The organism is Microbacterium sp. cf046 (assembly GCF_900114345.1).
Classification (GTDB): Bacteria; Actinomycetota; Actinomycetes; order Actinomycetales; family Microbacteriaceae; genus Microbacterium.
The window spans coordinates 113579-228921 of sequence record NZ_FOZJ01000002.1; the positions used below are offsets into that span (position 1 = coordinate 113579).

Annotated in this window: 109 protein-coding genes (2 of these 109 running past the window's edge); 71 read left to right on the top strand and 38 right to left on the bottom strand. The window is 69.3% G+C overall.

Translation table 11 applies throughout. The annotated features are described in order from the left end of the window. From thrC to BM349_RS06725, 6 genes are all read left to right on the top strand, one after another. Positions 1 to 1051: the 3' portion of a threonine synthase gene (gene thrC / locus BM349_RS06700; RefSeq protein WP_091705375.1), read on the top strand. Its footprint begins 38 nt before the window's first position; only the last 1051 of its 1089 coding nucleotides appear in the window; the start codon falls outside the window, past its left edge; the stop codon is at positions 1049 to 1051. Next, positions 1048 to 1995, top strand: a complete 948-nt coding sequence (gene thrB / locus BM349_RS06705; RefSeq protein ID WP_091705378.1) for a homoserine kinase — start codon at positions 1048 to 1050, stop codon at positions 1993 to 1995. The genes thrC and thrB overlap by 4 nt, the downstream gene beginning before the upstream one ends. 168 nt (positions 1996 to 2163) lie before the next feature. Further along, the gene (gene rho, locus BM349_RS06710; RefSeq protein WP_091705381.1) at positions 2164 to 4176 is read left to right on the top strand and encodes a transcription termination factor Rho; all 2013 of its coding nucleotides are present in this window, start codon (positions 2164 to 2166) and stop codon (positions 4174 to 4176) included. 20 nt (positions 4177 to 4196) lie between these two features. Next, positions 4197 to 5276 carry a peptide chain release factor 1 gene (prfA, locus tag BM349_RS06715; protein WP_091705383.1) on the top strand — a complete coding sequence of 360 codons (1080 nt, stop codon included), beginning with the start codon at positions 4197 to 4199 and terminating at the stop codon, positions 5274 to 5276. A 178-nt stretch (positions 5277 to 5454) separates the two neighbouring features. Then, entirely contained in the window at positions 5455 to 6408 is a 954-nt protein-coding gene (locus tag BM349_RS06720; RefSeq protein ID WP_254773773.1) for a hypothetical protein, read from the top strand. 128 nt (positions 6409 to 6536) lie between these two features. Further along, positions 6537 to 6938: a phage holin family protein gene (locus tag BM349_RS06725; protein WP_091705387.1), complete on the top strand. Its 402-nt coding sequence runs from the start codon at positions 6537 to 6539 to the stop codon at positions 6936 to 6938. Between the two features lie 9 nt (positions 6939 to 6947). Here BM349_RS06725 and epsC read toward each other — a convergent pair whose 3' ends face one another. The 3 genes from epsC to cysK (BM349_RS06740) are packed head-to-tail and all read right to left on the bottom strand — an operon-like array spanning position 6948 to position 9441. Then, positions 6948 to 7529, bottom strand: coding sequence for a serine O-acetyltransferase EpsC (gene epsC / locus BM349_RS06730; protein ID WP_175525225.1), 582 nt, complete (start codon positions 7527 to 7529; stop codon positions 6948 to 6950). Beyond that, complete coding sequence (cysK, locus tag BM349_RS06735; RefSeq protein ID WP_091705390.1) at positions 7526 to 8476, bottom strand: cysteine synthase A; 951 nt, start codon at positions 8474 to 8476, stop codon at positions 7526 to 7528. The genes epsC and cysK (BM349_RS06735) overlap by 4 nt, the downstream gene beginning before the upstream one ends. Before the next feature lie 26 nt (positions 8477 to 8502). Then, entirely contained in the window at positions 8503 to 9441 is a 939-nt protein-coding gene (cysK, locus tag BM349_RS06740; protein ID WP_091705392.1) for a cysteine synthase A, read from the bottom strand. Between the two features lie 127 nt (positions 9442 to 9568). On the opposite strand from cysK (BM349_RS06740), the gene prmC reads away from it, so the two are divergent. The 13 genes from prmC to BM349_RS06805 all read left to right on the top strand — a co-directional run bounded on the left by prmC (position 9569) and on the right by BM349_RS06805 (position 20664). Then, positions 9569 to 10450 carry a peptide chain release factor N(5)-glutamine methyltransferase gene (prmC, locus tag BM349_RS06745; RefSeq protein ID WP_091705395.1) on the top strand — a complete coding sequence of 294 codons (882 nt, stop codon included), beginning with the start codon at positions 9569 to 9571 and terminating at the stop codon, positions 10448 to 10450. Positions 10451 to 10503: 53 nt separating this feature from the next. Continuing rightward, a complete protein-coding gene (locus BM349_RS06750) occupies positions 10504 to 11277 on the top strand; it encodes an L-threonylcarbamoyladenylate synthase (RefSeq protein ID WP_091705398.1) in 774 nt (257 codons plus the stop codon). After that, the gene (locus BM349_RS06755) at positions 11274 to 12449 is read left to right on the top strand and encodes an MraY family glycosyltransferase (protein WP_091705400.1); all 1176 of its coding nucleotides are present in this window, start codon (positions 11274 to 11276) and stop codon (positions 12447 to 12449) included. The genes BM349_RS06750 and BM349_RS06755 overlap by 4 nt, the downstream gene beginning before the upstream one ends. Beyond that, positions 12446 to 12922: a Cg1360 family ATP-synthase-associated protein gene (locus tag BM349_RS06760; RefSeq protein WP_254773774.1), complete on the top strand. Its 477-nt coding sequence runs from the start codon at positions 12446 to 12448 to the stop codon at positions 12920 to 12922. The genes BM349_RS06755 and BM349_RS06760 overlap by 4 nt, the downstream gene beginning before the upstream one ends. A gap of 147 nt (positions 12923 to 13069) precedes the next feature. Next, the gene (gene atpB / locus BM349_RS06765) at positions 13070 to 13888 is read left to right on the top strand and encodes a F0F1 ATP synthase subunit A (RefSeq protein ID WP_091705402.1); all 819 of its coding nucleotides are present in this window, start codon (positions 13070 to 13072) and stop codon (positions 13886 to 13888) included. Between the two features lie 48 nt (positions 13889 to 13936). Continuing rightward, the gene (gene atpE, locus BM349_RS06770) at positions 13937 to 14158 is read left to right on the top strand and encodes a F0F1 ATP synthase subunit C (RefSeq protein WP_175525226.1); all 222 of its coding nucleotides are present in this window, start codon (positions 13937 to 13939) and stop codon (positions 14156 to 14158) included. A 28-nt stretch (positions 14159 to 14186) separates the two neighbouring features. Beyond that, positions 14187 to 14732: a F0F1 ATP synthase subunit B gene (locus BM349_RS06775; RefSeq protein WP_091705407.1), complete on the top strand. Its 546-nt coding sequence runs from the start codon at positions 14187 to 14189 to the stop codon at positions 14730 to 14732. Beyond that, a complete protein-coding gene (locus BM349_RS06780) occupies positions 14732 to 15523 on the top strand; it encodes a F0F1 ATP synthase subunit delta (protein WP_091705410.1) in 792 nt (263 codons plus the stop codon). The genes BM349_RS06775 and BM349_RS06780 overlap by 1 nt, the downstream gene beginning before the upstream one ends. Before the next feature lie 63 nt (positions 15524 to 15586). After that, entirely contained in the window at positions 15587 to 17227 is a 1641-nt protein-coding gene (atpA, locus tag BM349_RS06785; RefSeq protein ID WP_091705413.1) for a F0F1 ATP synthase subunit alpha, read from the top strand. Positions 17228 to 17246: 19 nt separating this feature from the next. Next, positions 17247 to 18143: a F0F1 ATP synthase subunit gamma gene (locus BM349_RS06790; protein WP_091705415.1), complete on the top strand. Its 897-nt coding sequence runs from the start codon at positions 17247 to 17249 to the stop codon at positions 18141 to 18143. 27 nt (positions 18144 to 18170) lie between these two features. Next, positions 18171 to 19619: a F0F1 ATP synthase subunit beta gene (atpD, locus tag BM349_RS06795; RefSeq protein ID WP_091705417.1), complete on the top strand. Its 1449-nt coding sequence runs from the start codon at positions 18171 to 18173 to the stop codon at positions 19617 to 19619. Positions 19620 to 19652: 33 nt separating this feature from the next. Then, positions 19653 to 19913, top strand: a complete 261-nt coding sequence (locus BM349_RS06800; RefSeq protein WP_091705420.1) for a F0F1 ATP synthase subunit epsilon — start codon at positions 19653 to 19655, stop codon at positions 19911 to 19913. Position 19914: 1 nt separating this feature from the next. Continuing rightward, the gene (locus BM349_RS06805; protein WP_091705423.1) at positions 19915 to 20664 is read left to right on the top strand and encodes a YaaA family protein; all 750 of its coding nucleotides are present in this window, start codon (positions 19915 to 19917) and stop codon (positions 20662 to 20664) included. Between the two features lie 7 nt (positions 20665 to 20671). Here BM349_RS06805 and BM349_RS06810 read toward each other — a convergent pair whose 3' ends face one another. Beyond that, positions 20672 to 21178 (bottom strand): DUF4282 domain-containing protein, encoded by a 507-nt coding sequence (locus BM349_RS06810; RefSeq protein ID WP_091705426.1) that lies wholly within the window; start codon positions 21176 to 21178, stop codon positions 20672 to 20674. A gap of 176 nt (positions 21179 to 21354) precedes the next feature. Here BM349_RS06810 and BM349_RS06815 point away from each other — a divergent pair, with 176 nt between their 5' ends. From BM349_RS06815 to BM349_RS06835, 5 genes are all read left to right on the top strand, one after another. Next, a complete protein-coding gene (locus BM349_RS06815) occupies positions 21355 to 22104 on the top strand; it encodes a DUF5684 domain-containing protein (RefSeq protein WP_091705428.1) in 750 nt (249 codons plus the stop codon). 102 nt (positions 22105 to 22206) lie between these two features. Continuing rightward, positions 22207 to 23199: an aldo/keto reductase gene (locus tag BM349_RS06820; protein ID WP_091705430.1), complete on the top strand. Its 993-nt coding sequence runs from the start codon at positions 22207 to 22209 to the stop codon at positions 23197 to 23199. Positions 23200 to 23365: 166 nt separating this feature from the next. After that, a complete protein-coding gene (locus BM349_RS06825; protein WP_091705432.1) occupies positions 23366 to 24187 on the top strand; it encodes a PP2C family protein-serine/threonine phosphatase in 822 nt (273 codons plus the stop codon). A 72-nt stretch (positions 24188 to 24259) separates the two neighbouring features. Next, a complete protein-coding gene (locus BM349_RS06830) occupies positions 24260 to 27085 on the top strand; it encodes an FtsK/SpoIIIE domain-containing protein (protein WP_091705434.1) in 2826 nt (941 codons plus the stop codon). 105 nt (positions 27086 to 27190) lie between these two features. Beyond that, positions 27191 to 28753 carry an APC family permease gene (locus BM349_RS06835; protein WP_091705437.1) on the top strand — a complete coding sequence of 521 codons (1563 nt, stop codon included), beginning with the start codon at positions 27191 to 27193 and terminating at the stop codon, positions 28751 to 28753. Between the two features lie 16 nt (positions 28754 to 28769). On the opposite strand, the gene ald is transcribed toward BM349_RS06835, so the two are convergent. Together ald and BM349_RS06845 are read right to left on the bottom strand one after the other, a co-directional pair. Next, entirely contained in the window at positions 28770 to 29885 is a 1116-nt protein-coding gene (ald, locus tag BM349_RS06840) for an alanine dehydrogenase (protein ID WP_091705440.1), read from the bottom strand. Positions 29886 to 29919: 34 nt separating this feature from the next. Continuing rightward, positions 29920 to 30909, bottom strand: a complete 990-nt coding sequence (locus BM349_RS06845) for an asparaginase (protein WP_091705442.1) — start codon at positions 30907 to 30909, stop codon at positions 29920 to 29922. 53 nt (positions 30910 to 30962) lie between these two features. Between BM349_RS06845 and BM349_RS06850 the strand changes: the two genes are divergently transcribed. Beyond that, a complete protein-coding gene (locus BM349_RS06850; protein WP_091705446.1) occupies positions 30963 to 31475 on the top strand; it encodes an OsmC family protein in 513 nt (170 codons plus the stop codon). Here BM349_RS06850 and BM349_RS06855 read toward each other — a convergent pair. After that, entirely contained in the window at positions 31444 to 32226 is a 783-nt protein-coding gene (locus BM349_RS06855; RefSeq protein WP_254773775.1) for a lysophospholipid acyltransferase family protein, read from the bottom strand. The two genes, BM349_RS06850 and BM349_RS06855, sit on opposite strands and share 32 nt — an antisense overlap. Before the next feature lie 115 nt (positions 32227 to 32341). On the opposite strand from BM349_RS06855, the gene BM349_RS06860 reads away from it, so the two are divergent. Beyond that, positions 32342 to 33292, top strand: a complete 951-nt coding sequence (locus tag BM349_RS06860; RefSeq protein ID WP_091705450.1) for an FKBP-type peptidyl-prolyl cis-trans isomerase — start codon at positions 32342 to 32344, stop codon at positions 33290 to 33292. Positions 33293 to 33310: 18 nt separating this feature from the next. On the opposite strand, the gene BM349_RS06865 is transcribed toward BM349_RS06860, so the two are convergent. The 4 genes from BM349_RS06865 to BM349_RS06880 are packed head-to-tail and all read right to left on the bottom strand — an operon-like array spanning position 33311 to position 36531. After that, complete coding sequence (locus BM349_RS06865) at positions 33311 to 34057, bottom strand: HPr family phosphocarrier protein (protein ID WP_091707172.1); 747 nt, start codon at positions 34055 to 34057, stop codon at positions 33311 to 33313. A 1-nt stretch (position 34058) separates the two neighbouring features. Then, positions 34059 to 34721, bottom strand: coding sequence for a dihydroxyacetone kinase subunit DhaL (gene dhaL, locus BM349_RS06870; RefSeq protein ID WP_091705453.1), 663 nt, complete (start codon positions 34719 to 34721; stop codon positions 34059 to 34061). A 17-nt stretch (positions 34722 to 34738) separates the two neighbouring features. Further along, positions 34739 to 35731 (bottom strand): dihydroxyacetone kinase subunit DhaK, encoded by a 993-nt coding sequence (gene dhaK, locus BM349_RS06875; RefSeq protein WP_091705455.1) that lies wholly within the window; start codon positions 35729 to 35731, stop codon positions 34739 to 34741. 26 nt (positions 35732 to 35757) lie between these two features. Beyond that, positions 35758 to 36531: an MIP/aquaporin family protein gene (locus BM349_RS06880; protein ID WP_091705458.1), complete on the bottom strand. Its 774-nt coding sequence runs from the start codon at positions 36529 to 36531 to the stop codon at positions 35758 to 35760. Positions 36532 to 36673: 142 nt separating this feature from the next. Here BM349_RS06880 and BM349_RS06885 point away from each other — a divergent pair, with 142 nt between their 5' ends. Beyond that, positions 36674 to 37447: an IclR family transcriptional regulator gene (locus tag BM349_RS06885; RefSeq protein ID WP_091705460.1), complete on the top strand. Its 774-nt coding sequence runs from the start codon at positions 36674 to 36676 to the stop codon at positions 37445 to 37447. A gap of 22 nt (positions 37448 to 37469) precedes the next feature. Then, complete coding sequence (gene dxr, locus BM349_RS06890) at positions 37470 to 38564, top strand: 1-deoxy-D-xylulose-5-phosphate reductoisomerase (RefSeq protein ID WP_091705464.1); 1095 nt, start codon at positions 37470 to 37472, stop codon at positions 38562 to 38564. Positions 38565 to 38566: 2 nt separating this feature from the next. Here dxr and BM349_RS06895 read toward each other — a convergent pair whose 3' ends face one another. Further along, on the bottom strand, positions 38567 to 40186 hold the full coding sequence (locus BM349_RS06895; protein ID WP_175525228.1) for a Mur ligase family protein: 1620 nt from the start codon (positions 40184 to 40186) through the stop codon (positions 38567 to 38569). A gap of 104 nt (positions 40187 to 40290) precedes the next feature. Between BM349_RS06895 and BM349_RS06900 the strand changes: the two genes are divergently transcribed. The 3 genes from BM349_RS06900 (at position 40291) to BM349_RS06910 (ending at position 43337) form a co-directional block, all read left to right on the top strand. Continuing rightward, the gene (locus BM349_RS06900) at positions 40291 to 41634 is read left to right on the top strand and encodes a M50 family metallopeptidase (RefSeq protein WP_091705468.1); all 1344 of its coding nucleotides are present in this window, start codon (positions 40291 to 40293) and stop codon (positions 41632 to 41634) included. An 84-nt stretch (positions 41635 to 41718) separates the two neighbouring features. Then, positions 41719 to 42087 (top strand): YciI family protein, encoded by a 369-nt coding sequence (locus tag BM349_RS06905; protein WP_091705469.1) that lies wholly within the window; start codon positions 41719 to 41721, stop codon positions 42085 to 42087. Then, entirely contained in the window at positions 42084 to 43337 is a 1254-nt protein-coding gene (locus BM349_RS06910) for an RNA polymerase sigma factor (RefSeq protein ID WP_091705472.1), read from the top strand. Before BM349_RS06905 ends, BM349_RS06910 begins: the two co-directional genes overlap by 4 nt. A 34-nt stretch (positions 43338 to 43371) precedes the next feature. Here the strand turns inward: BM349_RS06910 and BM349_RS06915 are convergent, their stop codons facing one another. Beyond that, positions 43372 to 45357 (bottom strand): anthranilate synthase family protein, encoded by a 1986-nt coding sequence (locus BM349_RS06915; protein ID WP_091705474.1) that lies wholly within the window; start codon positions 45355 to 45357, stop codon positions 43372 to 43374. A gap of 232 nt (positions 45358 to 45589) precedes the next feature. On the opposite strand from BM349_RS06915, the gene ispG reads away from it, so the two are divergent. Continuing rightward, the gene (gene ispG, locus BM349_RS06920; RefSeq protein ID WP_175525229.1) at positions 45590 to 46741 is read left to right on the top strand and encodes a flavodoxin-dependent (E)-4-hydroxy-3-methylbut-2-enyl-diphosphate synthase; all 1152 of its coding nucleotides are present in this window, start codon (positions 45590 to 45592) and stop codon (positions 46739 to 46741) included. Positions 46742 to 46753: 12 nt separating this feature from the next. Here ispG and BM349_RS06925 read toward each other — a convergent pair whose 3' ends face one another. Beyond that, positions 46754 to 47773, bottom strand: a complete 1020-nt coding sequence (locus BM349_RS06925) for a 1-aminocyclopropane-1-carboxylate deaminase (RefSeq protein ID WP_091705478.1) — start codon at positions 47771 to 47773, stop codon at positions 46754 to 46756. Positions 47774 to 47892: 119 nt separating this feature from the next. Here BM349_RS06925 and BM349_RS06930 point away from each other — a divergent pair, with 119 nt between their 5' ends. Beyond that, positions 47893 to 48432, top strand: coding sequence for a pyridoxamine 5'-phosphate oxidase family protein (locus BM349_RS06930; RefSeq protein WP_091705480.1), 540 nt, complete (start codon positions 47893 to 47895; stop codon positions 48430 to 48432). Between the two features lie 35 nt (positions 48433 to 48467). On the opposite strand, the gene BM349_RS19030 is transcribed toward BM349_RS06930, so the two are convergent. Genes BM349_RS19030 through BM349_RS06980 form a run of 10 tightly spaced genes read right to left on the bottom strand, consistent with a single transcriptional unit; the run spans position 48468 to position 60330 of the window. After that, the gene (locus tag BM349_RS19030; protein WP_091705483.1) at positions 48468 to 49034 is read right to left on the bottom strand and encodes an acyltransferase; all 567 of its coding nucleotides are present in this window, start codon (positions 49032 to 49034) and stop codon (positions 48468 to 48470) included. Beyond that, positions 49031 to 49963 carry a glycoside hydrolase family 16 protein gene (locus BM349_RS06940; RefSeq protein WP_091705485.1) on the bottom strand — a complete coding sequence of 311 codons (933 nt, stop codon included), beginning with the start codon at positions 49961 to 49963 and terminating at the stop codon, positions 49031 to 49033. Before BM349_RS06940 ends, BM349_RS19030 begins: the two co-directional genes overlap by 4 nt. Next, entirely contained in the window at positions 49960 to 51237 is a 1278-nt protein-coding gene (locus BM349_RS06945; protein ID WP_091705488.1) for a hypothetical protein, read from the bottom strand. The genes BM349_RS06940 and BM349_RS06945 overlap by 4 nt, the downstream gene beginning before the upstream one ends. Before the next feature lie 2 nt (positions 51238 to 51239). Next, positions 51240 to 52244: a polysaccharide pyruvyl transferase family protein gene (locus BM349_RS06950; protein WP_091705491.1), complete on the bottom strand. Its 1005-nt coding sequence runs from the start codon at positions 52242 to 52244 to the stop codon at positions 51240 to 51242. Further along, positions 52241 to 53824 (bottom strand): lipopolysaccharide biosynthesis protein, encoded by a 1584-nt coding sequence (locus BM349_RS06955; protein WP_091705494.1) that lies wholly within the window; start codon positions 53822 to 53824, stop codon positions 52241 to 52243. The genes BM349_RS06950 and BM349_RS06955 overlap by 4 nt, the downstream gene beginning before the upstream one ends. A gap of 2 nt (positions 53825 to 53826) precedes the next feature. Beyond that, positions 53827 to 55608, bottom strand: a complete 1782-nt coding sequence (locus BM349_RS06960; protein ID WP_091705497.1) for a hypothetical protein — start codon at positions 55606 to 55608, stop codon at positions 53827 to 53829. Next, the gene (locus BM349_RS06965; protein ID WP_217645658.1) at positions 55605 to 57212 is read right to left on the bottom strand and encodes a glycosyltransferase; all 1608 of its coding nucleotides are present in this window, start codon (positions 57210 to 57212) and stop codon (positions 55605 to 55607) included. The genes BM349_RS06960 and BM349_RS06965 overlap by 4 nt, the downstream gene beginning before the upstream one ends. Then, entirely contained in the window at positions 57209 to 58543 is a 1335-nt protein-coding gene (locus BM349_RS06970) for a polysaccharide biosynthesis protein (protein ID WP_091705499.1), read from the bottom strand. Before BM349_RS06970 ends, BM349_RS06965 begins: the two co-directional genes overlap by 4 nt. Beyond that, entirely contained in the window at positions 58540 to 59484 is a 945-nt protein-coding gene (locus BM349_RS06975) for a glycosyltransferase family 2 protein (protein WP_091705501.1), read from the bottom strand. Before BM349_RS06975 ends, BM349_RS06970 begins: the two co-directional genes overlap by 4 nt. Positions 59485 to 59487: 3 nt before the next feature. Then, positions 59488 to 60330 (bottom strand): glycosyltransferase family 2 protein, encoded by an 843-nt coding sequence (locus BM349_RS06980; protein ID WP_254773776.1) that lies wholly within the window; start codon positions 60328 to 60330, stop codon positions 59488 to 59490. Between the two features lie 397 nt (positions 60331 to 60727). Here BM349_RS06980 and BM349_RS18725 point away from each other — a divergent pair, with 397 nt between their 5' ends. Beyond that, positions 60728 to 60901, top strand: coding sequence for a hypothetical protein (locus BM349_RS18725; protein ID WP_175525231.1), 174 nt, complete (start codon positions 60728 to 60730; stop codon positions 60899 to 60901). 35 nt (positions 60902 to 60936) lie between these two features. On the opposite strand, the gene pcp is transcribed toward BM349_RS18725, so the two are convergent. Further along, positions 60937 to 61572 (bottom strand): pyroglutamyl-peptidase I, encoded by a 636-nt coding sequence (pcp, locus tag BM349_RS06985; RefSeq protein WP_091705506.1) that lies wholly within the window; start codon positions 61570 to 61572, stop codon positions 60937 to 60939. A gap of 103 nt (positions 61573 to 61675) precedes the next feature. Here pcp and BM349_RS06990 point away from each other — a divergent pair, with 103 nt between their 5' ends. The 3 genes from BM349_RS06990 to BM349_RS07000 are packed head-to-tail and all read left to right on the top strand — an operon-like array spanning position 61676 to position 65218. Further along, entirely contained in the window at positions 61676 to 62212 is a 537-nt protein-coding gene (locus BM349_RS06990; RefSeq protein WP_091705507.1) for an RNA polymerase sigma factor, read from the top strand. After that, complete coding sequence (locus tag BM349_RS06995; RefSeq protein ID WP_091705509.1) at positions 62203 to 63393, top strand: hypothetical protein; 1191 nt, start codon at positions 62203 to 62205, stop codon at positions 63391 to 63393. Before BM349_RS06990 ends, BM349_RS06995 begins: the two co-directional genes overlap by 10 nt. A gap of 55 nt (positions 63394 to 63448) precedes the next feature. Then, a complete protein-coding gene (locus BM349_RS07000) occupies positions 63449 to 65218 on the top strand; it encodes a proline--tRNA ligase (RefSeq protein WP_091705512.1) in 1770 nt (589 codons plus the stop codon). On the opposite strand, the gene BM349_RS07005 is transcribed toward BM349_RS07000, so the two are convergent. The 4 genes from BM349_RS07005 to BM349_RS07020 all read right to left on the bottom strand — a co-directional run bounded on the left by BM349_RS07005 (position 65205) and on the right by BM349_RS07020 (position 69092). Next, positions 65205 to 66389 carry a hypothetical protein gene (locus BM349_RS07005; RefSeq protein WP_175525232.1) on the bottom strand — a complete coding sequence of 395 codons (1185 nt, stop codon included), beginning with the start codon at positions 66387 to 66389 and terminating at the stop codon, positions 65205 to 65207. The two genes, BM349_RS07000 and BM349_RS07005, sit on opposite strands and share 14 nt — an antisense overlap. Next, a complete protein-coding gene (locus tag BM349_RS07010) occupies positions 66386 to 67366 on the bottom strand; it encodes a hypothetical protein (protein WP_091705518.1) in 981 nt (326 codons plus the stop codon). The genes BM349_RS07005 and BM349_RS07010 overlap by 4 nt, the downstream gene beginning before the upstream one ends. 326 nt (positions 67367 to 67692) lie before the next feature. Then, complete coding sequence (locus BM349_RS07015) at positions 67693 to 68199, bottom strand: pyridoxamine 5'-phosphate oxidase family protein (RefSeq protein ID WP_091705521.1); 507 nt, start codon at positions 68197 to 68199, stop codon at positions 67693 to 67695. 62 nt (positions 68200 to 68261) lie between these two features. Then, positions 68262 to 69092 carry a DUF1206 domain-containing protein gene (locus BM349_RS07020; protein ID WP_091705523.1) on the bottom strand — a complete coding sequence of 277 codons (831 nt, stop codon included), beginning with the start codon at positions 69090 to 69092 and terminating at the stop codon, positions 68262 to 68264. Positions 69093 to 69213: 121 nt separating this feature from the next. Between BM349_RS07020 and nusA the strand changes: the two genes are divergently transcribed. From nusA to rbfA, 4 genes are all read left to right on the top strand, one after another. Beyond that, a complete protein-coding gene (nusA, locus tag BM349_RS07025; protein WP_091705526.1) occupies positions 69214 to 70200 on the top strand; it encodes a transcription termination factor NusA in 987 nt (328 codons plus the stop codon). 45 nt (positions 70201 to 70245) lie between these two features. Further along, positions 70246 to 70518 (top strand): YlxR family protein, encoded by a 273-nt coding sequence (locus tag BM349_RS07030; RefSeq protein ID WP_091705529.1) that lies wholly within the window; start codon positions 70246 to 70248, stop codon positions 70516 to 70518. A 58-nt stretch (positions 70519 to 70576) separates the two neighbouring features. Then, positions 70577 to 73381 carry a translation initiation factor IF-2 gene (infB, locus tag BM349_RS07035; RefSeq protein WP_091705531.1) on the top strand — a complete coding sequence of 935 codons (2805 nt, stop codon included), beginning with the start codon at positions 70577 to 70579 and terminating at the stop codon, positions 73379 to 73381. Positions 73382 to 73448: 67 nt separating this feature from the next. Continuing rightward, entirely contained in the window at positions 73449 to 73937 is a 489-nt protein-coding gene (rbfA, locus tag BM349_RS07040) for a 30S ribosome-binding factor RbfA (protein ID WP_091705534.1), read from the top strand. Between the two features lie 9 nt (positions 73938 to 73946). Here rbfA and BM349_RS07045 read toward each other — a convergent pair whose 3' ends face one another. Then, on the bottom strand, positions 73947 to 74813 hold the full coding sequence (locus BM349_RS07045; RefSeq protein ID WP_091705536.1) for an HhH-GPD family protein: 867 nt from the start codon (positions 74811 to 74813) through the stop codon (positions 73947 to 73949). Between the two features lie 72 nt (positions 74814 to 74885). Here BM349_RS07045 and BM349_RS07050 point away from each other — a divergent pair, with 72 nt between their 5' ends. The 14 genes from BM349_RS07050 to BM349_RS07115 all read left to right on the top strand — a co-directional run bounded on the left by BM349_RS07050 (position 74886) and on the right by BM349_RS07115 (position 88466). Continuing rightward, positions 74886 to 75572 (top strand): nucleoside/nucleotide kinase family protein, encoded by a 687-nt coding sequence (locus tag BM349_RS07050; protein ID WP_091705538.1) that lies wholly within the window; start codon positions 74886 to 74888, stop codon positions 75570 to 75572. Further along, on the top strand, positions 75572 to 76477 hold the full coding sequence (gene truB / locus BM349_RS07055; protein WP_091705541.1) for a tRNA pseudouridine(55) synthase TruB: 906 nt from the start codon (positions 75572 to 75574) through the stop codon (positions 76475 to 76477). Before BM349_RS07050 ends, truB begins: the two co-directional genes overlap by 1 nt. Further along, positions 76474 to 76842 carry a hypothetical protein gene (locus BM349_RS07060; RefSeq protein WP_091705543.1) on the top strand — a complete coding sequence of 123 codons (369 nt, stop codon included), beginning with the start codon at positions 76474 to 76476 and terminating at the stop codon, positions 76840 to 76842. Before truB ends, BM349_RS07060 begins: the two co-directional genes overlap by 4 nt. Positions 76843 to 76866: 24 nt before the next feature. Then, positions 76867 to 77316, top strand: a complete 450-nt coding sequence (locus BM349_RS07065) for a hypothetical protein (protein WP_091705545.1) — start codon at positions 76867 to 76869, stop codon at positions 77314 to 77316. Further along, positions 77313 to 78272 carry a bifunctional riboflavin kinase/FAD synthetase gene (locus BM349_RS07070; protein WP_091705547.1) on the top strand — a complete coding sequence of 320 codons (960 nt, stop codon included), beginning with the start codon at positions 77313 to 77315 and terminating at the stop codon, positions 78270 to 78272. Before BM349_RS07065 ends, BM349_RS07070 begins: the two co-directional genes overlap by 4 nt. A gap of 47 nt (positions 78273 to 78319) precedes the next feature. Next, positions 78320 to 78706, top strand: a complete 387-nt coding sequence (locus tag BM349_RS07075) for a hypothetical protein (protein WP_091705550.1) — start codon at positions 78320 to 78322, stop codon at positions 78704 to 78706. A gap of 66 nt (positions 78707 to 78772) precedes the next feature. After that, positions 78773 to 79780, top strand: coding sequence for a deoxyribose-phosphate aldolase (gene deoC / locus BM349_RS07080; RefSeq protein WP_091705553.1), 1008 nt, complete (start codon positions 78773 to 78775; stop codon positions 79778 to 79780). Positions 79781 to 79793: 13 nt separating this feature from the next. Continuing rightward, on the top strand, positions 79794 to 81317 hold the full coding sequence (locus tag BM349_RS07085) for an aldehyde dehydrogenase family protein (protein WP_254773778.1): 1524 nt from the start codon (positions 79794 to 79796) through the stop codon (positions 81315 to 81317). Then, positions 81314 to 82174: an aldehyde dehydrogenase family protein gene (locus BM349_RS07090; RefSeq protein ID WP_091705556.1), complete on the top strand. Its 861-nt coding sequence runs from the start codon at positions 81314 to 81316 to the stop codon at positions 82172 to 82174. The genes BM349_RS07085 and BM349_RS07090 overlap by 4 nt, the downstream gene beginning before the upstream one ends. A gap of 108 nt (positions 82175 to 82282) precedes the next feature. Beyond that, positions 82283 to 83182 (top strand): glycerophosphodiester phosphodiesterase, encoded by a 900-nt coding sequence (locus tag BM349_RS07095; RefSeq protein WP_091707175.1) that lies wholly within the window; start codon positions 82283 to 82285, stop codon positions 83180 to 83182. A gap of 34 nt (positions 83183 to 83216) precedes the next feature. Further along, complete coding sequence (locus BM349_RS07100) at positions 83217 to 83861, top strand: hypothetical protein (RefSeq protein WP_091705558.1); 645 nt, start codon at positions 83217 to 83219, stop codon at positions 83859 to 83861. Positions 83862 to 84064: 203 nt separating this feature from the next. Continuing rightward, positions 84065 to 86245, top strand: a complete 2181-nt coding sequence (locus BM349_RS07105) for a DEAD/DEAH box helicase (RefSeq protein WP_091705560.1) — start codon at positions 84065 to 84067, stop codon at positions 86243 to 86245. A 109-nt stretch (positions 86246 to 86354) separates the two neighbouring features. After that, complete coding sequence (locus BM349_RS07110) at positions 86355 to 87383, top strand: ATP-dependent 6-phosphofructokinase (protein ID WP_091705562.1); 1029 nt, start codon at positions 86355 to 86357, stop codon at positions 87381 to 87383. 246 nt (positions 87384 to 87629) lie between these two features. Then, positions 87630 to 88466 carry a DUF559 domain-containing protein gene (locus tag BM349_RS07115; RefSeq protein WP_254773779.1) on the top strand — a complete coding sequence of 279 codons (837 nt, stop codon included), beginning with the start codon at positions 87630 to 87632 and terminating at the stop codon, positions 88464 to 88466. Between the two features lie 130 nt (positions 88467 to 88596). On the opposite strand, the gene BM349_RS07120 is transcribed toward BM349_RS07115, so the two are convergent. After that, positions 88597 to 90714, bottom strand: coding sequence for a S9 family peptidase (locus BM349_RS07120; protein WP_091705565.1), 2118 nt, complete (start codon positions 90712 to 90714; stop codon positions 88597 to 88599). Positions 90715 to 90754: 40 nt separating this feature from the next. After that, positions 90755 to 92383: an MFS transporter gene (locus tag BM349_RS07125; protein ID WP_091707177.1), complete on the bottom strand. Its 1629-nt coding sequence runs from the start codon at positions 92381 to 92383 to the stop codon at positions 90755 to 90757. A 247-nt stretch (positions 92384 to 92630) separates the two neighbouring features. On the opposite strand from BM349_RS07125, the gene BM349_RS07130 reads away from it, so the two are divergent. Both BM349_RS07130 and BM349_RS07135 read left to right on the top strand, forming a co-directional pair. Beyond that, positions 92631 to 93860: an inorganic phosphate transporter gene (locus BM349_RS07130; protein ID WP_091705568.1), complete on the top strand. Its 1230-nt coding sequence runs from the start codon at positions 92631 to 92633 to the stop codon at positions 93858 to 93860. Continuing rightward, entirely contained in the window at positions 93857 to 94192 is a 336-nt protein-coding gene (locus BM349_RS07135) for a peptidase (protein WP_091705571.1), read from the top strand. The genes BM349_RS07130 and BM349_RS07135 overlap by 4 nt, the downstream gene beginning before the upstream one ends. Before the next feature lie 54 nt (positions 94193 to 94246). On the opposite strand, the gene BM349_RS07140 is transcribed toward BM349_RS07135, so the two are convergent. Further along, positions 94247 to 94975 (bottom strand): hypothetical protein, encoded by a 729-nt coding sequence (locus BM349_RS07140; RefSeq protein ID WP_091705573.1) that lies wholly within the window; start codon positions 94973 to 94975, stop codon positions 94247 to 94249. A 152-nt stretch (positions 94976 to 95127) separates the two neighbouring features. On the opposite strand from BM349_RS07140, the gene BM349_RS07145 reads away from it, so the two are divergent. The 6 genes from BM349_RS07145 to BM349_RS07170 all read left to right on the top strand — a co-directional run bounded on the left by BM349_RS07145 (position 95128) and on the right by BM349_RS07170 (position 103297). Beyond that, positions 95128 to 98559 (top strand): nSTAND1 domain-containing NTPase, encoded by a 3432-nt coding sequence (locus BM349_RS07145; RefSeq protein ID WP_175525233.1) that lies wholly within the window; start codon positions 95128 to 95130, stop codon positions 98557 to 98559. 9 nt (positions 98560 to 98568) lie between these two features. Next, positions 98569 to 99528 (top strand): phosphodiesterase, encoded by a 960-nt coding sequence (locus tag BM349_RS07150; RefSeq protein WP_091705577.1) that lies wholly within the window; start codon positions 98569 to 98571, stop codon positions 99526 to 99528. A gap of 50 nt (positions 99529 to 99578) precedes the next feature. Further along, positions 99579 to 99962 carry a MerR family transcriptional regulator gene (locus BM349_RS07155; RefSeq protein WP_091705579.1) on the top strand — a complete coding sequence of 128 codons (384 nt, stop codon included), beginning with the start codon at positions 99579 to 99581 and terminating at the stop codon, positions 99960 to 99962. Beyond that, positions 99959 to 100936: an aldo/keto reductase gene (locus tag BM349_RS07160; RefSeq protein WP_091705581.1), complete on the top strand. Its 978-nt coding sequence runs from the start codon at positions 99959 to 99961 to the stop codon at positions 100934 to 100936. Before BM349_RS07155 ends, BM349_RS07160 begins: the two co-directional genes overlap by 4 nt. Positions 100937 to 101118: 182 nt before the next feature. Then, entirely contained in the window at positions 101119 to 102588 is a 1470-nt protein-coding gene (locus BM349_RS07165; RefSeq protein ID WP_091705584.1) for an aspartate ammonia-lyase, read from the top strand. 88 nt (positions 102589 to 102676) lie between these two features. Next, positions 102677 to 103297, top strand: coding sequence for a hypothetical protein (locus BM349_RS07170; RefSeq protein ID WP_175525234.1), 621 nt, complete (start codon positions 102677 to 102679; stop codon positions 103295 to 103297). A 15-nt stretch (positions 103298 to 103312) separates the two neighbouring features. Here BM349_RS07170 and BM349_RS07175 read toward each other — a convergent pair whose 3' ends face one another. Further along, complete coding sequence (locus tag BM349_RS07175) at positions 103313 to 104179, bottom strand: fumarylacetoacetate hydrolase family protein (RefSeq protein ID WP_091705587.1); 867 nt, start codon at positions 104177 to 104179, stop codon at positions 103313 to 103315. A 64-nt stretch (positions 104180 to 104243) separates the two neighbouring features. On the opposite strand from BM349_RS07175, the gene BM349_RS07180 reads away from it, so the two are divergent. From BM349_RS07180 to BM349_RS07190, 3 genes are all read left to right on the top strand, one after another. After that, positions 104244 to 105476, top strand: coding sequence for a PrsW family intramembrane metalloprotease (locus BM349_RS07180; protein WP_091705590.1), 1233 nt, complete (start codon positions 104244 to 104246; stop codon positions 105474 to 105476). A 154-nt stretch (positions 105477 to 105630) separates the two neighbouring features. Continuing rightward, positions 105631 to 105999: an FKBP-type peptidyl-prolyl cis-trans isomerase gene (locus BM349_RS07185; protein WP_091705593.1), complete on the top strand. Its 369-nt coding sequence runs from the start codon at positions 105631 to 105633 to the stop codon at positions 105997 to 105999. 148 nt (positions 106000 to 106147) lie between these two features. Continuing rightward, positions 106148 to 106708 (top strand): YceI family protein, encoded by a 561-nt coding sequence (locus tag BM349_RS07190; RefSeq protein WP_091705595.1) that lies wholly within the window; start codon positions 106148 to 106150, stop codon positions 106706 to 106708. A gap of 47 nt (positions 106709 to 106755) precedes the next feature. Here the strand turns inward: BM349_RS07190 and BM349_RS07195 are convergent, their stop codons facing one another. Then, positions 106756 to 107730 carry a DMT family transporter gene (locus tag BM349_RS07195; RefSeq protein WP_254773780.1) on the bottom strand — a complete coding sequence of 325 codons (975 nt, stop codon included), beginning with the start codon at positions 107728 to 107730 and terminating at the stop codon, positions 106756 to 106758. 112 nt (positions 107731 to 107842) lie between these two features. Continuing rightward, positions 107843 to 109150, bottom strand: a complete 1308-nt coding sequence (locus tag BM349_RS07200; protein ID WP_091705596.1) for an MFS transporter — start codon at positions 109148 to 109150, stop codon at positions 107843 to 107845. Positions 109151 to 109302: 152 nt separating this feature from the next. On the opposite strand from BM349_RS07200, the gene rpsO reads away from it, so the two are divergent. Next, entirely contained in the window at positions 109303 to 109572 is a 270-nt protein-coding gene (rpsO, locus tag BM349_RS07205; RefSeq protein WP_091705598.1) for a 30S ribosomal protein S15, read from the top strand. Positions 109573 to 109708: 136 nt separating this feature from the next. Here the strand turns inward: rpsO and BM349_RS07210 are convergent, their stop codons facing one another. Next, positions 109709 to 112267, bottom strand: coding sequence for a winged helix-turn-helix domain-containing protein (locus BM349_RS07210; RefSeq protein WP_139230894.1), 2559 nt, complete (start codon positions 112265 to 112267; stop codon positions 109709 to 109711). A gap of 128 nt (positions 112268 to 112395) precedes the next feature. On the opposite strand from BM349_RS07210, the gene BM349_RS07215 reads away from it, so the two are divergent. Together BM349_RS07215 and BM349_RS07220 are read left to right on the top strand one after the other, a co-directional pair. Beyond that, a complete protein-coding gene (locus tag BM349_RS07215) occupies positions 112396 to 112611 on the top strand; it encodes a hypothetical protein (protein WP_091705602.1) in 216 nt (71 codons plus the stop codon). 53 nt (positions 112612 to 112664) lie between these two features. Continuing rightward, positions 112665 to 113024 carry an SHOCT domain-containing protein gene (locus BM349_RS07220; protein WP_254773781.1) on the top strand — a complete coding sequence of 120 codons (360 nt, stop codon included), beginning with the start codon at positions 112665 to 112667 and terminating at the stop codon, positions 113022 to 113024. A gap of 60 nt (positions 113025 to 113084) precedes the next feature. Here BM349_RS07220 and BM349_RS07225 read toward each other — a convergent pair whose 3' ends face one another. After that, positions 113085 to 114107, bottom strand: a complete 1023-nt coding sequence (locus tag BM349_RS07225) for an isopenicillin N synthase family dioxygenase (RefSeq protein ID WP_091705606.1) — start codon at positions 114105 to 114107, stop codon at positions 113085 to 113087. A 160-nt stretch (positions 114108 to 114267) separates the two neighbouring features. On the opposite strand from BM349_RS07225, the gene efeU reads away from it, so the two are divergent. Beyond that, positions 114268 to 115254 carry an iron uptake transporter permease EfeU gene (gene efeU / locus BM349_RS07230; RefSeq protein ID WP_091705608.1) on the top strand — a complete coding sequence of 329 codons (987 nt, stop codon included), beginning with the start codon at positions 114268 to 114270 and terminating at the stop codon, positions 115252 to 115254. Next, on the top strand, positions 115251 to 115343 hold the beginning of the coding sequence (gene efeO, locus BM349_RS07235; protein WP_091705611.1) for an iron uptake system protein EfeO. It continues 1137 nt past the right edge of the window; 93 of the gene's 1230 nt are visible here — the first part of the coding sequence; it begins with the start codon at positions 115251 to 115253; its stop codon lies beyond the right edge, outside the window. Before efeU ends, efeO begins: the two co-directional genes overlap by 4 nt.

Consider the following 115343-nt stretch of genomic DNA (forward strand, 5'->3'; position numbering starts at 1 on the left):
CGACCGACTGGGGGTGACCGATTCCTCGACCGTGGTCACGCTCGGCGAGGGCGGCACGCCGCTGCTGCCCGCACCGGCCCTCTCGCGTCGCACGGGCGCCGATGTCTGGGTGAAGTTCGAGGGGATGAACCCCACCGGCTCCTTCAAGGACCGCGGCATGACGGTCGCCGTATCGCGTGCGATCGAACACGGCGCGAAGGCCATCATCTGCGCCTCGACCGGCAACACCTCCGCCTCCGCCGCCGCCTACGCGGCGCACGCCGGCATCACGGCAGCCGTCCTGGTGCCCGAGGGCAAGATCGCGATGGGCAAGCTCAGCCAGGCGGTCGCCCACAGCGGACAGCTGATCCAGATCCGCGGCAACTTCGACGACTGCCTCGAGATCGCGCGCGAACTGGCCGACCACTACCCGGTGCACCTGGTGAACTCCGTCAACCCCGACCGCATCGAGGGCCAGAAGACGGCGGCGTACGAAGTCGTCGAGACACTGGGCGACGCGCCGGACTTCCACTTCATCCCGGTCGGCAACGCCGGAAACTACACCGCGTACTCGCGCGGCTATCGCGAAGAGGCCGAGCGCGGCGTGTCCACCCGCGTGCCGCGCATGTTCGGCTTCCAGGCCGAAGGCAGCGCGCCGCTGGTGCGCGGCGAGATCGTGAAGCACCCCGAGACCGTGGCCAGCGCGATCCGCATCGGCAATCCCGCGTCGTGGGAGCTCGCCCTGGAGGCGCGCGACGCGACCGACGGCTACTTCGGTGCGATCGACGACGAGCGGATCCTCGCAGCCCAGAAGCTCCTGGCCGGCGAGGTCGGGATCTTCGTCGAGCCGGCATCCGCCATCAGCGTCGCAGGGCTCCTCGACCGCGTCGAGGCGGGCGTGATCCCGCAGGGCGCACGGGTCGTCCTCACCGTCACCGGCCACGGCCTGAAGGATCCGCAGTGGGCTCTCCGCAATGCGGACGGCTCCCAGGTCGAGCCCACCGTGGTCGATGCCACGACCTCGGATGTCGCATCGGTCCTCGGCCTGGTGGCCGCGGGGACGAACGCGTGACCGACACCGCGGCGCCCGCGCAGGGTCGCGCCGTCGCGGTGCGGGTTCCCGCGACGAGCGCGAACCTCGGTCCCGGCTTCGACACGCTCGGTCTCGCGCTGAGCGTGTACGACGAGCTCGTCGTCACGGCACTGCCCGGCGACGGACTCGAGGTCCTCGTCAGCGGCGAGGGGGCGGATGCCGTTCCCCGCGACGCATCGAACCTCGTCGTCCGCGCCATCGCATACGCGTTCGACGCGGTCGGGCGACGGATGCCGGGACTCCGGCTCGAGGCGCGGAACGTCATTCCGCACGGCCGCGGTCTCGGCTCGTCCGGTGCGGCGGTCGTCTCCGGACTGCTCGCGGCCAAGGGCCTGCTCGCGGGCGATGTGGAACTCGGTCCGGACACGCTGCTGCGGCTCGCGACCGAGCTCGAGGGACACCCCGACAACGTCGCACCCGCGCTGTTCGGCGGGCTCACGATCGCGTGGGTGGACGAGACCGGCCCGCAGCACAAGAAGCTGCTGGTGCACCGCGGCGTCTCGCCGCTGGTCTTCGTGCCCGAGTCGACGATGTCCACGAGCGTGGCGAGGAGCCTCCAGCCGCTGCAGGTTCCCCGCGAAGACGCCGTCTTCAACGTCTCGCGGTCGGCGCTCCTGATCGCCGCGCTCACGCAGAGTCCCGAGCTGCTGCTGGCAGCGACCGAGGACAAGCTGCACCAGAACTACCGTGCGCAGGCGATGCCCGAGACGGATCGCCTGGTGCGTGCGCTGCGCGACGGCGGGTTCGCAGGCGTCGTGTCGGGGGCGGGTCCGAGCGTGCTCGTGCTGGCCGACGGACCGGGTCAGCGCCTCGCGGCGGCGGAGCTCGCGGCAAGCTCGACGAACACTCCCTGGGAGGCGCTGATGCTGGCCGTCGACTTCAAGGGTGGTACAGTGAGGGACATAACGGAGGGTTCCACGTAGCTACGTGAATCTGGCCTCCGATCGCATTCTGCGAAACCCTGCACGACCCCCCGCACCCCGGTTCTGAACCGGTCCCTGAGCTTGTCGAAGGGGCGGCGCGGGCTGACGTCCGTTGTGGCGTACGTCTCGTGCAGACATGATCATCCACATTTTCACTAGGGAGAACTCGTGGAGTCCATCTCCGAGATCCAGTCCGTCGACGCCGCCGATGCAGAGCGCACAGAAGCGCTCGAGTCCGTCGAGAACGTCGACACCTCGGCCGAGCACGTCGCCGAGACCACCGACGAGCAGGCGGCCGCACCGGTCGCCGACGAGCCGGTAGCCGATGCGCCGGTCGACGCCGCTGAGGCCGAGGCGCCCGAGGCGGAGGCCGAGGCTGCCGCTGAGGCACCCGCCGATGCCCCGGTCGACGCGACGCCCGCCGCGGCCGAGGCGCCGGTCGAGCCCGCGCCGGCCACTGCGCCGCGCAAGCGCGCCCCGCGCCGTGCCAAGAGCACGGATGCAGCTGCCGCTCCGGTCGTCGAGGCGCCGGTCGAGGCAGCCGCCGACGCTCCGGCTGAGGCCGACGCTCCGGCTGAGGCGGCCGCTCCGGCTGAGGCGGCCGCTCCGGCCGAAGCCGAGCCCTCCGTCGAGCCGGCACCCGAGTCCGCCGATCAGCCGCAGGCGGATTCCGCCACCGACGCCGCCGAAGGCGCGTCGGAGCAGCCGACCGACGGCGAAGACGCTGAGCCCGCCGAGGGAGCCACCGATGGCGCCCCGAGCCGGAGCCGGAGCCGCAGCCGCAACCGCAACCGCAACCGCAACGCCCAGGGCGGCCAGAACGCCCAGGGTGGCGCGCAGAGCGCGCAGGGCGGCCAGGCCGCACAGGCGGGCGCGAGCGGACAGCAGGCGCAGGCATCCGACGGCGACGACGACGGCCAGTCGGCCGGTCGCAACCGCCAGCGGACGAACAAGCGCCGCACGCAGGGCACCGCAGACGAATTCGACACCGAGATCGGCGAGGACGACGTCCTGATCCCGATCGCCGGCATCCTCGACGTGCTCGACAACTACGCGTTCGTCCGCACCACGGGCTACCTGCCCGGCACGAGCGACGTCTACGTCTCGCTCGGCCAGGTCAAGAAGTACAACCTCCGCAAGGGCGACGCGGTCGTTGGCGCGATCAAGCAGCCGCGCGAGGGCGAGCAGTCCAGCCGTCAGAAGTACAACGCGCTCGTCAAGGTCGACGCGGTCAACGGCCTGTCGGTCGAAGACGCGGCCGACCGTGTCGAGTTCGGCAAGCTGACCCCGCTCTACCCCCAGGAGCGCCTGCGCCTGGAGACCGCGCCGGAGAAGCTCACGCAGCGGATCATCGACCTGGTCGCCCCGATCGGCAAGGGCCAGCGCGGTCTCATCGTCGCGCCGCCCAAGGCCGGCAAGACGATCGTGCTGCAGCAGATCGCCAACGCGATCGCGACGAACAACCCCGAGGTCCACCTGATGGTCGTCCTGGTGGACGAGCGTCCGGAGGAGGTCACCGACATGCAGCGGACCGTCCGCGGCGAGGTCATCGCCTCGACGTTCGACCGGCCCGCCGAAGACCACACCACGGTCGCCGAGTTGGCGATCGAGCGCGCCAAGCGCCTCGTCGAGCTGGGCCGCGACGTCGTCGTGCTGCTCGACTCGATCACCCGCCTCGGTCGTGCGTACAACATCTCGGCGCCCACCTCGGGTCGCGTGCTGACCGGCGGCGTCGACGCATCCGCGCTGTACCCGCCCAAGCGCTTCTTCGGCGCCGCGCGCAACATCGAGAACGGCGGATCGCTCACGATCCTCGCGACCGCGCTCGTGGAGACCGGCTCCAAGATGGACGAGGTCATCTTCGAGGAGTTCAAGGGCACGGGCAACAGCGAACTGCGCCTGTCGCGTCAGCTCGCCGACAAGCGGATCTTCCCGGCTGTCGACGTGAACGCGTCGAGCACCCGCCGCGAGGAGATGCTGCTCTCTCCCGACGAGGTCAAGATCACCTGGAAGCTGCGTCGCGCCCTCGCGGGCCTCGACCCGCAGCAGGCCCTCGAGGTCGTGCTGGGCAAGCTCAAAGAGACCCAGTCCAACGTCGAGTTCCTCGTCCAGATGCAGAAGTCGATCCCCACTCCGACCGGCGGCGGTCACAGCCACGGGCACGAGAACAGCATCCGCTGACCGAGCCGTTCGGAGCACCCATGTTCGAATCGGTGAAGACCCTCATCGAGGAGCACAAGGCCGTCCAGGAGGAGCTCTCCGACCCGGCCGTGCACGCCGATCCGGCGCGCTCGAAACGCGTCAACCGACGCTACGCCGAGCTGTCCCGGATCGTGGCGGCGTATGACGCATGGGTCCTCTCCACGGGCGACCTCGCGGCCGCACAGGAGTTCGCCAAGGAGGACGAGGCGTTCGCCGCCGAGGTTCCCGCGCTCGAGGAGCGCGTCCAGGAGTCGCAGGAGAAGCTGCGGCGCCTCCTGATCCCGCGCGACCCCGATGACGCCCGTGACGTGATCATGGAGATCAAGGGCGGCGAGGGCGGCGCGGAGAGCGCGCTGTTCGCCGCGGACCTGCTGCGCATGTATCTGCAGTACGCGGCGTCCCGCGGCTGGAAGACCGAACTGCTCGAGCGCAACGAATCCGATCTGGGCGGCTACAAGGACGTCCAGGTCGCGATCAAGGGCTCATCGTCCGATCCCGCTCACGGCGTCTGGGCCTCGCTCAAGTACGAGGGCGGCGTGCATCGCGTCCAGCGCGTGCCGGCCACTGAGTCCCAGGGCCGCATCCACACCTCGACGACCGGGGTGCTGGTCTTCCCCGAGGTCGACGAGCCCGACGAGGTCGAGATCAACCCGAACGATCTGAAGATCGACGTGTTCCGCTCGTCCGGCCCGGGCGGGCAGTCCGTCAACACGACGGACTCGGCGGTGCGCATCACCCACCTGCCGACGGGCATCGTCGTCTCCATGCAGAACGAGAAGTCGCAGCTGCAGAACCGCGAGGCCGGCATGCGCGTGCTCCGCGCGCGGATCCTGGCGAAGCAGCAGGAGGAGATCGACGCCGCGGCATCCGACGCCCGCAAGTCGCAGATCCGAGGCATGGACCGCTCGGAGCGGATCCGCACCTACAACTTCCCCGAGAACCGGATCGCCGATCACCGCACCGGGTACAAGGCCTACAACCTCGATCAGGTCATGGACGGCGCCCTCGGCCCGATCATCGAGTCCTGCATCGCCGCCGACGAGGAGGAGCGCCTGGCCTCCCTCGGCTCCGACGGCTGACCCCGGGTCCGACCGCTCCGCCTGCTCGCCTCCGCGTCAGCATCCCTCGCTGTCGACTTGCCCTGAACGCAGGCGACACGCCGGGGGAGGACCTGCATATAGGGCAAGTCGATGGGCGAGGTCGGGATGCTGTGGACAACGCCGACAGCGTGCGGTGGGTCTGTGCCATCGTCGTGCCGTGCATCCGTACGACGCCATGAGCTCGGCGTTCACGGTCGCGCACGGGCGACGGCATGGACTGACCCGCTGGGACCTCGAGTCCGCTCTGTTCGAGCGACCGTTCCACGGTCTCCGCGCACCGCGCCACACTGAGGCCGACGAGCATCCGGCCGCGACTGAGCAGATGGCGATCATCCGAGCCGCTCGGCACTTCACAGCGCACATGAACGACCACGAGTTCTTCTCGCATTCCACCGCCGCGCTGCTCTGGGGTGTTCCGCTGCCGCGGCTCGGTCGCACCGAGGTCCATGTCTCCGTTCTTGCACCGCACCGCGCACCCCGAGGCTCGGGCGTCCGCGGTCACCAGCTGGCGGCGCGTGCCGTGCGCCTGGTTCATCACAGCGAGCTGGGTCTCGCACTGACCGACCCGGCGACGACGTGGGCGCTCCTGGGTCACGAGCTGCGGCATCCGTACGACCTCGTTGCGGCCGCGGATGCCTTCGTCCGCGTCGACCGGATGCCGGGACCCGGGAGCCGGGTCATCCGCCCGGCCCTCGCGTCGATCGCCGACCTGCGCCGAGCGATCCCGCCCGGGCGCCGCGGTGTTCTGGCGCTCCGCGAGGCCCTGGGACGCGTTCGTGTCGGCTCTGCGTCGCGGATGGAGACGTGGATGCGGCTCACCGTCGTCGATGCGGGCTTGCCGGAGCCGGTGCTCGACCACGACGTCTACGACGCGCTGGGACGGTTTCTCGGATGCGTTGACGGCGCGTATCCGTTCGCGCGGGTGGCCCTCGAGTACGAGGGCGATCACCATCGCACCGACGAGCGGCAGTGGCAGCGTGACATCGTCAAGCACGACGACCTCGCGCGCGCCGGCTGGCGCGTGATCCGCTTGACGCGAGAACAAGTGTTCGGTCAGCCTGGACGCCTCGCCGCACGGGTTCGCGACGCACTCCGTGCCTCAGCCCGCTGAGCGTTGCTCTTCGTCATCGACTTGCCCTGAACGCAGGCGACACGCCGACGCGTCGCCTGCAGATACGGCAAGTCGATCCGGGAAGGCAGCGTGGGACCCGTGCCGGCGGGCGCCGCTAGGCTCGGAGCGTGCTCACGTTCCTCATCCGCGCCATGATCTTCGTGGTCTCGGCCGCGGTCGGCCTGATCGTCGCCGACCTGCTCCTGCCCGGCTTCCACATCGACTGGAGCGACTGGTGGGGCTTCGTGCTCGCCGTCGTGATCTTCGCGGTGATCCAGAGCGTGCTGGCCCCGTGGGTGTTCAGGATGACGCGCCGGCACGCCGCGCCGCTGCTCGGCGGCATCGGCATCATCTCGACCTTCGTCGCGATCCTGATCGTCGTGCTCATCCCGGGCGCGGGCATCGGCATCTCCGAGCCCCTGGCCTGGGTGCTCGCGCCGGTCATCGTCTGGATCGTGACGGCGCTGGCCACGTGGCTGCTGCCGATGGTCTTCCTGAAGAAAGAGGTCGCGCAGCGACGCGCCGACTGACCGAGACCGTCAGATGCTGTACTCGGGCACGGTGAGCAGGGCCCGAGTGTCCAGACCCTCGCGCTTCGAGCGCGGCTTCGCCGGAACGCCGACCAGGATGCTGTCGGCCGGAGCGTCCTTCGTGACGACGGCATTCGCCCCGATTACCGAGCCTGCGCCGATCGTGATCGGACCCAGCACCTTCGCTCCCGCACCGACGGCGACGCCGTCGCCGAGCGTCGGGTGTCGCTTGCCGCCCTCGCGCTGACGTCCGCCCAGGGTCACCCCGTGGTAGAGCATCACGTCGTCGCCGACCTCGGCGGTCTCGCCGATGACGACTCCCATGCCGTGGTCGATGAAGAACCGCCGGCCGATGGTGGCGCCCGGGTGGATCTCGATGCCGGTGAGCCACCGGGTCACCTGGGACCCCAGGCGCGCGACGAAGCGCATGCGCCGGACCCAGAGCGCGTGCCACAGGCGGTACGCCCACACGGCGTGGAGCCCGGGGTAGAGCAGCGCGATCTCGAGCCCGCTGCGGGCCGCCGGGTCGCGGAGCTTCGCCGCGGCCAGGTCCTCGCGGATGCGCGCGACGGCGCCGATTCGTTCGGTCATGATGCCGCCTCGGGTTCGCGGAGGTGCTCGTAGAGCGCGGTCGAGAGATAGCGCTCGCCGGCATCCGGGATGATCACGACGATCCGCTTGCCCGCAGCCTCGGGGCGCGCGGCGATCTCGAGCGCGGCCCACACTGCCGCCCCGGCCGACATCCCGGCGAGGATCCCCTCGCGCGTGGCCATCTCGCGTGCGACCCGGATCGCGTCGTCGAACTCGACGTCGAAGATCTCGTCGACGACCGAGCGATCGAGCACCTCCGGCACGAAGTTGGGGCCGATGCCCTGGATGCGGTGCCCTCCCGCGCGGCCCTCGGTCAGCACGGGGGAGTCCTTCGGCTCGACGAGCGCGACCTTCACGTCCGGGTTGCGTTGCTTGAGCACCTGCCCCACGCCGGTGATCGTCCCGCCCGTTCCGGAGCCCGCGACGAAGTAGTCGACGTGGCCGTCGGTGTCGCGCCAGATCTCCTCCGCGGTGGTGCGGCGGTGGATCTCCGCGTTCGCGCTGCTCTCGAACTGCCGGGCCAGCACCGCGCCCGGCGTCTCGGCCACGATCCGCTCCGCGGTGGCGACGGCTTCGGTCATTCCCTTGTAGGGGTCGGTGAGCACGAGTTCGGCACCATAGGCCTTCAGCAGGGTGCGGCGCTCCTTCGACATCGATGCGGGCATCGTGAGGATCACCTTGTAGCCGCGCGCAGCGCCGATCAGGGCGAGCGAGATGCCCGTGTTGCCGCTGGTGGACTCGACGATCGTGCCACCGGGTTTCAGCTCGCCGGACGCTTCGGCGGCTTCGACCAGGGCGTACCCCAGGCGATCCTTGACGCTGGAGCCGGGGTTGTAGAACTCGAGCTTGGCCAGCACCTCGCCGCCGAGACCCTCCGTGAGCGCATTCAGCCTCACCAGCGGAGTGTCGCCGAACGCGGTGGTGATGTCGGAGTGGATGCCGGGCACTGGGCGCCTTTCTCGGGAGGGGTTGCTCAATCCTCGCGCAGGTGCTCGTAGAGCGCGGTCGAGAGGTAGCGCTCGCCGAAGGACGGAACGACCACCACGATGTTCTTGCCGGCCGCCTCGGGACGGGCGGCGACCTGCAGGGCGGCCCAGATCGCGGCACCCGACGAGATGCCGACCAGGATGCCGTCCTTCGTGCCGACCGCGCGCGCCGTCTCGATCGCGTCGGGGAACTCGACGTCGATCACCTCGTCGATCACGCTCTGGTCGAGGATCGCCGGGACGAAGTTGGGGCCGATTCCCTGGATCTTGTGCGGACCGGGGGTGCCCTTGGTCAGCAGAGGGGAGTCGGCGGGCTCGACGGCGATGACCTTGGCGCCCGGGACGCGCTCCTTCAGCACCTGTCCGACGCCGGTGATCGTCCCGCCGGTGCCAATGCCGGCGACGAAGTAGTCGACCTTCGCATCGGTGTCGCGGATGATCTCCTCGGCGGTGGTCTTGCGGTGGATCTCCGGGTTCGCCTCGTTCTCGAACTGCTTCGCGAGCACCGCGCCGGGGATCTCCGCGACCAGCTCCTCCGCCTTGGCGACGGCGCCCTTCATGCCGCCGGCCGGGTCGGTCAGGACCAGCTCAGCGCCGTATGCCTTCAGCAGCAGCCGACGCTCGACCGACATGGACGAGGGCATCGCGAGGACGACACGATAGCCGCGTGCGGCACCGACCATCGCCAGCGCGATGCCGGTGTTGCCGCTCGTGGCCTCGACGATCGTGCCACCGGGCTGGAGGAGTCCGGATGCCTCGGCGGCATCGACGATCGCGATGCCGAGGCGGTCCTTCACGCTCGCCGCCGGATTGTAGAACTCGAGCTTGGCCAGCACGACGCCCTCGACGCCCTCCGCGACTCGGTTGAGGCGGACGAGCGGAGTGTCGCCGAATGCGGACGTGATATCGGGGTGGATGCCGGGCATGTCGGGCCTTTCAACGGGTCGTCGGGTGCGGGGACAAGCCTAGGGGAGCGCTCGCGCGTGAGTCGTTGTGTGACGACGCCGCCCCGTCCGCCGGCGAAGGTCCCGGCCCGTAGGCTGGGTGCCGCTCATGACTGACACCCCGCTCGATGCACCTCGCCTCGCCGATGCCCTCACCCGCGCCGCCGAGCGGTTCGCGGAGGTCGGCATCACCGATCCCGACGTCGACGCCGAGCTGCTCGCGGCTCACGTCCTGCAGGTCGGCCGAGGCGCGGTCCTCGCGGCCGCGATCCGTGGCGATGTCCTCGGGATGGACGACGCGCGGCGGTTCCAGGCGCTCGTGGCCCGTCGCGCGACCCGCGAGCCGCTGCAGCACCTGACCGGGACCGCACCGTTCCGGCATCTTGAGCTGCGCGTCGGCCCCGGGGTCTTCGTCCCGCGGCCGGAGACCGAGATGGTCGCCCAGCTTGCGATCGATGCGCTCTCGGCAGCGGCATCCCCGTCTCCCGTCGCCGTCGACCTCGGCACCGGCAGCGGCGCGATCGCCCTGGCGCTGGCGACCGAGGTGCCCCACGCGCGGGTGTACGCGGCGGAGAACTCCGTCGAGGCCTACGTGTGGACCAAGGAGAACTTCGCCGCTGTCGGTGCCCCCAATGCGGAGTCGGCGTTCGTGGACCTCGAGCAGGCGTTTCCCGATCTGAACGGGACGGTCTCGGTCGTGGCGTCCAATCCGCCCTATGTCCCGGACGACGCGATCCCGCGGGATCCCGAGGTGCGCTTCTTCGACCCGCCCGCCGCCCTCTACGGAGGCGCGGACGGACTCGACGTCGTGCGCGTCGTCAGCAGGGTCGGACTGCGCCTGGCGCATCCCGGTGGCACGATCGTGATCGAGCACGGCGAGTGGCAGGGCGAGGCCGTGCGAGCCCTGCTCGCGGCCGACGGGTGGAGGGCGGCATCCACTCACGTGGACCTCACCATGCGCGACCGCGCGACGACCGCGGTCCGCCCGTGAGCGCCCGGCCTCGCGGCATCGACTCAGCGTCCACCAAATAGACTGAGCAGGACATGTCCTCCCTATTCGACTGCCGTGATGAGGCGCAGCTGCTCGCTGGAATGCGCCAGGCGCGTCAGGCCATCGGCCGCGGCGAGCTCGTGGTCCTGCCGACCGACACGGTCTACGGCATCGCCGCCGATGCGTTCAGCTCCCGTGCGGTCCAGGGCCTCCTCGAGGCGAAGGGTCGCGGACGCCAGTCGCCCCCGCCGGTCCTGGTCGCCGGCGTCGCGACCCTGCGCGCGCTCGTGGCGGAGGTGCCCGAGGCCGTCGAGCGTCTTGTGGAGGCGTTCTGGCCCGGCGGGCTCACGATCGTGCTGCCCTCGCAGCCGTCGCTGTCGTGGGATCTCGGAGACACCCACGGGACGGTCGCGGTCCGGATGCCGGCGAACAACCTCGCGCTCGAACTCCTCGAGGAGACCGGGCCGCTCGCCGTCTCGAGCGCGAATCTGACGGGAAAGCCCGCGGCGATCATGGCCACGGATGCCAAGGACATGCTCGGCGACAGCGTCGCGGTCTATCTCGACGGCGGCCCTTCGGCGACCGGCATCGCCTCGACCATCATCGACGCCACGAGCCTGGTCACCGGGGTCGCTCCACTCGTCCGCGTGCTGCGCGAGGGCGCGATCGACCGGGCGGCGCTGCGCGAGGTCATCGGAGACCTGCTCGAGCCCGATCCGGTCCGAGAGGGCGACCCGGCGGCTCCGCCCGCGGCGGTCGAGTCGGCGCCGGAGCCGGCGGAGGACGCAGCAGCGGAGAGCCCGCCGCCCGTCAGGGACGGCGCGTGAAGCAGTACGTCTTCACGATCCTGTTCACGGCCGCGGTCACTCTGGCCCTGTCGTGGGCGGTCTGGCGACTCAGCCTCAAGTACAAGCTCTATCCCGGCATCCGCGAACGCGACGTCCACAAGACCCCGACGCCGCGACTGGGCGGGATCGCGATGTTCCTCGGCGTCGTCGCCGCGTTCGCCGTGTCGTCGCAGCATCCGTACTTCGCGATCTTCTGGGTGAATCCGGCGCCGGTCTACGCGATCCTCGCGGCCACCCTGCTGATCGTCGTCGTCGGGGTCGCCGATGACCTGTGGGACCTGGACTGGATGATCAAGCTCGGCGCGCAGTTCCTCGCCGCCGGGATCATCGCCTGGTTCGGGCAGCTCCAGATCTTCTCCCTCCCGATCGGCGGACTGATCGTCGGGTCCAGCTGGGTGAGCTTCACGCTGACGGTCTTCTCGATCGTGGTCGTGATGAACGCCGTCAACTTCATCGACGGACTGGACGGCCTCGTTGCCGGTGTCTGCCTCATCGCGAACGTCGTCTTCTTCGCGTACTCGTACATCCTCGTGCGCGACACCGGCTCCAGCACGTACTTCAACCTCGCCTCCTTCATCGCGGCTGTGCTGATCGGCGCCTGCATCGGCTTCCTGCCGCTGAACTGGAGCCCGGCGAAGCTGTTCATGGGCGACTCGGGCGCGCTCATGCTCGGCCTGCTGATGGCGACGTCGGCGATCGCGATCACGGGGGCCCTCGAGCCGGCGGTGCTCGACCCCGAGGGCTTCGGTCGCTCCCAGCTGCTGGGTGCGTTCATCCCGATCCTGCTGCCGGTCGTGGTCGTGCTGCTGCCGCTGCTCGATTTCGGCCTCGCGGTGGTCAGACGCATGAGCGCGGGCAAATCGCCGTTCTCGCCTGACCGCAAGCATCTCCATCACCGGATGCTGGACATGGGCCACTCCGACCGCGATGCGGTGCTGATCTTCTACGCGTGGACGGCGGTCTTCAGCCTGGCCGTCCTGCTGATGTACATCGGCACGCGCGAGAACTGGCCGGGGCAGTACTGGATCGGCGTCGCCTTCGGCGTCGTGGGCGGCGCAGCGTGTCTCGTGGTCACCCTGCTGCCCTCCTGGAAGCGCAAGCCCGCCGTCGAGTCCCATGACGACACCCCGACCCTGGAGGCAGCTCGATGAGCACCCAGCCCGCCCCGCGCAGTTTCACGGTGCTGTCCAGCCTGAAATGGCCGGCGATCGCGATCGGCATCCTCGCCGTCGTCGGAGGCGTGGTCGGCTATCTGGTCTCGGGCGTCTCCGGGTTGGTCAGCGGGCTCCTCGGCGCCGCGATGTGGCTCGTGTTCCTCGCGCTGACCTCGATCAGCATCCAGGTCGCCACCCGCGCCACGAAGGACGATCCCGGCTCACCGCTGTTCTTCGGCATCGTGCTCGGCTCGTGGGTGCTCAAGCTCGTGCTCTTCGTGGTCCTCTCGATCTGGCTGCGAGCACAGCCGTGGCTGGATCCGACGGTCTTCTTCGTCACGGTGATCATCGCGGTCGTCGGCTCGCTCGTCTTCGACGTGATCGCCTTCCAGCGGGCTCGGGTGCCCTACGTCGGCGACGTCGAGCTGCCCCGGACCGTGGACGACGACGCCCCCGACGGCGCTCGCTGACGGCCCCCCGCAGAGCCTCCCTGGGCACTACGCTGAGGCTCGAGCGTGTCTTCTGAGGCCGAAGAGTTTTGCTAGGCTGGCTGCATACGCTCCCCCTGATCGCCACGTCTCGGACGCCCGACGCCGGAGAATCTCCTGATTACCGCAATGCTCCTTCCCGCACTGTCGCTCGTCACGGCCGACGAATCAGATGGTGGATTCGTAGGCCCTTCGATCGGCGAGTTCGTCCCGCCCGGCCTGCTGTTCGTCGGAACCCCTTTCGAGCTCAATCGGGTCATGCTCATCCGCCTGCTCGTCGTGTTCGCCCTCGTCCTGTGGCTGTGGATCGGCACGCGCAAGCTGCAGCTCATCCCGTCTCGCGGGCAGGCCGCGCTCGAGTACATGCTCGGGTTCGTGCGCAACACGATCGTGTTCGACACGCTCGGCGAGAAGGACGGACGCCGGTTCCTGCCCGTCCTGATGACGTTCTTCTTCCTCATCATCGGCATGAACCTCACCGGCATCATCCCCGGGCTGCAGATCGCGAGCACCGCGGTCATCGGCCTGCCGCTGATCCTCGCGGTGGTCGCCTACGTGATGTTCGTGTACGCCGGATTCCGCAAGCACGGCCTCGGCTACCTGAAGAACTCGCTGGTCATCCCGGGCGTGCCGTGGCCGCTGCACATCCTGCTGATCCCGCTCGAGTTCCTCTCGACCTTCATCCTGCGCCCGATCACGCTGGCCCTCCGACTTCTGATGAACATGGTCGCCGGCCACATGCTCCTGGTGCTCTGCTTCACCGCGACGCACTTCTTCTTCTTCACGGTGCTCGCCAACGGTCAGCTCATCGGCCTGCTGGGCATCGGAACGTTCGCCTTCGGCGTCGCCTTCACCGTCCTGGAGCTGTTCGTCGCCGTGCTCCAGGCATACGTCTTCACGATCCTCACCGCCATCTACATCCAGATGTCGCTCGCCGACGGACACTGACACGTCCCCGGCTGCTGGACCCATCAACCCCTTCGAAAGGAAATCCCTGTGAACGTCGTCGGACAGCTCGCACCCCTCGCCTTCGGACTCGCCGCTATCGGCTCCGGTATCGGCGTCGGCATCATCGTCGGCAAGACCATCGAATCGGTCGCACGCCAGCCCGAGCTGCAGGGTCGCCTCAGCGGCCTCATGTTCCTCGGTATCGCACTGACCGAGGCGCTCGCGTTCATCGCGATCGCGGTCGCCTTCATCCCGTTCCCCGCGCCGTAACCACCCGTTGCTGACCGAAGGAGTCCGAATGCTCACCGCATTCGCCGAAGGCCACGAGGGGGAGATCAACCCGCTGCTCCCCACGCTCCCGGACCTGGTCTGGGGCACGCTGGCGTTCCTCATCATCCTCGCGCTCTTCATCTGGAAGATCCTGCCGAGCCTGAACCAGATGCTCGACGCCCGCAGCCAGGCGATCGAAGGCAGCATCAAGTCCGCCGAGAACGCACAGGCGGAGGCGCAGGCCGCGCTCGAGAAGTACACCGCTCAGCTCGCCGACGCGCGCGCCGAGGCCGGCCGCATCCGCGAGCAGGCACGCGCCGACGGTTCGCAGATCATCTCGGAGCTGCGTGAGCAGGCCTCGTCCGAGGCCGCACGCATCACCTCCAACGCGCAGGCTCAGATCGAGATGGAGCGCCTCGCAGCGCTCGCGTCACTGAAGTCGGACGTCGGAAGCCTCGCCCTCGACCTGGCCGGCGGTGTGATCGGAGAGACCCTCACCGAGGACGCCAGGGCGCAGGCAGTAGTGGACCGCTTCCTCGCCGAGCTCGAGGCGTCTGAGAAGGCGACGAACTAGTGGGCAGCGCAACCACTCAGGCCCTCGCGGCGACGACGGCGGCGCTCGATGCCGCGTCGAGCGTCGACCTCGACACCGCCCGCGAGCTGTTCGCCGCGGCACGGATCGTGGGCGACTCGCCGCAGCTGAGCGGTGCGCTCGCCGATCCCGCTGCGGCACCGGCCGCCCGCTCGCGCGTCGTCAGCGACGTGTTCGGCGCGGCCTTCGGCAAGACGACGCTCTCCCTCCTCACGACCGCCGTCGAGCAGCGCTGGTCGAACGAGTCCGAGCTCGTCGACGGCATCGAAGAGCTCGCGGTGCGGGCGGCGGCGATCTCGGCACCCGGTGTCGACGTCGACGGAGAGCTGTTCAGCGCGTCGCGCCTCGTCGCCGAGAACCCGGAGGTCGAGCTCGCACTCGGCAGCCGCCTGGGTGATGACTCCGCGAAGGGCGCGCTCATCGAGACCCTCCTGCGCGGCCGCGCGAGCGAAGCGACGATCCTCATCGTCTCGTCGCTGGTGCAGCAGCCCCGTGAGCGCCGCGTGCGCCAGCTGCTGTCGAACGCGATGGACATCGTCGCGGACCAGCGAGGCAGCATCGTGGCGACGGTCGTGACCGCGACGCCGCTGAACGCCGCCCAGTCGGAGCGGCTCAGCGCGGTGCTGAGCCGCCGCTACGGCAAGCAGGTCGGCCTGAACGCGGTCATCGACCCCGCAGTGGTCGGCGGCCTGCGCGTGCAGATCGCCGACGACGTGATCGACGCGAGCGTCGCGGCGCGACTGACCGACCTGCGCCAGCGGCTTGCGGGCTAGAGACGAGATTTCCCGCGCGAGCGGAAGCTTCGGGGCCCCGGCCCCTCGAAACGAAGGAACACAATGGCAGAACTAACGATCAGCCCCGAAGTCATCCGTGACGCGCTGAAGGACTTCGCCGCCGCGTACGAGCCCACCGGCGCCGCGGCGACCGAGGTCGGCACCGTCGTCGACGCGGCCGACGGCATCGCCCACCTCGAGGGCCTTCCGGGCGTCATGGCGAACGAGCTCGTGACGTTCGCCGACGGCACGTCGGGCCTCGCGCTCAACCTCGACGAGCACGAGGTCGGCGTGGTCGTCCTCGGCGAGTTCTCCGGCATCGAGGCCGGCCAGGAGGTCCGCCGCACCGGCGAGGTCCTCTCGGTCGCCGTCGGCGACGGCTACCTCGGTCGCGTCGTCGACCCGCTCGGCAACCCGATCGACGGGCTCGGCCCGGTCGCCACCGACGGCCGCCGCGCCCTCGAGCTCCAGGCACCGGGCGTCATGTCGCGCAAGAGCGTGCACGAGCCGATGCAGACCGGCATCAAGGCGATCGACGCCATGATCCCCGTCGGCCGCGGTCAGCGCCAGCTCATCATCGGCGACCGCCAGACCGGCAAGACCGCGATCGCGATCGACACGATCATCAACCAGAAGAGCAACTGGGAGTCCGGCGACGTCGACAAGCAGGTCCGCTGCATCTACGTCGCGATCGGCCAGAAGGGCTCGACGATCGCATCCGTCAAGGGCGCACTCGAGGACGCTGGAGCCATGGAGTACACGACGATCGTCGCGGCTCCCGCATCCGACCCGGCCGGCTTCAAGTACCTCGCTCCGTACACCGGCTCGGCCATCGGCCAGCACTGGATGTACGACGGCAAGCACGTCCTGATCATCTTCGACGACCTGACCAAGCAGGCCGAGGCCTACCGTGCCGTGTCGCTGCTGCTGCGCCGCCCGCCGGGCCGCGAGGCGTACCCCGGTGACGTCTTCTACCTGCACTCCCGCCTGCTGGAGCGCTGCGCGAAGCTCTCCGATGAGCTCGGAGCCGGATCGATGACGGGTCTGCCGATCATCGAGACGAAGGCCAACGACGTCTCGGCGTACATCCCGACCAACGTGATCTCGATCACGGACGGCCAGATCTTCCTGCAGTCCGACCTGTTCAACGCCAACCAGCGTCCCGCCGTCGACGTGGGCATCTCGGTCTCGCGCGTCGGCGGTGACGCCCAGGTCAAGTCGATCAAGAAGGTCTCCGGAACGCTCAAGCTCGAGCTCGCCCAGTACCGCTCGCTCGAGGCGTTCGCGATGTTCGCGAGCGACCTGGATGCGGCATCCCGTCGCCAGCTGGCCCGCGGTGCGCGCCTGACCGAGCTGCTCAAGCAGCCGCAGTACTCGCCGTACCCGGTCGAGGAGCAGGTCGTCTCGATCTGGACGGGCACGAACGGCAAGCTCGACACGATCGAGGTCGAGGACGTGCTGCGCTTCGAGCGCGACCTGCTCGACCACGTGCGCCGCCACACCACGATCCTGGATCGTCTGCGCGAGACCAACGTCCTCGACGACGACACTGTCGCCGAGCTGAACAAGGTCGTCGACGAGTTCACCCTCGAATTCCAGGGCGGCGGCGGTCAGCACATCGACGAGCCGGGGCGCGAGGAGTTCGCGGCGGCCGACGCCGAGGATGTCAACCAGGAGCAGATCGTCAAGGGCCGCCGCAAGTAGGCGGCGGCGGACACGGAACATGGGCGCTCAACTCAGGGTCTACAAGCAGAAGATCAGCACTGCTCAGACGACCAAGAAGATCACGAAGGCGATGGAGCTCATCGCGGCTTCGCGCATTCAGAAGGCGATGGCGCGCGTGCGCGCCTCGGCTCCGTTCGCGCGGGCCGTCACGCGTGCCGTCTCGGCGGTCGCGACGCACTCGAACATCGATCACCCGCTCACCTCGGCGCGGGACGTCAAGACGTCCGCGATCGTGATCTTCGCCTCCGACCGCGGCCTCGCCGGTGCGTTCAACTCGCAGATCATGCGCGAGGGCCTCGAGCTGGCGACCCTCCTCGAGTCGCAAGGTAAGGAAGTCAAGTACTACCTCGTCGGTCGCAAGGCGGTGGCGTTCTTCCAGTTCCGTCGCATCAAGAGCGAGGCCGAGTGGACGGGTGACACCGACACCCCCGAGTTCCGCTTCGCCGAGCACATCGCCGAGACCGTCCTCGAGGCGTTCGAGCGCGGCTCTGACAGCGGCGGCGTCGATGAGATCCACCTCGTGTACAACCGCTTCGTGAGCATGATGACGCAGACCCCCGAGACGGTGCGTCTGCTGCCGCTCGAGGTCGTCGAAGCGACCGACGCGCAGGCGGAGACCCTCGCGTTCCCGCTCTACGAGTTCGAGCCGGATGCGGCGACCGTGCTGGACGCGCTCCTGCCCGTCTACATCCAGAGCCGCATCTTCAACGCCCTCCTGCAGTCCTCGGCGGCAAAGCACGCGGCGACCCAGAAGGCGATGAAGTCGGCCAGCGACAACGCCGACAAGCTCATCACCGACTACACCCGGCTGCGCAACAACGCGCGTCAGGCCGAGATCACCCAGCAGATCGCCGAGATCGTCGGCGGCGCCGACGCACTGTCCTCGGCGAAGTAGACCACCATTGCGAAAGAGAAGAAGACAATGACCCCAACCGCTACCGCCGAACAGACCTCGGTCATCGGGCGCGTCGCGCGCGTCACCGGTCCGGTCGTCGACATCGAGTTCCCGCACGACTCGCTTCCCGACATCTACAACGCGCTCAAGACGACGATCACGATCGGCGATGAGTCCAACGAGATCACGCTCGAGGTCGCACAGCACCTCGGTGACGACCTCGTCCGCGCGATCGCACTGAAGCCGACCGACGGCGTCGTCCGCGGCCAGGAGGTGCGCGACACCGGCGGCCCCATCACGGTGCCCGTCGGCGACGTCACCAAGGGCAAGGTCTTCAACGTGATCGGCGAGGTCCTCAACGCCGAGCCCGGCGAGCAGATCGAGATCACCGAGCGCTGGGGCATCCACCGCAAGGCGCCGAGCTTCGACCAGCTCGAGTCGAAGACGCAGATGTTCGAGACCGGCATCAAGGTCATCGACCTGCTCACGCCGTACGTGCTCGGCGGGAAGATCGGCCTGTTCGGCGGTGCCGGCGTCGGCAAGACCGTCCTCATCCAGGAGATGATCCAGCGCGTCGCGCAGGACCACGGTGGCGTGTCGGTGTTCGCCGGTGTCGGCGAGCGCACGCGCGAGGGCAACGACCTCATCCACGAGATGGAAGAGGCCGGCGTCTTCGACAAGACCGCGCTGGTGTTCGGCCAGATGGACGAGCCGCCCGGAACGCGCCTGCGCGTCGCCCTCTCGGCGCTCACGATGGCGGAGTACTTCCGCGACGTGCAGGGCCAGGACGTGCTGCTGTTCATCGACAACATCTTCCGCTTCACGCAGGCCGGCTCCGAGGTCTCGACGCTGCTCGGCCGCATGCCTTCCGCGGTGGGCTACCAGCCGAACCTCGCTGACGAGATGGGTGTGCTCCAGGAGCGCATCACCTCGACCCGCGGTCACTCGATCACCTCGCTGCAGGCGATCTACGTGCCCGCCGACGACTACACCGACCCGGCGCCGGCGACCACGTTCGCTCACCTCGACGCGACGACCGAGCTCTCGCGTGAGATCGCGTCGAAGGGCCTGTACCCGGCCGTCGACCCGCTGACCTCGACGAGCCGCATCCTGGACCCGCGCTACATCGGCGCCGACCACTACCGCGTGGCGACCGCCGTCAAGCAGATCCTCCAGAAGAACAAGGAGCTGCAGGAGATCATCGCGATCCTCGGTGTCGACGAGCTCTCCGAAGAGGACAAGGTCGTCGTGTCGCGTGCACGCCGCATTCAGCAGTTCCTGTCGCAGAACACCTACATGGCCAAGAAGTTCACCGGCGTCGAGGGCTCGACCGTCCCGATCGCCGAGACGATCGAGTCGTTCGACGCCATCGTGAAGGGCGACTTCGACCACGTGGCCGAGCAGGCGTTCTTCAACGTCGGCGGCATCTCCGACGTCGAAGAGAACTGGGCCCGCATCCAGAAGGAGAACGGCTGACATGCCTGTGCTGAGCGACCGGAGGGAGTCGAAGTGGCGCTCACGGTGAACCTCGTCGCGGCCGACCACGAGGTCTGGTCTGGTGAGGCGAGCCTCGTCGTCGCGAAGACGGTCATCGGCGAGATCGGCATCATGACCGGCCACGAGCCGATCCTCGGCGTCCTGGCGGCCGGCGAGGTGCGCATCACGCTGGAGGACGGCAGCAAGATCATCGCCAACGCGAAGGACGGCTTCCTGTCGGTCGAGGGCGACGTCGTCACGATCGTGGCAGGCAACGCGGCCCTCATCAGCTGACTTGCTGATCCTGCTTCCCCCCTCCGAGACCAAGCGGTCCGGAGGGGGCAGGGCGGCGCTCGATCTGGGCGCGCTGGCGTTCCCGCAGCTGCGCCCGCAGCGCGAGGCGGTGCTCGCCGCGCTCGAATCGCTCTCCAACGACCCTTGGATCGCGGCACGCGTGCTCGGTCTCGGGGCGACGCAGCTCCACGAGGTCGCAGTGAACGCGGCCGTGCGCTCCGCGCCCACGATGGCGGCGATCGATCGGTACACCGGAGTCCTCTACGACGCGCTGGATGCGGCATCCCTCGACGCACCGGCCAGGCGCTGGCTGGGTGCGAACGCGATGATCCACACCGCTGTCTGGGGACCCGTCGGCGCGCTCGATCGCATCCCCGCGTACCGGCTCGGTGCGTCCGCATCCCTGCCCGGGGTGCCGTCGCTGCGGCGCGTGTGGGCCGACGCCGTGAGTGCGGCGATCGGCGACCTCGCACCGCGCTTCACGCTCGATCTGCGCTCGGAGGCGTACGCGGCACTCGGCCCCGTGCCGCGATCGTCGGCGTCGGTGTACGTGCGTGTGGTGAGCGAGGGGCCGGACGGCGCGGTCCGCGCGCTCAACCACTTCAACAAGCACGCCAAGGGCGCGCTGATGAGTGCGCTCGCCCGGCAGCGGCCCCGGATCGGCTCGCTCCGGGCGCTCCATCAGTGGGCCGCGGCACAGGGACTGCGGCTGCGTGACGGTGCGCCCGGAGAGGTCGAACTGTTCGCCTGAGGGGTGCTCAGCTGCGGGAGCCGCCGCGGGTGTGCTCGGCGGTGCGCTCGGTGTTCTCCGCGATCGCGATGAGGGCCACGACGGCCTCGATCACGAACCTGAGGATCACGATCGCGAGGAACGTCCCGATCGGCACCAGGATGAGTGTGGCGATGATGAGCGAGAGTCCGGCGCCGAAGTTGAAGAACAGCGCGTTGATCCCGCTGACCAGCCCCGAGACGAAGTAGACGATGAACCCGATCGCGATCGCGATGAGCCCCACGAGATAGAACACGCTCGCGAGTCGCCGGGTGATGAACGTCCGGAAGGACAGATCGAAGAGCGCGCGGAAGAATCCGCGGCTCATGTCGTCGACCTCGCCGGTCAGCGACGTGGGAACGCCGGTGTTGTCGGGGTCGGCCGCCGGGTCGTACGCGGGAGCAGGCGCCGCCGCGACCGGGTCTGCGGCGCGCGCCGCGTCTCCGGCGGGCTGAGACGGGAGCGGCGGGGGAGTGGGGGGATTCGAATCGCTCATGGGGTCCTTCCACGTTCAGACGGGTGTCACGCAAGGTTAGCGATCGGCGACACGTGTGGCGAGTATCCGCGAATTGGCTGTCACACGACCTTGCCCGTCGCTAGCATGTGAATCGCAGGGCGGATGCCGTGCCGACGTCACCGTGCGTCGTGGTTCGTTCTCCGGGGAGGACTCCCATGTACGACTACCCTGACGGGACCGCACTCGCGCTCTATGCGGGACTCGCCATCTTCTGGTTCATCTTCGCCATCGGCTTCTACGTCCTGAGCTCGATCTTCCTGATGAAGATCTTCGAGAAGGCCGGCGTGCAGGGCAAGTGGCGCGCCTGGGTGCCGATCTACAACTACATGGTCTTCAGCAAGCTCGGAGACCTGAGCCCGTGGCTGATTCTGATCGCGATCGGCGCGTCGATCGTTCTCGGCTGGATCCCCGTCATCGGCTGGATCGTCAGCATCGCCGCCTTCGTCGTGACGCTCCTGGCCGCCTGGCGCGTCGGACTGAAGCTGCAGAAGGAAGCCGTCTGGCTGATCCTGTACTTCTTCCTCAGCATCGTGTGGCTCGGCATCCTCGGCTTCGACAAGTCGCGCTGGAACACCGCGATCCCGGCCGCACCGTGGGCCGGCAACGGATTCCTGTCCGACCGCACCGTGTGGGCCGGCATCCCCAGCCAGGCGCCCGCAGGCGGCTACCCCGCGAACCCCGCGACCCAGCCTGCCCCCGGCGCGTACCCGCCGCCGGCCGGCTACGAGCCGCCGGCCCCGCCTGCCGGCAACCAGCCGCCGGCACCTCCGGCCGGCTACACCCCGCCGCCGGCAGCGGCTCCGCAGCCGCCCGTGACGCCGCCCGCGGCGCCCGAGCCGCCGACCACTCCGCCGGCGCCGCCCACCACCCCGCCGACCACGCCGCCCGCACCGCCTGCACCGTAGGCGCACGGCCAACAGGCCCTGACGAGCCCCCACCGCATCGGTGGGGGCTCGTCGCCGTCCGGGTGTGCTCGGCGACCGGCCGGAGCGCATTAGCGTGGAGCAATGACGATCTCTGACACCCCCGTTCCCCTGCGCCGTGTCGGCGCCTCAGGTCTCCTCGTCTCCGCCGTCGGTCTCGGCTGCAACAACTTCGGCCGCCCCGGGACGAAGTCCGAGACCCTCGCAGGGACGATCGAGGTCCTCGACGCCGCCATCGACTCCGGCGTCACCTTCCTCGACACCGCGGACATGTACGGCGGCGAGCCCGGTCAGAGCGAGACGCTGATGGGCGATGCGCTGCAGGGTCGCCGGGACCGTGTGGTCCTGGCGACGAAGTTCGGGCACCCCGGCCGCGACATGGGCTACGCGACCGTCGGCGCCAAGACCTCCCGGTCGTACATCCGGACGGCCGTCGAGGCGTCGCTGCGACGCCTGAAGACGGACTGGATCGACCTCTATCAGCTGCACGTGCCGGATGCCGACACGCCGATCGCGGAGACGATCTCGGCGCTGGATGACCTCGTCGCGGCGGGGAAGATCCGCTACTACGGGCATTCGAACATGTCGGGATGGCAGATCGCCGAGGCGGACTTCACCGCGGCCGATCGGGGCAGTCGCTTCATCTCGGCGCAGAATCACTACAGTCTGCTCGCCCGTGGGGCCGAGCGCGAAGTGCTCCCCGCGGTGCAGCGGTTCGGGCTCGGCTTCTTCCCGTACTTCCCGCTGCAGAACGGACTGCTCACGGGGAAGTTCACGCGCGAGGGCGGCCCCGAGGGCAGCCGCATCATGATGCAGCGCCGGCACGTCTGGCAGAACGCGCCCTGGGACGCGCTCGAGCGGTACCAGGCGTTCTGCGACGAGCGGGGCATCACGATGCTCGCGGCGACGTTCGGATGGCTGCTGTCGCGACCCTCGCTCTCGAGCGTCATCGCCGGCGCCACCAGTGCCGACCAGGTGCGCTCGAACGCGGCTGCCGCGGCTGCGTGGACGCCGTCCGCCGCCGAGCTCGCGACGATCGACGAGCTCTTCCCGCTGCCCGACGATCCGGCGGCATAGGGCGGGCTCAGCCCGTTCGCTCTGAGCGAACAGGGGTCTTCGACGGCGACTGCGCGTCCCCCCGCGTCGCCCGGGCGGTGCAGGGGGAGTCCACTAGGATGTGAGCACGTCGACAGGACCGCACGGGTCGCGTCGTCGCCGTTGCCGGCTTACGGGAGGACAGGGCGTGCCCGATAAATCCACCCACTCCCGATCTGTGACGGTGGCGGGTGGGACGATCGAACTGTCCTGGGCGGGGGTGACGCACACGGGGCGTCGCCGCGAGATCAATCAGGATGCACTCCTGGCGAGCTACCCGCTGTTCATCGTCGCCGACGGCATGGGCGGCCACATCGGCGGCGAGATCGCCAGCGCGAGCACGGTCGACCGCCTGGGCGGCGTCGTCGAAGCGGGTGCGGTGACCCCGAAGACGATCGAGAAGGCGCTCTCACGGGCCGTGAAGGACATCGCCTCGCATCCGGAGACCACCGACGACGGCACCGGAACGACGCTCACCGGCGTCTACCTGGACCTGAGCGACGGGCCGCCGCAGTGGGTGACGCTGAACATCGGCGACTCGCGCGTGTATCTCTCGCGGGACGGCGTGATCGAGCAGATCACGACCGACCACTCCGTCGTGCAGGAGCTCATCGCGGCCGGCCGGCTGAGCCCGGAGGAGGCGGAGAACCACCCCTACGGCAACGTCATCACTCGAGCCGTCGGACCGAGCGAGAGCGTCGCGCCCGACTACGTGCGCCTCGATGTCGTCGACGGCGACCGATTCGTCATCTGCTCGGACGGGCTCACCAAGGAGCTCACCGATTACGGCATCCAGCATTTCCTCACGGCCAACCCCGATCCGGCCGACGCCATCGCCGCGATGATGGATGCCGCGCTCGAGAACGGCGGCCGCGACAACATCACGATCATCGTGCTCGACGTCGCCCTCCGCTCGGGGGCGACGGGCGCCACCGACGCCGACGCTGTCGACGACTCCTCCCCAGCCTGATCGCGCGAGCTGCCCTCCACGGAGCCCACCCCTGTCTCCGGCGCGACCCCGCGGCCGGGTTCGACTGGGTGGGTGCTCTCGACCTTCGCCCCCGCGCCGCCCGCATCATCGCCTCGCGTCCACGCCGAGCCGCTCGAGCTGCCGCCGGCGTGGCAGCCGCCCTCCAGACCCGCCGTGCCCGTCCTCGCGTCCATCGTGCCGGTGCTCGGCGCGGTCGCGCTCTGGCTGGTCACCGGATCGGTGCTCGCACTCTGGCTCGCGGCGCTGGGGCCGCTGATCGCGGGAGCCACGATGCTCGATGGGGCGCGGGCCGCACGACGTGATCGCCGACGCGCGCAGACCGAAGCGCGGACCGCGCGCGAGCGGGTGGCACGGCAGATCGCCGAGCGGCACACCGACGAGCGCGCGCGACGCTGGGCCCGGCATCCGGACGTTGCGGCGTTCCTCGCGCGCGATGGCGAGATCTGGCGGCCCATCGCGGGACGCGGCGATGCGATCGTGGTGGGCTCCGGATCGGACGCGAGCGACCTGAGGGTCACCGGGGGTGGCAATGACCCCGAGTCGGCAGACCTGCGTGCTCGCGCCGCGCACCTGGAAGCGGCGCCGATCGTGGTGCAGCCCGTGCTCGGCATCGCGGTAGTCGGGCACGCCGTGCCGGCGGCGGCTGTCGTGCGCGCACTCGTCCTGCAGCTGTGCCTGGCGCTGCCACCGGGCGAGCTGCGGCTCGTCGGAGTCCTCCGAGGGGAGAACGCCTGGGCGGAGCGGCTGCCGCATCGGAGCGCACCTGCCGGCAGGCGTCTGGCCCTCGTGGGCCCGGGGGAGCCGGCCGGCCCGGACGCCGACATCGTGATCGTCCGCGCCGAGGCCTCGGGCGCGCGACCACCCGGCTGCGCGGTCGTCCTCAGCGTGACATCGCTCGACGGCGCGAGCATCGACATGGACGGAGACGTGCGGCAGATCAGTGTCGAAGCGGTGGGTCTCGGCCAGGCTGAGGTCCTCGCCGACGAGCTGCGCGAACGAGCGAAAGGCCTGCTCGCCGCCGGGGACGACACCGAGGCGGTCATGCTCGGACCGCTCCTGCTCGAGGCGCCGGTCGGTCGGCGCGGCGGATTGCCCGCGGTCGTCGGCGCGGCCTCGGGGGAGCCGTTCGTCATCGACCTCGTCGCCGACGGCCCGCACGCCGTCGTCGCGGGCGTCACCGGGTCAGGCAAGTCCGAACTCCTGGTGACCTGGGTGCTGGCGCTGTGCGCCACCCACTCCACGCGCGAGGTGAGCTTCCTGCTCGCCGACTTCAAGGGCGGCACGGCCTTCGACTCGCTCGCGGAGGTTCCCCACGTCACCGGCGTGATCACCGACCTCGACGGATCAGGTGCGCGGCGCGCGATCGAGAGCCTGCGCGCGGAAGTCCGCTGGCGTGAAGCCGAGCTCGCCCGCGTCGGGGCCAGGGACGTGCTGGACCCGCGCGTCGAGCTGCCTCGCCTGGTGATCGTCGTCGACGAATTCGCCGCGCTCCTGGGTGAGCATCCTGAGCTGCATGCCGTCTTCACTGACGTGGCGGCTCGCGGTCGGGCGCTGGGCATGCACCTCGTCCTCGGCACGCAGCGGCCCTCTGGCGTCGTCCGCGAGAGCCTCCTCGCCAACTGCCCCCTTCGGATCAGCCTGCGGGTGACCGACCCCAACGACAGCCGGACGATCATCGGCACTGATGACGCCGCATCCCTGCCCGGTGGGTCGGAGGCGCGAGGTCTCGCCCTCGTGCGAACCGCGGGTGACAGCTCGCCGCGCAGGGTGCGCATCGCCCTCTCGACGCGCGACGACGCTCAGGCGATCGTCGCCGGCTCGACGGGTCCGCGTCCTCGACGGCCGTGGCTGCCCGAGCTTCCGACGCGGATCGCCCTCGAAGACCTCGACGCGCCGAGCGGCGGATTCCCGGACACGCTCCTGCTCGGTCTGGCGGATGAGCCGGAGCGGCAGCGGCAGCAGCCGGTCGGCGTCCGCCTCGCAGATCGCGGCCTGCTCGTGGTCGGCTCCGGCGGCAGCGGGAGGTCGACCGCCCTGCGGGCGCTCGCCTCCCAGGCCGGTGATCGCGTCATCTGGATTCCCGCAACCGGGGAGGGAGGGTGGGATGCCGTGGCCGCCCTGTCGGAGCACGTCCCAGCGGCCGGTGCGATCATCGTCGCGGACGACCTCGACGTGCTGTGCGCCGCGCTTCCCCCGGACCACGCACGCGATGTCGTGGACAAGCTGGAGGTGGTCGTACGCGGGGCGGGGGAGGCCCGTCACCTGGTCATCGCATCTGCGCAGCGGCTCGGCGGCGCGGCAGCCCGGCTCGGCGACCTGTTCCCACGCCGCCTCATCCTCGCGACATCATCGCGCGCGGAGCACCTCGCCGCCGGAGGCGACTCCGCGCACTACGCCCCGGGCAGCCCGCCCGGGCGCGGGCGGCTCGACGGCCGGTCCGTGCAGGTGGCGATGGTGCCGGCCTCCGGGGTCGCGGCCCACGAACCGGCCGTGCCGTGGCGTCCTCAGCACGTGCTCACCGGCTTCGTCATGCGCCGCTCACCCGCATCCCGTGCCGCCATCGCGGCGTGGGAGCGGCAGGGTGCTCGCATGCTCACGCTCGACGAGTTCGCGGGCGGCAAGGAATGGGCCACCGCGGACCGCGTCGTGGTCGCGGGCGATGCCGACGAGTGGCAGCGGCAGTGGCGGGCGCTGACCGCCATGCGGTCCGACCACGATCTCGTGGTCGATGCCGCGTACGGACCGGAGTTCCGCGTGCTGACCGGGGAGCGGTCGCTTCCCCCGTACTGCGAGCCCGGTCGGGCGCGCGCGTGGCTGCTGCGCGCGGGAGGATCCCCGAGTCGCGTCCACCTGCCGAGCGAAGCCATCGTCGACTGAGCCCGCCCGCCGGCCCCGGGCGGCGAGCGGGGCACTGCAGACACGGCGCACCACCGCTCGTCGGGAACTCTTGACCGGCGGATGCGGCCGCCATACGTTCACTGTGTGGCTACAACTCCGATATCCCTTGAACATCCCGAAGGCAAGGGACTCGCGGCCGGCACGCTCGGTCTGTGGGGGTCCACCGTCATCGGACTCGCCTCCACCGCGCCGGTGTACTCGCTCGTCGCGACGCTGGGCTTCGTCGTCCTCGCCGTCGGGGCCCAGGCGCCCGTGGTGTTCGTCCTCGCCTTCATCCCGATGCTGTTCATCGCGTTCGCCTACCGCGAGCTCAACAACGAGATCCCCGACTGCGGCACCACCTTCACGTGGGGCACGAAGGCGTTCGGGCCCTGGGTCGGTTGGCTGGGCGGCTGGGGCGTCGCCGTCGCCGGCATGGTCGTGCTCGCGAATCTCGCGCAGATCGCCGGCATCTACTTCTGGGCGCTCCTGGACGGCATCCTGCACAATCCCGATGAGGCGCTGCTCGCCGACAACGTCCCGCTGGTCACCGTCACGGGAGTGATCTTCATCGCCCTCATGACCTGGGTGAGCTGGCGCGGAGTCGAGATCGGCGAACGCATCCAGAACATCCTGCTCGGCATCCAGTACCTCGCCCTCGCGATCTTCGTGGTCGCCGCACTGTGGCACTTCTTCGCGGGCACCGCCCCGGACCCGACGCCGTTCGACTGGTCATGGCTCAACCCGTTCGGCTTCACGGAGTGGGGCAGCTTCATCGAGGCGATCCTGCTCGCGCTGTTCATCTACTGGGGGTGGGACACGTGCCTCGCGCTGAACGAGGAGACCAAGGACCCCAAGCGCATTCCCGGGCGCGCCGCATTGCTGACCACGGTCATCCTCCTGGTCACCTACGTCGGCGTCACGATCGCGGCGATGATGTACGCGGGTCTGGGAGAGAGCGGAACCGGTCTGGGCAATGAGGCCAATGCCGACGACTTCTTCCTCGGCATCAAGGACGGACTGCTCGGGCCGCTCGGCTGGGTGCTCGTAGTGGCGGTCATGATCTCGGCGATCTCCTCGACGCAGACCACGATCCTGCCGACCGCGCGCGGCACGCTCGCGATGGCGGCGTACAAGGCGCTGCCGAAGCGGTTCGCCACCGTGCACCCGAAGTACAAGACGCCGTCGTTCTCGACGCTCGTGATGGGCATCGTGGCGATCGTGTACTACGTCGGGATGACGCTGATCAGCGACAACATCCTGCAGGACTCGATCCTCTCGCTCGGCCTGGCCATCGCCTTCTACTACGGCATCACCGGCTACGCGTGCGTCTGGTACTTCCGCAGAGAGTTGTTCAACTCGACGCGCAACTTCTTCTACCGGTTCCTCTTCCCGCTGCTGGGCGCGCTCATGCTGACCTACGCGTTCATCCAGTCCGCGATCGACATGTACGACGTCGATTACGGCTACACCGTCCTGCTCGGAATCGGCGGCACATTCGTGCTGGGGATCGGCGCCCTGGCCTTCGGCGTGCTGCTGATGTTCCTGTGGTTCTTCTTCCCGCGCGCGAAGCCCTTCTTCCGCGGCGAGTCGCTCAACCGCGAGACGCCCGTGCTCGTCCCTGATGAGCCCGCGGCCTACGTCCGCTCCGTGGACGGCGGCATCTGACCGCGGCGTCTGCAGCTCAGGCGAGCGCGCGCTCCAGGGACGCGAGCTCGAGGCCGTGCGCGGTCGCGACCCCGGCGTTCACGATCGTGCCGCCCACCGTGTTCAGCCCCGCAGCGAGTGCGGCATCCGATCGGAGCGCGTCCTTCCAGCCGCGGCGCGCGATCTGGCGGATGTAGGGCAGTGTCGCATTCGTGAGCGCCGACGTCGACGTGTTCGGCACCGCGCCGGGCATGTTCGCCACGCAGTAGAAGATGCTGCCGTGCACCGGGAAGGTCGGGTCGGCGTGGGTCGTCGGCCGGGTGTCCTCGAAGCATCCGCCCTGGTCGACGGCGATGTCGACCAGCACGCTGCCGGGGCGCATCCGCGAGACCATGTCGTTCGTAACGAGCTTCGGAGCCTTCGCGCCGGGGATGAGCACCGAGCCGATCACGAGGTCGGAGTCCACGACCGCGCGATCCAGATCGAGCGGGTTGGATGCCGCGGTCTTGACCCGACCCTGGAAGTGATCGTCGAGGTAGCGCAGACGCTGCACATTCGTGTCGAAGACGGTGACGTCAGCGCCGAGTCCGACCGCGATGACGGCCGCGTTGGCGCCGGCCACACCGCCGCCGATCACGGTGACCCGCGCCGGGCGCGTGCCGGGCACGCCGGACATCAGCAGTCCCAGGCCGCCCGCCGAGCGCATGAGCGTCGCCGCGCCGACGGTCGGCGCGAGGCGCCCGGCGACCTCGCTCATGGGCGCCAGGAGCGGCAGACCGCCGCCCGCGAGCTGCACAGTCTCGTACGCGATCGCGGTGACGCCGTCGGCGACGAGCCGATCGGTGAGCGGGCGATCAGCCGCCAGGTGCAGGTAGGTGAACAGCACCAGGTCGTCGCGGAAGTAGCCGTACTCGCTCGCGATCGGCTCCTTGACCTTGAGGAGGAGCTCTGCCCGCGCCCAGACCTCGGCGGCGTCGTCGAGCATCGTCGCGCCCGCCGCCTCGTATTCGGCATCCGGCATGGACGAGCCCTCGCCCGCGCCGCGCTGCACGAACACCTCGTGGCCCGCCAGGGCGAGGTCGTGGACGCCCGCGGGCGTCATTGCCACGCGGTACTCGTTGTTCTTCACTTCGGTGGGGACGCAGATCCTCATCGCGTGATCCTTTCCGCTCCGGATGGGAGCGCTTCTAGAATGCGGGGCGGATCGCCCCGACAACCTGCCCGCCGCCGGAGACCGACAGCGGAAGCCTCGTCATCGCATCGGCGACATCGGACGCCGCCAGCGCGCCGTGGCGCTCCAGCAGTCGAAGTGCCACGGCCGTGGCGGCGCGTCCGCTGCCGTCGAGCATCTTCAGCGCGACCGTCGTGCCGTCGGGCGCGACCATGACCATGACGCCCTCGGCGCCGCCCTTGGCGAACACTCCGAGCCGCTCGATCACGATCGTGTCGGCACGGCCGGGTCCGTCGATCGTCCACGGGTGCTCGCGCACCGCCCGGACGAGGGCCCCGGCGCTGCGATGCAGCGCGAACGGCGAGCGCTCCGACGAGGTCCCGATGCGGTGGATCGCCTTCGCGAGGCCGGCGAGGCTCAACGCGAACACCGGCGCGCCGCATCCGTCGATGGCCGTTGCGGCGGCGCGCTCGCCCACGAGGCGCTCGGCGACCTCGCGGATGTGCACCTGCAGCGGGTGCTCGGGGGCGAGGTAGCCGTCGGTCGGCCAGTCGTTCACGACGCACGTCAGCAGCATCGCGGCGTGCTTGCCGGAGCAGTTCATCCGGATCCGCGACGGTTCGCCGCCCTCGCGCACGACCTCGTCGCGGGTCGCCTGATCGCCCGGCCAGGCGGGCGGGCACGCGAGCGCATCCTCGCCGAGCGCGGCGGCATCGAGGATGTCGCGCACGACCGAGACATGCCGGTCGGTGCCCGAATGGCTCGCCGTCGCCAGCGCAAGGCGCTCGCCCTCGAGCGGTGCCCCCGCCGTCACGCATGCGAGCGCCTGAATCGGCTTCAGGCTGGAGCGCGGCAGGATCGGCGTGACCGTGTCGCCGAGCGCGGCGACGCTCAGGCCATCGGCGTCGAGCACGATGGCGGAGCCCACGTGCCGGGACTCGACGAAGCCGCTGCGTTCGACGACGGCGAGTTCGACGGCGTCGGCGGCGGCGAGGGTCTGCGGCACCCCGCCAGCCTACCGCCGGTCATCGACTCATCCCCGCGTGTCAGACTGAGGGAATGTTCGGCGAACACCGCTACGCGCTCCGCACGACTTGGACCGGTGACCGGGGCAGCGGCACCAGCGGATACCGCGACTACGATCGCTCGAGCACGATCCGCATCGACGGCAAGCCCGCGCTGCTCGCATCGTCGGACAAGCCCTTCCGTGGAGATCCTGAGCGCTGGAACCCCGAGGACCTGCTGCTGGCCGCATTGAGCGAGTGCCACCTGCTGTCGTATCTGCACGCGTGCGTGCAGGCCGGCGTCATCGTCGTCGGGTACCACGACGACGCATCGGGCCTGATGGTCGAGGACGGCCGCGGCGGCGGGGCATTCCGCGAGGTGGTGCTTCGGCCGCACGTTCTCGTGGCCGACGCGTCGATGGTGGATGCCGCGACCTCGGCGCACCGGCAGGCGAACGAGTGGTGCTTCATCGCGAACTCGGTGAACTTCCCGGTGCGCCATGAGCCCACGATCGCCGTGGCGCCGCCGGCGGGCCCTAGCGACGCTCGTGCGGGAGCACCTGCCTGATCCGCTCGATCGGGTTGTGGGCGGGTGCCTCGTTGTAGGCGTTCGCGAGCTCCTGGCCGGAGAGGGCGTGGATCGCGGTCATGATGTCGTCCGTCGCCAGGCGACGGGCCTTCCCGGACTCGGCGGGCCCGTGGTGGGCCAGGTCCAGCGGTTCGCCGAACTTGACCGTGACGCGTTCGCGCAGCGACGGGAACTTCGCGCCCACCGGCATCACCTTGTCGGTGCCGATCAGCCCCACCGGCACGACCGGCGCGCCGGTCTGCAGGGCGAGGAACGCGACGCCGGTGCGCCCCTTGTACAGCCTTCCGTCCAGCGACCGGGTGCCCTCCGGATACAGTGCGACGGCGTTGCCGGCATCCAGCAGCTGGCGCTGCTGATCGAGCGCGTCCAGAGCCGCCTGCCCCGCTCCGCGCTTGACCGGTACGGCGCCGATCGCCGTGAAGAACTCGCGCGAGAACCACCCCGAGACTCCGGAACCGTCGAAGTAGCTCGACTTCGCGAGGAAGTGCACGGGGCGCGGCGCTGCGACCGGAATGGCGATCGAATCGATGAAGGACAGATGGTTGCTGGCGAAGATGACCGGCCCCGACTTCGGGACGTTCCCCTTGCCCTCGACGTGCGGCCGGTACACGATGCGTGCCAGGGGGGCGACGACGAATCGACCGAAGCCGTAGGTCGCGCCCATCTGCCGAACGGCAGGTTCAAGGGGGGAGTCGGCTTCACGGGGTTCGGGAGTGTCCTCGGAAGTCACCCGTTGAGGGTACTCCCGAATCCATTCCGACGCGGGCATGCCGTTTCTCAGCAGAGACAGAGGAATCATGGGGGAGGATGGAGACTCCCCCTTCTTTTTATCTTCGAGGTTCACTGTGCGCATTCGTCCGATCGTCGCTCTGTCCGCCTTCGCCGTGTCCGCCGTTCTGCTGGCCGGATGCTCGGCAGGATCGCCCGACAGCGAAGCGAGCCCCACCGCGACGGCGGTCGCCGACCTCTGCGACTCCGCGGCACCCTCGGGGGAGGCATCCGAGGCGGTCACCGTCGAGGGCGAGGTCGGCACCCCGCCGACCGCGACGTTCGATCTCCCGCTGGAGATCACCGAGATCCAGCGGACCGTCGTCGACGAGGGACCGGACGAGCTCACCGGCGGCGAGTTCATCGAGTACGCGTACTCGGTGTTCGACGCCGAGACCGGCGAGAGCCTTGCGACGGTAGGCTACGAGCCCGGTGAGACCCTGCCGCAGCAGGTGTCCGCCGAAAGCGGCGGCCAGCTGTTCGGATGCGCCGGTGCGGGTTCGCGCATCGTCGCGGCCGCCCCTGCCGGCGACACGACGCCTGCCGTGGTCTATGTGATCGACATCCTGTCGGTGGTGCCGATCGCGGCGTGGGGCGAGGAGCAGCCGCCCGTTGCGGGGAGCCCGACCGTCGAACTCGCCGAGAACGGCGCGCCGACGATCACGCTGCCCGCGGGCGACGCCCCGACGGCCACCCAGGTCGACGTCCTCAAGAAGGGCGACGGGGCGACGGTCCAGACCGGCGACACCGTGCTGGTCCAGTACACCGGCGTCAAGTGGTCTGACGGCACCGTCTTCGACTCGACGTGGGAGAAGGGCGGGGTCCCGACCACGTTCGCGACCACCGGAGTGGTCGCCGGCTTCCAGAAGGCGCTCGAGGGTCAGACCGTCGGCTCCCAGGTGCTCGTCGTCATCCCGCCCGTGGACGGCTACGGCGAGGGTGAGATCAACGACACCGACCTCGTGGGTGAGACCCTGGTCTTCGTCGTCGACATCCTCGGCACCCAGCGCGCGGTGCCCGCTCAGTAGCGAGAGCGCGTGCGGCGATCAGACCTCGCCGAACCCGTCCGCGACCAGCTGTTGGAGTTCGCTGATCACCCCGGCGGCGTCGGGCCCGGTCGCATCGATGCGCACGCGGGCACCCTGCCCCACCCCCAAGGACATCAGCGAGATCAGGCTGGCCCCCGACGCCGGACCCTTGCCGGTGCCCAGATCGGTGACCGTCACCGCGGCGTCGTGGCGTCCGACGGCCTTGACGAACACGGCAGCCGGGCGGGCGTGCAGGCCCGACGGGTTGCGGATGACGCCGGTGAACGACGCTGCGACGGCGTCCGGGGCCGCGCCGCGTTCGGCGTCCGCGACACCCGCAGCGGCCTGAACCGAGGCGCCGGCGGTGCCCTCGAGCTGGGCCGCCTTGCCCTCGAGCGCCCGGCGGGCTTCGGCATCCACCGCGTCGAGGGTCGCTCCACTGCCCGCGACCACCACGGCGGCGATCAGGCCCTCCACGAACGGGGCGGCGCTGAGTCGCACCGGTGCGCCGGAGGCGGCGAACTCGAGCGCCATGCCCGCGCTGAGGATGGCCGACCCGAGATCCATCAGCACGAGCACCCCGTCGGCCGTTGCGACCTCGTCGATGGCCGCTGCGATCGCGACCGCATCCGTGCCGGTCGCTCCGCCACCGGCGCCCGCGGCGATGCGCACGGCGGGCGGATCATCGCCGCCCATCTCGAGCGCGAGGTCCACGGCGGCCCGAGCGAGGGCAGGGGAGTGCGAGACGACGACGATTCCGATCACGTCAGCCTCCGAGGGCATCCGCGAGCGCGCGGAAGAGCAGGGTCGTGGATGCCGCGCCGGGATCGAGGTGTCCGGCGCTGCGCTCGCCCAGGTAGCTCGCACGGCCCTTGCGTGCCACGAGCGGCACTGTCGCATCCCGGCCGACCTCGGCGGCGGCGAGCGCGGCGGCCGACGCATCGGCCGGCGAGCCGCCGGCCGCGACCGACACATCCCACGCGTCGACGGCCGGCGACATCGCATCGAACATCGTCTTGTCGCCGAGCTCCGCTTTGCCCCGGGCGACGATTCCGTCCAGCCCGGCGCGCAGCGCCGCGCCGAGTCCTGCGGCGTCGAGGGTCGTGACAGCCCCGGCGCTCATGCCGAACCGCAGGAAGAACGTGCCGTACAGCGGTCCGCTGGCCCCGCCCACGCTCGTCACGAGTGTCATGCCGACGGCCTTGAACAGGTCAGCCACGCTCGCCGGGCCATCACCGTCGCCCTCGGCGGCATCGAGCTTCGCCGCGACTGCCGTCATGCCCCGTGCCATGTTCGCACCGTGGTCGGCGTCGCCGATCACCGAGTCCAGCTCGGTGAGCTCGGTCTGGTGCTCGGCGACGAGCCCCTGGAAGCGGCGGAGCCAGTCGGTCAGCTGATCGATCGTGACGGTGCTCGGTGCGACGGTCATGGCGGCGGTATCCCCTCTCACGCGCCCCAGCGCAGCCCGGGCGTGACGACAGGAGCATCCCACAGGCGCAGCAGTTCGTCATCCGCCTTCAGGACGGTGAGCGAGCATCCGGCCATGTCGAGGCTCGTGATGTAGTTGCCGACGAGGTTCCGCTCGATCGACACCCCAGCGGCCTCCAGCAGCGGCACGACCTCTCCGTACATGAGGTACAGCTCGATCAGCGGGGTGCCGCCCAGCCCGTTCAGCATGACGATCGCAAGTCCGCCCGCGTCGAAGTCGTGGACGATCGGGTCGACCAGCATGGCGGCGATCTCCTTCGCGCTCGCGAGCGGCACGCGATGACGTCCCGGCTCGCCGTGGATGCCGACTCCGACCTCCATCTCGTCCTCGGGGAGGTCGAACGTGGGCTTGCCGGCGGCCGGCACGGTGCAGCTGGTCAGCGCGACGCCCATCGAGCGCCCGTTCGCGTTCACGCGCTGGGCGAGCTCCACCACGGCGTCGAGGTCGTAGCCCTCTTCGGCCGCGGCGCCGACGATCTTCTCCAGGAGCACGGTGGTGCCGACGCCCCGGCGCCCGGCGGTCCACGTCGAGTCCTCGACCGCGACATCGTCGTTCACGACGACCGATGCGACACGCACGCCCTCCGCCTCGGCCAGCTCCGCGGCCATCTCGAAGTTGAGCACGTCGCCGGTGTAGTTCTTCACGATGTGCAGCACTCCCGCTCCGGCGTCGACCGCCTGGGTGGCGGCGAGCATCTGGTCGGGGGTGGGGGAGGTGAACACCTCGCCGGCGCATGCGGCGTCCAGCATCCCGGTGCCGACGAAGCCGCCGTGCAGGGGCTCGTGCCCGGATCCGCCGCCGGAGATCAGCGCGACCTTGCCGGGCCGGGTCGCTTCGCCGCGGTAGATCACGCGGTTCTCGAGGTCGACCCGCAGTTCGGGATGCGCCGCCGCCACGCCCTTGAGGGAGTCGGCGAGCACCGCGGAGGCGTCGTTGATGAACTTCTTCATGTTCGGGTTCCTTTGGAGAGTGAGGTTCAGGCGACCGGGAGGGATTCAGCCGGGTCGGATTGCGATGCCTTCGCGCGGTCGGCCGCGGTGTGGGCGATGAAGCCGAAGAGCACGCCGCCGACGATTCCGCCGAGCAGTTCTGCGCTGAGGTAGACGGGCAGCTGCTCCCACGCCACGGTGCCGCCGGCGATCTGCTGGACGAGCATCGGGCCGATCGTGCGGGCCGGGTTGATGGACGCGCCGGTGATGGGGGCCACCGGGATGATCGCGGCGAACACGACGAAGCCGATCACGAGGCCTGCCCAGCCGAGGGCCGCCTTGCGGTAGATGACGCCGAAGATGCCGAAGACGAGCAGGAACGTGCCCATGAACTCCGCGAAGAACGCCTGCAGCCAGGGGGTGTCGGGCCCGTACGACGCCACGCCGAGTCCGAGGTCGCTCGCGGCCTGCCCCATGACGCCGATGATGATGCCGGCGCCGAGGATGGCACCCAGCACCTGGGCGATCATGTAGGGCGCCACGAGCCTCCAGGGGAACTTGCCGGTGACCGCGAGCGCGAGCGTCACCGCGGGATTGATGTGGTTGCCCGAGATGTATCCGAACACGTACACCGTCACGACGACGATGAGCGCGAACGAGAGCGAGATGAAGCCGAGCTCGGCGCCGGTGAACGGCTCACCGTCCGCTCCGCCTCGGGCCAATGCCAGTGCGGGCACCGACCCGACGCCGACGAACACGAGGAATGCGGTGCCGAGGAACTCAGCAGCCAGCTTCTGCCAGAGCTTGTTCTCGTCGTCCATGAAGTTCTCCTTTGAACCGGGTAATTGTCGAACTACTTTCGACATTGTCGAATATGCTCCGTAAAGTGAGCCATTGTCAAGCACCAGACATGAATGCGCTAGGGTTCACCAGGCGGGATGCCGTGGCAAAGGAGGTACGGGCATGATCCAGTCGATCGATCGTGCGGCGCACATCCTGTCGAGCCTCCAGGGCGCGCGGCACCTCGGCATTACCGAGCTCGCCGCAATCCTCGACCTGCCGCCGTCGACGGTGCATGGTCTCGTGAAGTCGCTGCAGCAGCACGGCCTGGTCGCCAAGGAGCCGGGCACGAGTCGCTACATGCTGGGGCCCGCGCTGCTCAAGCTGTCGAACGTCTACCTCGACACGCTCGACGTACGGGCACGGGCGATGCGGTGGACCGCCGAGCTGGCTCGCCGCACCGGCTGCGCGACACGGCTCGGCGTGCCGCTGTTCGACGAGGTGATCGTGATCCACCACAACCGGCGCCCCGACGGCTCGGAGCAGATGCCCGAGATCGGCGTCACGATCCCCGCGCACGCGACGGCACTTGGCAAGGTGCTGCTCGCCTACGATCCGAACGTCGCCGATCCGCTCCTGGCGGGCGAGCTCCGCAGTCTCACCGGATCCACGATCACCGATCCGGCCGATCTGGCCGTGCAGCTGGCACAGATCGTGGAGCGCGGGATCGCGCACGAGGAGGACGAGGCCGTGCTCGGCGAGTCCTCGATCGCGGCGCCGATCGCAGACAGGTCGGGTCAGGTCGTGGCCGCGATCTCGGTCGTGATGCCGACGAGCGAGTATCCCCCGGGCGACACGGTCCTCAACGACCTGCGCGAAGCGGCCCGCAATGTCTCGCGGGAGCTCGGCGCGCCGACCTGGCCTCCGGCGGTCGCACCGCGAGGGTCCGACGACTGACCCGGTCGATAGGCTCGCTTGCATGCGCCGCGTCATCGTCCTCGGATCCACAGGCTCGATCGGCACCCAGGCCCTCGAAGTTATCCGCGCGAACCCGCGCCGCTTCGAGGTGGTCGGGCTGTCCGCGGCCACCAACGTGGCCGCGATGCAGGCGCAGGCGGAGCAGTTCCAGGTCGAGTTCACCGCGCTGGGGGCGGAGGAGGCCGAGCAGCTCGTGCGCGATGTCGAGGCGGATGTCGTGCTCAACGGCATCACCGGCTCGGTCGGCCTCGGGCCGACGCTCGCGGCACTCGAGACCGGGCGCACGCTCGCCCTGGCGAACAAGGAGTCGCTCATCGTCGGCGGCGACCTCGTCACCGCGATCGCGCAGCCCGGTCAGATCGTCCCGGTCGACTCCGAGCACTCCGCGATCGCGCAGGCCCTGCGAAGCGGGGACCGCGCCGAGGTTCGGCGCCTCGTGCTCACGGCATCCGGCGGTCCCTTCCGGGGTCGATCGCGGGCATCACTGGAACACGTCACTCCCGCCGAGGCGCTCGCCCACCCCACCTGGGACATGGGACGCGTGGTCACGACGAACTCCGCGACGCTCGTGAACAAGGGCCTCGAAGTGATCGAGGCGCATCTGCTGTTCGACGTCGCGTACCACCACATCGACGTCGTCGTGCACCCGCAGTCGATCGTGCACTCGATGGTCGAGTTCGTCGACGGCTCCACGATCGCCCAGGCGTCTCCGCCCGACATGCGCCTGCCGATCTCGCTGGGGCTGGACTGGCCGAACCGGGTCGGCGGCGTCGGGCACCCGCTCGACTGGACGGTCGCGGCATCCTGGACGTTCGAGCCCCTGGACGAGGACGCCTTTCCCGCGGTGCGGCTGGCGAAGAAGGTCGGGCGCGCGGGCGGCACCTATCCCGCGGTGTTCAACGCCGCGAACGAGCAGGCCGTCGACGCGTTCCACGAAGGCCGGCTGAGCTTCCTCGGCATCGTGGAGCTCATCGAGCGCGTCGTCGACGCGCACGACCCGGACGCGACCTCGGGCGGCACGATCACGCGGGAGTCGCTCGCCGAGGCGGAGCGCTGGGCGAGGGATGCCGCGGACCGCGCCATCGCCGCAGTCTGAGTTCAGTCGGGGTACGGCACGGGCCAGTGCGGCTCGGGAACCGGCCAGCCCGCATCCCGGAGCGCCCGGCGGGCGAGTTCGCGGGCCGAGTACGGCGTCCGAACCCCGCGGATGTCCCGGTAGTCCTGGTGTCCCGGCCCTGCCCACAGGATCGCGTCACCGTCGCCGACGAGTTTGACGGCCTCCACGATCGCCACCTCCGGCGGCGAGTACTCGTGGATCTCGGCATCCGGCCGCGCCCGACGGGCGCCCTCGATGAGGGTCGCGCGGATCGAGTCGATGTCCTCGAAGCGCGGGTGGTGGTCGGTGACGACGAGGATGTCGCTGCCTTCGACAGCCGTGCGGCCCATGTCGTGCCGCTTGGTGGCATCGCGGTCGCCGTCTGCTCCGAACAGCATCAGGACCTTGCCCGGCGTCACCCGCCGCACCGCGGCCAGGGTCTTCTCGAACGCGTCGGGGGAGTGCCCGAAATCGACGTAGACCGCAGGCCCGCGATCGCCTGAGACGCGCTCGGTGCGACCTGGGAGGTACGCCCGGATGCCGCCGTCCCGCCCGAGTGCGTCCACGATCCGATCCCATTCGTACCCGGCCTCGAGCATCATCACGATCGCGAGGCCGGCGTTCGCGGCCATGTGGCGGCCGATGACCGGGACGATCGTGGTCAGCGTGCGACCGTCCGTCGAGGACAGGCGGAACTCGGTGCCGACCTGCCGTTCGTCGAGGATCTCGACGGTCCAGTCGGCGTCCGCGGCTGCGCCGGGATCCGTGGCGATCGCGGGGGTGCCGACGGTCACGAACGGAACCTCGCACCGCGCGATGACCTCTATCGCGGCCGAGGAGTCCAGGGAGATGACGGCGCGGCGTGAGCGGTCGGGGAGGAACAGCGGCAGCTTCGCCTCGAAGTACTCGCGCATGTCCGCGTAGTCGTCGAGGTGGTCGTGCGTGAGGTTCGTGAACGCCGCGACATCGAACACGAGACCGTCGACCCGTCGGCGACTGAGCGCCTGCGCGCTCACCTCGACGGCGACCGCCTCCACGCCGCGCTCGCGCATGAGCGCGAGCAGCGCGTGCATCTCATAGGCCTCCGGGGTGGTGAGGCGCGACACGATGACCTGCCCCGCGATGTGCCGCTCGGCGGTCGAGGACAGCCCGGTCACGACACCGAGCTGGCCGAGGATTCCCTCCAGCAGGTGCGAGACGCTCGTCTTTCCGTTCGTGCCGGTGGTCCCGAACAGCAGCGGCAGGTCGTCGTCGCGGCCGGTGCCGTACACCCAGGCGGACAGGTCGCCGAGCAGCCCGCGTGGATCCTCCACGATGATCACGGGAAGCCCGGTCGCCTCTGCGGCATCCGCGCCATCGGCATCCGTCACGACGGCGACGGCGCCCTTCGCGGCTGCGGCGCCGGCGAACTCCGCACCGTGGCGATTGAGCCCGCGCGCCGCGACGAACACATCGCCGGGGCGGAGGTCGGCGGTAGCGAGCGTGAGCCCGGTGAGTGTCGCACCGCTCAGATCTCCCCGCGTGTCGAGCGCGAAACGCCCCGCGAGGTCCTCGAGGGTGTGGACCGGTGGATCGTCCGGCCGCAGCACGGGGGGCAGGTGGGAGGGAGCATCGTTCGCCATGGCGGATCCATCCTCTCATCCGCCGCTCGTGGCCGACGGCTCCGCCCGGGCATGGAGAGGCGGTCGCTCGGCCAACTCAAAGCCACCGGCGGTAGCGTGTGCGTGTGACAGTGATCGCGTTCGTCATCGGCATCGTCCTCATGGTCGTGGGGCTCGCTGTGTCGATCGCGCTGCACGAGCTCGGCCACCTGGTACCGGCCAAGAAGTTCGGCGTGCGGGTCGGCCAGTACATGATCGGGTTCGGCCCGACCCTGTGGTCGAAGCGGATCGGCGAGACGCAGTACGGCTTCAAGGCGATTCCGCTCGGCGGCTACATCTCGATGGCGGGCATGTACCCGCCCTCGCCGAAGGAGCGCGAAGCGGCGGCGGCCGGACACCGCACGGGTCGCGCCGGCGGCGGGTTCTTCGCCACGATGGTGCAGGATGCCCGCACCGCCAACGACGAGACGCTCGTGGGCGGCGAGGACGATCACGTCTTCTACAGGCTTCCGGTCTGGAAGCGCGTCGTCATCATGCTCGGCGGGCCGGTGATGAACCTGCTCTTCGCGATCGTCCTGTTCGCGATCCTGCTCTCCGGCATCGGCGTGCAGACCGCCACCACCACCGTCGACAGCGTCAGCGAGTGCGTCATCCCCGCCGACGCCGGACGCACCGAGTGCACCGCCTCGGATCCGGTCGCTCCGGCTGCCGCGGCCGGGCTGCTTCCCGGCGATGTGATCGTCGAGGTCGACGGCCAGCAGATCGCCTCGTTCGCCGAAGCGTCGGCGATCATCCGCTCTTCGCCCCGGGAGCCGCTGACGATCGTGATCGAGCGCGATGGGGAGCAGCAGAGCATCACCCTCACCCCCGCGGCGATCGATCAGCCTGTGACGGATGCGGCAGGGCAGCCCGTGCTGGATGCGAACGGCGATGTGCAGACGCAGGAGGTGGGCTTCGCCGGCATCCGGCAGGAGGTCGAGTACCTGCGACAGCCGATCTGGGCCGGCCCCGCCGCGGCCTTCGAGAACGTCGGTGCCGTCGCCGGGATCATCTGGCAGCTTCCGATCAAGGTGTACGAGACCGCGGTCACGCTGGTCACGCGCGGTGAGCGCGACCCGAACGGTCCCCTCAGCATCGTCGGCGCCGGCATCCTGTCCGGTGAGGTGGCCGCCGCGGAGGCGCCGATCCTGAACCGGGTCGCCGGGTTCCTGGGGCTCCTGGCCTCGCTGAACATCGCCCTGTTCGTCTTCAACCTCATCCCGCTGCTGCCGCTGGACGGCGGGCACATCGTGGTCGCGCTGTGGGACGGGATCAAGCGCACGTGGGCCAAGATCTTCCATCGTCCGCCGCCGAAGCCGGTCGATGCGACCAAGCTCGTGCCTGTGACGTTCGTCGTCGTGATCGCGCTGATCGTGATGGGCGCCGTGCTGATCCTCGCGGACATCTTCAACCCGGTCTCGCTCTTCTGACACGAATTCCGGGATGAGTGTCGAATTCGGGGTTGCCCGTTCGCTGTAGGGGTGAAACGGTTCCCATGACGAAAGGACACGACCGTGAAGTACGTCATCATGTTCACATCCACGCCCGAGCTCGACGCAGCGGTGGCACCTGAGCACGCCGAGCAGGTCTACCGGCGCGTCTACGAGTGGTTCGGCACCCACGCCGACCAGATCTCCGACTCGGGGGCCGAGCTGCAGCCGGTGACGACCGCGACGACCGTCACCCACGGCGGCGAAGCGCCCGTCGTCGCCGACGGGCCGTTCTCCGAGGCCAAGGAGGTCATCGGAGGGTTCAGCGTGCTGGACGTCGAGGACCTCGACGCGGCGATCGCGATCGTCAAGACGTGGCCGATGCTCGAGCTGCCGGGCAACTCGGTCGAGATCCGCCCCATGGTGGTCGATTACAGCCACATGGAGCAGTGAGCGAGACGGATGCCGCGGCGCCGGACTCGGGGGAGCACCGGGCCGCGGCATCCGATCGCGAGCTCGCGCGCGTGCTCCGCGAGGAGTCCGCGCGCATCGTCGCGGCGCTGACCGGCTGGCTCGGCAGTCTCGATCTCGCCGAGGAATCGGTGGCCGAGGCGATCGAGGAGGCGGTACGGGAATGGCGCGCCCGCGGTGTGCCGCCCAATCCCGGCGGGTGGCTCACTCAGGCGGCGCGACACAACGCCCTCGATCGGATGCGGCGCGAGAAGCGCTTCCGCGAGAAGCTCGCGCTGCTGGCCGATCCCGAGGAGAGGACCCCCGGGCCGGCCGATGATGAGCCCGACGAGCGCCTTCCGCTGCTGTTCGGATGCTGTCACCCCGCCCTCTCGCCCGACGCGCAGCTCGCGCTGACGCTCCGGGCGATCTGCGGCCTGACCACCACGCAGATCTCGCGAGCGACGCTCACCCCGTCCGCGACCGTCGCGCAGCGCATCGTGCGCGCGAAGCGCAAGATCGGAGCCACGGGCATCCCGCTGCGCATCCCCGAGGGTGCCGAGCGCGCCGAACGCCTCGACATCGTGCTGACGGTCATCTCGGTGATGTACAGCGAAGCCCACCTCGTCGCAGGCGGTGACGCCTCCGCCGACCGTGATCTCGCCGACGACGCCGTCTGGCTCGCGCGGGTGGTCGCGCACGCGCTGCCGCGGGAGGCCGAGGCCCAGGGACTGCTCGCGCTGCTGCTGTTCCACCGGGCGCGCGAAGGGGCGCGGTCGGTCGACGGCGAACTCGTGCTGCTCGCCGACCAGGACCGCAGCCGCTGGGATCGGGGTCTGATCGCCGAGGCGCAGACGGTGCTGGAACGCGCCGCGCTGCTGCGTCGCCCCGGGCGCTGGCAGCTGCACGCCGCGATCGCGGCATGCCATGCGGATGCCGGGTCCGGCGACGCGACCGACTGGCTGCAGGTACTCACGCTCTACAACATGCTCCTCGCATACGACCGGTCTCCGATCGTGCTGCTGAACCGTGCGGTCGCCGTCGCAGAGATCGACGGGCCGCGGGTCGCACTGGACGAGGTGGACGCCCTGCGCGATTCCCTGACCGGATACCACCTCTGGCACGCGGTGCGCGCGCGCATGCTCCGCGGGCTCGGGCGGGACGAAGAGGCGCTCGCCGAGGATCTGTGCGCGCTCGAGCTCACCGCGAATGAGGCGGAGCGCCGCCTGCTCGAGGGTCGCATCGGGGGGTGAGGCGCGGCATCCTCGCGATCCGCCGCTGCGCAGGTCAGGCGTCGACGGGGGAGAGCGCCGTCGCGACGAGGCGCTCGAGCGTGGCCATGCCGTCCCGGGACAGGATCGACTCGAGGTGACCCTGCACCGAGGCGAACCCCGGCCCGCGCAGCGCGTACACGTCGCCGGTGGCAGGGTCGGCTGCGACCTCGGCCACGTCGACGATCGTGGTGCCGGGCAGCACACGCGCCGTGAACGTGTTGTAGAAGCCGATCGATGCGGGAACCCCGAAGATGTCGACCGTCTTCTGCAGCCCCTGGTGCGGCGCATCCAGCGGCGCGAGGTCGATGCCGAACGTCCGCGCGAGGATCTGATGGCTCAGGCACACCGCCAGCAGGGGCCTTCCCGATTCGCGTCGCCGTGCGACGACCTCTCTCATGCGCCGCATCCGCGCCGTGCTCGGATCACGCGGATCGCCGGGTCCGGGGCCCGAGACGATCAGCTCGGCGCCGTCGATCTGCTCGTCGGTGATCTCGCTCCACGGGATGATCTCGACGCGCAGGCCGAGATGGCGCAGTTGATGGGCGAGCATCGTGGTGAATCGGTCCTCCGCGTCCACGACGAGCGCCGATCGGCCCCGGAACGGACCACCGGCGGCCAGTGCGTCCTGCGGATTCAGCCAGAAGGAGGCCAGGCGGGCGTTTCGGGAGGCGAGCAGGGTCTCGATGTCCGCATCGTCGGCGAGCGCGCGGGGTTCGGCCGCGGGTGCGTCCTCGTCGATCGCGCCTGCGGGCAGCACCGGGCCGGCCGGGCGATCCCTTCCCGGGCTCCGCCCCAGACCCTCGGCTTGCTGGCGCGCGCCCCGAGGGATCGCCCCGATCGCCCCGAGCACCCCGGCGGCCTTCCCGTGCGTCTCGCTGACCTCGCCGTACGGATCGGAATGGCGCACGAGCGTCGCGCCGACCGGAACTCGCAGCCTCCCGCCGGTGAGATAGGCCGTCCTGATCAGGATCGGCGCGTCGAGGTCGTGCGTGGACTCGCCGGGCAGGATCGCGTCGGTTCGCGGGGTGAACAGGGCCGCGACGCCGGAGTAGTAGCCGCGCGGAGTGCGCTCGTGCCGGGTGATCACCGTGCACGCGTTCTGCATCGGCGAGCCGGTCACGGTCGGGGCGAACATCGTCTCGCGCAGGATGTCGCGCGGGTCCAGCCTGCTGCGACCGCGCAGCACGTACTCGGTGTGCGTGAGGCGGGACATCTCCTTCAGATGCGGACCCGTGATGCGTCCGCCGTCCGAGCACACCGCGCTCATCATCTTGAGCTCCTCGTCCACGACCATGAAGAGCTCCTCGGTCTCCTTCGTCGATTCCAGGAACTCGGTCAGCGTCTGCACTGTCGCGCCGCCCTCCGGGTGACGGAACGTGCCGGAGATCGGGTTCATCGTCACGACGCCGTCGCGCGCGCTCACGTGCGCTTCCGGGCTCGCCCCGACCGCGACGTGGCCGGGGGTGACGACGGCGAAGGTCCAGTAGGCGCCGCGCTCGTGCTCGAGCAGCGCGCGGAACCAGGTCAGCGCCGCGGTCGCGGCATCCGTTTCCACCCCCGCGGTGAAATCGCGCCGGATCACGAAGTTCGCGCCCTCGCCGAGTCCGATCTCGTCCGCGATGACCCGCCGCACGATCTCGGCGTAATCGTCGTCGGCGATGTCGAAGTCCGCGTCGGTGAGCGGGACCGGCGCCGAGGGGAAGCCGGCGAGGACGGCCTCCCGATCGAGCACGGAGCGCTCCCGCACCACGAGGCACCGCAGGGGAGCGCCGTCGTCGTGGCATTCGAACCCGCGCTCGCGCACCTGCCGGAACGGGACGAGGGCGAGCAGCTCCTGGGGAGACCCGGCCGCATCGGTGAGCGGGATGTCGGCGAGCAGGTCGACGTCCACGACGTCGCCGGTGAGCAGCTCGACCGTCGCGGCGTCGCGGGCGATGAGTGCGAACGGGATGCCGCGCTCGGCGAGTTCGATCAGAGCGGCGGGACCGGCGTCGGTCATCGGGGCCTCCGGTGTGGGGCGGGCGGTCGCCATGAAACGAAAAGACCGCCCAGGGGCGGTCTGTGGTCTGGGAACGCGAACACACCGCCTAGGAGGCGGGCCACCAGGTGAGGTTCGCGAGCATGCGGTCACGATATCAGACGGGCGGATGCCGTAATCGCCGTGGACCCGCGCCCTGACGGGTTCCTCGACCCCCAGCCCGCGCTCGGCCGCGGGTCGTAGGCTGGAGTACGTGCCAGCAGTCAATCTCGGGATGCCCAAGGTCCCCGAAACCCTCGCCCCCCGCCGCAAGTCCCGGCAGATCAGAGTGGGCAAGGTCCTCGTCGGGGGCGGCGCACCGATCAGCGTCCAGTCGATGTGCACGACGCCCACGACGAACATCAACGGAACGCTCCAGCAGATCGCCGAGCTGACGGCATCCGGCTGCGAGATCGTGCGGGTCGCGGTGCCGTCGCAGGACGACGCGGACGTGCTGCACATCATCGCGAAGAAGAGCCAGATCCCGGTGATCGCCGACATCCACTTCCAGCCGAAGTACGTCTTCCAGGCGATCGACGCAGGGTGCGCCGCGGTCCGTGTGAATCCGGGGAACATCCGCAAGTTCGACGACCAGGTTGGAGAGATCGCGAAGGCGGCGAAGGATGCCGGCGTATCGCTGCGCATCGGCGTCAACGCCGGATCGCTCGACCCGCGACTGCTGCAGAAGTACGGCAAGGCGACGCCCGAAGCCCTCGCCGAGAGCGCGCGCTGGGAGGCGAGCCTGTTCGAGGAGCACGACTTCCACGATTTCAAGATCTCGGTCAAGCACAACGATCCGGTCATCATGGTGCAGGCGTACCGACTGCTCGCGGCGATGGGCGACTGGCCGCTGCACCTCGGGGTGACCGAGGCCGGGCCCGCGTTCCAGGGGACGATCAAGAGCGCCACCGCGTTCGGCATCCTGCTCGGCGAGGGCATCGGCGACACGATCCGCGTCTCCCTCTCCGCGCCGCCGGCCGAGGAGGTCAAGGTCGGCCACCAGATCCTGCAGTCCCTGAACCTTCGCGAGCGCAAGCTCGAGATCGTCTCGTGCCCGTCCTGCGGGCGCGCTCAGGTCGACGTGTACACGCTCGCCGACGACGTGACCGAGGGCCTGAAGGACATGACCGTGCCGCTGCGCGTGGCCGTCATGGGCTGCGTCGTCAACGGACCCGGCGAGGCCCGCGAGGCCGACCTCGGTGTGGCGTCGGGCAACGGCAAGGGGCAGATCTTCGTGAAGGGTCAGGTCATCAAGACCGTGCCCGAGGCCGACATCGTCGCGACGCTGATCGAGGAGGCCAATCGCCTCGCTGCCGAGATGGGCCCGGATGCGGCGATCGGAACGGCTCAGGTCGTCACGAGCTGACCTGCGCTCGGGCTACGGCCAGAGCGAGTGGTACGCGTTGATCGCGGGCTGACCGCCGAGGTGCGCGTACAGCACGTTCGAGTCCCTCGGGATGTCTCCGCTGCGGACGAGATCGATCAGGCCGGCAAGGGACTTGCCCTCGTACACGGGATCCGTGATCATCGCCTCGAGCTGCGCGCCGAGCGCCATGGCATCCATCGTCGAATCGACGGGCAGGCCGTACAGCTCGCCCGCCCAGCCCTCCAGCACCTGGATCTCGTCGTCACGCAGGTCGCGGCCCAGTTCGATCAGCTCCGCGGTGTTGCGGGCGATGCGCTCGACCTGGTCGGTGGTCTTCTGGAGCGTGGCCGATGCGTCGATGCCGAGCACGCGCCGTCTGACGCCGGTGAGGTCTTCGAGGGCCGCGAATCCGGCGATCACTCCGGCGTGGGTCGACCCCGTCACCGTGCAGACGATGATCGTGTCGAACCTGATGCCGAGCGCCTTCTCCTGCTCGGCGACCTCGAACGCCCAGTTCGCGAACCCGAGACCGCCGAGCGGGTGCTCGGACGCGCCGGCCGGGATCGGATAGGGCTTGCCGCCGGATGCCTCGACCTCGGCGAGTGCGTTGCGCCACGAGTCGCGCACGCCGATGTCGAAGCCGGCGTCGTCGAGGCGCGAGTCCGCGCCCATCATGCGCGAGAGGAGGATGTTGCCGACCTGGTCGTTGGTCGGGTCGTCCCACGGCACCCACTTCTCCTGCACCAGTCGAGCCTTGAGGCCGAGGTGGGCGGCGACGGCCGCGACCTGTCGGGTGTGGTTGGACTGGTAGCCGCCGATCGAGACGAGGGTGTCGGCGCCGGAGGCGAGGATGTCCGGCACGATGTACTCGAGCTTGCGGATCTTGTTGCCGCCGTAGGCCAGGCCGCTCGAGACGTCCTCTCGCTTCGCCCAGACCTGGGCGCCGCCCAGGTGCTGGGTCAGGCGCCTCAGGTGCTGCAGCGGGCTCGGCCCGAAGGTGAGCGGGTAGCGCGGGAATTCGGCGAGCTTCATGGCTGGTCCTCGGGTCGTGTCGGGTCGGGTCGTCGATGGGACGGCTCCGCCACGATGGTACCGGCATGCAATATATTGCGTCCAATCGTGATCATTCTCCGAAGTCCTAGACTCGCGGAATGGGCAAGGTCTTCGAGGGAATCGATGGGAGTCTCGCCGACTGGATCGGCGAGCAGCACGTGTTCTTCGTTGCCACGGCGCCGCTGTCCGCAGAGGGGCTGGTCAATGTCTCGCCCCGCGGTCTGGACTCGCTCAGCATCCTGGACGAGCACACCGTCGCGTGGCTCGACCTGACCGGCAGCGGGGCGGAGACCATCGCGCATGTCACCGAGAACGGCCGGATCTGCCTGATGTTCTGCTCCTTCGACTCGCGCCCGCGCATCGTCCGCCTGCACGGCCGGGGGCGGGTCGTCCTGCCCGGGGACGAGCTGTTCGCCCGCGTCGAGCGCGAGCACGCGGGCCACGTCGGGGCGCGTGCGGTCATCGTGGTGGATGTCGAACGCATCGCGGACTCGTGCGGCTGGGGTGTTCCGGTGATGGACTTCGTGGAGGAACGCGACATCATGCGGCCGTGGGCACTGAAGAAGGGGCCGGACGGTCTTGCCGAATACCGAGCGGAGAAGAACGCGCGGTCGCTCGACGGGCTGCCGGCGCTCTGATCGAACGCGTGGCGACGGCTGACTCCGGAGCTCGCTCAGCCCGCCGCCGCGAGCATCGCGGGTGTCTCATCGAGCGTGCGGATGAGGCGAGCAGGCACGCCACCGTACACACCGCCCGAGGGAAGGTCGCGTGTCACGACGCCGCCCGCGGCGACGATCACGTCGTCGCCGATCGTGACGCCTGGGAGGACGGTCACGTGCGCGCCGAGCCAGCAGCGGTCGCCGATCGTGATCGGCGCGCTGCGGGGTGCGTGATCGACGCCGCCCGGCCCGACGCCGTGCGAGCTCGTGATGAGGGTCACGAACATCGCGATGTGGCAGTCCTCGCCGATGCGGATCGGCGCGACCGCCTCGAAGTAGCACCATACGTTGACGGAGGTTCCGACGCCGATGCTGATGTCGCGGCTTCCCGTGAACGTGCAGCGCCACTTGATCTTCGGCGTGCGCACGTCGAAGCCGCGCATGCGGAGGATCGCGTACCGGAGCGCCCGGGGGCACAGCGGCGAACCGGCGATGCTGTTGGTGATGAACGACCGCCATCCCCAGGACATGTCCTCGGCGAGGCTGCGGCCCAGCTGGCGCGCGCGTTCGGCGTTGGTCATCGCTCCGCTCCCGTGTCGTCGTACGTCGTCCCGATCGGGGTTTCGCCGATCTGATCCGCCGGCGTGTAGGAGATCCAGTCGATCACCATCTCCGACGTCTCCGGGGTGGTGCTGTCGGGATCGCCCGGCCAGTTGCCGCCGACGGCGAGACTGAACAGGGCGTGCGTGGGATCGTCGAACACCCATCGTCCGGGCAGCGGGACGTCCCACTCCTCGACGTCCATCACGACCTGGTCGTCGATGGCGATGATCACGCGGCCGGGCCGCTTCTCCACCGTGTAGACGTGGAAGTCCTGGGACAGCGGCACGGGCATGTCGACCCCCTCGTTGAGCGCCCAGTGGTCGGAGGCGCCGGTCGGACCGTGCAGGTGATGCGCGCTGCGCGTCGTCGTGTTCGGGGTCTCGACGATGTCGATCTCGCCCGCCGCGGGCCATCCGACCGTCGTGACCTTGTCGCCGAGCAGCCAGAACGCCGGAAGGAGCCCCTGGCCGTCGGGCAGCTTGATGCGCGCCGAGAGGCGCCCGTACCCGAACGACCACTTGCCCTGGGTCGTCAGCCGTCCCGAGGTCGGGGTGCCGCCGTCAGCTGGAACGGTGGCGGTGAGGACGAGGGCGCCATCGCCGTCGAGTGCCACGGCGTCCTCGGTGTACTCCTGCAGCTCCTCGTTGCCCCATCCGCCGCCACCGGTCTGTATCGACCAGACATCCGGGTTCGGTTCGGATCCGGCCGCGCCGTCGAAGTCGTCGAACAGCCGCGTGGAGTCGGTGTAGCGCTGGCCGGGGAACGAGAAGCCGGTGAACCACCACAGTCCGCCGAGCACCAGAGCGAGCACGACGATGGCGGCGAGCAATGCCCAACCCAGCCGTCGGCGCCGAACCCGCCCAGCGGCCGGCGTCGGGACAGGAGGCGGCGATGTCGTCATGGTCATGGCAGCAGTCCCTTCGGATCCCGACAGAGAAGTTCGCAGGCTTGCTCGACCTTTCCTCGGTCGAAGAGCGAACTGTCGAAACTCACCGATACGTTCATGCGTCGCCGCAGGACAGCCGTCAGCGCGGTGATGCCGTTGCGAGCCGCGGGATCGACCGAAACCCGCACCGTCGGGGTCTCCGTCGCCCAGGGCAGGGGCTCCAGCGCGCGGAGGAAGCCCATGTCGCTGACGATGGGATACGCCGCTGCCGCGATGTCGGACGTGGACGCGCGGCGCCACGGCTGCGAGAGCAGCCCGACGGTCAGCGCCGCGAGCGGGCGGCCGACGTGCAGATCGCGCGTGAAGCGCGCTCCCGCGGCGTCCACGCCGCCCATCACGGAGACCGGCTGGCCGACGACGAAGTTCGCGAGAGTGGACCGCCCGGACGGCAGGTACCGGCGCAGATCGACGAGGATCGCGCCCTCGTCCATGACCGGCACGCCGACTCGCTCGAGCGCGGCGCGAAGGGCGAACATCATCGCAAGCGTGGGCGGGACCCGCCCCCGGCTCCACGAAGCGAGCGCTCGGAAGGTCTGCGGCTCCATGATCGTGGTGACGAGATCGAGCGACCCACGCTGCGCGGAGACCGTCGGCCCGACGTATTCCGACCGCGCATCGTGACGCCGGGAATCGACGAGCGCGGCGACCCGAGCGGGGTGGCGCCCGAACGTCGCCGCAAGGGCGGCCCGCAGCGGATCCCTGTCGTCCGCTGATGCGAACACCGACGGGACGCCCTTGCCTGCAAGCACACCCGCGGTGAGCATGACGCTGAGGAACCCGTCGCCGAGGCGATGGTCGATGCACAGTGATGCCCGGTCCGTGCCGAGGAACACCGTGAACGGAAGGTCGGGATCGGCGGCATCGCGCAGCCGCGGCAGACCCGCATCCCCCGTGAGGTGAAGCGGGAGCTCCTTGACCATCCGCTCTGCCTGTCGGTCGAGTTCGTCCGGTGCATAGCGCCAGGAGTCGCCGTCGAACATCCTGCCCGCCCGAGCCGACGATCCGAAGCCGATGAGCGTGCGCACGGCGGCGACCACGTCGGCCCTGTCGGGCACGTCGAGCGGCTCGAGCTCGACACTGATGCGCACACCGGCCGAGAGCCGGTCGCGCGCCAGCAGGCGACCGGATGCCGCCGTCCCGGCATCCGATCGCATCGGCGCGCCCACCTCGGCGATGCCGGACCCCTCGCTCGAGGCATCGGATGCGCCGGTCTGCTTCTGATCCTGGAGCACCACGACTACACCGCCGCCATGGCACCGCGTACGTCCGGGGCGAACGTCACGGGGACGTCGAGGTCGTGGAACCACGTCCGCGCGTAGCTGGAGAGCTTTCCGTTGGCGTTGTCGATCGCGATGACGCGTCGACCCATCTGGAGGGCGATGAGCATCGCGTGGAGCCGATCGGTCACGATGGTCTCTCCGGGCGCGAGCAGTGCGATGCCCGTGGCGAGCCGGGTGGCGGCATCCGCGAACCATCGTTCGGTGGTGCGGTTCATCGTGCGCGTCACGGCGCCCTCCAGCACCGTCCGGCGGACGCGCTGGGCGACTCTGTCGGCGAAGGTCATCGCGGGCCAGTCGACGGCTCCGACGGGAATCTCCACCGCCAGCGCGCTCTCCAGGTCTCGACGGAGCAGGCAGACGCTCGCGCGCGACGGCGGGGCGGCCTCGAGTCGACCCAGCATGTGCACGCTGTCGGGGGCGAGGACCACCGAGGAGACCAGTCCGTCGACCTCCGCCAGCGACGCGGTGTCGCGCACGGCGAGCCGCAGCCGCGACCGCGGGGCCATCCGGGCAGCGAAGTCGGACCGATCGCGCGCAGTGGCGAAGTGCACCGACTGGGGCTCCTGGATGAGCAGCGTGTCGGATCGGAGCTGTTCGGCCAGCCGGTACCGGTGCTCGCTGTGCTGAGGGTAGAGGCCTCCGAAGTTGCCGCCGCCCTGGATCGCGACCGGGATCGCCGACTCGTACACGCGGGGCGAGATGGTGCGCCATGAGGAGGTGCTCTCGACCCTGATGCCCGCGCGGTGCCAGAACTGCGCCTGCCCGAGCGCGATGACCGAGTCCCCGATGTTCTCGTAGTCGGGGAAGTCGGTGAGGATCAGGGAGTCGACCCCCTCGTGCAGCGTCGTGAGAGCGGCGATCGAGCGTCGCTGCATCTCCTCGACGTAGTCCGAGGGGTCGGAGCGGCGGAGATGCGGTTCGCGGGTGTCCTCGAGCGGGGTGTTCTCGTTCGTCACGCTCACAGTGGGTCCTCCTGCAGATGTGGGGCGCGGCGCCGCCGCGAAAGCGCGGATCTGATCTGTGCGCGCGAGGTGCGGTCAAGAGCGAAGAAGTAGGAGACGACGACCGCGGCGACGACCCAGGCCCCTGCGAGCACGGGGATGAGCGGCACCGGAGGCTCGGTGAGGCTGATCGCGAAGAGGATCGCCGCGAGCGGGGCGACGGTTCCAAACGGAAGAAGGAGGCACCGGACGAGGAAGTCCCGCCCCGACAGCTCCAGCCGGCGCAGGGCGATCAGCACGTATGCGGGCTCGAGCACGAGGATCGGGATGGCGAGACCGAGCGCGATGCCCGGAAGGCCGATGAGTGCGCCGAGGAGCGCCGCGAGACCGACGCCGGTGATCGCCCAGATCGTGTGCAGGATCGCGTAACCGCGCACCGATCCCTGTGCGGTGAGGATCGGCACGGCGAGCAGGTGATTGTTGTTCGCGAACATCGAGATCACGAGGATCTGAGCCACGATCGCTGCGCCGGCGCCGGCCGGCCCCAGCCAGAGGTGCATGATCTCGGGCATGAAGATGAGCACGGGCACGAGCACGAGTGTCATGAGCATGTTGGCCAGCGCGGTCCCGCGGAGGTAGAGCTGGCCGTTGGGTGGCCCGTCCGCACCGCCCTGGCGCATCGACGCCGTGGGGAGTACCGCGGTCGCCAGGGAGCCGGTCACCTCCTTGACCAGCAGATAGATGCGCTGGCCGGCGGCATAGAGGGCGGTGAAGGCGATCGGGAGCAGGAGCGCGGTGAGGATGCCGCCGGCCTGCATGATCACGACACCGGCGATGCCCAGCACCATGAGCTGCGAGCTGACGCGGAAGAGCTCCGTGAAGACGCTCCAGCGGAAGTCACGCAGCCGGGCGGTGATCTCGGGAGCGCGCACGCGGCGCAGCACGAAGGTCGCGATGCCGAACGCCAGGATGCCGAGGACGTCGACGATCGCGACGGCCACGATGCCGATGCCCGCCCAGCAGACCAGGACGGTCAGGACGATCCGGAACAACGCGAGGCCGATCAGGAGCAGGTTCACCTCGTTCAGCCGGCCGATGCCCGTGAGCACCTGCCGGTTCGATGAGAACAGCAGCAGCACGAAGACGTTCGCGACCCCGAGGAGGCAGAGAGCCCAGGCAGTGGGTTCGAGCTGTTCTGCGAAGTGCGCGTTCGGCACCGTGAGTGCGAAGGCGAGTGCGGTCGCACCCGAGAGCACGACGGCAGCGACGAGGTAGAAGACGTTGCTCGCGGACGCGACGGCGCGCATCCGGGCGATGTCGCGCGAGGGCACCGCCACGCCGATGAAGCGGGTGGTCGCGCCCCCGATGCCGAGATCCTGCTGGAAGAGGGAGCCCAGTGCGACCGTGAGGATGTACAGACCATAGGCCTCGGCTCCGAACGCAGAGAGGACGATCGGCAGCAGCACCACGTACGCGATCAGGGATGCGAAGCGCGCGGCGTAGGTCGTGGCGATCGCGCCCGCCATCCCTTTGCCCGCGGGGACGATCGCCGCGCGCTCCGGCGCCGTCGGGCGCTGGATCGTTCCCGCCTGTGTGTTCATCCTCAGCCGCCTTCCGAGGAGTCGATGCCGATCGTCAGATCGAGACGGTAGACGAGCGTCTCATCCGATTCGTAGGACAGGACCCACCGCGGGTCGTTGTCGAGGATGCGCTGGAAGCGATCCAGCGCCCCGTCAGGAAGCGTGCCGTAATAGGTGCTGTAGGCGCGCATCTGCTCGGTGATGATCACGAGGGCTGGGCGCTGTTCCCAGACGAGACTGTCCGTCAGCCGAGCCACGCGCCGCGGGTCCGCGAACTCCTCGTCCTCCCACCCCGGCCAGGATGTGAGCCACATGTCGATGCCGCTGTCGAACTGCTGGTTGGCGCGGACGAAGTCGACGTACTCCGCGACGATCCGGCCCGGGGCACCGGGTGCGACGCCGATCGTCAGCGTCGAGGGGTCCTCCTCGCTGAGCACCTCGGTCGTCAGGCGCACCGACTCGGGGGTGACCAGGTTTGCGAACCAACCGCCGTAGGCGGTCTGGATGGACGCGAGGGCGACCAGTGTGAGCACCGCCGTGGCGGCAAGCTGCGCGGTGCGTCGTCCGCGAGCGAGGCCGCCGCGGAGGATGCGCGTGAGCACCGGAGCGAGGATCAGCATGCAGCCGGGGATCGAATACAGGTAGACGCGGAACAGCGCCTCTCCGCCGTACCCCTGACCCAGGAGGATGAGCCCTGGCGAGAAGGCGACGACGGCGGGCACGAGGATCTCGCGCCACTGGCCGCGCTGTCGGATCAGGCGGACCGCGATCACGGCGACCGCCGACACCCAGACGACGGCGGTGATGGCGCGAGCCGCCCATGAGTTGACCACCTGGCCGACGCTGGGATCACCCAGCACCTCGTTGCGGGCGGAGGGCGTGAGGATGTTGCTGAGGAAGTCGAACTTGAGCAGCTGGCCGAACTGCGAGACGACCTCCAGATGCAGGAGCAGGTAGCCGATCGCGATCGCAGCGAACACCAAGACGATGTAGCGGGGGCGGACCCGGCCGAGCAGGGTCAGCAGGAGCACCGCGGCCAGCAGCCAGTACGGCGTGAGCTGGTGCGTGACCACGATCGCGGCGAAGATCGCCACGGCGACCCAGGACGCCGCTTTCGTGCGCTGGGAGGCGAGCACGAGCGCGACCACCACGATCCCGAGCGCGAATGCGATTGCCTGCGGCGAGAGGTAGTCCTGGGCGACCCAGTTCGCGACGTGCGCGCCGAAGGCAGCGACGAGCGCCGTCGGTGCGGTGAAGCCGTACGTGCGTGCGAGGAAGTAGACCGCCGCCGTGAAGGCGAGCTGCGAGCCGACCGCGAACCACTGAGCGATGACGATCGTCTCCGAGCCGGTGATCGTGTTGACCCATGCGATGAACGAGAAGGCGCCCGGCCAGTTGTGATAGATGTCGGCGGTGATGTCGACGCTGCCGTATCGCTGGATGTAGTCGATCGGACCGAAGTGCTTGTAGGTCCAGGAGTACAGCGGTGCATCCGTCGAGACGGCCGTCGGAAGCCGCATCATGAGCACTGTCGCGACGAGCGAGATGCCGGCGGTGCGCGTCGCGCCGAACGCGATGGCGACGCAGAACGCGATCGTCACGAGAGCGATCGAGATCGGGAACAGCGGACTGCCCGCCGGCACCAGCCCGAACAGGTTCCACTCCGCGTGATACAGCGTCGGCATCGCGATCGCCCACGCGACGACGCTGGAGAGGAGGATGATCGCCGGGATCCGCCACCGCGCCCGGAGCGGTGTGCCGGTCCGAGGTGGTCGGGTCTGGGGGAGAGCTGCGGTTGCGGTCATGCGGGCTTCCTCACTCCGAAGGAGACGACGGCGGCGATGCAGGTGACCGCTGCCGTGAGCAGGAGCCACAGGCCCGGATTCCACCACTGGATGAACACGACGCCCGTCGTGAGGAGGAGGATCGCCGAGATGCCGATGGCCGGTACGACGATCGGCGCGAAATGCGGTGGCAGCTCGACCCAGGCCCGCACGAGCGCGCCCGGTCCGACCAGCACGAAGATCGCGAGGAATGCGAACGACACCCCGGGCGGCAGGGGCAGCAGCGCAAGCAGCCCGAACACCCCGCCCACGGCGGCGAGCGCCGCCCACACGCGGCGCTCCAGCTGCGAACCGCGGCCGGTCGGCCCGGCGAGTGTTCCGGCGTCGCGCTGAGCCCTGCGTTCGGCGAAGTAGCTCGCCGGTCCCTCCAGAACGCTCTTCAGCTCCAGCCTGCCCACACCCTTCGCCTGCCAGGACACACCTGCGGAAAGCGCAGTCGACCCGTCCACCGTCGACATCGGCTTGTTCAGCAGTCGTGCGACGGCCTGCGGCGAGCGGGCCACTGCGGCGCCGAGCATCCGAGGGTCGAATGCGACCGTCGTCGCCCACGCCCCGAAGCCGCGCCCGTAGCCGACGGCCTGAGCCTTGAGGGCGTCGAGATCGTCGCGGTGCCGGTGCCACACGATCGCGGCCGGGTCGACGACGATCGACTGCCCGTCGTAAAGCATGCGAAGGAACATGTCGAGGTCCTCGCCGCCCTTCGTCTGCGTGCCGGCGCCGAGCGCGGTGTCGAACCCGCCGAGCGCGAGCATGTGGTCGCGCCGAACGGCGAAGTTCGCCCCGGTGCCGAACTCGCCGACGCAGAAGGGGAACATCGGCAGATCGGCCGGAGGCTCGCTCAGCCGGAAGATCCGGGTCGCCGTGAGCTTGGACCAGCTGACCCGGGCATCGAAGTACGACTGCACGTCGTTGCGGAGCTCGCCGCTGGGCACGACTCCGGTGACGCAGCCAACGTCGTCGGCCCGGGCGAAACCGGCCGCGATCGCCCACAGCCATTGCGGATCGACGATGACGTCGTCGTCCGTGAACGCGACGATCGAACCGGATGCCGCGCGAAGGCCGGCGTTGCGCGCATGCGAGAGTCCGGCCGAGTCTTCGCGCACGTATCGGAAGCCGGCGAACTCGTCGGCGATGAGGTCGTGTGTCTCGGTCGTCGCGGGCGCGTTGTCGACGACGACCACCTCGACCAGCGGGTAGTCGATGGCCGCGATCGCCTCCAGCGCCTCGCGCAGGAGCGCCGCGCGGTCACGAGTGCAGACGACCACCGAGATCAGGCGGGCCGCGGGTCGGGTCGCCGCCGGCACGAACGCCAGCTCGTGGACCGCGAGCGCCAGTGCGACGCCGTCGAGGCCGCCGTCCGCGATCGGAAGCGTGACGTACCCGCGCACGGACCCGCGGTCGCGCACCAGGAGGCGGGCCCGATCGAACAGGTGGCCGGACTCGAGCAGGACCGCCGTCGGCACGGGTGTCAGCTGGTGGGCGTCGACGGCGCCGACCCAGGTCGCCTCCGCGCGATCGACGGGGCCGTGCAGGGGCATGGCGAGGGGGATGGAGAGAGTCGTCATGCGGCAATCCCTTCGGGGACGGTTCGATGGGGCGTGGGACGGTTCGCCCGGTGCAGACCGGTCGCGCCGACCACCGCGAGCGCGACGGCGCCGCCGGTGACGGACAGGGCCGCACCCAGCGCGCCGAACCGGGGGACGAGTGCGATGACGAGGATCAGGAGGATCGCCACGTAGAGCGCGTTGCCCAGCAGCACGGGCATGACGCGCTGCCGGGCCCGGGACAGTGCCGACCAGAGGTCATAGCCCGGACGGATCGCGCTTGCGGCAGCGAGTGCGCCCACCACGGCCATGCCGTAGAGGGGGGTGTACCCGCGTCCGAGGATCATGAACATCACGGGTGTGACCAGCGTGGCGCCCAGCCCCATCACGAGCACGAACGCCACCACCTTCCAGGCGTAGCCGCCGGCGAGTGCGGCGCTGAGCTGGAACTGCGTGGACGCGCTGCGCGCGAGTGCCGTCGCGACGCCGACCCCGAGCAGGTCCAGTGCCGCGCCGAACTGGAATGCGATGGCGAAGATCGCACCTTCTGCAGGCGAGGCGAGGAGCGTGACCACGAACGAGAGCGACAGGCCGACGCACAGCACGAGCCCGACCGCGACGGAGTTCTGCACTGCGAACACGCGGAAGGAACGTGCGAGTGCGGCATCCCACTGCCGAACCGCCGCTGCCCGACGATCTTCGCGACGCAGCGCTCGCGGGACGAGGATCGCGACGCTCACGAGTACGGCGGCCGCGGCCGGCACGATCGTCGCGACGACCAACGCGTGCGGCATCCACAGGAACGGCAGTGCGAACACGAAGAGCAGGGCGAGCTTCACGAGGTTGGCCGACCCGTTGACGAACAGCGTGGCCTGCGCGTCTCCGGCACCGGCCAGTGCGAGCGTCTGCGTGTTGAACATCGCCCACACGGTGGTGAAAGCCGTGGTCAGCGCGATCACGGCGGCTGCCGGGAGTCCGGTGGGCAGGAGCGCGGCCACGAGGATCCCCGCCGCCGCTCCGAAGCCGGCCGCGATGACCACGGTGGCGACGTATGCGCGCGCCAGCACCGCGCGCGCCGCGCCGCCTCCGAGAGGGAGCATCACCACCAGGGCGCTGCCCGGGCCGTTCGACGCGAGAGCTGCGGCCGCCATGACGATCGAGAGGATCGATGCGCTGATCCCGAGTTCGATCTGCGGGATCCAGACGGCGGCGAGAACCCAGAAGACGAACCCGGATGCGGCAGTGACGGCATAGCCCGAGAACAGCCAGAGCGAATCGGTCGTGATGCGCCGCCGGACGCCCGAGGTCGCATCGAGTCTCGCGGGCGTGGCAAGGCGTGCGGCGTGCGTCACGTCGACACCCTCTCGGAGAGAGGGGCTCGCGCGGCGCCCGTTCGCACGGTCGCGAATCGGCCGCGGGCATAGCCCGCCGCCGCGGCGCCCGCCGACACGACGATCGCCGACGCCGCGGGCAGGCCGCGAGGGCCGCGCTTGAGCTCCCGCCACACACCGGCCGGGAGCACGCGCGTGGCGTACGTCGACTCCGTAGCCAGGGCGTCGCGCCTGCCGACCGTCCTGCTGATCGCCGCCTTCGACAGCCCTTCGCACCAGCTGCGATGCAGGACGTACCGCATCCGCACCCGGTCCGCGCTCACATGGTGGCGCACCCGGGCGGACGGCGCGTAATGGACGACGCGTGACGGATCCGCCTGGCGCAGCTGGATGCAGACCTCGGTCTCCTCGCAGCCGATCGGCAGCCTGCCCACCCGTCCCGTGTCGGGGTTGAATCCGCCGACTGACATCAGCGGTGCACGACGGAACGCCATCGAGCAGCCCATCACGTTGCGGATCGGGCCGGGCGCCTCCGGCAGGCCGAGGTAGCTGCAGCCCACGATCCAGAGCAGTTCGTCCGGGATCACCGCCGGTGCCGAGTCCGGCCAGATCGGCACGGCGCTGCCGCCGACCGCGACGACCGCCGCGTCCGAGAACGGCGCGACGAGTGTCTCGAGCCATCCGGGATCGGCGACGGCGTCGTCATCGAGGAAGGCGACGACGGATCCCGTTGCGATCTCCAGAGCCGTGTTCCGGCCCGCGGACAGGCCGCGCGGCCCCGCGTTCTCCACCACGATGACCTCCGGCCAGCGGTCGCGAGAGCGTTCGAACAGGTCCTCGTTGTGGTCCACCACGAGGATCGTCTCGTGGAGGGGCCGCTGAGCGCGCACGGAATCGATCGCCATGGCGAGCTGATCCCAGCGGTCGAGCGTGTATGCGCAGATGACGACGGTGACCGACACGGGTCAGCCGATCGCGCCGAAGGGCTCCTCGACGCGTGCCGGCACGTGCGGCGACGGCGCCTTGACCGCGAGGTGCGCGGTGGCTGCGATCGCGGGGCGGTCGGCGCGGCGGCGGCCCCAGCGGTTCAGGCGCTCGTCGAGGACCGTCCGCAGGACTCGCAGGCCGTCGCTCACGGCGTGCAGGTTGCTCTCCCCATGGATGCGGAGCAGCTCCACGCTGGGGACCTCGACGACCTTCAGGCGGTTCTCCGCGAACCTGCAGTTGAGCAGCGTCTCGATCTCGAACCCGTCGCCCCACAGCATCTGGCCGTCGGCCCCCGGGATGTCGGCGGCGGGGAGCTCGAGTGAGGGCAGGATGCGGCGCCAGAAGGCGTTGTATCCGTAGCAGAGGTCGGAGTAGCGCGTGCCGAGCAGCACGTTGGTGAGGGTGTTCAGGAAACGGTTGCCGAGCTGGCGATGAAACGTGATGTCCTCGCTCGAGCCGCCCGCCATGAAGCGGCTGCCCTTGCTGACGTCCGCGCCGCGGATCAGGGCGTCCACGAAGCGCGGGATCTCTTCGGCGTCAGCCGAGCCGTCGGCGTCGAACATCACGATGATGTCGCCGGTGGCGCGTTCGAAGCCGCACACGAGCGCGTTCCCCTTCCCCTTGCGGGTCTGGGTGATCACATCGACGGAGGGACGGACTCGGCGGGCGACCTCCGGGGTGCCGTCCACCGAGTGTCCGTCGACCACGATGATCTCGTGCACGTCGGGCAGCAGGGGGAGGACGATCTCGAGGTTCTTCGCCTCATTGCGGGCGGGAACGATGATGGAGACGAGCGGCTGGCGGGGAGCGGTGGGGACCACGGGACTGCCTTTCCTTTGGGGGAGGAGGAGAGAGCGATTGCCGTTCTGGTGTTCACGCTGGCCGGACTCGCCAACGCGGCGATGCGGTCTTGTCAACACCCCGGGTACTGCGCAACTCGCCTCTCGTGAAGGTGTCCGTGTGGGGCTCGGTTTCCCGATGTGTCTTGCTTCGAGCGTGGGGGGCTTGTGTTTCTTGGGCATGAACAGCGCGCCAGGATCGCGTTAACCGGGCCGTTTTCCTGTCCCCTCTTCGGAGGACAGGCCCGGGAATCGGGTGATTCCTGTCCCCTCTTCGGTGGACATGGCCCGTCCGAGGCGGGCAGAATGAACCCCACGCGAGTATCCGGATCTCGACCCCGAAAAAGGTCCGTATGCGGCGGCCAAAGGAGGCGCGATCATGGGAATCGCTCGCAACACGGCTCCACAATCTTCGTCCGACCTCTGTGCCTGCGGTCACGTGCGCGAAGCGCATGAGCACTACCGTCGCGGTTCGGAGTGCTCGATCTGCGACATCCGCGACTGCTCGGCGTTCACCGCCGTCACCGTTCCGGAGTACTCCAAGACCCAGTAGCAGAGGACAGGGCCGGACCGGTGGGTTCGGCGCGGTCAGTGGATCGAGCCACCTGGCACGCGCACGTCCTCACCGACGCTGAGCGTCGTGCGCACCGCGATTTCGAGCGCCCGGGCGATGTCCGCGAGCGGCAGGGATGCGGCATCCGGCCTCGGCGAATGCTCGGACGAGCACGGGACGTGGATGAACCCGGCTCGGACGTGCGCCGCCACGGTCTGCATCGTGACGAAGAACACGTGGTTGCATACGAAGGTCCCGGCTGAGAAGGACACCTCCGCCGGGATCCCGGCATCCCGGATCGCGCCGGCGATCGCCTTGACCGGCAGCGACGAGAAGTGCGCGGGCGGCGCGCTTTCGACGCTCGGCGAATCGATGGGCTGCACGCCATCGTTGTCCGGGATCCTCGCATCGATCAGATTCACCGCGACGCGTTCGACGCCGACCGCGGAGCGCCCGCCGGCCAGACCGCTCGCGATCACGGCATCCGGCTCGTGTTCCGCGATCAGGGCGCGCATACGGTCGGCGGCTCCCTCGAATGTCACCGGCAGCACGGCGGTGATCAGGACCTCGGGTCCGCTCCACTGCGCGGCCACCAGATGGACGGCTGCGCCGGACGGGTTGGTCTGATCGCCGCCGAAGGGTTCGAAGCCCGTGAGCAGGACGGTGGTCATCACATCAGCGTATGCAGTGACCCCTGCTCGGTGCGGCGCGGCCTGTGCACAGATATCTCGTGCCGGTCGTGAACCTTCCGCCGGGTCCCGGACACTACAAGGTATGGGCGATGCCGACGTGGAGTTGTGGGTGCGGGTGCGCGCGGGCGATGAGTCCGCGCTCGGCGTCCTGTTCGACCGCCACGAGGCGCGCCTGTTCCGGCACGCGCGCCGCCTGCTGACCACGCGCGAAGACGCGAAGGATGCCGTCACGATCGCGTTCTTCGAGCTGTGGCGCAAGCGCAGCGCAGTGCGGCTCGTCGAGGGATCGCCGCTCCCGTGGCTGCTGAACACCGTGTCGAATGCGGCGCGCAACCTCGAGCGATCCGGCCGGCGCTACCGCGCGCTGATCGCGCACACGCCGGTGGGCGAGCATGGCGCGGCCCCGCGCGCGTCCGATGAGAGCGGCGTCCTGGCGGCACTGAGGAAGCTGCCTCCGCGAGAGCAGAGCGTCGTGGTCCTGACAGTGCTCGAGGGATACCCCGAGAAGCTGACCGCGGAGGCCCTCGGCATCCCGGTCGGGACGGTGAAGTCGCGCCTGGCGCGGGCGAAGTCCAAGCTGCGAGACGAGATGGCGGCGATGGAGGCATCATGGGCATGAACGACGACGGCCTGACGCCGCGCGAGCACGCGGAGATGCGCGACCTCGTCCTGGCGGGGACGCAGCGCATCCGGCCTGCGGGCTCCCGCCGGAATCAGATCATCGCGGGAGCACTCGCCCTCGTGCTGATCGGCGCGGTGTCCGGTGCTGCGATCACGACCGCGGCGATCTTCGGATCCGACACGACTGCGGCAACGCCGACTCCCTCGCCGACCACGGCGACGAGCTCACCGACGCCGACCGCCGAGCCGACGCCCTCCGCGACTCCCACCCCCGCGCCGAGCGCAGAGGGGGGGCTGCCGTTCGCCGGCGAGTGCGAGGGTGCGCTGACGGATGACGAGGCGACGACGGCGGCCGGGATACCCGTCGGCCTCGCCGACTATCGCTGGAGGACGGGCGCTATCGACCTCCTCGGTGGCATCGACTGCCTCTGGCTGTCGACCGAAACGTACGCGGCCGCGGCGGTGCAGGTCTTCGTCTATCCCGTCGAGGTCGTGCCGAGCGACGTCGCCGACGGAATCGTGCCCGGATGCACGGACCTCGGGTACTCCAACCCGACGGTGCAGTGCTCGCTGTCCGGCGTCATCGACGGGACATGGGTGCTGGTGAGGTCGTCCGGGGACCCCGCGACCACAACGGAGGACGGGATACGCAGCGTGTTCGACCGCGTATCGGCGAATGTCGTCGCCTACCCATCGCCGTCGCCTGCCCAGAGGGTCGCGTCGTGGTGGGGGCCGATGGACTGCGATCAGCTCGTCGCGCAGATCGACCCGGTGTCGTACGGTTTCGAACGGGTCGCCCTCCTGGAGTCGGACTTCTCCGCACCCGTCGGCGGAGCCGCCCCGGAGACGATCCCCGATGTCCCGGGGACATCCTGCGACCTCCACTTCACTGCGGGCAGTGGCGATGACACGTCGGGCGAGGTGGTGAACGTGTCGATCGTCCCGGGCGGGGCGTCGGCGTTCCCCACCGCCGTCGCGGCAGTCAACTCGGTCCCCTTCGAGGTCGCGGGCGCCCAGGCGGCGGTGATCGCGCCCGGACTCGATCGCTACGAGGGATCGGGCTCGGTCATCGTCGCGACCGATGGCATCAACATGCTGATGGTGACCCCCGATTTCATCCGTGAGACGTCGGCCGCAGGGTCCATCGCCGATGCTGCCTTCGCGATGATGCGCCCCTGATCGCACGTCATCCGAGTCGGTCGGGGATCGCTCTGCCCGTCTAAGCTTGACCCTCGTGGTCACCCGTCTCTCGCACTTCTTCCTCCGCACACTGCGCGAAGACCCGGCTGATGCAGAGGTCGCCTCGCATCGATGGCTCGTCCGCGCCGGGTACATCCGCCGCCAGGCCCCCGGAATCTTCGCGTGGCTGCCGCTTGGCCTGCGGGTCAAGGCGAAGATCGAGGGCATCATCCGCGACGAGATGGCCAATGCCGGCGCCTATGAGGTGCACTTCCCCGCGCTCGTTCCCCGCGACCCGTACGAGCAGTCCGGGCGTTGGGAGACGTACGGCAACGGCATCTTCCGTCTCAAGGACCGCAAGGATGCCGACTATCTCCTCGCGCCCACGCACGAAGAGCTGTTCACGCTTCTCGTGAAGGACCTGTACTCGTCGTACAAGGACCTGCCGCTTGCGATCTACCAGATCCAGGACAAGTACCGCGATGAGGCGCGTCCCCGCGCGGGACTGCTGCGCGGCCGCGAGTTCACGATGAAGGACGCGTATTCGTTCGACTACACGGATGCCGGACTCGACGCCTCGTACATGGCCCAGCGTGATGCCTACGAGCGGATCTTCCAGCGACTCGGTCTCGAGTATGTGATCGTCGCAGCCGACAACGGACTGATGGGCGGGGCGCGCAGCGAGGAGTTCCTGCACCCCACGGCGATCGGCGAGGACACATTCGTGCGCTCGGACGGCGGCTATGCCGCCAATGTCGAGGCGTTCACGACCGTCGCGCCGGAGCCGATCCCGTTCGACGGGCTGGGCGAGCCGGTCATCTTCGATTCGCCGAACACCCCGACGATCGCGACGCTCGTCGATCATGCCAATGCCCACCTCGACGCGCCCGCGGAGGGCGAGTGGACTGCCGCGCACACCCTGAAGAACGTGGTGCTCGCGCTGACGCACCTGGACGGCACACGCGAGCTGGTGATCGTCGGCCTGCCCGGCGACCGCGAAGTGGACGACAAGCGGGTCGAGGTCGCGTTCGCACCCGCCGTCGTCGAAGCGGCGACCGAAGCGGACTTCGAGCGCAATCCGATGCTCACGAAGGGCTACATCGGTCCGTGGTCGCCCACGGGCGCGATCCTCGGCGAGGAGTCGGCGACCGGCATCCGCTATCTGCTCGACCCGCGTGTCGTGGAGGGCACGTCGTGGATCACCGGCGCGAATGTGGACCAGAAGCACGTGCACTCACTCGTGGCCGGGCGGGATTTCGGCACGGACGGCTACGTCGAGGTCGCGAACGTCCGCGCGGGCGATCCCGCTCCCGACGGATCGGGTCCCGTCGAACTCGCGCGCGGCATGGAGATCGGACATGTGTTCCAGCTCGGCCGGTTCTTCGCAGACGTCCTGGGCCTGAAGGTCCTCGACGAGAACGGCAAGCTCGTCACGGTCACGATGGGCTCGTACGGGATCGGCGTCACGCGGATCCTCGCGATCATCGCCGAGTTGAACAACGATGCCAGGGGACTCATCTGGCCGGACTCCGTCGCCCCGTTCGACGTCCACGTCGTCGCCGCCGGCCGGGACAAGCTCGTGTTCGACGTCGCCGCGCAGCTGTCGGACGACCTCGAGGCCGCCGGACTCGACGTGCTCTACGACGACCGGCCGAAGGTGTCGCCCGGAGTCAAGTTCGGCGACGCCGAGATCGTCGGCGTCCCGCGGATCGTGATCGTCGGTCGCGGAGCCGCCGACGGAGAGGTCGAGCTGTGGGATCGCCGTTCGGGCGACCGCGAGACGGTCACGATCGCGGAAGCGCTGGCCCGCCTCAGTCGGCGCTGATCGGATCAGCGTCAGTCTGCAACGCAGCCGGCGGATCGCCGGTGACAGCCTCGGCCGAGTCGGGGCCTGGTGGTTCCGCAGCGGGAGTCGCCTGCACCGTGGGCCCTGCGAGTGACGTGACGCCGGAGTCGTCGGCGCCTGACTCGTCGCTGAAGAACCGCCTTCCGGGCCGAAGATACGGCAGGATCGACGCGGCAATGACCAGGGCCGCGATGATGCCGCCGATCGTCGAGATCTGGACCGCGATCCAACCGCCGCCCAGTCCCTCTTCCCTCGGCATGATCGCCGCGATCGCGACAGCCGCGGCCGGCCATATCACAAGGAGTGCCGTCGGGATCGCCAGGCACATCAGCCATCGACGAGCGACTCGGCTGCCGCGTCGAAGGAAGAGCACGAGCGTCACCTCGGCCGCGATGATGCCGAGCAGGGGGAGGGCGACGCCGACCGCGAACAACACAGTGATGACGCTCCCCATCCCGAGTCCGACGTAGTACGCCATCTGCGACCCCACAGCGAAGAGCACGAGCCCCTCGATGACGATGATCGGCCACCAGAGGATGAAGGCGACGAGCACCTGCCAGGGCATCCGCCGACGAGGGCGAGGCATCGTGCCCTGTGCGGGAGAGCCGTCCTCGACATCGGGCGTCGGTGCGTATGGAGGCCTCCAGAAGTAGCGGTTCGCGGGCGGGACGAACGGCAGAACGGAAGCGACCAATGCGATGGCTGCAAGAACCTTCAGTACCAAGGACAGATCGACCGGAACTGATGCGGCAAGCACCTCCGCGGTCGTCTGGACCACCGGCGTACGCGTTCCGTGGTCAGGAATGCCCACCAGGAATGCGAACGCAATGGTGACCGCCGCGAGCGCCAGCAAGACCGCTCGCGCAACTCTGCTTCCGCCGCGCATGGTGAGCGCAAAGGCGACCTCCAGCGTGATCAAGAGCAGCAGGGGGACGACGGTGGGCGGGTCGACGAACAGCACGTCCCAGGCGGGTCCTCCGACCCTCGCGGCTTCAACGAGCGTGAGCGCGAGGTACGCGAGAATCACAGATTGACCGATGATGAGAGGCCACCACAGATAGAACGCGGCAATGACGAGCGTCGGCGGTCGCTCGCGCGGCGCGGCAGCCGAAGGAGGGGCCGCGTCGGGATGGATCTCGGTCGGCATCATCGGTCTGCTCCGCCCCAGTAGACGTACTGCTCTGACGCATCGGGCGTGAGGAGCACCGTGTAGTAGCTGCCGCCGGCCGCCGCTTCCGGACTGACATCGAAGATGTCGTAGTACACGAGGGAGTCGCCGGTCGGGTTCGGGACACCGCCGTCCTCCAGGGTGGGGAAGTCAGGAATCGATACCGTCACGAGCTCGAACTCTTCACCCGACTCCGCAAGCCACCAGCTCGCGGGCCACGCAGGTGAGAACGCGCATGAGAACGCTTGTTCGTCAGGATCCGCGTAGGTGACCGGAATCGCCAGATAGACGCCGCCTTCCGGCGGCGGCACGGATGCGTCCGCCGCTGCCTGCGTGACATCGACCGGTAGGCCGACCGCCATGGACATGACGGGCATCTCCGTCGCCGTCTGCGACATGAAGACCTTGGTCTCGAAGGCGAGCGGTTCGGAGGCGCTCGTTCCGTCCGCCCCCAGCTCGGTTGCGTAGAAGGCGCCCTCCCAGAAGGCGGTATCCGTCCCGGTGGGCGCAGGGGCAGTGGTCGGACAGTCGAGCACAGGGCCGGGTGCATCGGCGTAACCGTAGACATGGGCGTACAGGTCAGGGGCCGGTACAGCCGCTGCGGTCGTGAAGACGCCGGCGATCAAGGCCACGACGACGCCACAGATCGCGACCGCGGACTTCCCGCGACGCTCGAGCGCCACGATGGCGCAGAGAACCGCCGCCAGCGCCAAGATGATCGTCGCCGTAACGCCGATGGGCGAGTTCGACGCCGGAGCCAGCAGGAGCAGGCAGCTCAGGCCTGCGGCGGCGCCGAGTGCGAGGGCGATGATCTCGATCGCCCCGGGCCGCGTTCGTCGATGCTCAGGCTTCGCGTCGCCCTCCGGAGGCGCATCGCGTGCTGGGGTGGACTGCACGTGGGGGCCCGGTTCGCCTGCGACCGACATCGCGTCATCCGGCCCGAGCTCACCGCCTGACATGTGCGCTCCACGAAGTGCTCGTCCGGCTTGCCTTAGCGACCTCGCGATCGGAACGTGAGTCGGCGGGCGCGGTCGTACGCGAGTCGAATTCGGACACGGCGAGGAGTCCCTTCAAGACGGATCATCCTGTCCACCCAGCTCAGGATGCTGTACCGACGTCCCACAACCCTGTGGGGCGTCTCACCACAATTCGTGACGATCGCTCGTCATGCTCATGATGCACCGCGACCCGTTCGGATGCAATGGTGTATCGAAACTTGCTGGGACGGCTGGACAGCACCCGGCGAGGGGCCGCGCCTGCCGGGTACCCGCAGGCGGATCGGTTCTCAGCAGCTGATCTTCTCGTGGCGCATGGTGTCATCCGGCGTGCCCTTCGTGACGAGCGCTTTGAGCATTCCGGCGGCCATCACGAGCTTGCCGTGCTTGGGCTCCCAGAACTCGCACTCGACCGGTGTCACCTTGAGCAGGGCGATCCCCGGCGTCTCCAGTCCGTCCTCGAACCAGATGTCGAGCGACGCCGTGTACAGCTCCTTCATCTTGGCGTCGTCATGCACCACGCGTGCGCGTCCGGCGACGGAGACGAACCGCATACTCTTCGAGTCGAGGTAAGCCAGGCCGATGTCGTGGTCGGCCTCGACCTCGTCGACCTTCTTCGTGTCGTCCGCGGTGAAGAACCAGATGTCTCCGTTCTCGTCCATCTCGCGGGTGCTCATGGGGCGGGACACCAGGTTTCCCGCCGGGTCCTGCGTGGTCAGCATCGTGAAGTCGATGTCTTCCACGAGTTCCTTCAGTCGGGCGATCGCGTCGGTCCGGGTCATCACTTCATCAGCCATGTCTCGAGGCTCACATCGGGAGGCCGCTCCACCCAGGGGGTTGACAGTGTGGATGCCGCGGCCTACGCCTCCCCCAGCTTCGCGTAGCGGGCGCGGAAGAGGCAGAACAGCCCGTACGCGATGAAGCCGAGCCCGACGGCCGCGACCAGCCAGGGTCCGAGGGTGAGGGCGAGGATCGCCCGCAGGGCGCCGTCCAGTCCGCCGGCGGTGTCGGCATCCGAACTGAGCGAGGCGACCACGAGCAGGATTCCGACGATGGCGAGAGCGACTCCTTTGGCGATGAAGCCGACCGCACCCAGCCCGGCGATTCCGCGGCCGACGCCGTGCTCGGGGATCTCGATCTTGCTGCGGAAGGACCGGCGGGCCCCCATCACGACGAAAGCGATGCCGCCGATTCCGATGCCGATGCCGACGAGGACGAGCACGATCGGACCGCCGGGAATCGACATCAGCCCGCGACTGGCATTCTCCGTGGCCTCCTCGGCGTCGACCCGGGCGCCGAGGGCGACCGATGCTGCGATCGCGCCGAGGGCGATGAAGATCGCCGCCTGCCCCCACGCCCCGACGCGCCGGCCCCACTTGCTCGCCAGCGCCGGTGCGTCCTCCGATGCGGCTCGCATGAGGATCCCCTCGAGGATCTGCCAAACCCCGAGCGCGCACAGCGTGATCGCGATGATCCAAAGGAGGGCGAACCCGAGCGGCGCGGTCGCGATCGCCGTCAGCGCACCGGACTGGTCCGTCATGCCCTTCCCGCCGAATGCGACCACGAGGGCGATCGCGCCGATCAGGATGTGCACGACACCGTTCGCGGCGTACCCGGCACGGGCGAGCCCGCGGAACGGAGTGTTCTGCTCCGCCTCCCGGGCGACGCGCTTGGGTGCTGTGGAGTCCACCGGGTCAGCCTACGTGCGGCCCGCCAGAGTTCTCCCAGATCCGGGGCCCCGGCATCCGGTACCTTGGAGGGGTGCCGCGCGCGTGATGCGTGACGGCGACAGCTGAATAGGGAGGTCACTTGTGGACATCGATCTGTCACTCTTGCGGACGATTGAGCGAGAGAAGGAGATCCCGTTCGATGAGCTCGTTCGCATCATCGAGCAGGCGATCCTGACCGCCTATGCGAAGCACACCACCGCCTCGGGCGAGCTGCCCGAGGGCGCGCGCGCCGTTCTGGACCGCAAGACCGGTCATGTCGCGATCTTCGTGCCCCTCATCGACGACGAGGGTGCGGTCATCGGCGAAGAGGAGACCACGCCGGATGACTTCGGGCGCATCGCCGCGTTCGCCGCGAAGCAGGTGATCAGCCAGCGCCTCCGCGACATCGCCGACGACGCCGTGCTCGGCGAGTTCCGCGGCAAGGAGGGCGACATCGTCGCAGGCATCGTGCAGCAGGGGCCCAACCCGCGCATGGTGCACGTTGATCTCGGTTCGATCGAGGCCATCCTCCCGCCTGAGGAGCAGGTCGCCGGCGAGGAGTACACGCACGGCTCGCGGCTGCGCGTCTACGTGACATCGGTCGCGAAGGGCACGAAGGGCCCGCAGATCACGGTCTCGCGAACCCACCCCGGCCTGGTGCGCAAGCTCTTCGCGCTCGAGGTCCCGGAGATCCATGCAGGACTGGTCGAGATCGTGTCGCTCGCACGCGAAGCGGGCCATCGCACGAAGATCGCCGTCCGCGCCAACGACCCGACGATCAATGCCAAGGGTGCTTGCATCGGCGAGCTCGGGCGCCGAGTCCGCGCGGTCACCGAGGAGCTCGGCGGCGAGAAGATCGACATCGTCGACTACGACCCCGAGCTGGCCAAGTTCGTCGCCAATGCGCTCTCGCCCGCCAAGGTGACCTCCAGCTTCATCCTCGATCAGTCGACGAAGGCCGTGCGCGCGCTCGTGCCCGACTATCAGCTCTCGCTGGCGATCGGCAAGGAGGGCCAGAATGCGCGCCTCGCGGCGAAGCTCACCGGCGCGAAGATCGACATCCAGCCCGACAGCGTGCTGGAGAGCTGAGCGGGCGTCGCCGTCAAGGCGGGGTGCCCAGCCCGGAGGTGTAAGATAGAACCCGTACGAACGTGCGTCGGATGCCGCGCGCGTGCCCCCCGGTCCACACTCCTGCGAGTCGTGGCCGTCGATTCCACTCTCGTCCCCGACGAGCGGGCATCGCTGCCGGGACGGGGTGCGTGGGTGCACGAGACACATGAATGCGTGGATGCCGCACTCAGGCGCCGCGCTTTCGTGCGGGCATTGCGTGTGGCAGGTCCTCTGGACACGCAGACCTTCGAGAAACGGCTGAACGGCTATGGAAACAAAGTGAACGGCTCGAAATGAGACCCGTCCGCGACTGAGGTCTGCCCTGCCTGGGTGGACCAACCCAGACAGGAGAATTGTGGCTGCCAAACCACGCGTACACGAGATCGCTTCCGAACTCGGTGTAGACAGCAAGATCGCTCTTGCAAAGCTCAAGGAGCTCGGCGAATTCGTCAAGAGCCCCTCATCAACGATCGAGCCCCCAGTGGCTCGCAAGCTCCGCGCCGCCCTCGAGGCGGACGGCGCAGGCAAGGCCGCTGCGGCCGCGCCTGCAGCGCCCGCGACGTCGTCGGCGTCTTCGGCGCCCGCGACCGGTGCGCGTCCCGGTGCAGCACGTCCGGCCGCGCCGCGCCCGGCCGCACCCGCGGCTCCGGCGGCATCCGCCCCCGCTGAGGCGCCCGCGCCTGCTGAGGCGCCGGCCGCCGCAGCGCAGGCCGCGTCCGCTCCGGCGCCCACCGCATCGTCGGCGGCCCCTGCCGCTCCGGCGCAGCCCGCAGATGACGCGGCAGCGGGCGCTCCGCGCCCGGGTGGTGCCGCGGGTGCTCCGCGCCCCGGTAACAACCCGTTCTCGAGCGCGCAGGGCATGGGCCAGCGTCCCGCCGGTCCGCGTCCGGGCAACAACCCCTTCGCGAGCGCGCAGGGCATGGGCCAGCGTCCGAGCCCGAGCCCGGGGAACATCCCGCGTCCGCAGGCACCGCGTCCCGGTGCTCCGCGTCCGGGTGCGCCCGGCGCGCGTCCGGGTGGCCCCGGCCGTCCCGGCGGTGCGGGTCGTCCCGGTGGCGCTCCGTTCCAGCAGCGTCCCGGCGGCCCCGGTCGCCCCGGCGGTGCCGGTGGCGGCTTCCAGCGCCCTGGCGGCGCTCCCGGCGCTGCACCCGCGGGTGGCTTCGCGGGTCGTCCTGGTGGTGGCGGCGGTCGTGGGCGTGGTCCCGGCGGCGGTACGGCCGGCGCGTTCGGCAAGGGCGGCGGCAAGTCCAAGCAGCGCAAGTCGCGCAGGGCGAAGCGTCAAGAGTTCGAGATGAGGGACGCGCCGGTCGTCGGCGGCGTCAACGTCTCGCGCGGCAACGGCGAGATCATCCGCATGCGCCGCGGCGCGTCGATCTCCGACTTCGCAGACAAGATCGAGACGCTGACCGGCTACACGGTCCAGCCCGGAACCCTCGTCACCATCCTGTTCAACCTGGGTGAGATGGCGACCGCGACCGAATCGCTCGACGAGGCGACCTTCGAGGTGCTTGGCGCCGAGCTCGGGTACAAGATCCAGATGGTCTCGCCCGAGGACGAGGACAAGGAGCTCCTCGAGGGCTTCGGACTCGACCTGGATGCCGAGCTGGAGAACGAGAACGAGGAAGACCTCGAGATCCGTCCTCCGGTCGTCACCGTCATGGGTCACGTCGACCACGGAAAGACCCGACTGCTCGACGCCATCCGCCAGACCAACGTGGTCGCAGGCGAGGCCGGCGGCATCACGCAGCACATCGGTGCGTATCAGGTCTGGACCGAGCACGAGGGCATCGAGCGCGCGATCACCTTCATCGACACCCCGGGTCACGAGGCGTTCACCGCCATGCGTGCTCGCGGTGCGCAGGTGACCGACCTCGCGATCCTCGTGGTCGCCGCCGACGACGGCATCATGCCGCAGACGGTGGAGGCGCTCAACCACGCCCAGGCGGCCGGTGTGCCGATCGTGGTCGCGGTGAACAAGATCGACAAGCCCGACGCCAACCCGGCTAAGGTGCGCCAGCAGCTCACAGAGTACGGCCTGGTCGCAGAGGAGTACGGCGGCGACGTCATCTTCGTGGATGTCTCGGCCCGTGCGGGTACGAACATCCAGGAGCTGCTCGACGCGGTGCTGCTCACCGCGGACGCGGGTCTGGACCTCACGGCCAACCCGAACAAGGCTGCCCGCGGTGTCGCGATCGAGGCGAAGCTCGACAAGGGCCGCGGATCGGTGGCCACCGTGCTCATCCAGTCCGGAACGCTCCGGGTCGGCGACGCGATCGTTGCGGGCACGGCCTACGGCCGCGTGCGCGCGATGGCGGACGAGAACGGCGACCCGGTCGCCGAGGCGTACCCGTCGCGTCCCGTGCAGGTGCAGGGGCTCAACTCCGTGCCCCGCGCCGGCGACACCTTCATCGTCACCGACGAGGACCGCCTGGCCCGTCAGATCGCTGAGAAGCGTGAAGCGGCCGAGCGCAACGCGCAGCTGGCCAAGGCCCGCAAGCGCATCTCGCTCGAGGACTTCACCCGTGCGCTCCAGGAGGGCAAGGTCGAGTCGCTCAACCTCATCATCAAGGGCGACGTGTCGGGTGCCGTCGAGGCGCTCGAGGAGTCGCTCCTGAAGATCGAGGTCGACGAGTCGGTGCAGCTGCGGATCATCCACCGCGGCGTCGGTGCGATCACCGAGTCGGATGTGAACCTGGCGACGATCGACAACGCGATCATCATCGGCTTCAACGTTCGGCCCGACACGAAGGCACGCGAGCGTGCGTCGCGCGAAGGCGTCGACACCCGCTTCTACTCGGTCATCTACAACGCGATCGACGACGTCGAGCAGTCCCTCAAGGGCATGCTCAAGCCGGAGTTCGAAGAGGTCCAGTCGGGTGTCGCCGAGATCCGCGAGGTGTTCCGCTCCTCCAAGTTCGGCAACATCGCGGGTGTCATCGTCCGCTCCGGAACGATCACGCGCAACGCGAAGGCGCGCGTCATCCGCGACGGCGTCGTGGTCGCCGATGGCCTGGCCATCGAGTCGCTGCGTCGTTTCAAGGACGACGTCACCGAGGTGCGCACGGACTTCGAGGCCGGCATCGGTCTCGGCAAGTTCAACGACATCCAGATCGGCGACGAGATCGAGACGACCGAGCTCGTCGAGAAGCCGCGGAGCTGACATTCGACGGCGGAGGCTCGGGATTCCCCGGGCCTCCGCCGGGTCAGCGCGGAGGAAGGCAGGAGAGATGGCTGGAGAACGTCAGGCGAGAGTTGCGGACCGGATCCGTGTGGTGCTCGCAGAGCGACTCGAGAAGGGGCTGCGCGATCCGCGCCTCGGCTTCGTCACGATCACCGATGTCAAGGTGACCGGAGACCTGCAGCACGCGTCGGTCTTCTACACCGTGATGGGCGACGAAGCGCTTCGCGCAGACACCGCGGCGGCGCTGAAGTCCGCGACCGGGATGCTGCGCACCGAGGTCGGCAAGAACCTCAACACGCGGCTGACGCCGTCGCTGGAGTTCTTCCTCGATGCGATCCCCGAGAACGCCGACCACATCGCGGCGCTCCTGCAGGAGGCGCGGGAACGCGATGAGGCAGTCGCCGGGCTTGCGGCATCAGCGCAGTACGCGGGCGACGCAGATCCATATGTGAAGCCTCGCGAGTTCGACGAGGCCGGGCTCGACGAGGCCGAAGCGGAAGCCGACGCCGAAGGTCTGGCGCGCACCGAGGACTGAGGTCTGCGCTCAGCGCGGCAAGCGAGCCATACCGTCGACCAGCTCGATGAGCCCGTCGTCGGCGAGCGATGTGATCGCTCGATCGCGCTGGAGCGCGTCCGGCCAGGCGTCGAGCAGCTCATCCGAGCGGATGCCGCTCGCCGCGGCATCCCGCAGCGCTCTGAGCGCCGCCCCGCGCGCCTGACGGTCGCTGCCGTCGTAGCGAGCCTGCTTGCGGCGTGTGTCGGCGGTGGCAGGGTAGCCCGCGGCCCGCCACGCGCACGCATGCGCGATCGGGCATGCGTCGCATCGAGGGGTGCGCGCCGTGCAGACCGTGGCGCCCAGCTCCATCGTCGCCGCGTTCACGATCGCGGCATCGGTGCGGTCTTCGGGCAGGAGCGCCTCCATCGCAGCCAGATCGGAGCGCGCCGGCGGACCAGGCTGCGCCTGCCCACCGATCGCACGCGCCAGCACGCGTCGGGTGTTCGTGTCGACGACCGGATGCCGGTCGCCGTACGCGAACACCGCGACGGCCCGCGCGGTGTAGTCGCCGATCCCCGTCAGCGACAGCAGCGCGCCGACGTCACTGGGTACGACGCCCCCGTGCAGGTCGCGGATCTCCACCGCTGCCCGGTGCAGCCACAGCGCGCGGCGGGGGTAGCCGAGGTTCGCCCATTCGCGCACCGCCTCCGCGGGCGCGTCGTTCGCAAGCTCGGTCGGCGTCGGCCACCGTGCGAGCCAGGCGTCGAGCCGCGGGATCACCCGGCTGACCTGTGTCTGCTGCAGCATGAACTCGCTGACGAGGACACCCCACGCTCCGAATCCCGGGCGTCGCCACGGCAGATCTCTCGCGTTGCGCCGGTACCACTCGATCAGCGGCACGGCGAGGTCGGGCATGCGGATCAGCCTACGTTCGCGGTGGCAGCGAAGGCGACGAGCAGATGCCGCGCAACTCGTAGGCTGGAAGCCATGCGACTTCCGACGACTCCGGCCACCACGCTGCTGCGCCAGCTGCGGGGCGAGGTGCGCCAGCACTACCGCGGCGGGCGCATCATCATCGCGGTGGACGGGATCGACGGGGCGGGCAAGACCGTGTTCGCGGACGCTCTGGCGGATGTGTTCGCCGAGGACGGATCCGCGGTGTTCCGCGCATCGATCGACGACTTCCACAACCCGAGGGCAGAGCGGTACGCGCGCGGCGCCCGCTCGCCGGAGGGGTTCTACCGGGACTCCTTCGACTACTCGACCTTCCGTCGTGCGCTGATCGACCCGTTCCGCGATGGCGCACAGACCGGCGCGACGACCGGCTTCCAGCTCGCGGCGTTCGACTATCGGCGCGATACCCCGGTCGAGGCGGCATGGACGACTGCGCCGCGGGATGCCGTGCTCATCGTCGACGGCATCTTCCTGCATCGCCCCCAACTGCGCGGTCTGTGGAACTGGTCGGTGTGGCTGGACGTTCCGATCGACATCGCGTACGAGCGCATGGCGCAGCGCGACGGGTCGGACCCGAGCCCGTCGGCGCCTTCCAACGCACGGTACCGCAACGGCCAGGAGCTGTACCTGAAGGACGCCGACCCGCGGGCTGCGGCATCCGTCATCATCGACAACACCGATGTCACGCACCCCCACCAGGTGTTCCAGGACTCCTGCTGATGGTCGCTCCCGGAGTGCTGCTGGTCGACAAACCGGGCGGGATGACCAGTCACGACGTGGTCGCCCGTGCACGCAAAGCACTCGGCACCCGCAGGATCGGCCACGCGGGGACGCTCGATCCGATGGCGACGGGTCTGCTCATCCTCGGGGTGGAGGCCGCGACCCGGCTGCTGACCTACATCGTCGGACTCGACAAGACCTACGAGGCGACCATCCGTCTGGGCGCCACGACCGACACGGACGACGCCGACGGCGACATCGAGACGGTGACGGATGCCGCCGGCGTGACCTCGGCGGCCGTGATGTCTGCGATCTCACCGCTGAAAGGCGAGATCTCCCAGGTGCCCAGCCGCGTCTCGGCGATCAAGGTCGCCGGCCGGCGCGCCTACGATCTGGCGCGGGCCGGCGAGGACGTGCAGCTCGCCGCTCGCACGGTCACCGTCTCGCGGTTCGACGTGCTCGGCGAACGGCGCACGCCGACGGAAGCGGGGACCGTCCAGCTCCTGGATCTCGATGTGGTGGTCGACTGCTCGAGCGGCACGTATGTGCGCGCGCTCGCCCGCGACCTCGGTGCGGCGCTCGGCGTCGGCGGGCACCTCACCTCGCTGCGTCGTACGCGCATCGGACCGTTCGGGGTCGACGGCGCCGCGTCGATCGACGATCTCGGCACCGCGCCACTCCGCCGCCCTGCAGAGGTCGCCACCGCGGTGCTCGGCGCGTTTCCGGTTTCCGCCGAGGAGGCGCGCGACCTTCGTCACGGCAAACGCCTCATCGGCGCAGCCGGACGCCTGCAGACCGGTGGGACCGCGGCGATCGACCCGGCCGGCGCGCTGGTCGGGGTCGTCGAGCGCCGCGGCGACGACGTCAAGAGCGCGATGAACCTGCCGGAGGAGGCGACGCGATGATCCTGTGGTTCACGATCGCGCAGGTCATCGTCGCAGTCGCCGCGGGACTCCTGTGCGTCGTGCTCGGCCTCGCCGGACGGCGCCCGAGCGACCTGAGCGTGGGTGCCCTCGCACTGGTCGAGCTGCTGCTCATCGCGCAGATCGTGATCGCGATCATCGCCCCGCTCGCCGGCAATCCGCCGACCGGGAGCCTGCTCGAGTTCTGGGTCTACCTGGTCTCGGCGGCGCTCATCCCTCCGGCGGCGGTCGCGTGGGCTCTGCTGGAGCGCAGTCGGTGGAGCACCGTGATCATGGGCATCGGCGCGCTCGCCGTCGCGATCATGGTGTGGCGCATGCAGGCGATCTGGACGATCCAGGTCGCCTGACCCACCGCGTAAGCTTGACCAGTCATGTCGTCGCCATCCCGCCCCCGCATGAGCGGCATCGGCCGTGTGCTCGTGATCGTCTACGCGATCATGGCGCTCGCCGCCACCGGCCGGTCGTTCGTCCAGATCGTTCAGCGCTTCGACGAGGCACCCGTCGCCTATTCCCTTTCGGCCGCGGCCGCCGTCGTGTACATCGTCGCGACGCTGGCTCTCGTCTTCGCCGGTTCCCAGGGCTGGTACATCACCGCCTGGGTCGCGATCTGCTTCGAGCTCGTGGGTGTTCTCGTCATCGGCGCTCTGAGCCTGCTGCTGCCGGAGCTGTTCGCGCACCCCACCGTCTGGTCGTGGTTCGGGATGGGCTACCTGTTCGTGCCCCTCGTGCTGCCGTTCTTCGGAATCTGGTGGCTGGCCACGCATCGCCCGGTCCAGACGCCCGCCACGACCGAGGCCGAGCACGCAGCGGTGGCCCCGTGATCGTCTTCCGCGATCCGTCCGAGGTGCCCGCCGACTTCGGCCCCTCCGTCGTCGCGATCGGCAAGTTCGACGGCGTGCACTCGGGACACCGCGCGGTCATCGACCGCGCACGCGTGGATGCCGCCACCGGCGGTGCCCGTGTCGTGGCGGTGACATTCGACCGCAACCCGCTCGCCCTGCTGCGACCGGAGATCTGCCCTGCGGATCTGATCGGCGTCCACCAGAAGGTGCAGCTGCTCGCCGAGACGGGGATCGATGCCACGCTCGTGCTCCGCTTCGATCAGCAGCTGGCCAGCCTGACTGCGCGCGAGTTCGTCCAGCGCGTGCTCGTTGACGCGCTCCATGTGCGCACCGTGCTCGTCGGCCGCGACTTCCGGTTCGGGCAGGGCGGGGCCGGCAACCCGGACGTCCTGCGCGAGCTCGGTCTCGAACTGGGCTTCGACGTGGACGTGGTCGACGATGTCCGGGCCATCGACGCGGGCCGACGTGTCTCCTCGACGTGGATCAGAGAGGTCCTGGCCGAAGGGGACGTCGAGACCGCCGCGAAGCTGCTCGGGCGCCCGGCGTCCGTCTGGGGCGAGGTCGTCCACGGGCTCAAACGCGGTCGCGAACTCGGATTCCCCACGGCGAACCTGTCGCCCGACCACGAAGGATTCGTGCCCGCCGACGGCGTGTACGGCGGCTGGCTCATCGACGAGGGGTCAGCGGACGGGCTCCGCTCGGGCATCCGCTATCCCGCCGCGATCTCGGTGGGGCTGAATCCGACGTTCGACGACGTCCCGGTGCGCCAGGTCGAGGCCTACGTCCTCGACGAGGACGACCTGGACCTGTACGGGCACCGCGTCGAGGTGCAGTTCGTGCATCGCATCCGCGGCATGACGGCATTCGAGGGCGTCGACGCCCTCGTCGAGCAGATCACCGATGACGTGCGGCGCGTGCGTGCGTCGTTGAGCTGACCGCCGCGGCGTAGACCCGCGGCGTCGGCGCCCCTACGATCGACAGCGTGGACGCCCTGACTCTGCTCCTCGCCGCCGTGGATGTCGCGCCCGCGAAGTCGGTGAACCTCTGGGGCGCTCTGGGATGCGCGGTCGCCTACTCCGCTGCACTCCTGGCGACCCTCGACGGCTTCGCCGATCTCATCCTCGCGCGCGGCGACTCACCGGCGGGCCGGCTCACTCCGGGGGTAGGCTTGAAGTTCGGATCGAAGCTCGCAGCAGCCGCGATCGCGGTGATCTCGGCGGGGATCGTCCTCGCACTGGACTCGAACTGGTTCGCGTTCACCGCGCTGACGATCGCATTCGTGATCATCGTCGTGATCGGCATCATCGTCATGGTGCGCGACAGGCGGGTGCGGGTCACATCCGAGAACGGTCCGCACGCCAGCGGGTGAGCGCCTCGCCCTCGCAGAGCGCACATGAGCACTGCCTGGCGGATCGCCCGAAGAGGAGAGAGATCGATGAGCCGAACCGACTTGCAGACGCTGCCCGAGCGCGCCGTCGAACTGCTCGGCGGTGAGCCGGACGACACGACGCTGCGCCGCTACCTGCACGGGCTGCCCGGAGTGGATGCCGTGGGACTCGAGCAGCGCGCTGCCGGTCTCGGCACCCGCTCGATCAAGACGACGTCCAAAGCATGGGCGCTCGACAAGATCATCGAGCTCATCGACCTCACGACGCTCGAGGGCGCGGACACGCCCGGCAAGGTGCGATCCCTCGTGGCGAAGGCGCTCAACCCCGACGCGTCCGACCCGACCTGCCCGCGGGTGGCCGCCGTCTGCGTCTACGGCGACATGGTTCCGCACGCCGTGGCCGCGCTCGGCGCCGCCCACGGCGATCCGGACGAGGGTCTCGTCTCGGTCGCGGCCGTCGCGACGGCCTTTCCGAGCGGCCGAGCCTCGCTCGAGATCAAACTCGCCGACACGGCGGATGCGGTGGCCGACGGCGCCGATGAGATCGACATGGTGATCGACCGCGGGGCCTTCCTCGCGGGGCGATACGGCCTGGTCTTCGACCAGATCGCGCGAGTGAAGCAGGCGTGCCGTCGCGCAGACGGCACGTACGCTTCCCTGAAGGTGATCCTCGAGACCGGCGAGCTGAACACCTACGACAACATCAAGCGCGCATCCTGGCTGGCGATCCTCGCGGGCGGCGACTTCATCAAGACCTCGACCGGCAAGGTCCAGCCGGCCGCCACTCTGCCGACCACGCTGCTGATGCTCGAGGTCGTGCGCGACTGGCATCGTGCCACCGGCGAGAAGATCGGCGTGAAGCCCGCGGGCGGCATCCGCACATCGAAGGACGCGATCAAGTACCTTGTGACCGTCGCCGAGACGGTGGGGGAGGAGTGGCTGCAGCCCCACCTGTTCCGCTACGGCGCGTCGAGCCTGCTGAACGACGTTCTGCTGCAGCGGCAGAAGCTTCGCACCGGGGCATACTCCGGCGCCGACTACGTGACGATCGATTAGGAATACGCAGATCATGAGCTTTCTCGAGTACGCACCTGCGCCCGAGTCGCGCAGCATCCTGAACCTCCGTGACGCCTACGGGCTGTTCATCGACGGCGAGTTCGTCGAGGGGACGGGAACCAGTTTCGCGACGATCTCTCCCGCGGATGAGACCCACATCGCCACGATCTCCGCCGCGAGCGAAGCCGATGTCGACCGCGCCGTCGCCGCAGCACGCCGCGCCTACGACCGGACGTGGTCGAAGATGAGCGGCCGCGATCGCGGGAAGTACCTGTACCGCATCGCGCGGCTCATCCAGGAGCGGGCCCGCGAGCTCGCCGTCGCGGAGAGCCTCGACAATGGCAAGCCGATCAAAGAGAGCCGCGATGTGGACGTGCCGCTCGTGGCGGCCTGGTTCTTCTACTACGCCGGCTGGGCCGACAAGCTCGACTACGCCGGGCTCGGAGCCGATCCTCGCGCGCTCGGCGTCGCAGGGCAGGTCATCCCTTGGAATTTCCCGCTGCTGATGCTCGCGTGGAAGATCGCTCCGGCGCTCGCCGCCGGCAACACGGTCGTGATCAAGCCGGCCGAGACCACATCGCTGTCCGCGCTGGTGTTCGCAGAGATCCTCCAGCAGGCCGACCTGCCGCCGGGCGTCGTGAACATCGTGACCGGCGCGGGCGCGACCGGTGCCGCCGTGGTCTCGCACCCGGACGTCGACAAGGTCGCCTTCACCGGCTCGACGGGCGTCGGGCGGGCGATCGCGAAGGAGATCGCCGGGTCGGGCAAGAAGCTGACACTCGAGCTCGGCGGCAAGGCCGCGAACATCGTGTTCGACGACGCTCCGATCGATCAGGCGATCGAGGGGATCGTCAACGGCATCTTCTTCAACCAGGGTCACGTGTGCTGCGCAGGCAGCCGCCTGCTGGTTCAGGAGAACGTCCACGACGAGGTGATCGACCGCCTCAAGCAGCGCCTCTCGACCCTCCGGCTCGGCGACCCGCTCGACAAGAACACCGACATCGGCGCGATCAACTCGCGCGAGCAGCTGGAGCGCATCCGCGCACTGTCCAAGATCGGCGAGGACGAGGGCGCCGAGCGCTGGACCGCCGACTGCGTCATCCCCGACAGCGGATTCTGGTTCGCGCCCACGATCTTCACGAACGTGCAGGCAAGTCATCGCATCGCCCGTGAGGAGATCTTCGGTCCGGTGCTCTCGGTGCTCACCTTCCGCACGCCGGCCGAGGCGATCGCGAAGGCGAACAACACGCCGTACGGCCTCTCCGCCGGCATCTGGACCGACAAGGGATCGCGGATCCTCGCGGTCGCCGATCGGCTTCGCGCCGGCGTGATCTGGGCGAACACCTTCAACCGGTTCGACCCGGCGTCTCCGTTCGGCGGGTACAAGGAATCCGGGTACGGCCGCGAGGGCGGCCGTCACGGCCTGGCTGCGTACCTCGCTCCGTCATCCACTCGGCCGCGCACACGTGCGGCGATCGCGGCCGCGCCCGCCGCGGCCCGAACGTCCCGCACCGCGAAGAAGGGGGCCAAGCGATGACCCGCCTCGCGGTTCCGAAGACCTACAAGCTCTACATCGGAGGGAAGTTCCCCCGCAGCGAATCGGGTCGAACGTACGAGATCGAGTCCGTCAAGGGCGACTTCGTCGCGAACGTCGCGAAGGCGTCGCGCAAGGACGCACGCGATGCGATCGTCGCCGCCCGCGGCGCTCTCAAGGCCTGGGCAGGAGCAACCGCGTACAACCGCGGCCAGGTGCTCTACCGCATCGCGGAACTGCTCGAGGGTCGTCGCGCGCAGTTCGTGGACGAGATCACCCGCCTCGAAGGCGTGACTGCCGCAGCGGCGTCCGCCCAGGTCGACGAGGCGATCGATCGCTGGGTCTGGTACGCCGGCTGGACGGACAAGCACGCCCAGGTCGCCGGCAACGCGAACCCCGTCGCCGGACCGTACTTCAACATCTCGGTGCCGGAGCCCACCGGCGTCGTCGCCGTGATCGCCCCGCAGGACTCATCGCTGCTCGGCTTCGTCTCCGCCGTCGCGCCCCCGCTCGTCAGCGGGAACACCGTCGTGGTCGTGGCGAGCGAACGCCTGCCCCTCTCTGCGATCAGCCTCGCCGAGGTGCTCGCGACCTCGGACGTCCCCGGGGGAGTCGTCAACGTCCTGACAGGGTCGCCGGCCGAGATCGCCCCCTGGCTCGCCTCCCACGCCGACGTCAACGCGATCGATCTGGTGGGCGCGGGTGACCTCGACTGGATCGACCTGCAGATCTCCGCGACGGACACGCTCAAGCGCGTGCTCACGCCGGAGGAGGGGCCGGATGCCGCCGCTCCGAGTCTGGATCGCATCACTGCGTTCACCGAGATCAAGACTGTGTGGCACACCAAGAGCATGGTCTGAATCCAAGGCCGAACCTGAGCCGAATTCCGGTAACGAAACGGTAACGAGGCATGTAGGGTGGACGCACGCGTCGACGACGACGCGGGTACCACCGGAGGACATGCCCGAATGCCCGACGAACCCGTGGTCGACCCTGCGCGGGATCGGCTCCAGGCGCTTCTGATCGTCTGCGTGCTCGCCGTCGCGAGCCTGATCATCGCGTTCATCGGCGCCACGCCCGCGCGCGTCAGCGCGACCGAGCTGCTCGGCGAGACGCGCACGGCAGGCGAGGAGGCCTTCATCGCGAGCCACCGCGGTGGGGGTGCGACCGCACCGGAGAACACGATTCCGGCGATCTCAGCGGCGCTCGCGGCCGGCTTCGACTACGTCGAGGTGGACGTCTCGCTCACAGCGGACCGGCAGCCGGTGCTGATGCACGACGCAAAGGTCGACCGCACCACCGACGGCCACGGACGGCTGGCGACACTGACACTCGCGGAGGTGAAGGAACTGGATGCGGGTTCGTGGTTCGGCGAGGAGTTCGCCGGCACCCGCGTGCCGACCTTCGCGGAGTTCCTCGATGTGCTGGCGGCCTCGGGGCGGCGTGCGATCGTCGAGCTCAAGGGGGAGTGGGATGCCGTCGCGGTCGAGACCGCAGTGGCCGAGGTCACCGCGCGGAACCTCGAGAGGCGCGTGGCGCTGTCGAGCTTCGATGCGCGCACGCTCGCGATGGCGGGATCGTCCTCGACCGTGCTCCCACGTCTGTTCATCCTGCGCCACCTGCCTGAGGACGTCGTGCGCGCAGCCACCGAGGCCGGCGTGCGCGGGCTCGTCGTCGATCGCCGGGCGATCCTGGATCGTCCGGAGGTGGTCGATGAGCTGCACTCGGCGGGGATCCGGGTCGTCGTCTACACCCTCAACAGCGACACGCAGTGGGATGAGGTCACGGCGCTCGGGGTGGACGGTATCGTAACCGACGATCCCGCGACGCTCTCGATGTGGCAGCAGGGCGTCGCCGGCGGGCAATAGCCTTGCCGGGATCACGAACCCCGGAGGCGCTCCCGTGATCATCGCAAGACCGCATTCCGCGCGGACGCTGCGCATCTCGGCGGGCCTGGCGGTGGCCGCCGTGCTGTGTCTGGGCATTGCCGGATGCCGGCCGGAGCCCGTTCCGAGCGCGTCGCCCACCACGACCACCTCGCCGACGGCATCCCCGTCGGCGTCGCCGACGCCGACCGTGACACCGCAGGCGGAGGGCGACATCCAGCTTCCGACGGCGTGCGAGCAGCTGTATTCGGCCGCGATGCTCGCGTCGCTGCAGCAGCGCGACGTGCTGAACGACCCGGGGGTCACGATGACCTCCACCCAGAACGTCGACGCGCTCGAGATCCTGACCTCCGGCATCCCGACGATCCGCTGCACGTGGGCGGTGCCCAGCGAGACGGGCCTCGCGACGAACGTCTCGATCGTCGATGAGGCGCAGGCGACCGCCATCTCGGACGCGCTCACTGGCGCCGGGTTCGCGTGCGAGTCGATCGAGGGCGGCACGATCTGCCGATCGGAGCAGACGATGGTCACCCAGGACGACGACATCGTGCAGCTGACCGAGACGCACGTGCTGCGCGGGAACGCCTGGATCTCCACTTCGACGATCAACTTCGAGGTGGAGGGGTACACCGAAGACATCATCGCGACGCTCTGGGGCTGAAACCGGCGCCATTCCGCTAGACTGACCACCGAGGATCTCGTCGCCGACATCGCCGCAGCTCGCAGAAGCGAGTGCCCGCGGCCGGAGGACCGACATCCCGTCCCGCGTTCGTGACGGCGTATGCCGCCCGCGGGAGCACGCCGACCTCGCCGGTCCCGACCGGTCACCGCCGGAGCATTCCGGCACTCACGCTCAGGAGGAGCATGCCGACCACGGCATCTGCCGCGCAGAAGACGACAGGTCAGACCTCGTCGTCCGCCCAGCGGCGCAGGAAGCCCCAGTCGTCGCGTCGCGACGATGAGGCTCCGATCATCCCGATCCTCGCCCGCAAGGTGCGCGAGGTCGAGGCCAAAGCCCAGCGCGGCAAGCTCGGCCCGACGAACCGCGTCAAATTCCAGGTGATCGCGTTCCTGGTGCGCGAAGAGCGCGCCCGGGTGAAAGCCGACACCTCGCTGGCCGACGGCGCCCGCTCAGAGCTGCTCAAGCGCCTCGACGGGGTCGCCACGATCCTCGCGAAGACCGCCGCCCGCGACACGTCGCTCATCCAGCTGCTCGAAGTCGACCAGGCGGCGAGCCCGGTCGCGCGACGCATGCGGCGGGACTGGCTGCTGGAGTCGGGCGCCGAGCTCGCCCCCGACGAGCTCATCATCACGGATGTCGCGCCGACCTCGACGGGTGTCGTCCCGGCCGCGCTCGCGCAGCGCCAGGTCGTGCCGCCGACCATCGAGTCGCGGCAGATGGCAAATCCCTTCCTCGCGCCCGATCTGGCCGGGCACGCGCCCAAGGAGACGCCACGGCGCCGCCTGGACGGCTGGGAGCTGATGGGACCGCTCTACAAGGCATTCGAGACCGGCGCCGGCGGCGGACAGGCGACGATGGAACTGCCCCCGATCCCCGAGTTCGACCGGCTCTCGCCCAAGGGGCTGGAGATCATGGTGCACCAGTCGCGCTTCCTCGAGGCCGTGCGCGACGGGCATCGCACCTTCCTCCTCGCCGATGAACCGGGACTCGGCAAGACCGCCGAGTCCGTGCTCGCGGCATCCGTCGCCGATGCGTACCCGCTGCTGGCCGTCGTCCCCAACGTCGTGAAGATGAACTGGGCGCGCGAAGTCGAGCGGTGGACGCCGCAGCGCCGGGCGACCGTCATCTCCGGCGACGGTGAGGATGTGGATGCCTTCGCCGACGTGTTCATCGTCAACTACGAGATCCTCGACCGTCACCTGTCGTGGCTGAGCTCGATCGGGCTGAAGGGCATGGTCGTCGACGAGGCGCACTTCATCAAGAACCTGAGTTCGCAGCGCTCTCAGAACGTCCTGGCGCTCGGGGCACGCATCCGCGAGCAGGTGCGCAATCCGCTGCTGCTCGCCCTGACCGGAACGCCGCTCATCAACGACGTCGAGGACTTCGACGCGATCTGGCGCTTCCTGGGCTGGACGACCGGCGAGAAGCCCGGCCCCCTGCTGATGGAGCGCCTGGACGCGACCGGTCTGACACCCGCCGACAAGGCGTTCTATCCCGAGGCACGCGAGGCCGTCATCTCGATGGGCATCGTGCGCCGCAAGAAGAAGGACGTGGCGGCCGACCTCCCCGACAAGCTCATCGCCGACCTTCCGGTCGAACTGGACGACGAGTTCGGGCGATCGATCCGGCAGGCCGAGCGCGAGCTCGGCGCGCGGCTCGCCGACCGGTACCGGCGCATCATCGACGCCCGAGGCGACCGGGGCCTCGCTCCCGGCGAAGTCGACTCCGACATCGTGCGACTGGTCGCGCAGAACGAGCTCGACGAGTCCAAGGCGGCCGGCACCGGCGGGGACAACGTGTTCACGATGGTCCGCAAGATCGGTCAGGCCAAGGCGCTGCTGGCGGCGGACTACGCAGTGCAGCTGCAGCGGTCGGTCGGCAAGGTCGTGTTCTTCGCGAAGCACATCGACGTGATGGATGCCGCCGAGGCGCACTTCGCCGCTGCCGGCCTGCGGACGATCTCCGTCCGCGGCGACCAGACCACACCCGCACGCCAGGCGGCGATCGACGCGTTCAACAACGACCCCGGGGTCGGCATCGCGGTCTGCTCGCTGACCGCGGCGGGTGTCGGCGTGAACATGCAGGCGGCATCGAACGTCGTGCTGGCCGAGCTGTCGTGGACGGCGGCCGAGCAGACGCAGGCGATCGACCGGGTGCACCGCATCGGCCAGGACGAGCCGGTCACGGCTTGGCGGATCATCGCCGCGCACACGATCGACACCAAGATCGCCGAACTGATCGACTCGAAGCAGGGTCTCGCGCAGCGGGCCCTCGACGGCGACGCGGTCGACCCGCAGTCGAGCGATTCGGTGCAGCTTTCGGCGCTCATGCACCTCGTGCGCCAGGCACTCGGCGCCGAGTAGTCGGTCGAGTCGGCGCAGGGCCGGCGTCAGTGGCAGGTGCCGCGCGCTCGACGGTAAGGTCGGGTGAGGCAGCGTTGCCGGCTCGATACCCGACAGCAAGGACCACAGCATGAAGATCGGCATCCTGACCAGCGGTGGCGACTGCCCCGGCCTCAACGCCGTCATCCGCGGCGTCGTGCTCAAGGGCACCACCGCGTACGACCTCGAGTTCGTCGGCATCCGCGACGGCTGGCGGGGCGTGGTCGACGGTGACTTCTTCCCGCTCACCCGCCACGAGGTCAAGGGCCTCTCGAAGATCGGCGGCACGATCCTCGGCACGAGCCGCACGAACCCGTATGAGGGGTCGCGCGGCGGTGCGGAGAACATCGCGAAGACGCTCTACGGCCACCGGATCGACGGGATCATCGCGATCGGAGGCGAGGGCACGCTCGCCGCGGCGGACCGGCTGTCCAAAGACGGCATCAACGTCGTGGGCGTACCCAAGACGATCGACAACGACCTGCGCGCGACCGACTACTCGTTCGGATTCGACACGGCCGTGAACATCGCCTCCGAAGCCATGGATCGGCTGCGCACGACCGGTGACTCGCACCAGCGGTGCATGGTCGCCGAGGTGATGGGCCGCCACGTCGGCTGGATCGCCCTGCACGCGGGGATCGCCGCAGGCGCGCACGCGATTCTCATCCCCGAGGTGCCCCTCACGATCGACGACATCTGCGAGCTCGTCTCGAAGGCGCACGACCGCGGCCGGGCGCCGCTGGTCGTGGTGTCGGAGGGTTTCACGCTCGAGGGCATGCACGAGGCGTTCAGCGACAAGGGCCTGGACGCATTCAACCGCCCACGGCTCGGCGGGATCAGCGAGGTCCTCGCGCCTGAGATCGAGCGCATCACCGGCATCGAGACCCGTGCGACCGTGCTCGGCCACATCCAGCGCGGAGGATCTCCGTCCGGCTTCGACCGAGTCCTGGCGACACGCCTCGGCCTGCACGCCGCCGATGCGGTCGTGGACGGCGCCTGGGGCCAGATGGTCTCCCTCAAGGGCACCGACATCGTGCGCGTGCCCTTCGCCGAGGCGCTCGGCGAACTGAACACCGTGCCGCTCTACCGCTACGAAGAGGCCGCAGCGCTCTTCGGCTGAGGCCGCAGGCCGACCGGATGCCGCGGCCGCAGCATCCGCTCGTCTCGATGCGCCTTCGCACGAAGACAGGAGAAATCCCGGCGGCAGGACGTGCATCCGCGCAAGCGTCCTCCGTCGGTGCGTTCTCCTGTGTCGGTGCGACGGCACTGAGCCGGGATTCCTCCACAGGGACCGATCGCGCGGCGACCTGCACCGCCAACGATCGAGCACGAGTGGGGATGCCGCGGCTCTCGCACCATGGCAGGCATGCGTCCGATCGAGGAGCTCACCGAGTGGATCGCCGCGTGCGGCGGTGTCGCGCATTCGAGGGTGGTGCTCGCCGAAGGCTTCACGATGCACGCCATGCGTGCCGCTGTCGATCGCGGTCTCGTCGATCGCGTGCGGCGTTCCTGGCTGGCGTTGCCGGGTTGCGACGAGCGGCTTCGGCGCGCCGCCGAGATCGGTGGTCGCGCAACGTGCCTCTCGGAGGCGCAGCGGTTGCAGCTGTGGACGCCCGATCACTCCGAACTGCACATCGCAATCGCTCCTAGGGCCTCGGGACGCGACTCGGATGGTGTCCGGTTGCACTGGTCGCGCGGCCCGGCGCCCATCGCGGCGACGGCTCTTCGTGATCCGATCATCAACGTCCTGCATCACGTGGCGCGATGCGTTCCACTCGCAGAAGCCCTCGCCGTCTGGGAGTCGGCGATCCGCAGGAAGCACGTCGACCCGGCGGTGCTCGCACGGATCCAGTGGCGGAGCGAGTCAGCGCGCCGGATGGCCAAGTCGGCGTCGAACCCCTCGGATTCAGGCGTCGAGACCAGATTTCTCGTGCTCATGCGAACGATCGGCGTCTCGGTGCGCCAACAGGTGTGGATCGACGGGCACCCCTTGGACGGACTGATCGGCGAGCACCTGGTCGTACAGCTGGACGGGTTCGCGCACCACCAGGCCAAGGAACGCCGCCGCGATCTCCGTGCCGACGCGCGGCTGACCCTCCGCGGGTACACCGTGCTGCGCTTCGACTACTTCCAGGTGCTCTTCCAGCCCGAATACGTCATCGGGACCGTTTCCACCGCCATCGCCCAGGGGCTTCACCGCTGAGCGGGACCCTTGCGCGCGCCGAGGCAGGAGATCTCTCCGAGACAGGACGAGTGCGACGGATGGGTCCTGTACCGGTGCGTTCTCCTGTGTTCGTGCGGCTGACGGATGACCCGGCATCTGCCGCCGGCGGTCAGGCGTCGGTCGCGCCGACGACGTCCAGCAGCCAGGCGAGCTCGAACGCCCGCTCCTTCCAGGCGTTGTAGCGCCCGCTGACGCCGCCGTGACCGGCGACCATCTCGCATTTCAGCAGCGCGTCCGCGCCGACCTCACGCAGCCGCGCAACCCACTTGGCCGGTTCGACGTACATCACGCGCGTGTCGTTCAGCGAGGTGACCGCCAGGATCCGGGGGTACGCGGCATCCGCCCGCACGTTCTCGTACGGCGAGTACGACTTCATGTACGCGTACACATCGGCATTGTGCAGCGGGTCGCCCCACTCATCCCACTCGATCACCGTCAGCGGGAGCGACGGGTCGAGGATCGTGGTGAGCGCGTCGACGAAGGGCACGTCCGCGAGGATGCCGGCGAACAGCTCAGGCGCGAGGTTGGCGACCGCTCCCATCAGCAGGCCGCCGGCGCTGCCGCCTTCGGCGACCATGCGGTCGGCGGAGGTGTAGCCGTGATCGATCAGATGCACGGCGCAGGCGACGAAGTCCGTGAACGTGTTGCGCTTGTGCAGCAGCTTGCCGTCCTCGTACCACTGGCGGCCCATCTCGCCGCCGCCGCGCACGTGCGCGACCGCGAAGATGACGCCGCGGTCGAGCTCGGACAGGCGAGGCACGGAGAAGCCCGGCTCGATGGAGTGCTCGTACGAGCCGTACCCGTAGAGGTGCAGCGCGCGGGGCGCCGCGCCGGCGTCGCCGAACGAGCGCTTCCAGACGAGCGAGATCGGAATCTGCGTGCCGTCCTGCGCAGTCGCCCAGGCTCGCTCCTGGGCGTAGTCGGACGGTTCGTAGCCGCCGAGCACCGGCTGGCGCTTGCGCAGCAGCAGCTCGCCGGTCGCGACCTCGTAGTCGAACACAGTACCGGGGGTGACGAACGAACCGTAGCCGATGCGGATGAGCGGCGGTGCCCACTCCGGGTTGCCGCCGGAGCCGACCGAGTAGAGGGGCTCGTCGAACTCGAGCTCGGAGACCGATCCGTCGGTGTACGACAGCATCCCGAGTCGCGCGAGTCCGCCGCGTCGGTACGCGAGCACGCCCCAGTCGCGGAACGTCGAGACTCCGAGCAGCCGCTCGCCCGTGCGATGGGGGACGACGACCTCGCGTGGGCCGGCGGGGTCGGATGCCGCCACCTTGAGCAGCTCGAAATCCAGAGCGCCGTCGTTGTGCAGGATGAACAGCACATCTTCGCCGTCGATCACCGCGTGCGAGGAGTCGTACTCGACTCCCTCGGTGCGCGGCCACACCAGCCGGGGTTCGGAGCGCAGGTCGTCGGCATCCACGAGCCACTCTTCCGAGGTGATCGACGAGCCCATTCCGATCACGAGGTAGCGGTCGCTGCGGGTGAACCCGGCCCCGAGCCAGAACCGCTCGTCGGGCTCGTGGAAGAGCTTCACATCGTCCGCGACCGGGGTGCCCAGCTCGTGCAGCCACACCGTGTCGGGACGCCACGCGTCATCCACGGTCGTGTAGACGATGAAGCGGCCGTCGGGGGAGAAGGTCGCACCGGCGAACGTGCCCGGGATCTCGTCGGGCAGCTGCTCTCCCGTGATCAGATCGCGCACGCGCACCGTATAGCGCTCGTCTCCTGCGACGTCGACGCCGTACAGCATCCGATCGCCGGCTGTGGTCACCTCGAAGCTGCCGAGCGAGAAGAACTCGTGGCCCTCCGCCTCGACGTTCCCGTCCAGCAGGATCTGCTCGCCTTCCACGTCCGCGTCGGGTGACAGCTCGGGCGGCGTCCAGTCGTCGGCGGATGCGAGCGGGGCGCGGCACTGGATGCCGTACTGCTTCCCCTCGACCGTGCGGCCGTAGTACCACCAGTCGCCGCGCCGGGTCGGGACCGACAGGTCGGTCTCGAGCGTGCGGCCCTTGATCTCGCCGAAGATCGCGTCCTGCAGCTCGGAGAGGTGGGCGGTGCGCTCCTGGGTGTACGCGTTCTCGGCTTCGAGGTGCGCGATGACCGCGGCGTCCTCCTTGGCGCGGAACCACTCGTACGCGTCCTCGACGTCGTCGCCGTGATGGCTGCGGACGACGGGCTTGCGCGCGGCGACGGGAGGGGCGGTGGGGGCTGCGTCGGTGGTCACCGTCCCACGGTAGCCGACGTGCTCATGAGTGCGGCGGCCGTCAGTCCTTCGCCGCAGCGGGGGCGCCGGTGCGCTTCGGGCGCGGCTGCGGAGCGTCGTTCGGGATGCCGCCCGAAGCGAGCAGAGACAGCAGGGCGAGCAGGATCAGCCCGAAGAACGCCACGCGCAGTGACGAAAGCTGCGACTCGATGTAGATCGCCTCCAGCTCGACGGCCTCTTCGGGCGTCAGACCCGACTCGGTCGCGATCTCCTGCACCGTCGATGCCGGCACGATCGCGACGCCGCCCTCGGTCTGCTCGTTCACGATGGCCTGCGTCGCGTCGGGCAGGGAGCTCTCTGCGACGTTGCTCGCGAACGACGACGCCAGTGCGCCGATGAGGATCGACCCGATCAGCGCGGTGCCCAGCGACGAGCCGAGGTTCTGGAAGACACCCTGCAGTCCACCGACCTCGCTGGTGTCCTTCGCCGTGACCGAGGACATGTTCACATTGCCGAGCTGCGAGGCGAGCAGGCCGAGCCCTGCACCGGCGCAGAACATCCCGATCCCGAACGCCGGGCTCGACAGCTCCGGATCTATCGCCGTGAGCAGCAGGATCGCGCTGCCGACCAGGACCCACTGTCCGACCCGCACGACGCGGCGTGCCGACCACCGCGTGGACAGGCGGGTGCCGAAGACGGAGAACAGGATGAGCGAGATCGACAGCGGGAAGATCCGCCACCCGGTCTGGAGGGCGTCGAACCCGAGGGTCATCTGCAGGTAGACCGGCACCATGAAGAACAGGCCGGCGATGATGGCGTACTGACCGCCGAGGACACTCAGTCCGCTGCGCAATTGCCGGATCGAGAGCAGGTCCACGTGCAGCAGAGGATCGCGGCCCTTCGCCACCAGCTGGCGCTGACGGGCGAAGAACAGGACGAGCAGCACGATGCCCAGCACGATGAACCAGGCTGTGAGAGAGACCTCCAGAGGAGCGATCTCGACGCCGTTGACGACGGGAGAGTGCAGCGGCACGATCCATCCCCAGACCTTGCTCTGCAGCATCCCGTAGACGACACCCACCAGGCCCAGCGCCGACAGCAGCACGCTGAGCAGGTCGATGCGGATGCTCTGCCGTGCGGACTTCTCGGCGATGCGACTCGCGAAGATCACGACGAAGACGAGGATCACCACTTCGCCGACGAAGACGTAGCGCCAGCTGAAGTACGTCGTCATGAACCCGCCGATCAGCGGTCCGGCAGCGACTCCGGCGCCGGAGACCGCGCCGATCGCGGCGAACGCCGTCACCCGATCGCGTCCCTCGTAATTGTCGGCCAACAGCGCGGCGATCGCCGGGATCACAAGCACCGCGCCGAGACCCTCGATGATCGACCAACCCAGGAACAGCACTGTCATGTTGGGACTGAACGCGGTCATGAGCGAACCGATCGCGTAGACGATCGAGCCGATGACCAGCGCGCGTCGGCGCCCCCAGATGTCGCCGAGCTTGGCGCCGAGCAGCATCGTGGCGGCCATCGTCAGCGTGTAGAAGGTGATCGCGCTCTGCATTGCGGTGACGCTGCTGTCGAGATCGTCCACGACGGCCGAGATCGACACATTCATGACGGTGCTGTCGAGCACCATCACGAACTGGGCCGCGCCCAGGATCAGCACAACGAACCACTTCTTCATCTGCACACCCGACTCTGCCCCCGGCGAGGGCGGGGCGCCCGCTCATTCAACACCCTCGCGCGCCGGCGAAGCGTCACACCGAACGGGTGATGCGCGGGTGCCGCACACTCTTCGAGTTGACCGGAGGCGGGGGCGGTGTAAGGATTCTTCTGGCCGGTTGCCGGTTCGTGAATTCCTCGTGAACTCTTCGTTCGCAACGCCGATTCCGTCGGCACCACATTCCTTCCACTCTCTCGGAAAGCAATCGGTGGAAACCGCAACCCTGATCGTTGTGCTGGTCATCGTCCTGGCGCTGTTCTTCGATTTCACGAACGGCTTCCACGACACGGCCAACGCGATGGCGACGCCGATCGCCACCGGGGCGCTCAAGCCCAAGGTCGCGGTGCTGATCGCCGCCATCCTCAATCTCGTCGGCGCCTTCTTATCGACCGAGGTCTCGCAGACGATCTCGCACGGCATCATCCGTGAGGATCAGATAGATCCGAACGAGTTCCTGCCCCTGATCTTCGCCGGCCTCATCGGCGCGATCACCTGGAACATGTTCACGTGGCTGCTCGGTCTTCCGTCGAGTTCGTCGCACGCCCTCTTCGGCGGCCTGATCGGCGCGACGATCGTCGGGGCGGGCTGGATGGCGGTCGACTACAGCGTCGTGCTGAGCAAGGTGATCCTGCCTGCCGTACTGGCCCCGGTCACTGCGGGCCTGATCGCGTTCACCGTCACCCGCCTCGCATACGCGATCACGCGTCGCTACGACACCAAACCGGACGGTCGCGACGGCTTCCGCTTCGGCCAGATCTTCACCTCCTCCCTCGTCGCGCTGGCACACGGTACGAACGACGCGCAGAAGACGATGGGCGTGATCACGCTGACGCTGATCATCGCCGGCATCCAGAGTCCCACCCAGGCCGAACCGCAGCTGTGGGTGGTTCTGGCGTGCGGCATCACGATCGCCCTCGGCACCTACATGGGCGGCTGGCGGATCATCCGCACGCTCGGCAAGGGACTCACCGACGTGAAGCCGGCGCAGGGCTTCGCGGCCGAGACCTCGACCGCCTCGACCATCCTCGCCTCCAGCGCCCTCGGTTTCGCCCTGTCGACCACTCAGGTCGCCTCCGGGTCCGTGATCGGATCGGGCCTCGGGCGCCGCGGCTCCACCGTGCGCTGGCGGACCGCGGGACGCATCATGGTCGGCTGGCTGTTCACCCTTCCGGCTGCCGGAGCCGTCGGCGGCGTGATGGCATTCATGGCCGCGTGGCTCGGCGGCTGGGGCATCCTGATCGACGCGGTGTTCGCCGTCGTGGTCATCCTCACGATCTTCCTGCTGTCGCGCCGCAACGCGGTGACGGCGGCCAACGCGATGAGCGAAGTGGCCGAGTCGGGCACCGCGGTCAAGGTGACGCGCAATCCGCCGCCCACGCGTCGGCAGCGAGCCGCTGTCCGAGCCGAGGCCCGTCGTGAGAAGGAGGACGCGAAGTGAGCCTGTCGATCGACTGGATCGCGTTCGTCCAGGTCTTCATCGCGGCCATGATCGCCGCGCTGCTCGTGGTCGGCTTCTACTCGCTCGGACTGCGGCTGCTCGTACGGGCGGGTCGTGTCCCGGTCGTGACGCCGGCCGAGTTCACCGATGCGATCACCGTGATCACCGCGAAGGATGCCCAGCGCGCCGCGAAGGCTGCGGCGAAGGCGGCGAGGAAGAGCCCGCTGACGGCCGGCCAGCGCAAGTTGGCGGCAGTGGGCGCCTACATCTCATTCGGCTTGTGCGGCCTCGCGGTGCTCGGCGGCCTGCTGCTGATCGTCTTCAACCACTGACGACGGATGCCGGCACGCGAGCCGGCATCCGTCGCAGGGTCGGCGTGGCTTCGGTCATCCGGAGATGAAGGTGATCGAGTCGAAGACCGCCTGCGCTTCAGCCAAGAGCGGCTCCTTCGACTTGTCGTCGTACTCCCCGACGGTCAGGATCGCGCGCTCGCCGTCAAGATCGAGCACCCGGTAGGTCTCCCGCTGCGCCACGGACGCGTGGTACCACCGGGTGCAGGAGGAGTTCTCGGAGTGGATGCATATCTTGGAGCCGCTGCAGTCGTCGAGGCTTTCCACTCCCTCCACGGACAGATCGAACTCGACGCCGCTGTACTCTCCGACGGCGACCTCCGTGGCAGCGGTCGCGGTCGTCGACACCTGCGCCGCCAGCGCGTCCGCGAATCCGTCGACCGTGGGAGGGACTGCAGTCAGCGTTCCGGGCCATTGACAGGCGTTCGCCGGGACGTGACTCGCGGTACCGAACCACACGAAGACACCCTCTGAGTCGCCGACATCCTTCTCCAAGACGCCACCGTGGTGGAAGATCCAGCCGTCCGGCAAGGTCACCTCGAACGGTCTCGCCAGGCCGTCGAAGCGGTAGGTTCCGGCTGCGAGCCGGCCATCGGGCAGCGGCGGGGTGGTGGATTCCGCTGCCGCCGCCGACCTGATGGGGGTAGGCGGCTCCGCCGCGGTGCACGCGCCGAGCGTGCCGCAGAGCAGGATCACGGCCGCAAGGCGGATGTGCCGCGATCGTCGGGATCGGTCGGCGCGGGACTGCTGGTGTTGTGCGGACATTTCGCATCCTCTCTTGCAACGGGATGCAGCGATCGGCTGCCTGCCCAGTGCACGCCATCGCGCTATCAGGGCGATATCGCCGGCACGGGTACGGGTATCAGCCCGATATCAGGGCCCTTGACGGATGTCGGGTGCGGTTTCACAGTGTGATCGTGGACCTGCGTGTTCTGGGCGTGCTGACGCTCGAGGAGGGGCGGATCCAACTCGCGCCCCGCGATCGTCTTGTTCTGGCCGCCCTGGCCGTACGCATCGACACACCTGTCACCGCGGAGTCCCTCGCGGCGGCGCTGTGGGGGGAGGACCCTCCCACGTCGTGGTCCAAGGTGATCCCGGGCTGCATCATGCGGCTGCGCCGCCTCATCGCGCCTGCGAGCATCGAAACCTCATCGACCGGATACCGGCTGGTTGCGGACGGCGTCGAGCTCGACGCCGAAAGGTTCGAGCGGCTGATCGCCCGGGGCGGAGAGCTCCTCGAGCTGGGCGAGCCCGATCGCGCCGCGCACGCGCTCGCGCAGGCGCTCGCACTCTGGAGGGGGCAGCCGTTCTCCGATCTGCCCGATTGGGAGCCTGCGCAGATCGCGTCGTACCGGCTCGACGAGATGCGTCTGGCATCGGAGGAGTCCGTCCTCGAGGCGCGGCTGCAAACAGGAGAGCTGCTCGATGTCGTCGCCCAGGCCCGTGCGCGGGTCGCCGAGTCGCCGATGCGCGAGCGTCGATGGGTCATCCTGGGCCTGGCGCAGTACCGCCAAGGCCGCCAGGCCGACGCGCTCGCAAGCGTGCGCCGAGGGCGGGAGCTGCTCGCTGCGGAGCTCGGCTTGGACCCGTGCGCAGAACTCGCCGCGCTCGAGCACGCGATCCTCCGGCAGGACCCCGAGCTCCAGTCCGGGGTCGCATTCCGGGCGCCGAGTACGCAGTGCCCGTACTTCGGTCTCCCGCCGGCCGGTCTGGATGACGCCGAGCGCTATTTCGGACGCGAGGCGGAACTGGACCGAGGGCGGCGGGCGCTCGAGGAGCACGGGGTGCTCATCGTCTCGGGATCCTCCGGCGTAGGCAAGTCCTCGTTCGTCAGGGCGGGCATCGGCGCGCGCATCGCGGCGCGAGGCACGCGCGTAAGCCTCGTCACCCCGGGGGAGCGTCCTGCACAGACGCTGCGGGAGCTCGAGGGCCACGATGAGGAGTCGCTGCTGATCGTCGACCAGTGCGAGCAGGCCTTCGCGAATGACGATCCGGATGAGACTCGGCAGTTCTTCGACGAGCTCGGACGCATGGTGTTCGGGGGCCCGGTCGTCATGGCGATTCGCGCCGATCGGCTCGGAGATCTCGCCGACCTCATGGGCTTCGCCGGGCTGATCCAGTCCCATCTGCTGATGCTCGGGCCGCTGTCGGCCGAGGGGCTCCGCGCGATCATCCAGGAGCCCGCGCGACAAGCAGGCCTCATCCTCGAGCCCGGTCTCGTCGAGATCCTCCTCCGAGACGCAGCCGGCGGAAATCTCCCGTTGCTCTCCCATGCGCTGCGGCAGGTGTGGCAGCGCCGAGAGGGCCGTGTCCTGAGCGTGGACGGCTATCGGGCGTCGGGTGAGATCCGGGGTGCCGTCGCCCAGACTGCCGAGGAGCTGTTCGCCGAGCTCTCCAGCGATGGCGCCCGAGATCTCCGAGACATCCTGCTTCGGCTCGTCGAGCCGTCGCGCGGCGGGGGAGTCATCTGTCAGCGCGTCGATCGTGCCTTCGTGGCAATCGATGACGCCCATGCGCGCGTGGCCGCGAGTCTGGTGGACGCGCGCCTGGTGACCAGCGACGAGGACTCGTTCCAGCTGGCGCACGAAGCCGTCGCACGCGAATGGCCACGGCTGCGGGAGTGGCTGGCGGATGATGTCGAGGGCCAGCGGATCATGCGGCACGTGAACGCTGCCGCGAATGCCTGGGATGCGATGGGACAGCCCGACAGCGAGCTCTACCGCGGGGCCCGATTGAGCGCCACAGTCCAGTGGCGCGAATCGGCGCGGCCCGTTCTGGCGCCGCTGGAAGCCGAGTTCGTGGACGCAGCCCTGGAACGCGAAGCCGCCGACCGTGCCTCCGCCCAGCGCCAGCTGCACATCGAGCGGCGGTCCGTGAAGCGACTGCGCTGGCTCGTCGGCGCCACGGCTTCGCTCGCCGCGGTCGCACTCGCTGTGGGCACCGTCGCCGTGCTCCAGGCAGGAGCAGCGAATGAGCAGGCGGTCATAGAGGACGCACGGCGGGTCGCCGCGCTCGCGAGTGCTGAGCCCGCTCATGAACACGCACTCCTGTTGGCGGTGGAGGCGATCCGGCTCTGGGATGCGCCGGTGACTCGCAGGTCCCTGCTGGAGATTCTGGGCCGCAACCCGAGCATCGAGAGCGTCACGCGAACGAGCAGCGACCTGGGCGTCCAGCAGATGTCGTTGGCGCCCGATGGCACGATCGCCGTCGTTGTCGACACTGATCTGGACGCCAGGGTCATCGACATCGACCGGCGCACCCAAGTCGGTGAGTACTTCATGGAAGACAACGGGCGCGAGACCACCGAGTTCGCAGGGGATGTCGTCCTCGACGCCGTCGAAGGGCCGGATGGCCGGATCGCCCTCAGCGTGCTGGAGGATCCGTGCCAGCCAGATGGGTCGTGCGGCACCTCCGCGATTCGGGCCCTGGACCTCGACGACCCCGCTCGTGACGGAATCACCTTCACGGGGTTCAACGAACCCGCAATCGACATCGAGTTCTCACCGGATCAATCGCTCGCCGCTGCCATTGCACCACTTCCCTGGATCGATGAGCCAGGCAATGTCGCGGTCTGGCGGGTCGATTCCCCTGACGAGCCGATCGTGCTCAACCTTCCCCAGGCGGGATCGAACCCCGGAGCCCCGAACTGGGCTAACGCATTCGGGCGAGTGAGGTTCTCGCCCGATGGCTCCCGTCTCTATGCGAGCGGGTTCGGCCCGACGGCGGTGTTCGACACCCGGACCGGGGCGCTCGTCGGCGAACTCGCAGGCGAAGGCATCCTCGCGGTCAGCCCGGGCGGAGAGTCGGTGCTCATCCGCGAAGGCGACACGGCGGTGCGGATCATCGACCTGGAGGATCCGAGCCGATTCCGCCTGCTGGAGACGCCGAATAGCGTCATCGACGGCGCCTTCAGTCCCGACGGCCGGTTGGTGGTGACAACCGGAGAAGACGGTGCCTTGCTGTGGTCGGCGGGCAGCGGAGCGCTCATGGAGTCGCTCGACGGTCATGTGGGTCCAGTCACATCCGCCGCGTTCCTTCCGACCGGCGAACTGGTGACCGCCGGCACCGACGGGGCACTCATCACCTGGACGCTGGAGGACTGGACCATTTCGTTCCGCGACTGGATACGAGAAGCGAACGAGGATCGGATACCTCGCGATGAGCGCACCCTGGTGTACGAACAGCACGACGGGACCATGGTCGGCATCTCCGCCGATCCGAACATCTGGCTCGATCGGGCGTGCGCAGTCGCCGGGCGCGCCCTCACCGAGCAGGAATGGAGCGTGGTCTTCGAGAGCCGACCATACGATCCTGCCTGCGAGGAAGGCGCGGTCACTGCCCACGAATAGACTCGCCGCATGGTCACCACGCCCCCTCCAGGCGCCGCCGGAGCCTCCGGCGGCGTCGGCCCGGCGGCATCCGTGCAATTCGGGCAGTACCCGCCGGCGCGGCAGACGATCCTGCACCTGAGCGACACGCACCTGCTCGCCGGGAACGTCCCGCTCGGCGGGCGCTACGACACCGCCGCCAATCTGCGTCGCACCCTCGTCGCGGTCGAGAGGCTCGGCATCCGCCCGGACGCGATCGTCTTCACGGGCGATCTGACCGACTTGGGGGAGCCGGCGGCATATCGGGCGCTGAGGGCTGAGATCGACCCGGTCGCGCGGCGGCTGGGCGCTCCCGTGATCTGGGTTGCAGGCAACCACGATGAGCGGCCGGCGATGCGCCGCGAGCTGCTCGATCGCGACCCGACCGAGGAGCCGGTGACGGGCGTGTGGGACCTGGGCGGACTGCGGCTGATCGCGCTCGACACGACGGTGCCGGGCTGGCACCACGGCGATCTCGACGACGAGCAGCTCGCGTGGCTCGGGGCTGAGCTCGCGAGTCCTGCGCCTCACGGAACCCTCCTCGCGATGCATCACCCGCCGCTGCCCTCCCACATCCCACTGTTCGACATCCTCGAGCTGCGTGATCAGAGCAGACTCGCGCGAGTGATCGCCGGCACCGATGTGCGGGGGATCCTGGCGGGTCACCTGCACTACTCCACCAGCGGAACGTTCGCCGGCATTCCGGTGAGCGTCGCGGCCGCCACCTGCTACACGATGGACCTCGCCCGCCCTGCGGCCGAGGTCAACGGAATGGATGCCGGGCAGTCGTTCCATCTCGTCCACGTGTACGACGACACGATCACCCACGCGGTCGTGCCGGTCGTGGATGCCGAGACCGGCGAATACTTCTCCGCGGCATGGGTCGAGCGGATGGCCGCGCTCACACCGGCCGAGCGGCTCGAGGCGTTCTCACGCAAGCCCAAGCGCTGAGACCCGTGACCATTTGACTTCGAGCGCGCTCTAAGTTCTACCGTGGGCGTATGACCCTCACTCACGAAGGGGTTGCAATCTCACGGGCGGCGACCGCCACCGGATTGACGACCTACACGCTGCGCTACTACGAGCGCGCGGGACTGATGCTCGATCCAATCGACCGGGCCTCCTCGACTCATCGCCGCTACACCGACGCGGACATCGGCTGGGTGCAGTTCCTGACCCGGCTGCGCTCCACCGGCATGCCGATCGCGACGATCCGCCAGTACACGGAGCTCGTACGCCGTGGCGACGAGACGATCGAGGCGCGCCGGGAACTGCTGGTGCGTCACCGAGCCGCAGTGCTGAGCCAGCTCGACGACATCACCGCGAGCCTCGCCGCCATAGACATCAAGATCGCCATCTACGAAGAGAAGGTCGCACACGCATGAAGAAGATCACCCTCGGCACAGACGGACCCGTCATCGGCCGCATCGGGCTCGGCCTGATGGGCATGAGCGCGTTCTACACCGGCGCCACGCAGGACGATGAGGGCGCCATCCGCACGATCCATCGTGCTCTGGAGCTCGGAGTCACGTTCCTGGACACCGCCGAGATCTACGGGCCATACCTGAACGAGGAACTGCTGGCCCGTGCGATCGCCGGGCGCCGCGACCAGGTCGTGATCGCGACCAAGTTCGGCACCATCCGCCACAGCGTCGACGAGAAAGGCGGTCTCGACGGCAGTCCTGCGAACGTGCGACTGTCCGTCGAAGGATCGCTCCGGCGGCTCGGCACCGACCACATCGACCTCTATTACCAGCACAGGATGGATCCGAGCACGCCGATCGAGGAAACCGTGGGCGCGCTCGCCGAGCTCATCGCAGAGGGGAAGATCCTGCACTACGGACTGTCCGAGGCCGCTCCGGCGACGATCCGGCGCGCGCACGCCGTCCACCCCGTGACGGCGCTGCAGACGGAGTACTCGCTGTGGAGTCGCGACCCCGAAACCGAGATCCTCCCAACCGTGCGCGAGCTCGGGATCGGGTTCGTGCCCTACTCGCCGCTCGGCCGGGGATTCCTCACCGGGGCGATCCGCTCGCTCGACCAGCTGGACGACGGCGACTTCCGCAAGACGAACCCGCGCTTCGCCGGCGGAAACCTCGACGCCAACATGGTCATCGTCGAGAAGGTGGATGCCGTCGCCGCGCAGATCGGTGCCACCCCCGCCCAGGTGGCTCTGGCGTGGCTTCTCGCCCAGGGCGATGACATCGCACCGATCCCGGGCACGCGGCGGATCGTCGCGCTGGAGGAGAACGTCGGCGCGGATGGCGTGGTGCTTTCCTCGGACCAGCTGGAGGCCCTGGACGCCCTGCAGCCCGCCGCCGGCGAGCGATACGCGGACATGGCTCCGTTGAGTCGCTGAGCGCGCTGACCGAGGGGGCCCGATGCGTCCGTGGGATCGCATCGGACCCGCCCGCGCCGTCGCCGCGCCGTACACCGGCGCGCGGCTCGATGTCCGCTGTGTACAGGGGCCATTCAGAGGCACGCGAGTAACCTCGAAGCATCCCCTTCACATCGCCGTGACTTACCCACAAGGACGCACACATGGCTCTGGACGCAATGACGCGAACCCGTATCGAGACCGATTCACTGGGATCCATGGAGATCCCGGGGGATGCCTATTGGGGCATCCACACCGCACGCGCTCTCGAGAACTTCCCGATCTCCAAGCGGCCGATCTCGGTCTACAAGGACCTGGTCCGAGCGCTCGCGATGGTCAAGCAGGCCTCCGCGCGTGCCAACCGCGACATCGGCGCACTCGATCCTGACAAGGCCGATCTGATCGACCGCGCGTCGCAGCTCGTGATCGACGGCGAGTATCACGATCAGTTCATCGTGGGCGTCATCCAGGGCGGCGCCGGCACCTCGACCAACATGAACGCCAACGAGGTCATCACCAACATCGCGCTCGAGCTCGCCGGGCGCGAGAAGGGCGACTACGCGTTCCTCTCGCCGATCGACGACACGAACCGCAGCCAGTCCACGAACGACGTGTACCCCACGGCGATCAAGGTCGGCCTCGGCCTGGACCTGCTGACGCTGCTCGACGAGCTCGACCTGCTGCGCCGTGCGTTCCTGGCCAAGGCCGTCGAGTTCCACGACATCCTCAAGGTCGGACGCACGCAGCTGCAGGATGCGGTGCCCATGACCCTCGGGCAGGAGTTCCACGGATTCGCGACTACCCTCGGCGAGGACCACAGCCGCCTCAAGGAGAACGCGTACCTGCTCTGCGAGATCAACATGGGCGCCACCGCGATCGGCACCGGGATCACGACGCACCCCGATTACGGCAAGGCGGTCCTGCAGCACCTGCGAGGGATCACCGGCCTGGACCTCGACCTGGCCACCGACCTGGTCGAATCCACCAGCGACACCGGCGCGTTCATGTCGTTCTCGTCGACGCTCAAGCGCAATGCGATCAAGATGTCGAAGATCTGCAACGACCTCCGCCTGCTCTCCTCCGGACCCCAGGCGGGATTCGGCGAGATCAACCTGCCGGCGCGCCAGGCCGGCTCCAGCATCATGCCGGGCAAGGTCAACCCGGTCATCCCCGAGGTCGTCAACCAGGTCGCGTTCGCGGTGGTCGGCGCCGACATGACCGTGACGATGGCCGTCGAAGCCGGGCAGCTGCAGCTGAACGCGTTCGAGCCGGTCATCGCGCACTCGCTGTTCCAGTCGATCACCTGGATGCGGCGCGCGATGCACACCCTGCGCGTCAACTGCGTCGACGGCATCACGGCCAACACGGAGCGTCTCGGCGCGATGGTGGGGGCATCCGTCGGGGTCATCACCGCGCTGACGCCGTTCATCGGCTACGCCGCGGCCGCCGCTCTCGCCAAGACCGCGCTGCTGACCGGTCGCAACGTCGCGGATCTCGTCGTCGAGGCCGGACTGATGACGCGCGAGGAGTGCGCCAAGCAGCTCTCGCCGGCGCGCCTGTCGGGCCTGGAGACCGCAACCGCGGCGATTCCGGTCATCGCTCCGGAGGTGGAGCCGGCGGACGCCGACGCCTGAACCGAGCCGCGGGCGGGGGGGGATTGCCCGGCGACCTCGGCGACCGCTAGCGTTCGAAGGCACAGATCCCACTCGAGAGGACCTCGCCATGTCAGATCCGCAGAACCCCGACGTTCCCGCTGTGCCGCCCGCGTCTCCGCCGCCGCCCGCCTACGACGCACCGCCGCCGGCCCACGACGCACCACCGCCCGCGGCTCCGGCACCGTATGACGCCGCCCCGCCCGCCTACGACCCGCCGCCGAGTGCGTACGACGTTCCGCCTCCCGCGCCCGAGCCTGCCCCGCCGGCCTACGCTGCCGCGCCGCCCGCGTACGGGACCGCGCCCGCCGCTCCGCCCGCGTACGGCGCTGCACCGCCCGCGCCCTATGGCGCACCCGCGAACCCGACGATCCCCGGCAAGACGATGGGCATCGTCGCCTTCATCCTGTCGTTCTTCGTCCAGCTGATCGCGCTGATCCTCGGCATCGTCGCGCTCGTGCAGAGCAGGAAGGCCGGCTACAAGAACGGCTGGGCCCTCGCCGCGATCATCATCAGTGCGATCCTTCTGGTGATCGGCATCATCATCGCGATCTTCGCATTCATCACGCTCGGCGCCGCTGCATCGTTCGCCAACGACGTCTATCAGGCCTGTCTCGCCGTCGACTTCTCCGGCACGGTCACCGTGCAGGGTGTCGAGGTGAGCTGCACCGGGCTCGAAGGCACACGCTGATCAGCGCTCGCCGTCTCAGTCCAGGATCCGGCAATGCGTCGTCAGGGCGCCGATGCCGTCGATGCCCACCGTGACCGTCGATCGGTCGCGCAGGAACACCTGCGGGTCCCGCGAGTAGCCCGCGCCGCCCGGACTCCCCGTGGAGATCAGCGTGCCGGGCAGAAGCGTGACCGACTTCGACAGGTGCGCGATCAACGCCGAGACCGGGCGCACCATCTGAGCGGTCGATGCGTCCTGCAGCGTGTGGCCGTCCAAGACGGTCCAGATGTGCAGATTCTGCGGGTCGGGAACTTCGTCGGCTGTCACGATGAACGGACCTGTCGGCGTGAACCCGTCGAACGACTTGCATCGTGACCACTGCGCCTCGGAGTACTGGATGTCGCGCGCGGTGATGTCATTGACGACGGTGTAGCCCCACACGTGCGAGAGCGCGTCCTCCGCGGAGACATCCTTGGCCGGCCGTCCGATGATGACGCCGAGTTCGGCCTCATAGTCGACGGACTCGCTGAGCGAACGCGGCCAGACCGTGGTGGAGTCGTGCCCGGCGAGCGAATTCGGCCACAGCACGAACACTGTGGGGGTCGAGTCGGTCTTCAAGCCCAGCTCGCTCGAATGGGCGGCGTAGTTCAATCCGATCGCGAGGATCACCGGCGGCCTGAGCAGCGCGGATGCGTAGCGAACCTCGCCGAGCGGATGCCGTGACCCGGCATCCGCGGCGGTCTGGCGCACCCGCTCGAGCAGTTCGTCACCGCCTGCGATCAGCTCCTCGAGGAAGCGGGGCGCGCCGGGGAAGAGCTCTTCGACGATGAGCGCGGTGTCGTCCTGCACGACGGCGAGCCGAGGCTCCTGCGACCCGGGGAGGGACACGTGGGCGAAGCGCATTGTTCCACGCTACCCGGCTGGCGTGCCCCGCGCGGTGCGATCCCTGCACCCATAGGCTGTGCGCATGACGTATGACCCGAGGCAGCCCGAGTCCTCGAACCAGGCCGATCGACCGTCCCTGACGCCGCCACCGTTCCCCTCGGCGCTCGCACAGCCTCGGATCTCGCACGGCGCCTCGATCGCCCCCGCACCGACCTCTCCGGCCGCGGTGCCCGTGCCGCCTCGTGCCGGCCGCACCGCCCCCGTGTGGATCATCGGCGTGATCGTGCTCATCCTCGTCGGGCTGGTCGGGTACTTCCTCAACGCGATCGGGCCGGCGGCGTCGATCATCGGGATGCTGCTCGCGATCATCCCACTGGTCGTCGTGCTCCTTGCCGTTCGACTGATCGACCGCTGGGAGCCCGAGCCGCGTGGACTGCTCGTCCTCGCGGTCGCGTGGGGAGCCGTCGCTGCCGTGGGCATCACGCTCGGCGTCGACATCCTCATCACCCTCGTCCTCGGCACGGACGACTCGCCGATGCGCGAGGCGTTCTCCGCGGTCGTCCAGGCGCCGATCGTCGAGGAGTTCGCAAAGGGGCTCGGCGTCTACCTGATCTTCGTGACCGCCAGACGTGCGTTCGACGGCCCCGTCGACGGCGTGGTCTACGGGGCACTGATCGGCGCCGGCTTCGCGTTCACCGAGAACATCCAGTACTTCGCGATCAGCTTCATCGAAGGGGGAGCAGCCGATGCGTCGGCGACGTTCTTCGTGCGCGGCATCCTCTCGCCGTTCGCCCATGTCATGTTCACGAGCATCACCGGGTTCGCGCTCGGCCTGGCGGCGCGTCGGGGCTACAGCGCCGGACGAGCCGTCGGCCCATGGATGCTGGGCATGGTCGGCGCGATGGCCCTGCACGCCCTCTGGAACGGGTCGGCGGTCTTCGGCGACTTCTTCCTGCTGTATCTGACCCTGCAGGTGCCGCTGTTCGTCGGGTTCATCCTGGGGGTCATCGCGCTGCGCCGCGAGGAGGCGCGGGTCACGCGCGCACGCCTGGGCGACTATGCGGCCGCGGGGTGGTTCACGCCGCAGGAGGTCGACATGCTCGCGACCGGACAGGGTCGCAAGGCGGCGCTCGCCTGGGCTCGCGGCCTCCGTGGGGACCGCACCTCGACCATGAAGCAGTTCATCGCCGACGCCACCTCACTGGCGGCGGCGCGGCAGAGGGCGATCAGCGGGCGGGACAAGAATGCCCGCGAGGATGAGCACGCGCTGCTGGCGCGCACGACCGCCGCTCGTGCGGCGATGTTCGCGCCCTGAGAAAGACCCAGCGCCCGGTGCCGCGGCAATGCCTGCGTAACAACCGGGCGCTGAGTTGGCCTGCCCTCAGCGTGCCGTGGCGTCGACGGCCTGTCAAGGGCCGCGGCCGTCGCCTCGCGTTGACCGCGGACGGGCGCTCGGGTTGTATGGAGTCATGACAGATGACCGCACGAAGCCCGAGATCGATGCCCCCGAGGGCCCCGCACCCGAAGAACTCGTCATCCGCGACCTGATCGTCGGAGACGGCGCCGAGGCCAAGCCGGGCGACACCGTGACCGTCCACTACGCCGGAGTGGAGTACGAATCCGGCGAGGAGTTCGACTCGTCGTGGAACCGAGGCGAGAGCATCCAGTTCCCGCTCCGCGGGCTGATCCAGGGCTGGCAGGACGGCATCCCCGGCATGAAGGTCGGCGGGCGGCGCGAACTCGTGATCCCCCCTCACCTGGCCTACGGCCCGGCCGGCGGCCACTTCCTCGGCGGGAAGACCCTGATCTTCGTGATCGATCTCATCGCCGTCGGCTAGAACGTCTGAACGATCGAAAGGCCCGGATGCTGCGGCATCCGGGCCTTTCTCCTGCAATTTGCATTCAATGGAATAGATCTGTGCAGTGCGTGTTATTGCTCATGACCGCGTCGCGCACAGCGACGTCCAACCGACACGAAGGATCACCATGACCGACACGACCACGATCGATGTTCCCGGCTACCGCTCCGGCACCTGGGTTTTGGACCCCTCGCACAGCGAGGTCGGATTCACCGTCCGCCACATGATGATCTCGAAGGTGCGCGGGCACTTCGCGATGAAGAGTGCGACGCTGATCGCGCCGGAGAACCCGCTCGAGGCCAAGGTCGAGGCGCACGTCGACGCGACTTCGCTCGACACGAAGGACGAGGGTCGCGACGCCCACCTGCGCTCCGCCGATTTCTTCGACGTCGAGACCTACCCGTCGATCGACTTCGTCTCGACCGGCGTCCGTGTCGAGGACGGCGAGATGCTCGTCGACGGCGACCTCACGATCCGCGACACGACCAAGCCCGTCACGTTCGAGTTCGACTTCGGCGGCTTCGGAGCCGACCCGTGGGGCAACTACAAGGCGGGCGCGACGGCGAAGACGGTCATCAACCGCGAGGACTTCGGTCTGACCTGGAACGCCGCCCTCGAGACCGGCGGCGTCCTCGTAGGCAAGGACGTCACGATCACGCTCGACCTGCAGGGCGCCCACCAGGCCTGAGCAGTTCACACGAAGAGGGGATGCTGCGGCATCCCCTCTTCGTCGTCTCAGGCGGCGGCAGAGCGCCGTCGCAGGTGGATGCGGTCCTGAGCGAGCAGGATGCCGAGGAACACCACGATCGCCCCGACCGGCTCGTTCCAGGACAGCTCTTCGCCGAGGACCAGGATGCCGAGCCCCACGCCCACCACCGGGGTGATGTACGTCACGGTCGAGGCCCTCGTCGGTCCCCATGCACGCAGCGTGTTCTGGTTCCAGATGTAGGCCACACCCGTGCCGAGGCAGCCGAGCAGCACCACACTGCCGATGATCCACGGATCGAGCGCGACCGGCGTCAGCGCGATGAACGGCGTGAGCACGAGCATGATCGCCGCGGCGATGCCGATGTTCAGGAATGAGAACACCAGCGCGCTCATGCCGGAGTTCGAGACGAACTTGCGCATGTACGCGAGGCTGAACCCGTAGCAGGCCGTCGCCCCGAGGATCGCGAACTGCGCCACGAGGCTCTGGTTCAGATCCAGCCCCTGCCAGGGCGCGATGATCACCATCACGCCGAGGATTCCGACGAGGATGCCCGCGATCTGGACGAGCTTGAGCCGTTCGACGCGGAAGAGCAGCCCGGCCATCACTGCGGTCATGATCGGCGTCGTCGCGTTGTAGATGCTCGCAAGACCCGAAGTCACGTGCTGCTGCGCCCACGAGAACAGCAGGAACGGCACGACGCAGAACGAGATCGCGAGCACCGTCATGTGCGCCCACAGCTTCACTCGGCGCGGGAGCGGGTCGCGGCGCAGCGCCACGAACAGACCGAGCGTCAAACCCCCCAGCACGAGGCGGGACCAGGCCACCTGCGCAGGGGAGATGCCCTCGAGAGCGACCTTCATGAACAGGAAGCTCGATCCCCAGATGATCCCGGTCAGGATGAACTGCACGACGATCGACCCGGAGGACGGGATGCGATCCTTCGCGAGCGGCGTCGCGGCCGCGAGGGCCGTGTCGGCGGTCGCGGGCGATTCGATGGGCACCCGGCGACTCTAGCCGCGGACTGCGGCCTGCGGGTTCGGCGAGGGATGCCGCGTCCGAAATCCGCCGGTGTACGGCGGTCCGACGACGGCGGCCGTGGGCGCGGTGGAGGTCCTAGGGCTCCGGGTGCTCGGCGTCGTAGAGCCGGAACCGCGGGCTCAGGCGGACCAGCAGTGAGACCAGCCCGATGATGACGAAACCGCCGAGGAGCGGCGGGAACCACAGGGCCGTGAGCGTCGCGAGCGTCCCGGCGTAGAGCGCGCCGAGCCTCGGGCCACCCGCCACCACCACGATGAACACGCCCTGCAGGCGACCGCGGATGGCGTCGGGAACCGCGGCCTGCACCATCGTGTTGCGGAAGATCGAGCTCACGTTGTCGGCACCGCCGGAGACCACCAGACAGAGGGCGGCAGCGACGATCAGCACGATGTTGGGCGTCGTGGGACCCACCGCCGCGGGCGCGAACCAGCCCAGTGCCGCCGCGCCGAGGACGAGACCGAACGCCGCGATCGAGCCCCCGTAGACGAGGATCGCCCGCTCGATGCCGAGACCCTGACGGCGCACACGACCTGCCGGCCCCGAGAACAGGCTCGAGAAGAACGCGCCGACGGCGACCGAGGCCGTCAGCGCCCCCGTCGTGATCGGCCCGCCGCCGAGCAGCACGGCACCGACCGCGGGAAGCAGCGCGAGGGGCTGTCCGAACGTCATCGCGGTGATGTCGAGGATGAACTGCAGCCGGATGTTCGATGCCCGCCGGAGGAATCGCCAGCCGTCGCGGAGGGATTCCAGCCCGGGCCGGACGATCACGCCTTCCGGCTTGATGCTCGGCAGCGTCCACAGCCCGAGGAAGAGCGACGACATCAGGAGGACGTCGATCGAGTAGGTCCACGCGTAGCCGGCGAAGGCGACCAGGATGCCGGCAAGGGCAGGGCCCGCCATCACCATGATCCCGAACGTGATGCCGTTGAGCGCCGAAGCGGCCGGGAGCAGCTCGCGGGGGAGCAGGCGCGGGACGATCGCCTGGCGCGCCGCCATCACGACGGTGTTCGCCGCCGAGTTCACGATGCTCAGGGCGTAGAGCCACCAGACCGTCTCCAACTGCGCCCAGGCCAGCGCGGCCAGCAGCACGGTCGAGGCGAGGGTGATCGTCGCCGCGATGAGCGCCACCCGGCGGCGATCGAACGCATCTGCCAGCATCCCGCCGTACAGGCCTGCGATGATCATCGGCAAGAGCCCCGCGACGGCGATCATCGCGACGGCGAACGTCGACCCGGTGAGGTCGTACATGTGCAGCATGATCGCCACGATCGTCAGCTGCCCGCCGAGCCCCGCAAGAGTGGAGCCGAGCCACATCCGGGTGAACGCGGGGCTGGCCCGGAATGGGCTGAGGTCGATGAAGTGATCTCGACGCAGCCCGGGCATCCTTCGAGGCTATCTCGCGGCGAAGCCCCGATTAACTGCGCAGGCGGGCGGCTGGTAGACTCTTCAGGTTGCCGTTCGATCGGCCGCGGATAAAGAGCGCTCGCGCATCAGGCGTCGGGCACCGCGCAATGAGGAGAAAGGGGATCCCATCTATGGCACTCGAATCTGACGTCAAGAAGGCGATCATCGAACAGTACGCGACGCACCCCGGTGACACCGGATCCCCCGAGGTGCAGGTCGCGATGCTGACGCAGCGCATCAAGGACCTCACCGAGCACCTCAAGGAGCACAAGCACGACCACCACTCGCGTCGTGGGCTGTTCCTGCTCGTCGGTCAGCGCCGTCGTCTGCTCGGCTACCTCCAGGACATCGACATCGCGCGCTACCGCTCGCTGATCGAGCGTCTGGGGCTGCGGCGCTAGCCGCAGTTCATCCTGAGCGAGCCCGCGCGAGCGGGTGAGCCGAAGGGCCGCTAGTCGCACCCAGCGCATATCGCTTTCTCGGAAGGCCGTCCCAGGTGTGGGGCGGCCTTCCGCTTTGCGCCGCGGCAGGGGCGTCTTACAGCAGGCCCAGCTCGGTCGCCCTGGTGACCGCCGCGCTGCGATTCGGCGCGTCCAGCTTGCGGTAGATGTGCGCCATGTGCGTCTTGATCGTGTTGACCGACACGAAGAACTTCGCGGCGAGCTCGGCGTTCGTGAGCCGCGTCGGCAGGTAGGCCAGCAGTTCCCGCTCGCGATCGGTCAGAGGCTCGGTCAGCTCGCAGGTCGCGTCGGGGCGGAAGTGCTCGCGGGCGCGGTCGAGCACCTCGGCGCGGAACGGCGTCGAGGCGGCCGGGAGGTTCGCGATCAGTCTGATGACCTCCGGCCCGGCCCACAGGAAGACCGATACGATTCCGTGCTCGCCGGCCAGCTCGAGCGCCGCGCTCAGGCAGGCCCGCGACTCGGCGGCGCGGCCCTCGACGTGCGCGAGCCACCCGCAGAGGACCTCACGTTCGACGGTCGAAATCGGCACCGCTTCGTGGGCTTGGAATCCGGACCCCTCCAGCAGAGCGCGCGCGTCGCCGCCGCGGCGGGCCGTGAGGGCCTCGGCGATCGCCTCGACGCGCAGCGGCGTCCAGCCTGCGGGAGGGCGCGCGATCGCGCCGGTCTCGCCCGACAGGCGGCGGGCACGGTGCGTCGCCGCGTCGAGGGCATCCTGCACGATCGAGGGCGGAGTGCTCACCGGTTCCGCGGCCGGGTCCCTCGGCGCGCCCGCGAGAACAGCTTCGAGGGCGGCGATCCACATGAGCTGGGTGCGCTGGTTGGAGGCGGCTCTCACGCCGCCCTCGTGCAGCGCGAACGCGGCAGTCTGGGGGCGACCTCGGTGGATCGCGACCATCACGAGGGCGAGATACGCATCCGCCGGGGCGGGGTGGACGAGCAGGCCGACATCCCGGGCGAGTTCGAGCGCCTCGTCGGCCAGCGCCTTGGCGATGCCGAGCCGCCCGGCCCACGCCTCCACGAGGGCCATCGACCCGGCGAGATGCACCCGGTACGCGGAGTACTGGGCGCCGGGGGAGTCGAGGGTGCGGGCGAGCCACTGATGGGCGGCGACCAGGTCACCGGCGAAGAGATACGCCCGCCCGCGCGAGCCGAGCGCGAGCGTCTGCAGCAGCGCGCGGTCCGTGAGGCCGATCAGGTCGGGCACGGGGACGTCGGGGTGCTCGCGCAGCAGGCGGAGTGCGTCGCGTGCGGCCTCCAGCGACATCGAGGCCGGTGCGCGGAACTGGACGAGGGCGGCGGTGTAGGTCTGGACGATGAGCATGAGTCCGGGCTCGAGGGCGTCGTTGGCCGCGAGTTCGCGGAGCACATCCTCCCCGAGCGCGAACTGGCCGCTCATGCCGAGCACGATCCCGTAGAGCGCCTCGGCCTCGGGTCGGGCCCGGCGTTCGGCCTCGGGCACGGCGGCGAGCCAGCGGACCATCGATGTCGTCTGCCCGCGCTCGAACACCTCCCGCCCGCGCGCCATGATGAGATCCATCGCGCTTCCCCAGGACCGCGCCTGCAGCTGGCAGTCGATCGCAGCGGCCAGGTCGCCGTGCTCCGCATGCCACACCGACGCCGCTGACAGGATGCGCGCCTCCTCCTGCGGATACCGGGCACGCACGCGGTACCGCAGCAGATCGCGGAAGAGATGGTGGAACCGGAACCACTCGTGGCCTCCGTCGATCGGAACCAGGAACATCGAGTCCCGTTCCAGTTCATCCAACAGCGACGCCGCATCTGCGACGTCGAGCACCGACTCCACGAGGCCCGGCGACATCCGGTCCAGCACGGACAGCCGCAGCAGCAGGTCGCGCCGGTTCTCGGTCTGCGCGCTGAGGACCTGTTCGCTCAGGTACTCCGAGATGAAGCGATCCGTGCCCGCCAGGCGGCGGGCGAACTGGTCCGGATCGTCCTGGTGCCGCATCCCGATCGCGGTGAGCTGGACGCCCGCGGCCCACCCCTCCGTGCTGTCCATGACGGAGGTCACCGTTGCGGTCGAGGCCGGGACCCCGGCGATGCGGTGCAGCACCTCCGCGGCGACCTCGTCGTCGAACGCGAGCTCTGCCTGGCGCAGCTCGACGAGGGCGTAGCGCAGCCGGTGCTTGCTCCACGCGAGCCGGATGTCCACCCGCGACGAGAACACCATATGTGTGTCGGCAGGGAGGTGGTCGGCCAGCCACCATAGATCGTTCACGATCGCACGGTTGGAGAGGTTGTGCAGATCGTCGAAGACCAGCACGGTGCCCGGGTGGTCGGCCAGCAGCGCGACGAGCGACTCGAGGAGCGGTCGGCCCAGGCCGCCACCGCCGATCGTCAGCAGCGGGCCGAGTTCTCCTGCCGACGGCGAGATCGCGCGGAGGCCGGCCAGCAGCCGGCGGCAGAACTGGATCGGATCGTCATCGACGGGGTCGACATCGAGCCAGACGAATCGACGATCGGGCCGGGATTCGGCCCATTGCGACAGCAGCACGGTCTTGCCCGAGCCAGCGGGCGCGACCACCAGACTCAGGGGCGCGCCGAGGGCGCTGTCCAGGCGCGCCCGGAGCTCGGGGCGGTCGACGGCGTGCGGTGGAGAAGGAGGCGAAGTGGTCACGATCGGAGCATTCCGCTGTCAGTATTCCAGTGCGCCGGGCCGAATCATCCTGATGGGATGACGGAGCGACACAATCGGCAGACGAAAATAGCCCTCAGACCGGCTCCCCGCCGGCCAGGGAGGCCACCGTGACGTCGCAGATCTTCGAAGTGGTGGTGCGGGGAAGGATGAGCGCGGAGCTCATCGCCGCGCTCGACGGCTTCACGATCGACACGGGAGCGGACGGGCTGACCAGGGTCATCGGGGACGTGCCGGACCAGCCCCGGCTGCTCGGACTGCTCGGCGCGTTCGACGACCTGCACATCGAGGTCGTCTCCGTGAATCCCGTGAGCCCCGGCCACTGAACCATCGATACGCGGCACGGCGTGTCGCGGCAAACAGAAACGAGGAGAAGAACATGCCCCTTCGCAGAATGGGTCGCCCCGGCCTTATCGGCATGGCTGCCCGCACGGCTGTGGTGGCCGGTACCGCAACCGCGGTCAGCGGCAGCGTGTCGCGTCACCAGCAGGAGAAGGCACAGGGCCAGTACGAGCAGCAGCAGTACGAGGCCGCCCAGCAGCAGGCGCAGATCGATGCCGCCGCACAGGCGGCCGCAGCGCAGTACGCTCAGCCGGCCGCCGCGCCGGCGGCGCCCGCCGCTCCCGCGGCGGGTGGCACTGACATCGTGGCGGAGCTGCAGAAGCTCGCCTCGCTGAAGGATGCCGGCATCCTCAGCGAGGAGGAGTTCGCCGCCGCGAAGGCGAAGCTCCTCGGCTGACCGGATCGTCGACTCATCGGCGATCCGAGCGATCGCCGATGAGGCGATGACCGCCGCAGGTCAGGCCGATGCCTGCGCCCGCGCGGCCACCAGGTCGGCGTGGTGGATCGCGGCGACGTCGGGATGCGCCCGCAGCCGAGACTTGAGCGCGTTCTCGCCGTACAGCGCGTGGATCGGGTTGTTCGGGTCTTCGGTGACGCCGCGGGCCTCAGCCGCGAGCGCCGCCGGCAGTTCGATGATCGGCAGCCGGGCGCCGAGTTCGGGGTTGAAGAAGAACGGAACCGAGATGCGGTCGTCGGGGTACTTCGGTGAGATGACCCGGTGGTTCGTGGCGATCAGGTAGCCCTGCGTCGCGTACTCGAGCAGCTCGCCGATGTTCACGACGAAGGCTCCCGGCACCGGTGGGGCGTCCACCCACTGCCCGTCGCGTTCGACCTGCAGGCCGCCCTTGCCCGGCTCGACCCAGAGCAGCGTCAGCACCCCCGAGTCCTTGTGGGCGCCGACCCCCTGCTGCGGGGTCGGGTCTTCCTTGCCGGGATAGCGGACGATCTTGATGAGCGTCGAGGGTTCGCCGAAGTGCTGGTCGAAATACGATTCGTCGGCGCCGAGCGCGACCGCCCAGGCTCGCAGGAGCTTGCGCGCGACGCCGGAAAGATGGTCGTGCCACTCCGCGACCACGTCGCGCAACTCCGGCTGTGCATCCGGCCACAGGTTCGGACCGATCAGTCGCGCGTAGTCGGGCGCATCCCGGTCGGCGATCGCCTCGCGCTCGGGACCGATGTCGATCTGCTCCCGCCAGTCGATCCTGCCCTGCGTGCGCTCGCCGCCGATCCGCGTGTACCCGCGGAAATGCGGGCTCGTGACGTTCTCGATCGCGAGCTTGTCGGCCTCGGGCAGGGCGAAGAAGTCGCGTGCCGCCCGATGCAGGCGGGACTCGAGCTCGGCGGAGATTCCCGTGCCGGTCAGATAGAAGAATCCGACGTCGTGCGTCGCCGCGCGCAGGTCGTCGCGAAAGGCGGCAGCGGCCTCGGCGCCGCCGTCGAGGCGCGACAGATCGAGAACGGGCAGCGAGAGTTCAGCCATTCCCCGACGATAGGCGGCGAAGGAATAGGGCGGCGCAATGTTGCATCGGATTACCTCGCGCGGCTCCGGCGTCTTTTGACCGTCGGCGTCGGGCCGGGTAGCGTTAGTGAGGTGAGGGTTACCTAACCTTCACGAACGCACACGACTTCCGAGAGTGCCCGTGCTCGCCACCTTCCTCATCGGCCTCCGCGAAGGCCTCGAAGCCGCCCTTGTCGTCGGCATCCTCGTGGCCTACATCACCCGCATCGGCCGCCGCGAGGTGCTCCCGCGCATGTGGGGCGGAGTCGGCCTGGCCATCGCCCTCTCGCTCGCGATCGGCGCGATCCTCACGTTCGGCGCCTACTCGCTGACCTTCGAGGCGCAGGAGATCATCGGCGGCACCCTCTCGCTCATCGCCGTCGCGATGGTGACCTGGATGATCTTCTGGATGCAGAAGACCGCCCGCACGCTCAAGGCCAGCCTCGAGGGCGGCATCGACCGCGCGCTCGCCCAGGGCAGCCTCTGGGCGCTCGTGGCGATCGGCTTCGTCTCGGTCGCGCGCGAGGGCATCGAGACGACGCTGCTGCTGTGGTCGATGGTGCAGTCGTTCGGCGACGCGCCCGCCGCCCTGCTCGGTGCGCTGCTCGGGCTGCTCGCCGCGGTCGTGCTCGGCTGGCTGCTCGCCCGCGGGATGCTGCGCCTCGACCTGCGCCGGTTCTTCATGTGGACCGGGGCGTTCCTGATCATCGTCGCCGCCGGAGTGCTCGCGTACGCCGTGATGGACCTTCAGGAGGGCGGCGCGCTCCCTGGTCCGTTCGGGCCGCTCGCGCCGATCGATGAGGCCACCGGCGCAGTCATGGTCGGCCTCGCGGGGGTCCCCTTCGGCTGGGCCTTCGATGTCACGGGGCAGATCCCGCCGGGATCGGCGTTGGCCGTCGTGCTGCAGGCGACAGTGGGATTCATGCCGCGGATGTCCTGGCTGCAGGTGATCGCCTGGGCGCTGTACGTCGCGATCGTCGGCTCGTTCTTCATCCGCGGCGTGCGCGCCGGCCGCCGCCCCGCGCCCGCCGCCTCAGCCTCGGCCGGCGCCTCGGCTCCGGCGCCCGCAGATCTCCGCACCTCCGCAACGCCCGAGCCTCACGATTCCCTACATCAAGGAGCAGCATGACCTCCCCCCGCATCCTCGGCGCCATCGGCGCCGTGGCTCTGTCCTCCGTCGTCCTGGCGGGCTGTGTCGCCAAGAGCGAGGCGGCCGCG

Coding starts and splice junctions, on each gene's coding strand:
- prfA (WP_091705383.1), top strand. CDS start 4,197: ATGTTCGAATCGGTGAAGACCCTCATCGAGGAGCACAAGGCCGTCCAG.
- epsC (WP_175525225.1), bottom strand. CDS start 7,529: ATGACCGAACGAATCGGCGCCGTCGCGCGCATCCGCGAGGACCTGGCC.
- cysK (WP_091705392.1), bottom strand. CDS start 9,441: ATGCCCGGCATCCACCCCGATATCACGTCCGCATTCGGCGACACTCCG.
- prmC (WP_091705395.1), top strand. CDS start 9,569: ATGACTGACACCCCGCTCGATGCACCTCGCCTCGCCGATGCCCTCACC.
- BM349_RS06750 (WP_091705398.1), top strand. CDS start 10,504: ATGTCCTCCCTATTCGACTGCCGTGATGAGGCGCAGCTGCTCGCTGGA.
- BM349_RS06760 (WP_254773774.1), top strand. CDS start 12,446: ATGAGCACCCAGCCCGCCCCGCGCAGTTTCACGGTGCTGTCCAGCCTG.
- atpB (WP_091705402.1), top strand. CDS start 13,070: ATGCTCCTTCCCGCACTGTCGCTCGTCACGGCCGACGAATCAGATGGT.
- BM349_RS06775 (WP_091705407.1), top strand. CDS start 14,187: ATGCTCACCGCATTCGCCGAAGGCCACGAGGGGGAGATCAACCCGCTG.
- atpA (WP_091705413.1), top strand. CDS start 15,587: ATGGCAGAACTAACGATCAGCCCCGAAGTCATCCGTGACGCGCTGAAG.
- BM349_RS06790 (WP_091705415.1), top strand. CDS start 17,247: ATGGGCGCTCAACTCAGGGTCTACAAGCAGAAGATCAGCACTGCTCAG.
- atpD (WP_091705417.1), top strand. CDS start 18,171: ATGACCCCAACCGCTACCGCCGAACAGACCTCGGTCATCGGGCGCGTC.
- BM349_RS06810 (WP_091705426.1), bottom strand. CDS start 21,178: ATGAGCGATTCGAATCCCCCCACTCCCCCGCCGCTCCCGTCTCAGCCC.
- BM349_RS06815 (WP_091705428.1), top strand. CDS start 21,355: ATGTACGACTACCCTGACGGGACCGCACTCGCGCTCTATGCGGGACTC.
- BM349_RS06820 (WP_091705430.1), top strand. CDS start 22,207: ATGACGATCTCTGACACCCCCGTTCCCCTGCGCCGTGTCGGCGCCTCA.
- ald (WP_091705440.1), bottom strand. CDS start 29,885: ATGAGGATCTGCGTCCCCACCGAAGTGAAGAACAACGAGTACCGCGTG.
- BM349_RS06850 (WP_091705446.1), top strand. CDS start 30,963: ATGTTCGGCGAACACCGCTACGCGCTCCGCACGACTTGGACCGGTGAC.
- dhaL (WP_091705453.1), bottom strand. CDS start 34,721: ATGACCGTCGCACCGAGCACCGTCACGATCGATCAGCTGACCGACTGG.
- dhaK (WP_091705455.1), bottom strand. CDS start 35,731: ATGAAGAAGTTCATCAACGACGCCTCCGCGGTGCTCGCCGACTCCCTC.
- BM349_RS06880 (WP_091705458.1), bottom strand. CDS start 36,531: ATGGACGACGAGAACAAGCTCTGGCAGAAGCTGGCTGCTGAGTTCCTC.
- BM349_RS06885 (WP_091705460.1), top strand. CDS start 36,674: ATGATCCAGTCGATCGATCGTGCGGCGCACATCCTGTCGAGCCTCCAG.
- dxr (WP_091705464.1), top strand. CDS start 37,470: ATGCGCCGCGTCATCGTCCTCGGATCCACAGGCTCGATCGGCACCCAG.
- BM349_RS06895 (WP_175525228.1), bottom strand. CDS start 40,186: ATGGCGAACGATGCTCCCTCCCACCTGCCCCCCGTGCTGCGGCCGGAC.
- BM349_RS06915 (WP_091705474.1), bottom strand. CDS start 45,357: ATGACCGACGCCGGTCCCGCCGCTCTGATCGAACTCGCCGAGCGCGGC.
- BM349_RS06925 (WP_091705478.1), bottom strand. CDS start 47,773: ATGAAGCTCGCCGAATTCCCGCGCTACCCGCTCACCTTCGGGCCGAGC.
- BM349_RS06930 (WP_091705480.1), top strand. CDS start 47,893: ATGGGCAAGGTCTTCGAGGGAATCGATGGGAGTCTCGCCGACTGGATC.
- BM349_RS19030 (WP_091705483.1), bottom strand. CDS start 49,034: ATGACCAACGCCGAACGCGCGCGCCAGCTGGGCCGCAGCCTCGCCGAG.
- BM349_RS06940 (WP_091705485.1), bottom strand. CDS start 49,963: ATGACCATGACGACATCGCCGCCTCCTGTCCCGACGCCGGCCGCTGGG.
- BM349_RS06955 (WP_091705494.1), bottom strand. CDS start 53,824: ATGAACACACAGGCGGGAACGATCCAGCGCCCGACGGCGCCGGAGCGC.
- BM349_RS06960 (WP_091705497.1), bottom strand. CDS start 55,608: ATGACCGCAACCGCAGCTCTCCCCCAGACCCGACCACCTCGGACCGGC.
- BM349_RS06965 (WP_217645658.1), bottom strand. CDS start 57,212: ATGACGACTCTCTCCATCCCCCTCGCCATGCCCCTGCACGGCCCCGTC.
- BM349_RS18725 (WP_175525231.1), top strand. CDS start 60,728: ATGGGAATCGCTCGCAACACGGCTCCACAATCTTCGTCCGACCTCTGT.
- pcp (WP_091705506.1), bottom strand. CDS start 61,572: ATGACCACCGTCCTGCTCACGGGCTTCGAACCCTTCGGCGGCGATCAG.
- BM349_RS06990 (WP_091705507.1), top strand. CDS start 61,676: ATGGGCGATGCCGACGTGGAGTTGTGGGTGCGGGTGCGCGCGGGCGAT.
- BM349_RS06995 (WP_091705509.1), top strand. CDS start 62,203: ATGGGCATGAACGACGACGGCCTGACGCCGCGCGAGCACGCGGAGATG.
- BM349_RS07005 (WP_175525232.1), bottom strand. CDS start 66,389: ATGATGCCGACCGAGATCCATCCCGACGCGGCCCCTCCTTCGGCTGCC.
- BM349_RS07010 (WP_091705518.1), bottom strand. CDS start 67,366: ATGTCAGGCGGTGAGCTCGGGCCGGATGACGCGATGTCGGTCGCAGGC.
- BM349_RS07015 (WP_091705521.1), bottom strand. CDS start 68,199: ATGGCTGATGAAGTGATGACCCGGACCGACGCGATCGCCCGACTGAAG.
- rbfA (WP_091705534.1), top strand. CDS start 73,449: ATGGCTGGAGAACGTCAGGCGAGAGTTGCGGACCGGATCCGTGTGGTG.
- BM349_RS07045 (WP_091705536.1), bottom strand. CDS start 74,813: ATGCCCGACCTCGCCGTGCCGCTGATCGAGTGGTACCGGCGCAACGCG.
- BM349_RS07050 (WP_091705538.1), top strand. CDS start 74,886: ATGCGACTTCCGACGACTCCGGCCACCACGCTGCTGCGCCAGCTGCGG.
- truB (WP_091705541.1), top strand. CDS start 75,572: ATGGTCGCTCCCGGAGTGCTGCTGGTCGACAAACCGGGCGGGATGACC.
- BM349_RS07060 (WP_091705543.1), top strand. CDS start 76,474: ATGATCCTGTGGTTCACGATCGCGCAGGTCATCGTCGCAGTCGCCGCG.
- BM349_RS07065 (WP_091705545.1), top strand. CDS start 76,867: ATGTCGTCGCCATCCCGCCCCCGCATGAGCGGCATCGGCCGTGTGCTC.
- deoC (WP_091705553.1), top strand. CDS start 78,773: ATGAGCCGAACCGACTTGCAGACGCTGCCCGAGCGCGCCGTCGAACTG.
- BM349_RS07085 (WP_254773778.1), top strand. CDS start 79,794: ATGAGCTTTCTCGAGTACGCACCTGCGCCCGAGTCGCGCAGCATCCTG.
- BM349_RS07090 (WP_091705556.1), top strand. CDS start 81,314: ATGACCCGCCTCGCGGTTCCGAAGACCTACAAGCTCTACATCGGAGGG.
- BM349_RS07095 (WP_091707175.1), top strand. CDS start 82,283: ATGCCCGACGAACCCGTGGTCGACCCTGCGCGGGATCGGCTCCAGGCG.
- BM349_RS07105 (WP_091705560.1), top strand. CDS start 84,065: ATGCCGACCACGGCATCTGCCGCGCAGAAGACGACAGGTCAGACCTCG.
- BM349_RS07110 (WP_091705562.1), top strand. CDS start 86,355: ATGAAGATCGGCATCCTGACCAGCGGTGGCGACTGCCCCGGCCTCAAC.
- BM349_RS07115 (WP_254773779.1), top strand. CDS start 87,630: ATGCGTCCGATCGAGGAGCTCACCGAGTGGATCGCCGCGTGCGGCGGT.
- BM349_RS07125 (WP_091707177.1), bottom strand. CDS start 92,383: ATGAAGAAGTGGTTCGTTGTGCTGATCCTGGGCGCGGCCCAGTTCGTG.
- BM349_RS07140 (WP_091705573.1), bottom strand. CDS start 94,975: ATGTCCGCACAACACCAGCAGTCCCGCGCCGACCGATCCCGACGATCG.
- BM349_RS07150 (WP_091705577.1), top strand. CDS start 98,569: ATGGTCACCACGCCCCCTCCAGGCGCCGCCGGAGCCTCCGGCGGCGTC.
- BM349_RS07155 (WP_091705579.1), top strand. CDS start 99,579: ATGACCCTCACTCACGAAGGGGTTGCAATCTCACGGGCGGCGACCGCC.
- BM349_RS07160 (WP_091705581.1), top strand. CDS start 99,959: ATGAAGAAGATCACCCTCGGCACAGACGGACCCGTCATCGGCCGCATC.
- BM349_RS07165 (WP_091705584.1), top strand. CDS start 101,119: ATGGCTCTGGACGCAATGACGCGAACCCGTATCGAGACCGATTCACTG.
- BM349_RS07170 (WP_175525234.1), top strand. CDS start 102,677: ATGTCAGATCCGCAGAACCCCGACGTTCCCGCTGTGCCGCCCGCGTCT.
- BM349_RS07175 (WP_091705587.1), bottom strand. CDS start 104,179: ATGCGCTTCGCCCACGTGTCCCTCCCCGGGTCGCAGGAGCCTCGGCTC.
- BM349_RS07180 (WP_091705590.1), top strand. CDS start 104,244: ATGACGTATGACCCGAGGCAGCCCGAGTCCTCGAACCAGGCCGATCGA.
- BM349_RS07185 (WP_091705593.1), top strand. CDS start 105,631: ATGACAGATGACCGCACGAAGCCCGAGATCGATGCCCCCGAGGGCCCC.
- BM349_RS07190 (WP_091705595.1), top strand. CDS start 106,148: ATGACCGACACGACCACGATCGATGTTCCCGGCTACCGCTCCGGCACC.
- BM349_RS07200 (WP_091705596.1), bottom strand. CDS start 109,150: ATGCCCGGGCTGCGTCGAGATCACTTCATCGACCTCAGCCCATTCCGG.
- rpsO (WP_091705598.1), top strand. CDS start 109,303: ATGGCACTCGAATCTGACGTCAAGAAGGCGATCATCGAACAGTACGCG.
- BM349_RS07220 (WP_254773781.1), top strand. CDS start 112,665: ATGCCCCTTCGCAGAATGGGTCGCCCCGGCCTTATCGGCATGGCTGCC.
- BM349_RS07225 (WP_091705606.1), bottom strand. CDS start 114,107: ATGGCTGAACTCTCGCTGCCCGTTCTCGATCTGTCGCGCCTCGACGGC.